The following is a 115343-nucleotide window of genomic DNA, read 5'->3' on the forward strand; positions in this document are numbered from 1 at the left end:
CTTTTATTGTGGTATTTACCCATGATGTCGGCATTGGCTGACAATCTTTCTGTGTGATACTGCAAGATCCGAAAACAGGAATATTAATGTTGGCCTGTTTATCCATTTCAGTTGCAATGAGCTTATTGTCAGCTTTGCAGAAATTCTGGCTGGTTACTTTTAATTGAGCAGGCGATGTGCCTTTATCACATGTTAATTTTGCCTGTTCTGTAATTTTTGCCGGCATATCGTATGTTTTATTAATTACTATATATAATTTTGATGCTTGGTTGAAGCTAATTTTCTTCAAGGGAGTTTGGTACCTGCAAATTACAATTAACAGATTTTCAAAAATACACCGGGCTTTTAATAGCGGGGAAGAGTTGTCTGGTATTTATTAAATCTTCTTATTTAATAAAATGATTATAACCTGACTTCAAAAAGTGGCGGCGGCTGTTTAAAGTATTTTCTTGACGATGCTTCTGTTTGTGAATTTTCCTGTAAAATTTTCCACTGCCAATGATATGTAGTGATAACATCTTTTTTCCTCTCGTCCCCAAATGCATCAGAATAATCCATTAAATTGTCGGTTTCGTATTTTTCAAAAACAAATTTGCTTTTTTCTTCAAACGTATGGTGCAGCCCCATGGCATGCATAATTTCATGCGTGGTCACACTCCTGTTATCTGAATTATATCCACGATCAAAGAGAAGTGCTGTTTTATACTTACATATAGCATAACCTGTAGCTTTTGTACATCTTTCATTGATAAAGAAAACTTTTACAGCATCTTTATACTTTTCAGGATACAGTATCTCTAATTCTGATAATAAAAACTTCATTAATTTCTTATCATTATCACTGTCATTAACAATTTCGTTATTTTCCAGGGTTACAGAATTAATAAACCGTGACTGCCTGTTATGTTTTATTCCGCTAACAGGATGAGAGTTTACACTACAATCCAGATTAATAGTATCCTTAAAAACAGGATTGATAAGAGCCTGGTTTAAAAACTTCTGAATCTCATGTTCGCGTGCCCATACTGTGGGATATTTCTTTTGATTGCCGATGTCCGTTGACACTTCTATGAAAACCACAGGTACATCATACCTCTTTTTATTGGCTTTGACCGTTAATCCGCCGGCCAGTATTTTATTAACATTGCCATCTTCAGTCTTATAAGAGGCAAAGAGTTCTATTTTACGGTCCAGTGACAGCTCTTCCGTGCAGGTGATGGTTACCGAGATCTGATGGTTCCCCTCCGTCAGGGGAAAGGGATCATGGGTAATTTGAAATTTTTTAGTGTCGTATTTTAAAGTGACTTCCTGCGCCGCTTCCTTTATGTTGATTAAAAGGGTGAGCCGGGCTGTAGTATTGGTATAGAGGGAATTCTTCCTGACGCTTTCCCCGTTTACTTTTCTGAAATAGGTAAGCGGATAAAGGCATAAATAAGGATACGCGTACGATTTGGGAACGCTATTCCCCGATTCATCCGTATGGTTGTACACATAATACGAGAAACTGGAAATCAGCTTGAGATACTGCCCGCGGCTTTTCACAAATGCACCATTCTCTATCTTTCCGGTAATCTGTGAGTAAGGCACATCCCCGGGAAAATCTGTATCCCCTGCCCTTACCCAGTCAAAACCATATCCCTCTCCGTTCCAGTTCGGCAGCGGCCTGAAGTGGGCAATGTACCGCCCGTCCATCTCCTTCTGAAGAGGCTGAAAATCCCTCGGGATATTGGACAGGTTGTTGCCGTCCTTGCCCAGTATATGGGTTTTGCCTTTACTGTTTATCGTGGTTTCCTCATCAGAATGGACCATTAGTTTTTCCAGACCGGATATCCCGGTAGTTTTCCCCTGGATTTCAGTATGCTGCTCTGAATGAAGCGTTGTCTTTCCGCTCTGGATGTTAAAATGTACCGGTACCGACATCTCCATGAATGGCGTGGAAAACATGGCTCCGGAAATCATATGGAAAGCGGCCAGGTTGCCGGACATAAATTCCATGCTGTTTCCCGTTTTTACCTCCAGGTTTTTACCCGCATTCATCGTGATGTCTTCACCCGCATCAAAGGTGATGCTTTTAGGGGCACTTACCCTGATATTCCCTGCTCCGTCCATGAAATAGGTATTCCCGCTCGGATCATACAGCGTCACGCTCTTGTCTGTGTCGTTGAGCAGTACTCTTATCCCGCTCCTGGTCTGAATGGATTTTAAATGGTTGTCAATGCCTCCTCCCTGCCCGTTTTTCCCATGGAACATCCCTCCCATGGCAAACGGGAAATCCGGGTGGCTGTACTCAAACCCTACCATCACCTGGTCCCCTACTTCCGGAACGGCCACAAAACCCCGGTTCTGCTGAACTGCATCCGTCCCTCCCGCATCGGGGCTCATCATCCTGATGAAGTGCGTCGAGCCTTCAGACTGCCAGTCAAAACGTACCCGGATCCGGCCCTGGCTAAGCGGATCACTGTTGGACACTACCGTAGCCAATTGCGGCTCGGCCCTGGAAACAATGAGTTCAGGCCTTGGCAGAAAGCCCGTACCTTCTGCAATCGATTTGAACTTACCGGTGTAATTCCCTAAACCATCTACAACATGAGAGACTTCTGTAATCATAAGCCTGGTAAAATATGACGTCCGGCAGGTACCGGGGCGCCTCATCTCCAGATCCGCCACACAGCCGGGATATAAAAAAGGAACCGTGGTTTTTCCCGATACTGTAAAAACCCCTGAAGCTGAACTCCCCCGGGCGCTGTTCTGAGAGTCGTCTATATCAAGCTCCATGTTGGCACTCAACGGAACAGGCAACAGGGACTCGGACTTATAAATATTTTTATTGATTTCGTAAGCCTGCGAGGCAAGCTCCCCGACATGCCTGGGATCCGAATCCAAACCCGACATCCTCTTGTCACTGCTGCTGTTATAACCGAAATAATAAGAACGGGTATAGGCTGCGTTAAGCTTTACCTTGACCTGACGGACACTGCTCCCGTATGCCAGCACTAAAGCTTTTTCAGCAGCCGGGAGCTTCCCGAAATGAAGCACCCCGCCGTCATAGTAAAAATGCTCCCCGTAGGCCTGCGCTATCCTTGACAGATAGTGATAGTGGGTCTCATTGTACTGTGCACTGTAATTGATATAGCTTTTACTCCGGGTATCAATCCTGACATCGAAGGTGCCGGAGGGCAGGCTCTGCTTTATAATGTTATCCGCAATGATGGATGTATTGACAGGCTTCTCGCCTCCGAAGCTCTGGAAGTGCGGCGCGGCATCCATAAGCAAGGTAGGGCTCCCTCCCTTTAGTACAAGATCACCAAGGCTCATCTCTTCCTGACTGAAGGCCACCTGGGTTACCACCCCGGTAAAAGAACGCTCAGGGCTCTCTTCTTCAAGATCCCTGTACCTGAAAATAACCGTTATCCGGCTTCCCAGGAATTTCTGGGCCTCTTTTAAATGATGGTCCTGGGCCTGACCCAGGACATCATGTGCCAGAATAAGCTCAAAAAAGTGATGCGTCACCGTACTTTGCCGGAGCTTAAAATACTTGAAATGTCGGATGATCCGACCGCCGATCACAATCTCAAGCCGGACCATGCGCGAAATGCCCCGGACAGTGCTCCCTGAAAGCATATCCGAATTAGAAATCTTTTTCATAATATCTGTGTTACATGGAAAATAAATTAATAAAAAAGTTAAAGCGTAAATTGCATGGAAATCTTTTGAAATATAATTTTCCTTTATGTTTTAACAATCTCTCTGGAACTTATGTCACTATTATTTATTCTCGCCATAATAAAAAAAGCATCAGTAATATATTTTTACAATATCAATTTTATACTATCTTATCTCATCAGTAGCCATGCCTGATTTATTCTTTAATGATTTTGGCTTCGTATGTACGTATGCTGTTGTTAACAGAAAGAATGTAGACTCCTGATTTCAGGTTTTGCAGATACTTATTTATTTCTTTATTTATTTCATCCAGAATATTGTCCGAAGAAAATAACAGCTTTCCGGTAGTATCATATAATTTAACCCTGACATTTCCTTTTGAATTTTTAAGAGCAATATTTATCTTCTCTCCGTTTTTAAGAGGATTTGGATAGACTGTAAAGTCATGGTTATTTATAGGATTGCTATCCGTAATACCCAATGTTGAAGCTGGGTAAACGAGAATTTTCTGTCCGTTATACCCTATAGCAAATACTTTCTGAGCACCATATGGAAAATCTACAAAGGTTTCGGACAGCGTTGTATCTCCGGCACCTACAATAGAGACACTGATCAACTGGTTTAATGCACCGTAAGTCTCAAATGCTACCGCATTGTTCCATTTAGAATTATCGACTTTTACAAAACTTCCAAGACTATTATTAACCAACTGAGCACCTGCGCCTGTAATCCCTGAAACCGGCAACAGGTTTTTGTAAGCCTGTAAACTGTTTGCTGAAATGTAGTTTACTACAGGAGAAACAGGCTTGGCATAGCCTTTTATAAGTATGTAGTTTTTAACTTCATCAATCATGCTCTGGGTAATGGTAAGCTGTGCATTGGAATAATCTGATATTAATGTATTGACGGGAATTAAAAAACCTGTATAGGTAAAAAAGTCTGTGAGATCTTCCTGTACGGCATCACAGGTGTTTTTTATAAAATTCATTACCAACTGTCCCTGACTAAGCTGCGATTCATCCGTATTTAAAACTTTATCGGCAACATTAGCAAACCAATGTGCGTAATCTATTCCCATAACAGGAGTTGCCGGAGCCGTGGTATTTTCATCAGATATATCAGCATCAAAAGCCAGAGGAACAGCATTTTTAGAAGCACCTGCCAGCTGGTAGTAAAGCATAAGCTGCCAGAAAGGAACGAGTGCCCTGAAATTTTTATCTAAAGGATTTACAAAATCCGCCCTGAACTGTTCTGCATAACTTTTTCCATTAATCCGGGTCTGTATGATGAATTCTCCAAATCTGTTTCCCTCAATCTGAGGATAGGAAGTCCTATCTCCTATTTCGCTCTCCAGTCTGGTAAGCCTGTTTGCTCCCAAAGGCGTATAAAGATGATAACAGGCCCATAATGAATAAAGATTATTGGTGATTTCTGAGGTTCCAACCCAAGCTAAACCTGGCCTGATTTGATTGATATGCCCTAATTCATGGGCAACGCCCCATAAAGAAAGGCCATCAGAAGAAGCTGATGCTGAAGTTCCCCAGGTGAGATCCAGATGAACCCCCAGGTCTCCTGCATACCATCCTCCTGTAGATTCCGTATATACAAGCTGTCTGTTTTTTATATTTTTGTTGAACTTAAAAAAGCCCATCATTTCTCTTTCTGATTTCGCAACAGCATCATATTTATCAATTAAAGGCTGAGCATTAAAATAATGAAAATTGCTTACAGCGGATTTATCTATTACCAGTTTGGTATAGTAACCTTCGATATCTACTTTAGGATAAACGTCATTGGTCAGTGTTTGAGTCCATTCTGAAGATGGAGTTCCCTTTTTGTAGAAACCATTTACAATACCTCCGGCTATATTTACGGAAACTTCCGGTGCCGTTACATCATCTGTGAAATATGAAATATATCCTATTCCCGCACTCGTAACAGGAAGTACATTAAGTCCGTTTTTTAACGGATATTTTTTTTCCGGTGACGAACCTTCCGTTGCAAAATCCCTTATTTTTAAATACACTTTATTGGCCGTTGAAATATTTTTTGCAAAGACAACAGCAGTCGTATTTGCCTTAAATGCTATTCCCGTGGGATTTTCATAGCTGTTGTAATTCCCAATTTTGTATGATGTGTTAATTGATTCAATTTTTTTATACGCAGAGAAGGCCTGAACTCTGTATTTTTTATTGTACGTATTGTTGAAAATGCATTGTGCAAGCCCTTTTATAAATGGTGAAGCAATAGAATTGATATCCTGTTGGGTTATCCCAGGCTTCAGGATACTGAAAACCGGATCATTGAAAATATTGGAATAGTCAGAGAGATTAAATCCGTTGGGATTAAACTGGAAAAATTCCATTTCAGCACAGCTGGCAAAATTATTTTTACCGTCAAGAACCTCAATTTTTATAGTCAAGGGAACAATTGCAGAGGGAAAATCCATAATCTTCACATTCTCATCCTGTCCCAGATTATAGGTTAAAATATCAATATATGCTGCATCAGAAATTGTATTGTAACTGATTTTTACATTTCCGAAAAACCCGTTTGTCCCACCACTCTGCCTGGGTGAATATTTAATGTAATTTATGGCTTTCAGACCATCAAACTTATAAATCAGTGAAATAGGAAATGTTGCAGATGTCCCGTTCCAGTCTGAGTGGTACATCGTATTTAAATCCCCGTCAAAGGACTGATCAATATTTTGTCCGGGCTGAAAGCTGGATGCTGAAGAACCTGTAATTTCAGGCACTATGAGAATATCCGGATTGCTATAGAATTCATTTACAGGAAGTGGACACTCTTCTTGTACAGGATCCATTTGTTCTGCAGAATAAAATTCTGTTTCTGCACAGCTGGAAAAATTATTTTGAGCATTGAGAACGTCAATTCTAATGGCAGCAGGATGAATAATCGGTGCCGGCAAATTTATTGTTTTTGCAGTGTTATCTGCAGAAAACGGAATCACTCCCGTTATATTGATGAAAACATCAGGATTGGCCTGTGTAGAATACGAAACCTTTATACTTGTCCAGATCCCATTATACTCCGTAATCCTGGGATTATATATTATCTTATTGATACTTTTTACCCTGTTGGAAAAATAAAAAGTCAGCTGATCCGGTACGGCTGTATTCAGATTATACCGTGAATGGTATAATGTGTTTAAATTATTGTCAATGCATCTGCCTGCTTCCTCTCCGTTTTGTGATGGCTGTAATGAACTGGCATATGCCACCGGCATCTTATATTGGGAAGAGACAAGCTGACAGAAAAGAAAAAAGAATAAGATAAAATTATTATTTTTCATAATACTGATGTTTAACTTATTTGAAAGATGAATCAGAAAGATTGAGCGTATTGCAGCTTTATAAAATTATCTCTTGCTTCTGTCAAAAGAATTAAAGATGCGGGATGTTTAAATCCCGCCTTCTTTAATCTGCTGTTAAAGCATGGAAATGAATGGTGTTTTTAAAGAACATAACATAGCAGCATAAAAATAATCTGGTGGTGCAGTTACTGATTACGTGCTTTTTTTAATAATCTGAATTATTATTGTATTTTCTGCTTATTCAAAGTATCAAGTGCTTCGCCCAATGAAGCTGTTTTTAATGCGATCTTTCCTGATTTATCCAGAATAACCAAAGTAGGGGTTCCTGCAATACCATAATTTTTAAAGTTAACTCCCTTTATTCCTTCAAAGTCACAATAAATATCTTTCCATAGAAAAGTTTTCGCTTTATTTTTAAAAGTGCTTTCTTCTTTATCGGCTGAGATAGAAATGATCCTCACTCCTTTTGATGTAATATCATTATAATTCCCGGAAAGCTGGGTCAAAAGATTTTCGCAAGGTCCGCAACCCGACTCATAGAATACCAGGAGTGTTTTTATATAGCCTTTTTCAGCCAGCTCGCTGCTTTTATAGGTAAGAGTCCTGTGATTATGGTCATCTGGATTTCCTATATGTTCTGTAAAAGTAAGATCCGCACCCATACTCCCTACTATGCCTGCCGTATATACTTTCAGCGAACCCTCATATTTATCAATTTTTCCTGAAGCTGTTACATAAGGAGCTATTGCATTGATCTGTACATCTCCTCCGTTCTGTGTGAGATAATAGGCAGTTCTTCCTGCAAAATCAGAATACAGTGCGCGGTTTTTTATTTTTGATGTAAGCTTTGCAAAATCATTGACAAAAGCATAATTATCCTTAAGAACCTTTGTATTAATATCCACCCAGGCCGAGATTACCGTAGCCCAATGCCCTGAAGTGTAGAGCACTTCCCAATCCATCTCATTTGCGATATAGGAAGCAATATCTCTGGCTCTCCGTTCTTCGTCCTCTGTGAGTTCTGAACCTAATCCTCTGGTAATATTTACAATAGGAAGAAGCTTTTTTACATAATCCTGGTTGTCATGCAGATTTTTATAAAAATTTTCATAGGCTGTTGCCTGGTTTTTGTATTCCTGCTGAAATAAAGGATAATTTTTATCATGCGTACGGTAAGCCGCGGTAGCCTGTGCCATAGCGGCATACTTTGATATGATATCCTGTTGCTGTGTATAAAGGTCTTCTAGCTCCTTTATCTGTTGGTTTTTTACATAAATAATATTAGAATTATCAGGCTTGCTCTCTTTGCAGCTTACCGAAAAATCTGTTCCCGGGACAACCATGTCTATACCGCCACCTTCCATGGTACCGGTAATCAGCCACCGGCTCATGCCTGTATAAGGTGCATATGAATCCGGAACTGTGAGCGTAAACTTTCCGTCTGCAGGGATGTTGCCCTGCATCACTTTTATCTGCTTATCCCCCTGAAAAATTATAAAATCATAAGCTTTACCTGCAAAGTGAGGAAAATACATATTAATGCGCTGAGCCTGCACCATACTGCATAGTGTACAGGTAAATAATAACAATGCTATCTTTTTTCTCATCGATATTTCTAAATGGTCAGAATTATTTAATTCTAATTTTAAATTATTAATTCTCATAAAATTTATAATATACCGGCGATTATCTATCGCCGGTATTAACTTTATATTTATAAATATTACTGTGCTACACAACGAACAGATCCACCACTTGGAGCATAATCATCAGTTACCAAAGCCATGATACTTCCACTAATACTGAACTGTACCTGTAATGAAGAAGCGATTGTTGCATTGCTTCCATCGCCTTGTTGTTGTTTAAATCCTCTCGAAGACCAAATATGAATGAAGCCTCCTCTACCGGTTAAATTGCCGTTCTGCACATTATAAGGACCTAAAACATTTCCTCTTCTACCGGCTGTAGGGAGAAACAGGTAAGGCTCGCGTTCAAAAACACCTTTTGAAAAGCCTAATCCGGAAGCGTAATTATTAGGATCAATGGTCCATGGCCCGATTGTCCACATATAATTAAATTTAATGAATTGTCTTATCGTTTCTAGGGCAGGAACAACGTATCCTGCAGGACATGGGTCTTTAGCTGTTTTCACTGATTCCTGCCATGAAGTTTCACTCACAAAAGCATTGCTCCATCCTGCCGGAGTAGCCGTAGATGCCTGGTCCTGGGCCTGTGTAACCATAGGGGCAGAAGTTCCCCACTGGTATTTGGCTCCATGTATCCCGGCTGACGGAGTAAAGGGGTCAAGACTGTAGTCAGCTCCAAGATTGTGGCACATAAAGGTTTTCCACTCTGTAAGTGATACATAAGCACCACAACATGAACAGTCCTGTACGGATACCCTCAATTTTACCGTTTTATCCGTCCCTGTATTATTTGCACTGTCATTATAAATTACATAAATATCGGCAGTTAATGCATTGTCTTTGGCTCTTCCTGTTGCCAGCGCATTCAGGTTTGTATTATAGCTTACCAATGCCGTTACCGTACTGGTAATGTTATTGCCGGAATTTCCTCCGCTGACAGAATTTATTACATTGCCATTATTGTTTACGAATATAAACCGTACGTTGCTTACTGTACCGGAAGGTGTAAAAATATAAGACTGTGTATTAACAGCTGTTTGGCTGAAATCAGCTTTTTGAGAAATTCTTGATGCGGTATCTCCACATCCCAAAGAGGATGTCATCACAACGTCAAAGCATGTTCTGCCGGATAATGTTCCGGCTCCTAATCCGGCCGTCGTAGGATCTTTTCCTACCGTGCGCGTAAAAGTACAGGCTTGCCCGCCTATGTTCACTGCAAATGTTGCTGTCCCAGCTGCTGAGGGTACTCCTGTAATATTATAGGTTACAGACCCTGTACCGGAAGAAAAGTTACCGCTTTGTAAAACAGCAGTTAGACCTGTTACCCCGGTTGACTGTACTGCCTGGGTAGCATATGATCCGGTACCTCCTGTGTATGAAATAGAAGTTGACACCCCTGAAGCAGGAAAATTAGCAACTAATGATCCTGTATGGGTAGGTGTACTGCAGGCTACTGCGGTTACTGTTCCAGTGTTGCTACATAATGTTCTCCAGGCACTGTCCTTTTTATAATTAAGGCATTTTTCAGTTGTGTTATAAACAATGAGTCCTTCTGCCGGCGAGGATATGTTATCACGCTCCGTGGCTGACATTCTCGGAGGTAAAAACCCCTGGCTGGTACTTGATATATCAAGCTTTGCAGAGCTGTTCGGGGAAGATGTGCCTATTCCCATATTCCCTGTTCCTGAAAAAGACATGCTTTTATTGCCCTGGTCAATAGCGGTATTGGCAGATAACGCACCCCCAAGCCTTACCTCTGTACCGGACATGGTTAAACCGTTACCCGCTGTATATGAAGAACCGCCGGAATCAGCTCCCGGTGCCCAACTGGTCCCGTCGAACTTTAACACCTGGCCCAGGGCAGGAGCCGTAGATACAATCGGGGTACCGTTTATTCTTTCAACCTTGGTCACGTTGGAATTCGCCGCGGCAGTCACATCACCCGTAAGGGCAGACCGCTGGAATGAACTTCCGCTTAAAGTTACCGAGGCTGATCCTGTATAGGAAGACCCGCCGGATTCAGTACCCGGTGCCCAGCTGGTCCCGTCGAACTTCAATACCTGGCCCAGGGCAGGAGCCGTAGATACAACCGGGGTACCGTTTATTCTTTCAACCTTAGTCACGTTGGAATTCCCCGCGGCAGTGACGTCGCCCGTAAGGGCAGACCGCTGGAATGAATTCCCACTTAAAGTTACCGAGGCTGATCCTGTATAGGAAGAACTGACTGAGGAAGATGGAGAAACAGGTTTCCATGTTCCCCCGTTTAAGCTCCCCGACCTGTTCTCGTAGTACCAGTAACCTGGAGTCAGCGTACCCTGCGTACTCCCCGCTCCCGCCACGCCGGAGGATGCCGTATTGTAAACGATTAAACCGTCATAATAATTGGGATAACTCGTTGGGGTACCTGTTACAGGACCGCCAAATGCATTGAAGGCCGTCAAATCTACCCGGGGAAACAGAAGGCCCTTACCTAATGTGGAAGAATTATTAATCGATACATTCGATGATGCGTCCAAAAATGCTGAGCTCGATGGGGCAGAGCTGAAAGTAGGGCTGTTTACGACCCTGATCTGTCCCTTGGTCTGCGACCATCCTACTACCGCAGTAAACAATGATAAATATAGATATGATTTCATGATTCTGAAAGTTGTAAATTAGTATACGGGAATATTATAAATTGGATTGTATAAGTGCCCAGGAGCCGGGCGAAGAACTAAGCCCTCCCCTGTATATCAGTATCCCCTGGTATTGGGACGGGACATAATTAATATTGGTCTGGCTGATAAAGTTATTGGCCGTTACATTCCCGTTAAAGACAATATTCAGCTGTACATTATTAAAGCTTAAGTTCGAGATGTATACCACCTGGCCCGGCGTATACGCCTGACTGTCGGATAAATTCAGATCTACCGTAGGGCCCGATGCATTCTGGTCAACCGTTATGTAACCATCCCCGGGTAAAAGCGTGTAGCTCCCCGATGTTATATTGCGCAGGTTAAATGTGGAACCGGCAGCAGCGGTACCCGTTGAGATCCTGGACCACCTGGTACCATTAAAGTAATAATACCCGGCAGCCGTAATGCTTTCAGTCTTGCTTCCCGCAACGGGAGTAGTAACACCTGCTGTTGCATAAATGATGGCCCCCGTCTGGGCAGTACCGTACTGCGCATCGCCGGCTTTTATCTGGTCTCCCGTTAAGCGGGGAGCGATAAACCCTTCAGCTTTGCTGCCGTCAGTCGTCTTAGCTGTAATATCAAGTGTGGCCCTGGGATTCTGGTTGTTTATTCCTACCTGCGAAAATGCAAAGGAAGAAATAGCCAGACCCGAAATAAGTAGAACTTGTTTTCTCATTGGTGATTTTTTTATTAATTATATGTTATTTTATTACTTGGATTAAAAAATTTTATTCCCCACACAGACTTATCCAACTGTTGGAAATTCTAGAGTTGAGGCATTTTTCAGTTGTGTTATAAACAATGAGTCCTTCTGCCGGCGAGGATATGTTATCACGCTCCGTGGCTGACATTCTCGGAGGTAAAAACCCCTGGCTGGTACTTGATATATCAAGCTTTGCAGAGCTGTTCGGGGAAGATGTGCCTATTCCCATATTCCCTGTTCCTGAAAAAGACATGCTTTTATTGCCCTGGTCAATAGCGGTATTGGCAGATAACGCACCCCCAAGCCTTACCTCTGTACCGGACATGGTTAAACCGTTACCCGCTGTATATGAAGAACCGCCGGAATCAGCTCCCGGTGCCCAACTGGTCCCGTCGAACTTTAACACCTGGCCCAGGGCAGGAGCCGTAGATACAATCGGGGTACCGTTTATTCTTTCAACCTTGGTCACGTTGGAATTCGCCGCGGCAGTCACATCACCCGTAAGGGCAGACCGCTGGAATGAACTTCCGCTTAAAGTTACCGAGGCTGATCCTGTATAGGAAGACCCGCCGGATTCAGTACCCGGTGCCCAGCTGGTCCCGTCGAACTTCAATACCTGGCCCAGGGCAGGAGCCGTAGATACAACCGGGGTACCGTTTATTCTTTCAACCTTAGTCACGTTGGAATTCCCCGCGGCAGTGACGTCGCCCGTAAGGGCAGACCGCTGGAATGAATTCCCACTTAAAGTTACCGAGGCTGATCCTGTATAGGAAGAACTGACTGAGGAAGATGGAGAAACAGGTTTCCATGTTCCCCCGTTTAAGCTCCCCGACCTGTTCTCGTAGTACCAGTAACCTGGAGTCAGCGTACCCTGCGTACTCCCCGCTCCCGCCACGCCGGAGGATGCCGTATTGTAAACGATTAAACCGTCATAATAATTGGGATAACTCGTTGGGGTACCTGTTACAGGACCGCCAAATGCATTGAAGGCCGTCAAATCTACCCGGGGAAACAGAAGGCCCTTACCTAATGTGGAAGAATTATTAATCGATACATTCGATGATGCGTCCAAAAATGCTGAGCTCGATGGGGCAGAGCTGAAAGTAGGGCTGTTTACGACCCTGATCTGTCCCTTGGTCTGCGACCATCCTACTACCGCAGTAAACAATGATAAATATAGATATGATTTCATGATTCTGAAAGTTGTAAATTAGTATACGGGAATATTATAAATTGGATTGTATAAGTGCCCAGGAGCCGGGCGAAGAACTAAGCCCTCCCCTGTATATCAGTATCCCCTGGTATTGGGACGGGACATAATTAATATTGGTCTGGCTGATAAAGTTATTGGCCGTTACATTCCCGTTAAAGACAATATTCAGCTGTACATTATTAAAGCTTAAGTTCGAGATGTATACCACCTGGCCCGGCGTATACGCCTGACTGTCGGATAAATTCAGATCTACCGTAGGGCCCGATGCATTCTGGTCAACCGTTATGTAACCATCCCCGGGTAAAAGCGTGTAGCTCCCCGATGTTATATTGCGCAGGTTAAATGTGGAACCGGCAGCAGCGGTACCCGTTGAGATCCTGGACCACCTGGTACCATTAAAGTAATAATACCCGGCAGCCGTAATGCTTTCAGTCTTGCTTCCCGCAACGGGAGTAGTAACACCTGCTGTTGCATAAATGATGGCCCCCGTCTGGGCAGTACCGTACTGCGCATCGCCGGCTTTTATCTGGTCTCCCGTTAAGCGGGGAGCGATAAACCCTTCAGCTTTGCTGCCGTCAGTCGTCTTAGCTGTAATATCAAGTGTGGCCCTGGGATTCTGGTTGTTTATTCCTACCTGCGAAAATGCAAAGGAAGAAATAGCCAGACCCGAAATAAGTAGAACTTGTTTTCTCATTGGTGATTTTTTTATTAATTATATGTTAAAACCAACATTTTCAATAAAAACAATAGCAGGCATTTAATTTATATTTAACTGCTTTGCTATTGTCTGGATATATAATTTATTTGTGTTTAATAATAATGGGTAGATCCTTCCCTGACGATACAGGATTGAAATCTTGCTTAGAAGCATTTTCAAATGTATCCATAATCTGATACTTTCACAGGTAATTGATTTTCCTGCTTGGTTAAAACTGTATTTATCGGGTAGTACAGTATAAATAACAATTCAAAATTTCATATTAAAAACACTGAATATCAGAACATTAAAAATTTTACAACTTATTTAAACACGTAAATACATCAGGAAAAGCATCTGTGAAAATCAAAACTTTTTATCTTCTTATAAAGGAAAATATATATTGTAAAGTCTTTGAAAATATATTTGAATCAGTAAAAGCAGGCTTATCTCATTCCATTCACCCGGTAGACAAAATTATTTTGACTTTAATTAGAAAACCATAGTATTTGGTTAAGAACCTGTCTAAACTTTATTCTTCTCAGAAATAAAGTTTACCTGAACTCTTCTATCCTGAAAAAGTTTAAATAGGTTTTACAACAAAAGAAATCTGAAAGCTAATAAACTCTACTGAAATCCTATCAATTTTATAAAGGAGTAAAGATATACAAGAGAATCATAAATTGTTTTTTATATTCACATAAAAAGAAGAAGATTCAGCTTAAAATTTCCTGTTACTGGGATTATCAATATCAACTTGTCCCCGTGCCCGACCAATCATATTGACTGTTTTCTTTCTGATTTTGTTCAGATCAAATATTGATGGTGCCGATAACCTACTTACTTTTTAATTATCTTTTTCTTAAAAATACCACTTGTAAGCTCTATAGTTACAACATAGACGCCTGCAGGTAAATTTCTTAAGTCTAAATGATTCTTATCTAATTGTATATTTTTTCCAAAAACATCTGTAACTGAAACTGATTTAATATTTTCATCAGTTTTTACATAAAAAATACCTGTTGTAGGATTTGGATATAAAATTGGATCTGCGTTTTCTAAATGTCTTATTTCGTTTGTGGAAAGAACAGAAGCATTTGTAAATTTAAGATTAATATTATCAACGCCAGATACATTAGCTACCGTATTTCCAGCTAAGGTATAAGATATAATACTAAAATCGCCAGGCGTAAGTCCGGGCTTAAGACTATAATTCGGATTACTAAATGAGAAAGTCCCTTCCGGAGAAGTCCAGGTACATGCGCCTGTGGTTTTATTGTAGGTAAAAGATACAGGTATCCAGCTATTAGCGGGATATGTTGCAGAACCCAATCCGATATTATAAAAATTTGACTCTGCGGGTACAGAAACAGGGGATAAGCGAATTGATCCACCAAGCTTTTTTGTCGTATAGTTATAATTAATTCCTATAATTCCTTTAGGCGTACTATCAAATACAGCGAATTGAATTCTTCCTGATCCTATGGAAGGGCCGGTATATATTTCCAGTGATCCGCTTAATATATTGTTTCCGACAGCAGCAACCGTATTGATTTTCTTAACAGCATGCCTGTTATGAACATTTGTTTCATCGGCATAAGGTCCCGGTGTTGGCTGCCCGGGACCGGTAATTAATTTCAGAGAATTTCCATGAGCTGCATCAAAAATACCAATCTGAAAATCAGCGGGTGTTGCTGATCCTGCAGATGTATAATATCCGCCCTGTCCGGGGATCCCGCCTGTGGTATCACTACTCAAATTTCCTAAATTAAAGGAACTGAAGTTTTCACTCTGTATTATCTGAATCTGTGCAACTGCCATATGAGAACATACTAACAGAGCATAAAGTAATTTTTTTTTCATAATGTTTTTAATTTAAATAGTACAGTTTCGGATCTTCTAAATTTCGTTTCTACAGTAGCTGATTATCAATGTTAACGTACCGTTTTTTAGCATACAAAAGATTTTTATAAGTATCTTAAAATTTTTAATCGGGATTTAAATTATTATATATCAGACCTATAACATATATTACTTATTTTTATATAATGTTTCAGCGGACTCCTTATAAGTTCCGTTATTTGCAGATCACTTTTTCAACATCTCCTGTAGTTCCGTTAATTTCTGTAATAATTACTGAGCCAAATTTACCGTCATATTCCCCGCTATGATAGATTACGTATTTTCCTATGGAATCTTCATTGTAGTTTCTGTCGATTCTTGTATTATTGGAAAGTATATCAATCCCTTTTTCTTCACAAAACTTAATAATATCCTGAGGTGTTACTACATAATGTTTATCCATATCCGTTTTCTTTATCAATCTCCCATTTATATCAAACTCATATTTAATACCTACTATAGCTCCTCCATTTCTTAAAACAACATGCTTTTTTTTGATAATTGCCTGGTGACTGTATTCTTTATAAACGGAAAAGCAGCTTCCGGAACGGGTGGTACAGGAAACAAACCAGCCCCCGTCTTCACCCGCCACTTCCTGTATAATAATTCCATTATTTACGGTATAAGACTTTACCAGTCCATTTTTGTTATTGAGATAAAACTTATCTTTATCAAAATATTCAATTCTGTCATTGATAAGTTGCTTATAATCTTCTGTTCTCATAAGGTATTATTAGGATTTAAAATAAATTATTTGCAATACCAATATATTGATTGCCAAAATTATTTTCAAATTTCTTGAATCTGCTTGATGAAGCTTCTGTTTGTGAATTTTCCTGTAAAATTTTCCACTGCCAATGAGATGTGGTTATAGCATGTTTTCTCCTGTTATCATTCAAGACATCAGAATAATCCATCAAATTATCGGTCTCGTATTTTTCAAAGACAAATTTGCTTTTTTCTTCAAACGTATGGTGCAGCCCCATGGCATGCATAATTTCATGAGTAGTCACACTTCTGTCTGGGGAATTATATCCGCCATCAAAGAGTACTGCTGTTTTATATTCAAATATGGCGTATCCTGCAGCTCCCCTGCAATGCTCATTCATGAAGAAAATTTTTACCACATTGTTATAGACTCCCGGATATCGTGAATGCAATTCATCTTTTAAAAACTTTATCACTTCATTATTATGGTTGTCAGCATTTAACGCCATATTTCCGTTTCTTCTTCTTTCTAAAGCAGCAATGGCATTGAGTCTGGATTTTCTGTTGTGCCTTACACCTTTTTCAATATTGACATCTACGCTGCAGTCCAATGATACTATACCTTTAAAAACAGGATTGATAAGAGCCTGGTTTAAAAACTTCTGAATCTCATGTTCGCGGGAACCTATCAAAGGATATTTCTTTTGATTGCCGATGTCCGTTGACACTTCTATGAAAACCACAGGTACATCGTACCTCTTTTTATTGGCTTTGACCGTTAATCCGCCGGCCAGTATTTTATTAACATTGCCATCTTCAGTCTTATAAGAGGCAAAGAGTTCTATTTTACGGTCCAGTGACAGCTCTTCCGTGCAGGTGATGGTTACCGAGATCTGATGGTTCCCCTCCGTCAGGGGAAAGGGATCATGGGTAATTTGAAATTTTTTAGTGTCGTATTTTAAAGTGACTTCCTGCGCCGCTTCCTTTATGTTGATTAAAAGGGTGAGCCGGGCTGTAGTATTGGTATAGAGGGAATTCTTCCTGACGCTTTCCCCGTTTACTTTTCTGAAATAGGTAAGCGGATAAAGGCATAAATAAGGATACGCGTACGATTTGGGAACGCTATTCCCCGATTCATCCGTATGGTTGTACACATAATACGAGAAACTGGAAATCAGCTTGAGATACTGCCCGCGGCTTTTCACAAATGCACCATTCTCTATCTTTCCGGTAATCTGTGAGTAAGGCACATCCCCGGGAAAATCTGTATCCCCTGCCCTTACCCAGTCAAAACCATATCCCTCTCCGTTCCAGTTCGGCAGCGGCCTGAAGTGGGCAATGTACCGCCCGTCCATCTCCTTCTGAAGAGGCTGAAAATCCCTCGGGATATTGGACAGGTTGTTGCCGTCCTTGCCCAGTATATGGGTTTTGCCTTTACTGTTTATCGTGGTTTCCTCATCAGAATGGACCATTAGTTTTTCCAGACCGGATATCCCGGTAGTTTTCCCCTGGATTTCAGTATGCTGCTCTGAATGAAGCGTTGTCTTTCCGCTCTGGATGTTAAAATGTACCGGTACCGACATCTCCATGAATGGCGTGGAAAACATGGCTCCGGAAATCATATGGAAAGCGGCCAGGTTGCCGGACATAAATTCCATGCTGTTTCCCGTTTTTACCTCCAGGTTTTTACCCGCATTCATCGTGATGTCTTCACCCGCATCAAAGGTGATGCTTTTAGGGGCACTTACCCTGATATTCCCTGCTCCGTCCATGAAATAGGTATTCCCGCTCGGATCATACAGCGTCACGCTCTTGTCTGTGTCGTTGAGCAGTACTCTTATCCCGCTCCTGGTCTGAATGGATTTTAAATGGTTGTCAATGCCTCCTCCCTGCCCGTTTTTCCCATGGAACATCCCTCCCATGGCAAACGGGAAATCCGGGTGGCTGTACTCAAACCCTACCATCACCTGGTCCCCTACTTCCGGAACGGCCACAAAACCCCGGTTCTGCTGAACTGCATCCGTCCCTCCCGCATCGGGGCTCATCATCCTGATGAAGTGCGTCGAGCCTTCAGACTGCCAGTCAAAACGTACCCGGATCCGGCCCTGGCTAAGCGGATCACTGTTGGACACTACCGTAGCCAATTGCGGCTCGGCCCTGGAAACAATGAGTTCAGGCCTTGGCAGAAAGCCCGTACCTTCTGCAATCGATTTGAACTTACCGGTGTAATTCCCTAAACCATCTACAACATGAGAGACTTCTGTAATCATAAGCCTGGTAAAATATGACGTCCGGCAGGTACCGGGGCGCCTCATCTCCAGATCCGCCACACAGCCGGGATATAAAAAAGGAACCGTGGTTTTTCCCGATACTGTAAAAACCCCTGAAGCTGAACTCCCCCGGGCGCTGTTCTGAGAGTCGTCTATATCAAGCTCCATGTTGGCACTCAACGGAACAGGCAACAGGGACTCGGACTTATAAATATTTTTATTGATTTCGTAAGCCTGCGAGGCAAGCTCCCCGACATGCCTGGGATCCGAATCCAAACCCGACATCCTCTTGTCACTGCTGCTGTTATAACCGAAATAATAAGAACGGGTATAGGCTGCGTTAAGCTTTACCTTGACCTGACGGACACTGCTCCCGTATGCCAGCACTAAAGCTTTTTCAGCAGCCGGGAGCTTCCCGAAATGAAGCACCCCGCCGTCATAGTAAAAATGCTCCCCGTAGGCCTGCGCTATCCTTGACAGATAGTGATAGTGGGTCTCATTGTACTGTGCACTGTAATTGATATAGCTTTTACTCCGGGTATCAATCCTGACATCGAAGGTGCCGGAGGGCAGGCTCTGCTTTATAATGTTATCCGCAATGATGGATGTATTGACAGGCTTCTCGCCTCCGAAGCTCTGGAAGTGCGGCGCGGCATCCATAAGCAAGGTAGGGCTCCCTCCCTTTAGTACAAGATCACCAAGGCTCATCTCTTCCTGACTGAAGGCCACCTGGGTTACCACCCCGGTAAAAGAACGCTCAGGGCTCTCTTCTTCAAGATCCCTGTACCTGAAAATAACCGTTATCCGGCTTCCCAGGAATTTCTGGGCCTCTTTTAAATGATGGTCCTGGGCCTGACCCAGGACATCATGTGCCAGAATAAGCTCAAAAAAGTGATGCGTCACCGTACTTTGCCGGAGCTTAAAATACTTGAAATGTCGGATGATCCGACCGCCGATCACAATCTCAAGCCGGACCATGCGCGAAATGCCCCGGACAGTGCTCCCTGAAAGCATATCCGAATTAGAAATCTTTTTCATAATATGTGGGGTTACCGGTAAAATTAAAATTGATAATCAGGTCATTTATACAGATCCGGCTCTATTTTATTGCTGTTCTTCTTTTCTTTTTCCCTAACCTGCCTCTCAATACTTCTCTTCATTTCCTGTGTATCCGTTACCTCTTTCCCGTTATTGATCATTTTTGTTTGAGAGTCTCCAATGGATTTAGAAGGATTTGCAATGTAATCTTTCCATATTTTCCTAAACTGATTTTTATCTACGGCAATCTCACTTCTGTACAATCTAAATCCCTTGGATTTAATATCTTCAAGATCTTCTTTGTCCTTGTGATGCTGCGCTATAAGCGTCATCATATGTGTTTTTGAAGCGTCTTCTATTTTTACGATAAGTCCCGGCAAACCGTGAAATTTGTACGGCCCGTCCTGAATGGGGATATCCTGAGTAAACCATGCCGTCCAGCTCCTGCCGCCAAAATCAGTGGTTGCTTTCTGTGTATTATATTCTCCGATCTTTTGTTTTTCTGAAGAAATATGCCATTTCATATCTTCATTTTCTTTTACTTTATATAAGTCCATATCAACCATATCATAAAAATAAATATCATATGACGGATATGATTTAGTAATTCTATAAGATATAAGATTATTCTTTTTCATTGAAGAAAGGTTCTGCATAGCCGGACTATTGGGATTTAAAGAAAGATTGCCGGAAGAGGGCATCATAACCGCATATGTCAACGAATCTGTTTTTATTGCATTTAAACTCCTGAATGAAGAACCGTTAGCGTTTATATCTAAAGCCATAAGCTCTTTCTTTACCGGATTTTGAGTACCCATATCGGGAACATATTCATATTCATAAATAAAACGGTTGCCTTGTGCGTGCGTTATCCCTGTACAATAACAAAATAATAATAAAAATAAATTTTTCATATCATGAATTTTAAATTTAACCTCAAGTATATACTACATAGAAATTTATTTCCTGATCCTGATTATATACCAGATGTGTTTATTGATTCAGCAGCTGCTTGAATGGCTGCATACTTACTGAATGGAATTATAACTTTATTCCTTTTTCAGAAATTACTTTTCCGCTTTCTGTGGTAGTTATAATGATATAACTGCCTTTTACAAGGGTTGAAGTATTTACTTTGTCAGAATTCCCATTGATTACCGTACGCCCTGACATATCTTTAATCTCAACAGTTTTTATTTTTTCCTTAGAATGAACAGTTAATTCATTATAAAAAGGGTTATTGAACTTTATTGCATTCATCAAATCAGATGAACTTTCCGTCAGGGATAGTGTTGCTGATTGCTGGACTACATATCTGGTGATGTTATTGTCATGGATGGCATACAGATAATTATCTTTGGCAAACAGATACCCCAGTGTTTCATAAGATGAACCTGATAAAGGCACAAACGGACTTCCGTTAATTGTTAGACTGTTTCCGTTTAGTGCGTAAGCACTAATACCCCAATTTTCAACACCTTGTGCATCAGTATATTTAGCAGGCATTAGAATTTTGTTGTCATATATTAAAGGTTCCATATTCCCGGTGGTATAAACATTTCCGTTATTGGTAAAAGAGTTGTTCCCCGTAATCAGCCCGCTTGCTCCAAATCCTGAATCGATATTCCCGGTACTGTTGGTTTTGGTAAAATAAATGTTGTTACCATCAGACAGCTTATTAATAAAGGAACCGTCCTGCTGCGTATTTTTCACACTAACATCATAATTTGCTGCTGCAGGGATTGTTGTATTTCTTACCTGTGCATATCCATTTTGGCCATAGGCTGTGTCCAGAACTCCGGTATCAACGTTTATTTTTCTTACATTAGACTGTCCCGGTGACGGATAAATAAATTCATAAATGAAATTATCTTTACTAAAAAAATAATTGTAAGAGCTATTCTGATCTCCGACAATGCTTCCACTAATGGCAAGGTTCCCGTTGGTTCCATAGGACAAGTCAGGATTTCCGTTTGTAAGAAACTTACTGAATCCTGTATCTGCCCTGAAAAATATTTTTCCTTCAGGAAGCATTATTTTATACATCCAATCTGCATTCTGCATTCCATTACTGTTGAAAGCCGTATCTTCCTGACCGTCTGAAAGGTATTTTTTATTGCCGTTTAAGTAAATAAAATCATTATCTGCAAAGAAATAATAAGATTCAAAACTGGGAATCTGAACGATACCGTTGGTTCCGAAGCTTGTATCTAATGTTCCGTTTGCGTTTAATCTTAAAAACTGTGTAATAGAAGTAATCGGGTTTGCAGGATCAACTGTCTTATAAGATACGAATATCTTATTTCCCTGAAAAAAAGAGTTGATATTAGGTATCAGCAAGGTAAAGCTGTTATAAATAGCCATGCCTGTCTGTACCGTAACAGTTCCGTTATTTCCGAAAGATGTATCTTTAGTTAAAGATACCTGGGCCTTGGCTATCATCCCTGTAAGAAGCAGGCATGATGTGATAATTTTATTCATAATTGGTTATTTAAAAATTTTGGGTTAGTATAAAATATATCATCAGTTGTAAATTTTACAACAATGAATTGTCATTTCTAATTATTAACTGATACATTTTTATACATAATATTTGTCATATTATTAAAGCAAGATAGGAATTACAGTTCTGCATCAACAGATCCAGTTTCAAATAAAATGCATGACCAGATAAAAAAAGATGGTGAAATTATTTAGGATACTGAATTCTGTTTTAATCTTCATTTATCTTATAAATACTCACCTATTATTTTTATTCCGATCTCTAGTTTTTCAAGGTCTGCAGAACCGAAGCTTAAATAAAATCCGTGCCCTGAAATTTTGTAATAGTCGCTATTGATGATCATGATATCTTTAGATATGAGTTCGTCTATAATATCATTGTAATTTTCTGATTGTTTTATTGGGGTTATCCAATACCCGAGACCAAGCTTTGGCTTATGATATTTGACTTTATCATTAAGATATTTCTTTAATAACAGATCTACCTGATCTCTTTTTTCCTTATAAAACTGGGTATATCTCTTAATATGCCTGCTGAATACACCATCCTGAATAAGATTGAAGAGGGCAGCCTCCATGATCATATCGCCCGAGATATCTATAACTTTTCTTAAATTTTTTATTTCATTGATCAGGTCGTGGCTGCCTACTACATACCCTATTTTTAACAAAGGACTTACAGATCTGCTGAATGTTCCGATATAAAAATAATTTTTAAGCCTGTTGCTACTGCATAAGGGGAAAAGTGGAGCTTCATAATTCAGGTCAATACAGTAATCATCTTCTATAATAAAAAAATTGTATTCATTTGAAAGCTCAATAAGTTCCTGGCGTCTTGCTTCACTTAATACAGCCGTTGTGGGAAATTGAGAGTTAGGAGTGATATATACTGCTTTTATATTTTTCTTCTGCTGCAGTATTCTCTTCACATCGCTTACAATAATTCCATCATCATCTACTTCCGCAGTAATAACATTAGCTCCGGAATACTCAAAAGCATCCCAGGCAAGCCTGTACCCTGGATGTTCTACAATAACGTGATCGCCCTTATTAAAAAGGCATTGGGAAAGCAAAAATATACCCATTTGGCTTCCTCTGGTGATGCAGATATTGTTTTCATCTGAATGTATTCTTCTCTGTTGTGCCAGCATTTGTGCCAGCTTCACCCGGAGTCTAATATAGCCTAACGGATCAGTTTTTAAAGTGATCTTACCCTGATGTATTTTAGAAGCTATCCTTCTGTATTCTCTCATGACATCTAAAATCGGAGAATGCCGGGCATCCGGAAGGCCCTGGTCAAAAATATTGTTGCTTGCTGTTCCTTGATATTTTTCATCATCACTTAAAATATTTTTCGGTAAAGAATGTGAGACAAAAGTTCCGCCCTGGGGAACGGAAAAAATCCAGCCTTCCTGTTCTAGACGACTGTATGCTTCAATAACGGTGTTCCTGCTTACGTTCAGTGACGAAGCAAGCGTTCTGGTACCCGGCAATGCGTCTCCTCTTCTGAGATTTTTCAATTCAATTGCATTTATAATCCCAGTTGAAATCTGAAGATAAATCGGCACTGTTGAGTAATTTTCAAAAATATTCAGATTAAAATCCCAGGGTCGCAGCATATTTAAATGATAAAAAGTATTTTTTCTGATTGAAGATGGTTGTTATACAACAAAGGGTAAACAGATTATATGTAGAAAGATAATCAGTACCGGCTCTTAGCCATTTGTAATCTCTAGAATTCTATCATATCGTTATTTTTATTGTCAAAATAATAATATGATAGAATTTTTTTGTGTACATCAGGGAAAGGTTTTATGCAATTTTTAAACTGCTTATCTCTGATTATTATAATGCCTTTTACATAGCATCTGTTTTTTCTGTTTTTTCTCAGAAGATTTGCTGTTTTTTTCAGCAATATGTTTTCTATGATATCAGATGATCAGTATTCTTCATCCAGATTCATATTTTTGCTGATCCATTTATACAGGGTTGTTTTCGGGATCCTGTATTCTTCTACGATCTGCATTTTGGTTTTCTGTCCTGTGTTTATCAATTCCAGGATAAATTCTATCACTTCCCTCGTATAGATATTTTTCCTGAATTTCGGCAGGCTGGTTTTTTGTTTGTTTTTTGTTTTGAGGCAATCTGTGGAACAGGAAGGGGAATACAATATAATATGCTGGCTGTACAGCCTGAAAAAATCGTATTTCAGAAGTTTGCTCCACTTCAGCAGATCGGAAGCTGATATATCTTCAGACTGGTATACATTGCGTATCTGCTGTTCTTCGAGGTGAAAGAAGTTACAGATGCGGGATATTTCTATCCCGCTCTCTATAACACTTTTCTCAATCATTTTTCCTATATGGATAAATCTAAAGTCCATAAGTGTTTTCTATTTATAGTGACTTTGTGTTCATTAATTAATTGGTACATACCGTATGGGTAATCTTAATGACAGCCTAAGGCTTCCAGAATGACCATACCGTACCGTTGAATACGGCAAGCTGGTGCGCAGTGGTGTCATATGCCATCATTCCTGCAGAAGGGTTGACAATATTCAGGTGAGGACTTGCCATCTTAGGCAATACCATAGCTTTATTGGTATCGGTAAGCACCAAAATCCCGGGTGTGGAATCTGTGGCCGCATTAGTGCCTATAGCGACTTTTGCATTTGATAATTCTGTTTTGGTATCCTGTAAAACGGTGTTTACCAATCCTGTGGCATCAACACTCATATCGAACCAGGATCCCGATTTACGGTATTTCACCTTTTTATCGGAAATATCATAAACAAGGGTACCGTCTACCGCTGACGTAATGGAAGCAGCCGCTGTTACCCAGGGCAAAATAATACCTCTGTTACCGCTGGCAAATTCAAGCGATACGGATGAATTGCTGACCGCTGATTTTCCAATGGCCACCTGGCTGCAAGCCATGCCGGAAAACAGCAGTGATAATGTTATTATTGTATTTTTCATTGTTTAACTTTTTTGTTATCTGATAATTCCCGATGCATGGGGCCATGCTGCCCCGTGCATCAAAGAATTAAAAAAATTAATCATTTAGTCCGGACAGGTTTGTGTAGTCATACACTTCCATCCATAAGTAGTTCCGTTATCTGTTGTGGTGTACACTTTCAGACAGTTATTTGTGGAATCATATACCATCATTCCTTCAATGAAATTCGCAGGGGCAATGCCTACCGGATTTCCTGATGAGTCGAAAGCAACACGGTTGACTACAAAACCTTTTGTTTTGGCTTCGAGTGCCGTCCATGCTCCTTTTCTCACCATTGGCCAGTTGTCACCGCTGATTCCCGCTCTTCCCAGTGCAGAAATACCGAAATTGGTATTCAGCGTAACTCCTGAAGTAATAGCAGGCCTGTAACAGCTCAGACTGATACAGTTGGCAGGCTGGGAGGCGGCATTCTGCGAAGTGCCGATTCCCTGGCCCTGGTCATTACCGATATCAGCAGCTCCTCCTGTATTAACAAGTTGTGGAACTCCCTGTGAATCTACACATGACGCGGAAGCACATATGTTCCTGTTAGGCGCGGAAGATCCCGGTCCTGAGGTTACGGTGCCTGCCGCAGTTACCAGCTGGTTAGGGTTTACATTTTCATCCCCTTCCACGGCATCCGGACAGCCGTCGTTATCTGAATCCAGATCTAAACGATCTGGTATGCCATCGCTATCGGTATCCTGGTCTATTCCGCATGTCTGCCCTCCATAGCTTAATATTCCACTATTATCAGAATATTGTGTATCTGCAAATACTATATGTAGTTTTCCTGTTGCCGTAGCCACAAAACTAACTCCACCCTGGATACCTTGAGACATATTAAGCAAATTAGGAATCAGCTTATCTCCATTTGCCGGATTATACTGACCGTTTGAGTTTGTGTCAATCATTCCGACAAATTTTAATAGTGTACTATAATCTGATGCTGTTAAGTTAGCAAAAGGGAGATCAACTGGAGGATTTGATCCATAAAGAACTCCATTACTTACATTATATTGCAAACCATCATAATCAGCAACTCCATTTGACGCATAACCTAAAGCGTAGAATTGCTTCCCATTGTTTGGACCTCCTATAGCAGTATATACTCCTACATTTGAACCAGTCAATTGAAGTTTGTAAATTTGACCTTGAATTACATCTAAGTTTGTACTTTGCCAAGCCTGTAAATTATTATTAAAACTACCGCTAGATGAATTAATACATTTTGTTTCATCTCTATCAAGTATTCCGTCATTGTCATCATCCAAATCAATAGAATTAACAATACCATCACCATCAGAATCAACATTTGTACATTCAGGATCTTTCAATACATTGTTTTGTGAAGTACCTATGCCCTGACCGACATCACTTCCGATATCAGCTGCACCGCCTGTATTTACCAAAAGAGGTACTCCCTGTGCATCTACGCATGAAGCAGAAGCACAGATATTTCTGTTAGGAGCAGTCGACCCTGTTCCTGAAGTTACGGTACCGGCTGCATTCACCAGTTGAGATAACAAAACATTTTCATCGCCTTCTATAGCATCAGAACAACCGTCGTTATCGGAATCCAGATCTAGTCCGTTAGGGTTTCCGTCACTGTCGGTATCACATACACCTAATTTACTGGCTCCGAATGTAAAATTCACCCAGTTTTCCGCAAGCATATAGTTAAATGAAAGAGAAGTGTGAACACCTGGAACTTTTACTATTGCGTATCCTTCTTTACCGGTAAACTGAGTCGGCGAATCTACTGTAAAACTGCCTCCGGCAGTACCCGACCATAAAACTTCTACCGGCCTGTCAAACATGACAGGAACACCTGTGCTCGGATTACCTATAGATGCAAATACTAAAATTGGATCTGTCATCGGCTGATCAAATACAAGGACATTCGATGAAATGTCTGTATTAGCTATGGTAGGGTTATTGTTAGGAACCCCATAAGAAGCCGGGAAAATTGAATGATTGTACACTGCAGGCGATTGTGACATAGGCTTGTCAGACGTAAATGTAAATCCTACTCCATTTATAGTACCTGTAGCCACTTTATTGTCTGGAGAGAATGATATAGGACCTGTCCAGAAGAACTGATTCGGGCACTCTACCGTATCTAAAATTCCATCATTGTCATCATCCAGATCATCCGCATCTATTACTCCGTCTCCATCACTGTCTTTAGGAGTAGCCATTAAAGCTAAATATCCTGACTTTAACTGGTTCCCAGTAAAATTACCCTGCCCGTTTGAATTGACTGTACCTAAATTTACAGCTCCTGAAGTAAAATCCCCATCAGCATCCCATACGACATTCCACACGATGGTATTGTCTAATGTAGAGAACTGAAGATGTGCATCCTGAGTAAAGTCAGTATTCTGCAGCTTCCATTCACGGGCAATTCTTCTTGTAAAACCAGGCATGAGATCTGTATTAATCTTATTAACTGTAGAAGCATTATCATCCCCAATGGTGAGGAAATTCAGGTTATTTATTATCCCTGTTCTGCTGGTGGCACTGTTAGGATTGGTAAAGTCTGCATTGGTTGAAAGGGTCAGTATTGATCCTGGGTTTACCGATTTAGAAACTTTCTGCTCCAATCCGGAATTATCATCCCTTCCGATTCCTGCTACGTTGCTGTTATAGCCTGCAACAGCTGTCCAGAAAGCGCTTCCTGTAGAACCTGTATAATTTCCGGATTTCGTGTATCCGTACTTAAGCGCTAAATAGGATTCCACCTTATTTTGGTCTGCTGCGTTTAATGCTGTATTATAGGTAGCATATTCCGGTGACACTACGTAGGAATTCTCCCCGCTGCTGCCTCCGATGGTTCCCCTGAAAGCGGTTGCCCCCGAAGCTGCTCCTGAAAGAATACTCAAGCTGTTCCCGTAGAAAGCGAACGGCCCGCCGTTTCTGATATAGGTATACTGTCTTACATCCGTTGTAGATGCCACTACAGAATTGGTACCTGCTGTCAGGCTGTTAGGGGCTGCATCATAATACACGGTATTCATTAAATTATTCCAGTATCCTAATATAACATTAGACAGTGCAGATCCGAATACCCGCGCGTTGGAACCAGCTATTTTTAACTTAGACACTCCGAACATTGAATAATTTCCTGAGACATCCAAAGCGGCAGGCAGTGTAAATACGCCTCCGTTTAATGTATATGACTCATTGAAATTAACCAGATCATTAGTTGCATTGGTAGCATTATACACAATGCTGCCTCCGCCGGTAGCATCATTGGTACTCAGGGCATTTCTCCAAACGGTTGTCGTATTATTTATATTCTGCTTATTCCAGGAAATAAGCCCTGCATTTACGCCTCCCGGCGCAGTTGCCAGTGCAGAGAACGTATAGAACTGACCGGTTGTGAAATTTGCAGTGGCTGTAAAATACGGTGCCCCGGCAATGGTTTCCAGCGTCATTTCCGTTCTTGTATCTGTACCGTCAAAGGCAGCATCATTGCTGATTACCAGATAAGGTCTGGAAACATTACCTGCAATCTGATCCAAAGGAATAGCTACTTTTACATTACCTACCGTACCGGTTTTCTGTACTTTCCAGATCCGGGTCATCCTCTGAGAAGAATTTCCAAAGGCAAACGGAGTGGCAAAGCTAAGGCTTCCCGTATCCGACCCCCATACAAGTGAGGAAAGATCCGCCGTAAATGCATTGGTATTCGCTGTATTGGTACTTGCAAGACCGATATTTCCGATAACAGGCTGGAAGCCCGTGTTGGAACTTTTCGACTGCTTCTGGTTCAATATGGAAGCATCATCCCTCATGATCCCGGCAATGTTATTGCCATATCCTGAGTTCAGAGAGGCATCCCAGATAGTTCCGGAAGCGGAATTGGTATAATTCTGCGTCGTAGTCTGGTCTAAGGTAAGACCGTATTTAATAGCATTATAAGAATCTACCTTGTTTCTTTCACTGGCCGACAATGCCCTGTTGAAAACAATGATGTCTCCGATACGGCCATTATAGTTGGCTGAATTAGGTGAAACTCCGAAATACATCGGGCTGTTATTTCCGGTATAAGGAACCAAGGTTGTTCCTGAAGCAATCTGCAGCCCGTTTCTTCTGAGTGAAGTTTTCGGTGTCAGACTGTTGTTGTTCCAACCGGTCCATAGGTACGGAACGTTGAGCGTTCCGCCCCAGGCAGCACTGATCCTGCTGGTAAGAGCACCATCCCAGTAGAAATTACCGTCACTCCAAGGAGAATGCATATTAAGCTGTCCTCCTGTACCCAAAGATTCAAATAACGAAGAACTGTTGGTTAGGGAAGCCGCTGCATTTACCACAAATGCTGAAGCATCAGCATACGTATTGGTTGCCAGGATACCATCCGGATCAAGCATGTTCTGTGAACCGTTGAAATTCATCACCGGGTTAAAGTTCAGGTTATCCGTTGTATTGTTACGATAGGTTGGGCGAGCCGAAACGACGGTTTGCATCGCATGGTTACTGCTTCCACTCTGATCGGTCCAGTTAGCGATAGCATTGGTATCCGCCGCTGCCGTTACATTCTGGATGACATCTGCACGCATAGACGGATGTCCGTTGAATCCGGTTACCGTGAAACGGATGTATCTTGCTGTTATCGGTAAGGTAAAGATATTGGAAACCTCAGAATTATTATCCGTATTTCCTTTATAGTTTCTTCCCATATCCGTGTAGGCAGTACCGTCCGTAGAATAACTCAGCGTATAGCCTGTTACCCATTGACCGGCATCTCCCCTTCCTTTGGTTACCACTCCGTTTACGGTTTGTGAAGAACCCAGGTCGAGGGTTAGGTAATCTCCTGTAATTGCTGTTAAGGCAGACCATGAAGATCCTGACGTGAGCGTGGAATTCGCCGGTGATAAAGAAGCAGAATTTGAAGAACTTGCCGTTCTGCTGCCTGCCGGAACATTGAAATATGTGGTTGCAGAAAGACTTCCGGCATCAGCACGAAGCCATACACCGGCGCCTGCTACTCCTCCCGGACCTACTCCTTTCCCGGAGAAGGTAAAAAACTGTCCGCTGCTTAAATCGACTGTAGCAGTATAGTATCTTACCCCGCCAAGATCTTCCTGGCTCATGGCAATTCTGTTATCGCTGCCGTCAAAAACAGCATCACTGCTTACCACGAGCTGAAGTGCCGTAACGGCTGTAATCTGGTTTACCGGTACAGCAACCTTTACCGTTCCTACCGTTCCGGTTTCCTGCACTTTCCAGATCCTGGTCATTCTATATGTAGAAGTACCAAATACAAAAGGCGTTGCAAATAATGTATTTCCGGTATCAGAACCCCATACCATGTAGCTCTTATCTGATGTAAAATCATTGATATTTGTGGCATTATTAGCTGTAATATTACCGTTTCCGATGACAGGTTGTAATCCGGCATTCTGTGAAGCAGACTGTTTCTGGTTCAGTGCTGTAGCATCATCGCGCCCTATTCCGGCAATATTATTCTGGTACGTGGTATCCCAGTTCCAGTATATTGTGGTTCCATCTGCTGCTAGATAGCTGAACGGCACAGCTGTTGTTCCCAGAGTAATACCATAGCGGATCGCAAGATAAGAATCAATACGCTGCCTGTCGGTAGCGGATATGGTCCTGTTGTACATGATGTACTCTCCGATATTTCCGTTAAAATACCCTCCTACTTCTCCAAATCCTAAACGTGCTAAACTGAAGCCCGCAGGCACAGATGCGTTTGTACCGGTACCGGTCTGCACATTATCCCTATAGGTCAGCATCTGTCCGGAAGGATTGGCATAGGTATAAGTATTTAAGTAACTGAAGTTAGGATTAACAGCGGTAGAGCCTCCATAATTTGGCTGACTGTTTCCACAGCCTACATCCATCCATAAATTTCCGAAAGTATTCCATATAAGGTCACCGTTTCCTCCACAAGAACTGTATATATCAGAAATTCCTGTGTTTGAAGCTGTAGCACTGTTAAAGGCTGTAATCTGGGTATGGCTGCTGTTTATGCTTCCATTTAACAAATTAGATAAGGATGCAGCGGATGTAATTTCCATTAAATCATTTCCGTCAAATTTCGTCACGGTGTTAAAGTTCATGATCCCTGTTGAAGGCTGGCTGGCCGCAACAGGCTGCGAAAAGGTTCTTCCGCCGAGCGACAGATCCTGCCACTGCGCACCTGAGAAACCTTTATCTCCTTTTACCCACATATCAAGTCCTGCAATAACACCTCCAGGGGCTGCAACATATCCTGAAAAAGTAAAGAACTGTCCTGAAGCAAAGTTAACAGATGCAGTATAGTATTCTGTACCTCCTACTGTTTCCGGGGTCATGGCGATCCGGGTGTCACTGCCATCAAAAGTATTGTCATTACTTACAAGAACGAATGGCATATTGGCAGCTGCGATCTGACTAACAGGTACCGCTACTTTTACATTGCCTACTGTTCCGGTCTTCTGCACTTTCCAGATTCTGTTCATTCTGTAATTAGATGTACCAAATACGAATGGCGTCCCAAATAAAGTACTTCCGGTATCAGATCCCCAAACCAGTGAAGAAAGATCCGTCGGGAAGGCGTTGGTATTTGCTGCATTAGAAGCAGCCAGATTTACATTACCAATCACCGGCTGCACACCCGCATTCTGGGAAGCAGACTGCTTTTGGCTCAATGCTGAAGCATCATCCCGGGCAACAGATGCAATGTTGTTGTCATATCCTGTTCCGGAAGTCCAAATTACCGTTCCTGCGGAATTGATATAATTTCCGGATTTGGTATGCCCGTATTTCACGGCAAGATAAGTCTCGACCTTATTCTGGTCGGCCAGACTTAAATTGGTGTTATAGGTAATATATTCCGGAACAACTGCATTTGAGTTTTCTCCCGAACTTCCGCCAATGGTTCCTCTGAGTGCCGTTGCCCCTGAAGTACTTCCGGTTAACAATGAAGTCCCGTTGCCATAGAATGCAAACGGACCATTGTTGCGGATATAGGAATACTGCCGTACATCCGTAGTGGAAGGAATTACACCATTAACTCCGGAAGTAAGGCTGTTCGGTACTGCGTCATAATAAACAGTGTTCATCAGATTTCCCCAATATCCCAATATCACATTGGATAGGGCTGAACCGAACACTCTTGCGCTGGAACCTACGGTTTTCAGCCTTGCAACCCCAAACTGGGAATAATTGCCGGTGAGGTCCAGTGAAGCAGGCAGAGTAAATACACCAGAGGTGTTGAACGTATAAGACGGGTTAAAGTTAACCGCATCAGTGCCTGAAGTATTATATACATTGGTACCGGTTGCCGTAGCGTCATCATAGCCTGTGGCATTTTTCCACAGTGTTCCGGTATTGGATGCATTTTCCTTATACCATCCGGATAATCCTGCTACAACACCTCCTGGTGCTGAAAGGGTTCCTGCGAAGGTAAAATACTGTCCCGTAGTGAAATCAACAGTTCCGGTGTAATAGTCCACACCGCCAATGGTTTCCAAGGTCATCGCAACTCTTGTATCGCTTCCGTCAAAAGAAGAATCGCTGCTTACCACCAGGGCAGGCTGTGAAAGGCTGGCCGGCAGCTGGCTTACGGCCAATGCTACTTTTACTGTTCCCACGTTTCCGGTTTCCTGTACTTTCCATATACGGGCCATGCGTCCTGTAAGCCCTCCATAATTAAAGGATGAGGCAAACAGATTGGTGGATCCGGTATCAGAACCCCAGACCAGATAGCTCATATTTGATGAAAAGCTATTGGTATTTAAAGCATTGCTTCCTGCGATGGTCACATTTCCGATCACAGGCTGTATCCCGGTATTGATGGATCTGGACTGCTTCTGAAGCAATCCTGAAGCATCATCTCTCCCTACTCCGGCAATATTGTTATTATAAGGAATATTGGTAGCTGCATCCCATACCATGGCTGATGATGAATTAAGATAATTCTGCACCGTGGCCTGGTCCAGCGTAAGTCCATATTTTACAGCTACATAAGATTCCACGCGGTTTCTTTCATCTGCGGAAAGATTCCGGTTGTAGATGATAAGGTCTCCGACCCTGCCGACATACGCTCCTCCTATATACATAGGGCTGTTGTTCCCGGTATAAGCATTCTGCGTTCCTCCGGAAGCAATCTGGAGCCCGTTTCTGCGTAAGGTGGTTCTCGGTGTCAGTGTGCTGTTGTTCCAACCGGTCCAGAGATACGGCTGGCCGGTAACACCGCCCCATGGCGCACTGATCCTGTTAGTCTGAGGTCCGTCCCAATAAATATTTCCGTCTGAAGCCCATGGCGCATGCAAATTCAAAACAGCCCCTACCCCAAGCGCCTCTACAAAAACACTGGAATTAGTAGGTGTTGTAACTGCACTCATCAAAAAGGTAGAGGCTCCCACGTTGCTTGTTGCAGGCACTACTCCGCTGCCGTCGATCAACTGCTGGGTATTGCCGAAATTTACGACAGGATTAAAATTGATGTTATCCGTGGCGTTATCTTTAAAGACAGGGCGTACCGCTGCACTTGCTGAGGCATTGGACTGGAACGTGCTATTGTTATTCCCGCTCTGGTCCTGCCATACGGATAAAGAAGAATTATCTGCCGTAACGCTTCCTATGCTTTGCAGTACATCAGCACGCATGGAAGGATGCCCGCTGAAAGCCGTTACCGTGATCCGGATATACCGCGCATTTACAGGAGCCGGAAACTGATTGATAATCTCCGTATTCTGATCGAAATTCCCTCTGAAATTGACAGGGGTACCCGATATATTGATTGTATTATAGGTAACATTATCCGTAGAATAGCTCACGTTATACGAAGTTACCCACTGCCCTGCATCCCCGCGTCCTTTCGTAACAATACCACGAAGGGTTTGTACCGATCCTGTATCCAAGGTAAGATAATCTCCATTTACCGCATTTAATGCCGACCATGATGTGGTAGACGTCAGCACGGAATTGGCGGGTGAGAGTACGGCAGCATTTGTAGAGCTGGCAGTACGGTTTGCAGCGGGAACATTAATATAGGTGGTGTTTCCTATACCCTGATCTGCACGGAGCCAGAGACTGGCACCCGAAACCCCGCCGGGAGACTGTCCCGAGACCCTTAGTCCCGTCAGGAAAACCATCAGTGAAAAAAGCCCATATCGAAATGAAACTTTGTATCCTGATGATTTACATTTATCAATAAAAAGTAAATTCATTATTCATTTATATAATTATTATTATTTTTTAAGAAGCTGCTGATCTTTTATTTTACTTTTAAGTAAAAAGATTACTAAAAGGACATAGCACAGTACAAAACCATATCTGGTACTGCACCTAATAAAACTTGTTATTGTTACGCTCCGTTCTTGTAAAATATGTATGTTATACATAATCAGGCAGCTGCCGGGTATTAAAATATTTTCAGACTTTTAAAGGCGGAGGGCGGTTATTGTAAGGAATACAATAATTTAATATGATATAATATTGAATATAATTATAAAATTTTATACGGATTATATCTTTCTTTTTAGAACTTGTAAAGTAAATATGTGCAGCAACAGCTGCCTTACCGGTTGCTCCGGCCACCCGTGAGTTCAAACAGGCAACATATTGTAAAAAGTAAAATTCTCTTGACGGAATATAATAGAATGCTGTTTCCGGCAGTGACCCTGTATTTCTTGAAACATGTGAATCATTACTTTCATGAGATGCCTGTTGATTATGAATATATATATCTAAGCTTTTTTTCTCATGATTTTTGCCTGCATAAGCAGAAACCGGACACACCTGCCTATGGGTAATTAGTTTCTGATCTGAGACCACTATAGAATCCAGATAAATATAGACCTTTCCGGTTATATGAACAGACAGACTATCATAAGCGAAAGAATAGGAAGACCAAAGAATTGTAAAAAGCAAAAAAGCATGAGAAAGATTATTTTTTCCCATCCGGGAAAAATATTTTATTCTGCTTATTTCACGATTAAATGTCATTTTATTCTGGACTTAACAGTATAGAATTAGTTTCCCATAAATTCTTTATTGATTATTACTAATCAATAACAAATTATATATTACTTTGGATGATGCATGGAAAAATTGGCTGTATAATGATCAGAATATAGATCGTTATAAATTGTCTGACCATTACAAAGTACTGTTACATACCACGAAAGTATACTATTTGATATGTAAATAAAAGCATTTGATTTATAGCATTTTCTTACTTGTCAGAATATGAATTTAAATAATAAAATATTTCATAAACAGGCACTACAAAAAATGCGCAGGCATATTCCAGAACACTTAAAATAAGAGTTATAGATTTTATATCCCTTATAAAATTTGTTCAAAAGCGTAAATTGACAACAAAAATTCTTTTAAATTGATGCTATTCCAAAATGCGAGTTATCTTTACAAAAAATTTAAGGATGAAGCATTTTTACAAAAAAATATTCTATATTATTAACATATTGGTTATTAATATAGCATACTCAAATGATTTACTATATAATAAACTTTCTAATAAATCACCTGAAACATTTGTAAGAGACAGTGACAGATATCTCAGCGAAGCCAAATCACAAAGTGATAAGTTAAATATCTTGTATTATACAGCAAGATCATATTTCAAACTTAAAGAAAATGACAAATCAATTGAATATCTCGTTTATCTGGAGAACGAGTTAAAAACATATGGTAACTATGTTGAGTCTGCAAAAATTTATGGGGAACTCGCATATCTTTATACCTACTTAAACTATACATGGAAGTCAAAAGCAATGTTGGAAAAGAGTAATGATTGTATCATGAAATTATCCAGACGCCAAGATAAGTTTGAAGCAAAATCTTACTTTTATTTTTTTAAGGCTAAAATCTCATCAGTGAATGAGGATATTGAAAATTCAATATATTATTACAAATTATCCAATGACCAATATATACAGTTATCAAAAATTGAAATTAATGCAAACCCATTCTTAGGTCATGATATCGCAGTTAATCTGGGAGATGCTTACATGAGAAATAAGGATCTGAAATCTGCATTGTCTTACAATAAACTGGCTCTAAAGAGATATAATGGAAGTGACTATTCAGGCACAGCTCTTTTAAATATAGGATTAATATACTCTGCCACAAAAAAGACAGACAGTGCGCTGCTGTATTATAAAAAAAGCATATATCCGTTGCAGTCTGAAGATAACATAGAATATTTAAATGAATCGTTTGACAGTATCAAATCGATCTATACTGCAAAAAAAAATAAAGCAGAAGCCGACAAGTATTATGGCATGCAGTTGAAAATACTAAACAGACTTGAAGATATGGATGATGCTTCAATTCAGAAAAAAGGAAATTTTGAAACGATTTATCCGGAAAATTCAGGTAAATATTTTATACTTTTTTTTTCAGCATGTATGCTCATGTTGGTATTAATAATTCTGTATGTATATTTAGTTAAAAAGCAGAAAAAAACAGAGGAAAATAAAAATTTTGTACTTTCTGCAGAGAAAATTTTATTACCGGAGCCAGAGGAGCCAGATGTTGAAAATGTGGCCCATAATCAAATTGCTGCATTATTAGAGGAATATGAAGCTACCCATTTTTATCTTAGCCCTAATATTACACTTGCTAAAGTAGCAGTAGATCTTAATACCAATACCCGGAGTTTATCTGAGATCATCAATAAAAATAAACAAATGAATTTTAATTCTTATATCAATATATTAAGGATTGACTATATTGTTAAATTACTGAATGAAGAGGCAAAATACAGGAATTATAAAATTGCTTATCTTGCTACGGTCTGTGGATTTTCCTCTCACAGTACTTTTACTAAAATCTTTAAAAATATTAAAGGCATCTCACCCTCTGAATTTATAGATATTATAAAAGCAAATTCCGGAAGTGAATTTTCCCAAAACTTATAATAGTTAAATATGGTTTTATATTTATTTTATTTATGGGGCTACTGATCTGATACTATTACCATACATAGGAAATGTTCATTTTATTCCCATCCTGAATGTATCTTACTTCAGATCAAATCAAATGAAACTGATATGAGACGCGGGAAAACACTGCGGATACTCCAGTAGATCAATTCAGATTATCCGCTGCCATAATGAAGGTATTTTCTACGTCCATGCTTTAAGATTGGTTAAAAAAACCCATCCGGAAGCTACAACTCTCATTCTCACCGAGCCACATCACAAGAACTTCTTTCTTTCCTTCACAATTCAAGCCTGCTGCTAAATAGATGGTATTGTTCATGATTTTTTTGTGATGAAAATAAAAGTGCCATGATATTGCCACAATTGTTTCAATTACTTTTCAAAATCAATTTTCAGTTCTCTTCTGAGCTACTGCGGAAAGTGAGAGATTTTAACATCCGCTATTAAACCGCTAATATTCTGCATGTCAAAATTTTAACATTTTCGTGCGCCATAATAATGCCACTACAAAAAACATTAAAAGTTCAACTATCTATTTACAAATTAACTTAAAGAACGTTTTACTTTTGATATGCAAATACACGCAATTTCCATTTGCAAGACCATTACGTATTAAAATTTATATATCTACAAACCGGATCAAGATACCACTGCCCTACTTCTTCTATGATCTGGTTGTAAGACAAAAGGTAAAAATTCATTACGCTAACAGAAATTGGTTCTCCGGTTGCAGGTACATCAAAAAAGTTCCTTTAACCAATAAAAAAGATGTATTATTCTACATCTTTTTTTATTTTTCATATCAAACTGCCCATGAGTGAGTTGAACTAAAAAACTCCACATCTGAACCGTTACCTTCATTCTGAAGCTTATCTTCATAAAGCGAGTTTTCGTTTTCTTCGCTATCCTCTACTTTATTATCGTCCAACCATGAATCAATTGTCTCCAATTGCTGCTCTATTATGGACGTGATTTCTGGAACGGTCTCATCATCAAAATCTTCCAGGAACCACAACAATAAGAACTTAACCCTGAAAGCATTTACACCTTTCTGACCCGGGAAAACAATTGGAACCATGCACAGGCAAATCAGATCATCGTTTTGATCAATAAATTAAATACAGGTGCCAAGTTTAAAGGCGGAACTTTGACAGAAGCCAAAAGACACCTTGACAGGTGGAAAGGCACCAAGTAATAGTTATACTTAATTTCAGAAACGATAATAACATACAACTATAAAAAACTTACAGAAAACTTCTGTTACATTTCAGTTTAAAATAAAAAGATGAGTTAAATTTAACTCATCTTTAAAAATCTTTGTACTGTCAAATCATCTGAAAATAAATTTTTTCAATTTAAAATTGATAGAGTTACTCTTTAAATATTTGGCTGCCAGCCAGCCTTGTAATACTTTTTGGATCGTGGCAAGGAAGGATAATGGTAGGTTCATTTAGAGCAAATTTTTTAATTGCTCTGACAGTTGCCATAGCTTCATCTGGTTTAAAGGTAACTCCGTCCGTTTTTTCGTTTCGAATATTATCTTCATTGTAGGAAGCATCTCCAGCTATAAAATATGTGAGATCTTTATCCCTGACAACAACGGATAAATGTCCGGTACAATGTCCTGGTGTAGGAACCAGAAAAATGCTTCCATCTTTTGTTAGAGGATAAGATGCCGGAAAATCTCCGACAGGATTTTTGGTCTATTAATTCAGGTTTCAACCAGATTGGCATCCGTTGTGGAAGATAACCTGCCACTTTCCCTTTAAAGCTTCTTGCTTCCTTATAATTTTCGCGGCTTCCTATAATCCTTGTGTGCGGAAAATGATCTAGACCTCCTGCATGGTCGTGATGAAAATGTGTAATGATCACAGCTTCGATATCTGTGGCAATATTAATATCTAAAAGTTGAAGTTTATAACCAATCTCCTCTGTTGGAGCTACTCTTACAGATACCATCTTTGTAAAGAATGGATTCCATGTTGGGAGATAACCAGGTACTGAATTTCTGGCGTTGTCCCCTGTGTCCACTAAAAAATTTCCTTCGGGATGTTCTATTAAAAAAGTGAGAATCGGAAGTGGTTCAACAAAATGATCGTCTTTAAAAATATCAATTTTTCTGCCTATGGGAGATTGTCCAGTCTTACCTGTTACCTGAGCAGATTTGACGATTACTTTTCCTGTTTCTATAGCAGTAATTTTTATCATATTATTTACAAATTTTTATGATACAAATTTCCCAAAGTCTAGAGGAATTATTTTTGATTGAAATCAAAAAATGGATTTTTATTTTATTTTCGCACGAAGTCTGCTCAATGTTTCTTGTGTAATACCCAAGTAAGATGCAATATGCCCGGAAGATACTTCCCGGAAAATAGAAGGAAATTCGCTGATCAAACTATTGAATCGCTCTTGAGGTGTTAGAAATTTCAGGTTATATATTCTATCAGTAGCATTTTTAATGTATCCGATCATCAATTTTTGAGTGAATAATTGCAATGCCAAATCTTTAGCGGCTATCTCCTGCCAATTTTCATAAGCCAGAGTTACGATATTAGTAGAAGAAAGGGCTTCAATACCGAATTTGCAGATCTGATTATAGAAGATGCTATCCACCGGAAAACCTATTCCATTTTCACGCAAAAAATGGAGTGTAACATCTTTTTCTTTTACAACATAAAAAACCCTTGCTATTCCTTCTTCAAGAAAATAGATTTGTTTCGACCTATTTTCTACAGGAAGTATTAACTCTTTTTTCACGTATGTTTTCCTGCGAATGGCTTTTGTCAAATTGCTACACGTTGCCTGAGAAATTGAACTCTGCTGTTCTATGTACTTTATAAAATCCATTATCAGTTTAAGTCTAGATTATAAACCATAATATACCATTCCTAAATCTTATGACAAAAAAATATGAAATAACTTCGCTAGAAGAATTAAAAAAGGGCAACTTGCAGTTACCCTTTTGAAAATTATTTCTTATCCTTTGCTAAAACCCACTCATATGCCTCTACAGATCCTCTTTTTGGCAAAAATGTAAAACTTAGGATTTCTTCATTTCTTTTAATTTTTACCGTTATGTTCTTATCATAGCTCCCATAATATTCATAGAGGTAAAGAAATTCAACGATCTCGTCACCTTCTTTAATTCCAGCTCTTTCAGCATTTGAACCTTTTACCAGATCTGAAATGATCTGACCTTTCAATATTCCTTGCGATTTATTAAATCCGAGATCAAAGATACCTGTTTCTAAGCGTTTTGCAACAAAGTTTTTTCCAAAAGCTCCAGGGTAAGGCTTTATCAACTTACCAGCTTTCATTGCCTTCCAATCTTCTACAGCCCAGTTACCAGCTCTTTTCTTAAGCAGATCAACCCATGTTTTTTCTGTAACTTCTGTTGTACTTTTCATCTTTTCAAGTTCTAAAACTAAGGAAAGAACGGTCATTTTATTTCCTTTTGTCAAGGCTTTTAATTTTGCATCAAGATTAGCGAAATATAAAAAGCCGCGGTTGTAAGGTAGAGTCCAGGAATTTGCAGTAGAAAATTTAGTGTTGCTGTCTGTTTCATCCGGCTGCATTCTAATATCGTTTGTATAATATCCTGCTGCTTTCTGATTGATCAATTTCATATAAAATTCATCAGTGTAAAATTTACCTTCGTGAGGAAGAACTGTCGATAAATACTCTGCGATTCCTTCATTGAACCACTCATTACTTACGCTTGAAATGAAGATATGCAGCATTTCATGCGATATCACCGCCAGTAAACTGCCATTATCTTTCAATTGATCTGAAGGTGGAATGCAAAGAAGAAAAGAACCATATCCATCACCTTGTATTGCTGAACCACTTGGAAAATAAATTTCAGGATAAGAGCGATAAAAAAAACGAAAAGATACATCAGATGAGGCCTGAAACTGCTTTCTTAAATATTCATAAACTTCCTGAAATTTAGGCAGGGAGTTTCCAATCTTATCTTGGCTTAGTCCTAATCCGGCTACACTGAAACCTTTATCAGGCAGTGGGTTGGGAAACATGTTAAGAGGGCCAACGATAAATTGTGCATACAGTAGACTTTCATAGGAAAGCGAAGGAATTGAAGTTGTATTGCCTACTCCGAAACTTGACACGGCGGTATTACCTTCAGTTAAATCCCATTCCAATCTGACAAAAACATTATTTTCGAAAGGGGGTAAAAGTAATATACTGATAAAAGATCCGGTGAGTCCACTTCCACTTGCCTGCATATCGATGTATGAGCCACGATTTCGAAAAGGGCTTGCAGCTGTAATAGTGTACTCCACTGTTACTTTTCCAGTAACTGGTTTGACCGCTTGGTAAACAAGAACATTTTTTTCGGTATCTTTCTTATAGGGGTGTATATCTACGATCCCATTCTCATCTTTTACAATGAGATCAGAAACTTTATCATCTTTCCTGCCAAGGTTTTGCATCAGATCAAGATACAGATTGAGATGATGAGTGCGCAGATCATCCTCAAAAACCACATCATACGAAACATGCATGCTATTTGCTTTTCCAAAATTATCATATTGCGGCTTCAAATGCAGCACAAGGGTTTTGTCTGCGTTGTTTTTAGCACTTAGCATATTAAAAAAACAACTTAAAAAAGCAGTGATGATAATGAGATTATTAAACATAGATTTTATATTAATATTAGACATAAATTCTTCAATTACAGGGTTACATTGTTTTTGAATCAAAGATTTATTATAAGACAACTTGCAAAACAAAAGTATTACATATTATTTCAATTTAAATGGGTATTTCAGTGAATGTAGCCTAGCGATTCCGCATTTTAGGTGACCCTCTCTTTCGCTTCAAATTACACCCCTTTTTTCGCTGCAAAGTAGCCTACTTAAATCTTTTAGCTGTATTTTTTTATCGGATCATCTCTGGTAAAGTTTTCAATTCTAAGCCCTTTTTAGGCCTTATAAGAATTGATATAGTGTCGATGTAAGTTGATAACATGAAGTCCGAAATCGCCTATTCTGAGGCTTTATTTTCGTTTGGCTTTGCCTGGTGGAGGAAATGGAACCTTCAAAAGTCGCCAAAATAGATCTTAACAGGCTTTCAGGAAAGGAGAATGCTCTTTTTGAGCAGGGATGAATATGCTAGAAATGGATTGGTAAGTTTAAGGGAGATTTTTGCCAGGTCTGTAAACCATGCAGGGGCTACTTTACAGCGTAATTGAGGGTGTACATTTGCCGGAATTCGCATTAGCAAATACTATTATTAAATAATGCACCGTCTGCCGATGTGGCAAGATAGGCAGTTTCAATTCATAGACAGGTTGGAAAGATGATGTTTGGGGAAAATGGTCGTAATGCTTTTTATCAAAAAGCATCTGATCATAGTAAGGCGTCATAAACTTTTTAAAATAAGTAGGCTCAATTGTTGGTATCAGATTCATTCAGAATTATTTCAAGTGGTTCTTAAGGATTCATTTTATAAGAATAACAAAAGAAGACAAACCAACCAAGTCAAAGTGTAATACATTCGATCCATTTCTGAAGAAAATTCTATTTTTCAACCCATCGGTATCCATCTACAACCCCCTTTCTGGGATTATAGGTAAAGCTTAAGATCTTTTCATTTCTTTTGACCTTGACAGTCAGCATCTTGTCAAAGCTGCTAAAGTAAGGCTTCAGATAAATGAACTCAACGATCTCGTCACCTTCACGCAGTCCTGCCTTCTCAGCATTAGAATCCTTTTCCAGATTCGAAACGATCTGTCCTTTACTGATACTGACCGATTTGCCAAAGCCAAGATCAAAGATACCTGTTTTGATCTTTTCAACCATGACATCATTTCCAAACGCGCCTGGAATCGGCATGATCAGGTCACCATTTTTCATAGACTGCCAATCTTTCACTGCCCAATCTCCTGCCTCTTTTCTTATGAGCTCTACCCAGGTATTTTCGTTGATCTCCTGACTCTTTCCCAGCTTCTCAAGTTGCATTGCCAATGAAAGGACGGTGGTTTTTCTGTCTTTTCCCAATGTTCTTAATTTAGCATCTAAACTGGCAAAATAGAGGAACCCCCTGCTATAAGATAAAGTCCACGAGTTGGCGGTGGAAAACTTCAGGGGACCGACTGCCGAATCAGGAACTTTCCTGAGGTTATTGGTGTAATACTGTGCTGCCTTTTGATTGATAGACCTCAAATAAAATTCTTTAGAATAAAACTTCCCTTTGTACGGTAGAATGATGGATAGATAATCGGCAATTCCTTCTCTGAACCATTCCTCATCTAGTCCCGAAATAAAAATATGCATCATTTCATGGGCCACCAGTGAAAACAGATTATCATTGTCCTTTAGTTTTTCAGAGTAAGGTATACACAGCAGAAAAGAACCGTACCCCTCCCCTTGCACAGCCGTTCCCGACTGACTTAGCAATTCCGGATAGGATCTGTAGAAAAAGCGGAAGGCCACATCAGGAGATGCATGGAACTGGGAGTTTAAATATTCGTACATATTCTTAAATTTAGAAAATGAATCGCCTATGCGATCATCATCCAGTCCAAGTCCCGCAACACTGAAACCTTTTTCAGGCAAGGGAATTGGATACGTTTTAAGTTTACCAACAATAAACTGGGTGTACATAAGCTTGCCGTAAGAGAGTTTGACCGATGAAGTTGTATTACCAGTACCAAAACTTGACACGGCAGTATGTCCTTCAGGTATATCCCAGACTAATTTGACAAACATATCTTTTTCATAGGACGGTATCAGCAAAATACTCATCAGAGATCCGGTAAGCCCGCCTCCACTTGCCTGCATATCTATATTGGATCCTCCTTTACGTATAGGACTTGCGGCTGTGACAGTATACTCTACCGTGACCTTTCCATGCACCTCTCTCGCAGCATCGTATGCCATAACATTATATTCAGCGACTTTTTCCGGCTGATTGATCTTCACTATCCCGTCTTTATCCTTAACTACAAGATCATATATCTTGTCTGCATTTCTTCCATGATTTTCCAGCAGATCGAAATCCAGAGTCAAATTATGAGAAAGTTGGTCGTCCTCGAAAACAACTTCATAAAAAACATGAATGCTTGTGGCCTTGCCAGAGTTATCAAACATTGGCTTCAGATGAAATACAAGTATTTTATCGTCGGGAACGTGTGATCCGAATAGAGTAAGAAAACTACAAAAAAAGGCAATGATGAAGATGATTTTTCTAAACATAAATTCTTGAATTTAAAAAGTGAATGTTAATTTTTTTTCTGAGGTGTTATACTAATCTTGAATATCAGACCAATTGACAGATTCCTTTTGGTTTCTTTTTGTCTTGTTTTTGATCTCATTTTGCTTTTAGGACAAGCGATAGTTCAAAATCATTACATCTAAATAATTAAGAATTTCGTTTTATGATAGTTTAAAATATGGAATGCCAAAATATAATCTGAAAAAAATCGTGATTTTCAGATTAAAGCAGAACTAAGATTATATCGGGTATTTCGCTAAATCTAGCCTAGTGATTCCGCATTTTTGGTAACCTTCTCTTTCGCTTCAATATTTGCCGAAATATACAGCCTGTTTCAGTATTATATTCTTAACTAATGAACTTTCCGGTCGGTCCTTCCACTCCGATCATGGCATACTTTGCAATGTGGATTCCACCTTCCTGTACGGTTCCTTTACCTCTGTGACCGTTAAAATCAGTTGCCACAAATCTCGGACAAACTGTATTGACCCTGAAAGGCGTATCTCGAAGTTCATACGCCAGATTGATTGGTTAGTTTTCAGAATTCAGTTTTGATTTAAAAAAGTTGAATATTATAGTCTGAATGTTATCTTTTAAATTATTGCTGACTTTTGAAGTTCACATTGTGTCAATCTTATACAACTTTTGTAAAGCTATTATATTAGCATAAATTTTATCATTTTTTTAAGATTTTTATTTTAATAGCACAACTATTAAAATAAAACTTATCCGTTTGCTTTGATTAAAAAAACAAATCAAATTAAAAGTTTTTTAAATTTCTCTAATAATTTTAGCAGGGTTTCCACCTACAATAGTATTTGGAGGAACATCCTTAATCACCACTGAACCTGCAGCTACTATAGAATTGTCTCCGATTGTCACACCTCCAACTATAACTACATGACCTCCAATCCACACACTATTTCCTATATATTGGTGAAGCATGACCTGACTTATGCCTATCTATTGGATTTATATTATGGCCTGCCGTATAAAGTCCTACATTTGGTGCAAGCAGGCAATTGTCTCCTATTCGAACTACAGCCATATCTAAAACTGTGAAATTATATCCAGCATAAAAATTTTTACCCACATGAATATTATATCCTAAGTCACAATGGAAATTATGCTCAATATTAATGCCTTCATTCAATGAACCTAACAATTCAGTAAGTATTGAAATTTTTAAACTAGTATTATCATAATCAACTTGATTATATTTCTGAATTAACTTTCCTGCTTTCTTAAATTTTGTAGCCAAAGATGAATCATTTCTTTTATATTCTATTCTTTCGTCCATATAAATATTTTTTTTGAGATTATTTAATGACTAAATGATGATTATTTAGATGCTTATAAAAACTGCTGTATTTATAATTTTTTTCTTTTAAAATTCAAGTTGAGTTCAACGATTAGCATCGCACAGAAAATTAAGCTTCCACCTATAAAAATTTCTTTGTTAAAGGTTTCACCTAAAATAATTACTCCGGCAATTGTGGCGAAAATAGGTTCGAAAAGATATGTCATAGCCACTTTTTCCTCACTTAAATATCGCTGACCAATATTTTGTACGGTGTACATAAATGCAGTTGCGAATAGTCCTGCAAATAAAACTCCGTTCCAAAAATCAAAATTCTTAGGAATCCAGACTGACTGACTATCAAAAATGCCGAACATTCCGCTACCGATAGCACAAAACAGCATTAGAATGATGACACTGGGAATTGGATCAGCTTCTTTAGAGTATTTTCCGACTTGTAAAACGTAAAATGCAAAAGCAAATGCACACGCTACAATCCATAAATCTCCATAATTTAGAGAAAGACCGTCTTTGACAACGATTATATACAATCCGATTAATGCCAAAACACAGGCAAGCCAGATTTTATTAGCAACCTTCTTTTTATAAACTGCAAATTTGAGAATTGGAATTAATAATACATCCATACCTGTAATAAATGCCGAGTTTGAAACCGTAGTATATTTAAGTCCTATTGATTGTAAAAAATTTCCAACAAGAAGGGGAATTCCGATTAAAAATCCGATTTTCACAGTTTTCTTGGAGATTTTCTTCAGGTGATTAAAAAATACAGTGCTGAGTACTACAAATGCAATTAGAAATTTATAAAAGAGAAAAATATATGGGGAGCCAGAACCTATTCCAACTTTAACGAAAGTAAAAGAAATTCCCCAAAAACCGGTTCCTGAAATTAAAAGCAGTAAAAATAGATGTTTTTTTTGCATATCTAAATATTTTAAATGAGTTTTACATTCAAATATTAGAGTATGCATTCTGATGCAAAGAAACACTACTATTCCCAATTTCTTCTCTAACGATGGAATAACAGCTAAAGTTTAATTTCTTATCCATTACAAAGATATTTTTTTTCTATGTATTTACAAAATAGGGTGACCGTTCAGATGTGGAGTTTCTAAAGTATTCCATGTTTGAACCGTTACCTTATTTTAATTAAAACCATATATAAAATTAAATATCTGAGCCTCCTTGAGCTTGGGACACTTTTATATTATTGTTTCTGTCAAAATATAAAGCAACAAATTTTCAGATCACCTACCTAACTTAGATAAGATAAACATCTACTCTTCTTATTTTCATTCTTGGGAATTCCCCAGAAATAAATTCTTAATATCGCATCAGTATATCTGTCTTTTTCACCTTTATTGATACTCTTTCTCCCTAATCTTTTTATATGAGTTCTTAAATCAGGAAATTTTCTCTCAATATGATTATTTTCTCTTCTTTTAGTATTATGAAGACGTTTAGGTATTAATTAGGATAGATATTCAGTCGATCAGTATATATCTTAACCGGATTGGCAAAAAGCAATGTATCTGTAACACATTGTAGAGTCTTGGTAGTTCTTCTACCAAACTTATAATCAACTATTTTCTTGGTCTCTCGGCAATACGCTGCAACTACCCCAATATTCGTTACTTTTGTTCTTAGTGTAAGTTTTTAATTCATCAACTTCGATGGTAATTCCTTTAGGGATTGGAGGCTTAATTATGTTAGTCGATATGTTAAGGATTTTTTTGAGTATTGTCGTTTTGCTTATACTAAGCAATCTACCTACTCCACTGATACCAACACTCTCTGTTATCAGTTGCTGTATATTATGATTAGTACTTCTATGATAAGTATTATAGGAATAGTTGCCAATGAATTTCTTCTTACATCTTTTACATTGGTAACGTTGTTTATGTTGTGAAGCTTTTCCTGCCTTAATACAGTAACTGTAATTACAATGAAAACAGCTATTTCGAAGTTTATCCATAAGGGTTCACACGATTTACCAACTCCACATCTGAACCGTCAGGCATACGAAAGTTCATTTCAGAGCCGTTATTTTACGATTTTAGCCGACAAAAATAAAAAAAGATGTATTATCATACATCTTTTTTTATTTTTTCGCATTAAGTTATCCATCAGCGAGTTAAGTTAAAAACTCCACATCTGAACCGTTACCCTAACGTAAAACAAAAAACGCTGTAAACATTGACGTTTACAGCGTTTTAGCTTATTTTAGTTTCTCTACCAGCGGAGAGAGAGGGATTCGAACCCCCGGACCTGTTACAGTCAATAGTTTTCAAGACTATCGCAATCGACCACTCTGCCATCTCTCCAAAAACTCCGATGATATCGCCGTTTTCAGTGGTGCAAATATACAACTATTTTTAATACCGACAAATATATTTTAAAGGCTGCGGAAAATTATGCCTTGTATTTTAGCGGTTAAAAATATGTGTCCTTTACGGAAAACCGCAAAAATTCCTGTTGCAACATCGGTAATTTTAAAAAATAAAACAATTAACCAAAAAACAACAATCGTACTATGGGATGGAGTTATAGAAAAAGGATCCGGCTGATGTCCGGTGTTCACTTGAATATCAGCTGGAAAGGGGTCAATACCACCATTGGCAGGCGGGGTGCTAGTGTCAATTTCAGTTCAAGAGGCACGCGGATCAATAACAATTGGGTGAGCCTCTTTAAAAAGCTGTTCTAGCCGAAGGTTTCATAACAGAGGCCGCCGTCACGGTTTGTAAGGCGGCCCTGTAAGATTTTCTTCTAATTACCGGGGATTTCAATTTCCGATATGATCAGCCTGCCCTGTTCCAGTTGCTGACTGATACTGGAATCTTTCCTGAAGAAATCGGTTTCCCGGAAAAGGGTTTCATAATAAACGATTCCCTGCAGAAGGTTATCCTTAAAGGTCTTCCATTTCTTTATCTGCGCATTGGTAAGCATTCCTGAAAAGTCCTGTACTTCTTTTTTAAGGTGCTCCACATACATTTTCAGTTCATTGATAAACATATGGGGACGGTTATTATCCGGAAGGATATTTTTATTTCCGTAAATATGCTGTACCATTTCCGAAAGGGAAACTTCTTTATCAAAAAATGCCAAATTAGGCCCCGGACAGATCACCACGCCCTGTTTTTCTCCTTTAACAGGAAGGTTCTGTTCCATATAGGCGGCGTTGACCAATCCCACACAGAGACAGGCTTTTTCAGTAATAGCTTCCTTTCTTTTCTGGAATACCTCCTCGGTTATGCTTTCTTTCTCAGCATCCAGTTCCATGAATTTGATGTCCTGGTATTTTTTTGATGCGGTACATATGCCTTCCGGTGAATACTCCCTGCTTAAAGCCAGGAATTTTTTAGGGCATGAGCTTCCGTACCGGTTTCTTTTCTCCTTTTCATGCCTGATGATTTCATTGGATGTTCCTTTTACAGTATTGAAAGGCACACCCAAAGGCGAAAGGTTGCTGAGGTAAAAGTCCGCTTCTTTTGACTGCACAAGCAGCTCCCTCGTTTCACGGTCAACGGACGTGGCTTCCGGCACCAGCAGGAACGGAGATCCCCAGCCGATACTTTCAATATCATAAGTTTTCAAAAGGAAATCATGTTCTTCGGAAGTCCCCACGCCGCCCTGAACGGTTATTTTCATCTCCGGAGGTACAGAAACGGGATATTTCTGTTTCTGTTCCAAAGCTTTGGCCATCAGATCATAGGCAGACCGGATCAGCTCGTTTTTCTTCTGTTTGAATTCTTCCAGGATGGTCCCTAAAAGCAACCCTTCCGTAGCAAAAGCATGACCGCCGCAGTTCAGCCCGGATTCGATCCTGTATTCGGAAACCCAAAGCCCTTTTTTAGCCAGGAAATTCCCCTGGACTATTGCGGAACGAAAATCACTCACTTTCAGGATAATTTTTTTCTTCAGGATTCCGTTACTATCAGGGAAAAAATCAGCAAACTCTTCGAGGTAGCTATACAATCGGGGATTCATTCCTGCAGAAAGCACCACGGATGAAGACAGCCTGCTGTTGGCAAATCCGCGTAAGGAGGCATGGGCATCGTTGTAGATCACCGGCAGGGGCTCGCTGTTCTTAAAGTTATCTTTATCCACCTTCGTCATGATGTTGACATCGATATTTCCAGGCGAAAGATGCTTTTCAATAAAGTTTCTCACGGAGGCAACGGTAGGGTTCTGGTCAAGCATATTCTTCAGGCCGGCTTTCACCTCTGACGTATTGGGAAGCATATCCGTGAAATTCCTGAGTGCGGCTGCATTCCTGGAGATTTCTTCTTTAAACGCCTCGAATTTTTCATTCACAATATCATCTACCATGTCCAGATAGGCGGTAATCCTTTTGGCGCGGTAGTCATCAACCCTGTCGGAAATACTCAAATCTCCGAGATTGAACTTTTTACTGTAAAAGTTTTTCATTTTCTCTATAATCTCATCATCAATTATAGAAATTACGGAAGAGATTCCGTACTGTGCCACACGGATAGGGCTGTCTATCGTGTAAGCCAATCCCATAACGGGAATATGGAAATTGTGCAAAGGTTTTTTGATCATTTTTTATTTTGATTAAATAATGTAATGTCTTTTCCTCTAAATTCCCATCAATTCATTCACTGGTACAAAAATATCCGTTTTAAATGAATTATGCATTAAATAAGAGATGAATTTCTTAAATGATGCAGAAAATCACGTTTTTGGACTTCCTTTAAAAAAAGTTCCGGGCAAATCGAAGATTTGCCCGGAACTTTCGGTGTTATTTATAATCAGAAAAGCATTGGGTCACACTACAACTGTCATTATGATTTATTTCCTGAAGATTTTGATTTAAGCAGCATAAAAGCAAGTCCTAACCCAAGCCCGGCAAGTGCAGCCATCCTTGTTTTTCTGGATACTGCCGGGAGGATCGTTTCTCCATAAATTCTGTGGGGGTTCGGTGAAGGCTGTAGGATATTCCCGGTATCAGACGGTGCATTTTTAAGCTTCATCATCAGCCTCATGCCTGCAGAAGCAGTATTAATGACCGGTTTAGGAAATAATTTATAGGCCGTAGTAAGGATTTTTGACATGGCATCCGGGAACGTTTCTTTCCGCGGGTGCTTGGCCAGTTCCACAAACTTGGCAGCCGTGTCCCGCGGATCTGCTGCAAATGGTGGGACTTTAAAATCCAGCCCTGAAAATTTAGCCGAATGCATATTTCCCGTAGAACGCTGGATCTGCGGATAAACGTTGCAGATATGGACATCAGGAAAATCTGAAATCTCCCCGTGAAGGCATTCCATCATCCCGCGGATCCCGAATTTTGTCGAGGAATACACGGCACTGTACGGAGCCGGCATAAAGCCCCCGATGGAAATATTATTGATCAGAATACCTTCTTTCTGGTTTTTAAAGATCGGCAGTGCAGTGTATGCTCCGTGCATATACCCGAAAAGATTGGTTTTAATTACCTGCTCGTTCAGATCCATCGGGATTTCTTCAAACTTGCCGCTTGCCATTACCCCTGCATTATTCACCCAGATATCTATCCTGCCGTTAAACTGCATGGCTTTATTGGCTAAGTTCTGCATCTCGGATGCAACGGATACATCAGTAGGGACACCCAATGCTGCCACTCCCAGATCCCTGCACAGGGCAACGGTTTCGTCCAGCGCCTCTTTGCCTCTTGCTGCCACAACAACCGTACAGCCTTCCAGGGCAAAAGCTTCGGCAACGGCCCTTCCTACTCCACTGCTTCCTCCTGTAATGACCACTGTTTTTCCTTCAAGGGTTCTTTCAATACTATGGTCTGATTTCATTTTGCTAATATTTTATTGGTTTGTATTTAGATTAACCTATTATTATGCCACAGGGACGCTTTGTATTTAATCTTTTGATTAATGGTAAAAAGAGGTTTACTGCGGTCAGGATTATGGAATTGCCTGATAAAACAGGCATCGTAAAAAAATCCCCTTGTTATAAAGGGGATCTGATTTAATGTATTATTCGCCGAAGGTTACTTTGCTGTCGAAGAGCAGCCTTCCGTTAAAAGGTTCGCTCCAGAAGATTTCCACATAATCGTCGTTACGGTGTATGTTGGCCATCACGACTTCATGCTCACCGGAATCATCAATCCGTTCTACCGTAAGGTCTGAACCGATCCCGATTTCGTCTTTACGGAACTGCAGCTTATAATCTTCCGCGTCGCCTTTTATAAAATCTTCTTTTCTAAAACTTTTTTCTGCCATGATGTTATTCTTTTATGTGTAAGAGATATACAGAATAAACTGTGCCAGAATTAAAAACTATTAAATTTTATTAAAAAATCTTAATTTTTCTTAATCACAAAGGTATATTTATAAATTGGCACAATATTTTAATAATGATAAGTACTCATGTTTAATTTGAGTTTTCATGGTTATTAGTTTTTATCCTCAGATCCTATCTGAGGATTTTTTTATGAATTAATATCGAACTCTGTTTAACTATATAATACCTTTAAGAGGCTATGCATGTACATCTGCCGGGCCTAAGCGATCAATAAGAATTTATTTTTTGAATCTGTTTCACAGGACGTTTATGTAAATAAAAAAACAGCCTGTGAAAGCTGTTTGTATGTATCTTGTTTAATGAGCAGGCAATTTATAAAAGTACACTATACTGCATATGCCCCTTTGTTCTGGAATACATTGATTCCCTCCACCTTATTGTTCATTGTATTATAAATCATTTCTACCGTAAAATGGGAAACTTCGTACAGCACATATTTTATTGTATTGATTGTTCTTTCATTCATCACACGCCCCTGGTTCATCACCAAACTGCACTGATCCTGATCCGGCATATTTTTAAAATCGTAATAAGAAATATTCATAGCTGCTGTATTTTAACACTTTCTTTTAGATATACACAATTTCTTTGCCAACTTATGTTAAAATGATTAATTATTTATGTTCTTAATAAAAATAATCCATTATCGTATTATTCTCGGATTTCTGAAATTTCACGGATCATCCTGAATGTAATATTAATCCCCGGTTCCTGTATATTTTCAGACTTTGACATGCGGTGCTCCCAGTGTATCTGCAGGCCGCCTTTCATGATCAGGAGTGAGCCATGCTGAAGCGGCAGGCTGTATTTCTTTTTGCGGTCATCAAATTTCCTGAAATCAAAATCCCTCACCTGCCCCAGGTTTACGGAAGCCAAAACCGGACAGTCCCCCAATTCACTTTCTTTATCCCGTTTCCACGCTGCCGAATCATTTCCGTCGCGGTATAAATTCAGCAGCGCAGTATTAAAATGGTATCCGGTAGCTTTTTCAATCTTTTTCTTCAGATTCAGCAGTTCGGGGGACCACTGATTCACCATAAATTCATTTCCCCCAAGATGATAGGATTTGCTTCCATCGCCGTACCATGCCGTTAAGCGCGGAGCCCGGACCTCCTTATCGTAAGTCTTTTGAATATTCTTATCCTTCTTCCAGGGCGTGGCATCCATGAGTTTCTGCAGGAGCTTGCCGGCTTTTTTCTCGTCTAAAAAATCTGCGGTATACTCCAGCAGTTCTTCGGGGAAACGGTAATATTCATCTGGATTAAATAAGGTCAACTGATTCATCTTGCTTTACCTTTATTTTTGCTTAAGATCTTTATTAATTTGTTTTTCGGCGTTTTTTGCTCTGTCTTCCTGGGCTTCTTTTTCCTTCCGCTGCTGTCTCCGGGTCTTCTTTTCAGCTCTTTTTTCCTGACGGATTATTTTATTGGTCTTCTTGTTGTAGACGGCATCCAGGATTCCCTGCCCCTTTTTGCTGAAAATTTTAATCTTCGGCTTATCATGGGTACCGGTAACCACTACCGGGAATCCGATAATTCCGCCCGGCAGGATCCCGATTCTTATCCTGAGGTCAAGAAGACCGTTAAAACTGGATGTTCCGCTTACCGTAGGCCTCAGGATCGAAACCTTAAAGGTAAACTTATCCACATGGATCAGATTGTTTTTGATATGGGTTTCGATATTCACGCCTTTCATATCCGGATCATTGAATGCTTTTGACCCCAAATTGTCGCCTACTGCAGAAAGCATCTTAAGATTCTTTACTTCTACATCCCTAAGATTTACTACGCCGCCTCCTTCAAGGGACGGATAGATAGGCTTCATGTTTTTATCAAAGTCGCCTTTCAGCTTATAATCTATGGAAACAATCCCTTTAACATCTTTTGCAGCCGTTGCCATTTCACGTACCATATCGATCTCTTTATAAGCACGCTGGACATTAAAATCCAGTACTTTAAGCGCCACGTCATAATTGGCTGTTAACGGAGATTCATTCTGGTACCTTGCATCAATATTCATCCGGCTTCCGATAATATCGAAAGAGGTGTTTTTAAGGTACACCTGTCCTTTTTCCACTGCTGCATTTCCTTTGATGTGGTTTAATCCAAGCCCTTTAAACTCAACCTTTTTTGCATTTACAGTTAAAGCAACATCAAGATTATCAGGGACAATCACAACACCGCTGCTTTTCGGGTTCTCTACTTTTGCATATTCCACATCTATTGATTTTTTGGAATTATCACCGTTCTTCAGGGCCATGAATTCATCAATCAAAATATAATTGGAGTTCAGCCCGAATTTTCCGTGAAGCGTTCCGCGCCTTTCAATAAAATAATTAATGGTGTTTAAAAGATAACCGTTCAGTGCAAAATCAGATTTTCCGTAGGTGGCAAAAAACTTCCTGAACCACATTTTCTCATTTTCAAACTGGAAATTCCCTTCTTTGATAAAAAATGACTTCGGCAGGTATTCTGTGGTTGCCTTTATGTTCTTTAAAATCAGGTTACCTTTATTATCGAGCCTGCTGTACTGTCCGTTCGTAGCGTAGCTCTGTCTTCCGTTCAATGAAAGGTCGGCCATGATCAGGCCGCTTACATCAAATCCTTTCTTCGCAAAAACCTTATAAATCCTTCCGATATTCAATACCCCTTTTGCGCGGACTTTGTATAATACGTCCTCAAAATTCTGAAGGTCTGCATTGATAAAGACCGGATTGCCTTCAAAATCAAATTTAAAAGGATTCAGTTTCACTCCCAGGCTTTTGAAAGTACCGTCGGTATTGACAATATTGGCCACCATGCTGATATTCTGGATTGCATTCGGATAGTATTTTGTTTTCAGCCAGCCGTTCTTCAGGTTGAGGTATCCGTCGGTTTTTGGGAATAGTTTCTTATCAAGGCTGAAAATCCCTTTCGACTGAATATTGGTATCCATCATCCCTCTCACATCAATATCTTTAAGCCCCAATGCCTGGTCCAGGGTCTGCAGGTTTACGGCTCCTTTGATATTGGCATTTACCATCATTTCATTCAGCCCTTTGGTCTGCACTACTGCTTTAAAGCTGTTGTTCGCGCCCAGGTCAAAGCTCAGGTTCTTAAGATCGATCCCCAACTGGTCTGTATTCAGGGAAGGAAGGTCAACATTCAGGTTCATATTCAGGTGGTTCATCGGCACCGGTGCCTTTCCGTTGGAAACGTAGCCGTCCTGTATAAACAGCCTTGCATTTAACCTGGGCTTCAGGTTTTTGGGTTCGCTGAACCTGCCTTTCAGGCTGAAAAACAGATCACTGTTGCCTTCTATCTTGGTATCTTTTGCCCAGTTCAGGTATTGGGGCGGCAATACGGAGATCATATCCCGGATGGTTGTTTTTTCCGAAGCGGCTTTGATATCAAGGTTATAACCGTCTTTCAGGATACTTACGAAACCCGTAAATTTCAACGGCAGGTCATTGATCCTGAGCTCGTTTTTCCTCAATACAAAAGTTAATGCGTTGGTGTTGATTCTCGTAATTAGATCTGCATGAAGCGTTTTCTGTTGCGCGTAATAAATCCGGTTCAGGCTGAAATCAAGCTTGTTGATATCAAGGTCGGTTTCAAGATCGAAAATATCTTCACTCAGCCCTCCCTGTCCGGTATAATTAAGTCCTTTGGCATCCACCAGAACCCGGGCTGCATGGTCGTTGTATCTGATATTCCAGTTCTTCAGCTTGATAAAATCAAGCTTTATGGAAGGGCCTGCAGCGGCAGTATCTTTAGGCTTTTCCGAAGGTTTTGAGACATAGACATTGTAGTTGGCCTCTCCTTTTGTATTAACGAATACATTGGCGTAGGCATCGGTAACGTATATCTCATCTATTTTCACCTGCCGGTCGAAGATCAGGTTTTTCAGGTTGATCCCTACGGAAACTTCCCTGGCTGCAAGCAGCGTATCATTCTGGAACGGTTTGGACCCCTTCAGTAAAAGATCATCCACGGTAACGGTAAGCGACGGGAAATGCCTGAAAAAAGTAAGATGCGTCTTGCGGTAATCCAGCTTGCCCGCCAAGTGCTTATTGGCAAATATCTTCACTTGTGAGGAGATGGTTCCCGGGAAAAGAATGGGCAAGATAAACATCAGAAAAAGAATGGATGCTAGAGAAATCCCCGTCCATTTGAGGATTTTTAATATGATGTGTTTAAATTTTTTCATCTCCGGTTATTTTTGAAATTAACTCTTTACAGTTATCTAAAATCAAGCCATTGCAGTAGAGATCCAGGCCCCGAAGTACCACACACTGTAAGTATTGTTTAAAAATGAGGCAATTGGCACAGTTTATTCATAGCTTCACCAACCCCATAAAAAATACAGGTATGAATTATCAGGAAGCTGTAAAGCATAAGAAAGAATCTTTTAACAATGCAGATGAATCTGTTTTGAAACTGTTCCACGTTGTGATTACCCCGGCCAATACGGATGAAAGCGCAAAGTATATTGAAGATTTCCTGAAGGATCCGGAATCATTTACGGATGAAAGCTGTAAGGAATACTGCTCAGACGGAAACTATGAAGTGGTAAGCTTTAAGAAAGAAAAAGACGGCGAATAAAAAGGTTTATGCTGTCTGAAAACCGGCAGCTAGATACGATTCAATATATGTTCAAGTTCTGCAATAAATTCTGCCTACGCAGGATTTATTTTTTTACAGGCTTCTTCTGTCTCATACCACTCCCACCGGTCTACCTCCGGGATTTCCAGCTTCTTTCCGGAGCGCGGCGGCCAGTCTATCAGGACGGTATTGCTGTATAAACCGGACAGTTCCAGGTCACTTTCCAGTGCCCAGGCATGCACTGTCTTACCGGATTTCTGTTTTACCGGCTGCAGCGGGATAAAATTCCCGTTGATATTTTTCCCTGTCTCTTCTTCAAACTCAATAAGGGCCCGATCCAGCAGGTTTTCCCCTTCTAAGGCCTCGCCTTTCGGGACAGACCATGCGCCCAGGTCTTTATTCTTCCAGAACGGACCGCCCGGATGCACCAGGAAATAAAATATTTTCCCGTGTTCTCTTTTGAATAATAAGATGCCTGCGCTTGTTTTCATGTTGGAATAGTGCCTGGAGTTAACCGTTTTTGATCAGGGCATCCAGCCGGGCCATCATTTCGTCTTTCTCTCTAAGCATGCGCTCGTAAAGGGAAATTTTTTCTTCATGAATCTTTATGATTTCTGCAATTGGATTAACATTATAAGTACCGACAGAACTGGCAAAAAACGCTCCGTTATGAAATGTATTTGAAATTACATTGATGGCCTGTTCTTCATCAAAATTCTGAAAAGCTTCTACCGGAATTTTCATGACTTCGGAGATTTGCTTTAACAGAGAATCATCAATAACATCCTTTTGTTCCATTATGGATATTTTTTTCTGATTCCAGTCTCCTCCGAGGTCGAAGGCTAAAGCTTCCTGCTTGATGCCCAGCATTTCCCTGAACCGTTTGACGTTGCGTCCCTGATGTATTTTCTGTTCCATGTGTTTTTATTTTTATCAGCCGTAAATATACGGTGGTTCCGTTAAAATCCGAAAGGTTGAAGTAAAAATTATTCCGGTAAAAATCCCGATTTTTATGACTATAATATCCGGGCAGGAATTGAATATCTTTTCTCAGCAGCCGTACTTTGCACAAAAACATATCCATATGAAAAAAAGAAAAACAAATTTTGAAGCCGATTTCTGGGCAGGATATACCGGCGGATGCCCGCTGCAGCTGTTCGATGCATTTTTCGGTAAACATTCTTTAAGCGAAGCCAAAGGGCTGCTGTTTTCCATGATGGAATATCCGGTGAAGAAAAAAGTACTTTCAGAAAAAGATCCTTCCGTGGTCTTTTATTTCTATCTGTCGATGCGTTCCTTTATCCGTGCCGGCTTCAAGATCAGCCTGTTGCAGGAGAAATACAAGTGTACACAAACTGCGGAATATAATCCGCAGGCCATGCAGGGAGCATTGTCGGATAAAGAATACGCTGACCCTTTCCTGGTATTCCAAAAGGCTTTTAACGGGTACAGCCTGAAGGAATTTGATTTTTTCATCACCGGGATTGCTTATTTTTCGTTAGGGCCTTACGGAGACTACCCTGAAGGGAACAGCATATCACCGTTCCTGCACCTGCAGAAAATGCTGGATGCCGCAAAGGTGATTCTTGAACGGCGCATAAAGGATGAATAATGTGTCATGTTACCTTTCTTTTGATGAAGAGTTCAGATAGTTAAAACAGGGTTGTTTGTAATTTCCTGCCATTGCAGAAAGTCTCCGGCAGGTTGCGGGAAAGTTCCTGCAGGTGCGGTTTGTTTAAAACAGAAGTGTTTGTAATCTCCGGAGGGCTCCGGAAGTCTCCTGCAGGTTGTGGCAAAGCTTCGGAGAACTCCGTTTGTTTAAAACAAGAGTATTTGTAATCTCCGGAGGACGCTAATGGCACATGAATTCGGATTAGCTTTTGAAGAAAGTGCATCAAAAAGTTAATAATTAATAGGCAATTATGTATAAGAAATGTTTGTTTGGCAGTTCATCGGTTCTCAATACATTTTTCTCCGCTATGCTGCGAAAAACACTCGAACTGACGAGGCGATTGATTGAATGGCAAACTTTGTACATCGTCACTTCGAGTAGCTTTTGAAGAAAGCCTATCGAGAAGTTAGTGAATTGAAAAGTTTCAGTTTATCTTAAAAGTATTGTTTGGGAGTTCACCGGTTCCCGATACATTTTTCTCCGCTACGCTGCGAAAAACACTCGAACTGACGAGGCGATTGATTGAATGGCAAACTTTGTACATCGTCACTTCGAGTAGCTTTTGAAGAAAGCGTATCGAGAAGTTAGTGAATTGAAAAGTTTCGATTTATCTTAAAAGTATTGTTTGGAAGTGCACCGGTTCTCAATACATTTTTCTCCGCTACGCTGCGAAAAACACTCGAACTGACGAGGCGATTGATTGAATGGCAAACTTTGTACATCGTCACTTCGAGTAGCTTTTGAAGAAAGCGTATCGAGAAGTTAGTGATTGATAGGCCTTAATGTATAAGAAATGTTTGTTTGGAAGTTGTGATTAGATTCTCGATAATCACGATTACATCTGGAACCCGGTGAGTAATACTGATGAGGGTTAACCACATAAAAAATTCAGCCTTTATCATCAAAAGGCTGTGTAATGTATCCCAAAAAAATTAAAAAAATATAAAGAAAACTTCTGTCAAGCTTCTGCCATCACCGGCTCAGTTTCCGGATCCGGTTTCTTGAACTTCTGGAATAAATAGATATTCCAGAGGATCATTTCATAGCCGTAAGCCGTATCTTCAATAGGAATGGTGAGGATCCTGATCCCGAGGAATTCCGCAGGATTGTAATTCACGATCGGAGATTCAAGGCCGGTACCGGTAAGGATGCCGTTGACCATCAGGAAGCCTGGCATCAGCATCAGGTATATAAAGGAAGCTTTGCCGATCCATCTTGATTTTAAAACAAAATACAGCATAAACAGGGTAAACGCCGTGGTGGCCAGAGTCATGGAGGTGTATATTTTTTCACGGAAATAAACAGCCCCGATTACGGAAAGGATCATTGCTACGATGACAAATATCTTTTCGGGAAGCGGCTTCCAGTCCAGCTTAAAAAATTTATTCAGGCAGAAATAGGTGAAGATGCATGAAAAAGGGATACAGAAAAAGAAGAGTATTTCTTCAATGGGAAGGTCTAAAATCCTTAACCCGACGAGGTAACGGTCATTGAACCACCATACCCCTATGCTGGTAAACCAGGCATCCCAGATGATGAATACCAGTGCTACGATGAAGGAAGCTTTCAGAAAAGCCCCGAAATGCCTGTTGAATTTCAGCTTATGATGAAACGAAAAAATAAAGCAGACGATAATGGTAAAAAAGTTAATCAGCAGGTAGGTATAAGGCAGCATGGATTATTTGTTTTTATTAAAGTACATCTGAAAATATTTCACGGGTACCCAAAGAAATCCGAAACACTCGCCTTTTTCTTTGCCTGTATGCTTATGGTGCTGCTTGTGCGCACGGCGGATGGCTAACAGGTACGGGTTCTGGGTGTCCCGAAGCACTTTGATCCTTTGGTGAATGAAGATATCATGGACGAAAAAATAAGCCATCCCGTACAAAGTAATACCTAATGCAATGTAGAACCAGTGGTTAAAGCCCTGGACTGTTCCGTAAGCCATAAGAAGGATGGACGGAAGCGCAAAGATGAGGAAGAAATAATCATTCTTTTCCATAGGGCCGTCAGTGCTGTGGTCATGGTGGTCTCTGTGCAGTGCCCAGAGAAATCCGTGCATCACATATTTATGGGTCAGCCAGGTTATCCCTTCCATCACAAAAAAAGTAGCTGCTACAATTAGAAAATTCATATTAACGGTTTAGGATGTAAATTTTATCTATAAAAATGAAGTCTTGTACTGTACATAGCTGCTCATCATCAGGGAAATCTTGGCACCGTTGGATATCCTGATCCTTTCGCTCAGAATGGCATTCGCAGATTTTCTTTTGATCTTCCTGAACAGGGAAATATAATACCGGTAGGCCAGATAAACCCCGAACCGTGCGGAAGGCGGGAGCTTTTTGATCCCGATCAGTGCCTGCCTGAATTCTTCTTCAATTTCCTTTTCAATAGAGGATTTTACGTTATTATCAAACAGGGAGAAATCAAGGTTCGGGAAATAACTGCGTCCTAAGGTATGGTAATCGTCTTTCATATCCCTTAAAAAGTTCACTTTCTGAAATGCGGACCCAAGCACCATGGCATACGGCTTAAGCCTTTCAAACTGTTCCTTGTCCCCGTTAACGAAAATCTGAAGGCACATCAGGCCCACCACTTCTGCCGAACCCAGAATGTATTCCTTGTAAAGGTCTGAATTATAATCAAGCTTCTGAAGATCCATTTCCATGCTTTTCAGAAACCGGAGGATGAGCTTTTTATCAATAGCAAACCAGTGTACCGTTTCCTGAAAAGACTGCATGATCGGGTTCAGGGAAATACGGTCTTCGAGTGCCTGGAACGTATCTTCCTTGAATTTGGCCAGCAGCCTTTCCTTATCATATTCATGAAAGCTGTCTACAATCTCATCGGCAAGCCGTACATATCCATAGATGGCATATATAGGATTCCTGATGCTGGAAGAAAGGGCAAGGATTCCCAGCGAGAAACTGGTACTGTACTGTTTTGTTGTCTCTTTACTTACTTTATAGGCGAGATCATCAAATAGTTTTTTCATATCAATTTATTTTGGTGGCTTCGTTTGCAGCTATTTTTCCGGAGATGATGGACGGCGGTACGCCCGGACCGGGAACGGTAAGCTGCCCCGTGTAGAAAAGGTTTTTTATCTTTTTGTTTCTTAATGACGGTTTTAAGACGGCAGTTTGGGAAAGGGTGTTGGCAAGGCCGTAGGCATTCCCTTTATAGGCATTGTAATCTTCCTGGAAATCTTTGACGCAGTAGCTTCTTTTATAATCAATTTTCAGCAGAAGATCAGATGCGCCGGTATGCTTTTCCAGCCTCAGCATCATTTCCATGAAATAACGTTCCCTGATCTCTTCGGAGTCTTCAATCCCCGGTGCTACGGGCATCAGGAGAAATACATTCTCACCATGCTCCGGCGCTACGGAAGGATCTGTTTTTGAAGGACAGCATACATAGAACAGCGGCTTGGTAGGCCATTTTTTATCTTTATAAATTTCTTCGGTATGAAGCTCCAGGTCGTTTTCAAAAAACAGAGTATGGTGCTTAAGGTTTGGGATTTTTTCCTTTATCCCTAAATAATAGATCAGACAGGAAGGCGCAAAAACCCGTTTTTCCCAATAGTCTTCGTCATAGTTCCTGTATTCTTCCGGAAGCAGCTTAGATTCGGTATGGTGGTAATCTGAGGAAGCAATAATCACATCAAAATCAATTTCCTCCCGGTTAACCGTTAATGATGAGGCCTTCTTACCTGCCACGTTGATTTTCTGTACATCAGCATTCAGATAGACCTCTGTTCCGTGGTCTTCTGCTACCTCTTTCATGGCATCAATAATTTTGGAAAACCCGCCCATCGGGTACCAGGTTCCCAGCTTATAGCCCCCGTAGTTCATTAAACTGTACAGTGCGGGTATGTCTTTGGGTGCGGCTCCCAGGAAAATCACGGGAAATTCCATAAGGACAATTAATTTGGGATGGGTGAAGTATTTCCTTACAAAACGCTGGAAGTTGGTCAGGAGATCAAGCTTGAATGCACTTTTGGCGATCTTGGGAGACATGAACTCAAACCATGAATAACAGGGCTTATTGACAAAATCCTTCATCCCCACTTCATATTTATACTGCGCATCGTTCATGAATTCATCCAGCTTCTTCCCTGCACCCTTTTCGGTTCTTTCAAAAAGGGCCTTCATTTCTTCATAATTCTGCGGGATGTTCATGGTACTGTCTGAAAATACCATTTCAAACTGCGGATCTAAAGGGACAAGGGTATAAAAATCGGCAGCGGATTTCCCGAAATCATTGAAGAACGATTCGATGATATCAGGCATCCAGTACCAGCTGGGGCCCATATCAAAGGTATAGCCATTGTCTGTTTTAAACTGCCTGGCCCGTCCGCCCACCTCGCTGTTTTTTTCGAAAAGGTGAACTTCATGTCCTTCCTTTGAAGCATAGGCAGCTGCGGACAGCCCTGAAAATCCTGATCCTATGACCGCAATTTTTTTCGCCATTTTTAATTTGTCTGGTTTTTAAATGAATACTCCTGGTATACCGTTTTTATAAGTTCTTTATTTTCTATGTTCCTGGAATAGATCGCATGATGAAAACGGTCCAGCTTATTCAGGATACGGATCAGCTCCATTTTTTCAATGTAACTGAGGTCTCCAGTTATAATATCTGTTGCTTCCCGGATTCTTTTCATTTGCCTGTCCAGTACATCCATGCCTTTTTCCGAGATGCGTACAATCCTGTTTCTTTTATCAATCTCAGATTCTTCCTGGGTAATCCAGCCCTGTTTCAGCAGCCTGGTGATAATAAGCATGCCTACAGGCTTATCATGAATATTTTTCTTAATAAGCTCCATTTTCGTCATTTCGCCGAAAGCTTTTAGGTTAATAAGATAGATAAAGTCTTCCTGAGTTGTAAATTCAGACTCTGAAATAACAGATTTAGAATATGTTTTTGCATAACGGTTGAGATGTACAAGCAGCGTGCTGATGGTACTTTCAGCGCTTCTGCCGTTTTCTTTTCCTTCCCAGTACGGTTCATCTAAAATTGTACCACCTTTTCTGTTTTCAGTGTCACATACCCATTTTTTAAAACCGTCTATATTATTAGGATAGGAATCACCTTCTGTATGCTTAGCCTCAAACTCTTCCAGAAGCCCGATGATCTCTTTTATATTCTGATAATCCATTAATAATTTACGTTAGTATACAAATATACTTTTTATTTGGATTCCGTGTATATTAATAAACTTATTTTTAAAATTTTTAAATTTAGATTAATTAAGGCACGCATCTTGTAAGTCTATTGGTACACCAATAAAAAAAATATTATGAACAACGAAAAAACTGTATCAGTACTAAACGATTTACTAAACATTACCAACGACAGAATTGAAGGATTTTCAAAAGTTGAAGACAAAGTTTGGGAAAACCATTCCGGATTAAAGAATGATTACGATCAGATGGTATCACAGTCGCAGACCATGAGGTCTGATCTTGTAAGATTGATCAGCGAAAAAGGAGGAGAAGCGGATAATACAACCAGTACAGCAGGAGCAGTACACAGAGCGTGGATCGACATTAAGAATTCTTTTACAGGAGATAATGCAGAATCTACCCTTGAAAACGTTGTATTCGGAGAAAAGGCAGCCATTAAGGCTTATGAAGATGCTTTAGAAAGCGGGGATCTGTGTCCTGAAAGTTCTCAGGTAGTTTCGGATCATTTGCATCATTTAAGATCTTCTTATGCTAAATTCGAAAATTTAGAAAAGGTCAATTAATCAATAATTATCCCCTAAGGATAATTTTAAAATAAGGGAGCTCTCGGGTTTCCTTATTTTTTTGTGCAGTATAAGAGTTTGTTTAAATTTAGCTGAAAGTATACTATTTCGCAGATCAAAGGCAATTACGCAAACCTGAATACTAATAGAAAAACCTGTGAGTCTGCGGGTTTATATTTCAAAATAAGATTTAAATCTGCTACACAGTATAAGGTATAATTCTTAAACAGGCTCTAAGAATTGGCAACCTTTGTTGTTTTCAAAGTCTGTAAAATTTGCCCAGATTATTCGTTCCCGAATTTCTTAACACGGATCTTTTTTTCTTTTACTTTGATAACAAACGGTTCAAGGCTGACTATTTTTCCTGCTTCTATCTTTGCTTCTGAGCTGTTACGTTCCACATACGTATTGGCAGGAAGCGAGTTTTCATTGAGCTCAATTTTATAACTCCCGGATTCCAGGAAAGAAATAAATTCACCGTTGTCATCCGTTACCACACGCTGTAAAAGTTCATCCCTTTTGTAAATATTGAAGATAATGCCTCCGATCTTGGGGTCAAAATCCAGTGCTGTTTTTGCGTTGAATTCGTAATCTATTTTTCCCTGTATAGTTCCGTTCTGGTGCAGAGGGATCTGCAGGGCATAGTTGTACCTGTTCATATCAATTTCCGCTTCATTGTAATACCAGCCTTTCTGTATGATCTGTTTCAACGCATATTTTCCGTAAGGAAGCCCTTTATAATTAAGCTTCCCTTTGCTGTCTGTCCTGAATGAAATGGTATTGAGCATGACTAAGTATCCTTCTGCCGGCATATCCCCGTTATCAAAAACTCCGTTATTGTTGTTGTCGTAATAGACAAAAGCGGCTATGTTCCCTTTATTGCCCGGATCCAGGGTATTTGATTTAAGATTCAGGGTAACGCCGGCTTCAACGGTAAGGAGGTTGTTGTTCAGTTCCCTCGAAGAATAGTGGAACCAGGATGTATTGAGATAAAGGCCGTACAGCTTGCCGGAATACTTCAGGTTGATAAACCCGGACGGCGATTTTCCGTACAGGATATCATCGGTATACGTGAAGCCTGAAGTAGCCGCAAGTTTCTGATCAAAAAAATCCTCATTCACAAATGCTGAAAAAGAAAGCTTTTTATACGGGTTATTTTGATTGAATATTTTTGAGAATGCATATTCAGACAGGAAATAGCTTCCGTACTGATACATGAAATTGAAATTAAGCCATTTGTAGCTGTAATTACCGGTGGCTTTCATCTGGTATTTCATCTGGTCGATATCCGGATACTGAGCCAGCCCGGCTTCAATCCCCAGTACGGAAGAATGCTTATGGTTTGGGCTGGACCACGTCATATAATCTGTGATCCTCTGTGCCTTGAGCTGTTTGGATTCCCGGTTGATCCCGGTGTCGAAGAAATTATTATACGTATTGGATTTTTCATTCTGGTACTGGAGGCTGAGCGCATATCCTACGTTCCCTTTCTTCGGGAAATTGATTCCGGTATCTACCCTGGTGGTATTTGATTCTAAATTATTGTCATAAAAATAAAACTTAGGGGAAAAATCTGAAATCAGGATATTCGTATACATGTTATAGTCCTTGATGATGCTGGTGGAAATATTCTGCTGGATCTGCAGCATGCCCCGCCTGTTTCCCGGGTAATAATCCGTACTGTAAAAATAGTTCCCGTTAACATTAAACTTATCAATAATCCCGGAATACTGTGATTCCACAGCCAGCGAAGGCTTGGTGACATGTATGTTATCATATATGCTGAGCCCGCTGTATACTTTTGCCATCATATTCCAGTCTTTATTAAAGGAATACTGCATATCGGTTCCTAAAAGGCTATGCCTTGCATTTTCATAAGGGTCATTTCTGAAAACATAGGTTGCCGACATATTCCGGGCCGCATTCTGCATGCCCATACTGCCCCTGGCGAAAAAGCCGTAGCCGTATTTCAAAAATGAGTTCCTTTCCACCAGGCTGAAGGTCTGGTCTACAAACCCTACTTCAAGCTTTTTATCTTTGTCTGAAGATGTTACCGCATATTCCGCACCCCTGCCGAACATGGACATTTCCATGATTTTGCTGATATTTCCCAGCGTATATTCGCTGTTTTTCCGGTGATAGGTAATATAGGTGTTGGTAACTACAGGATCACTCTGGTTGTTCATGGTATAAATATTCCCCCTGAGAAATACATATCCTGAAGGAAGATTGAATCCCCCGGAACCGATAAGCTGATACATATCCAGGTTGTCTCCTACCCTCCTGTACCCTGCCGTAATGCTGTTTTTTTTATAGCTGGAAAACGAATTGTTCTGAAGATCCTGGTAACGCTGCGTAGAGGCCACATTCTGCACAGATACCGATGCATTACCGAATATTTCTTTTTCCGGGTCCCTGAACCCTGCAATATCAACGGAAAACTGTGAGCTTTTTGCCAGCGGGCCGGAAGGCATGAACCGGAATACGAATACAGTGTCTTTTTCTACGGCAATGCTTCCCTTTTTTTCAATAAAAACATTTCCCTGTGCGATTTCCGGAATTTTAAAAACAACGGTAACTTTCTGCCGCGTGTTCCCGAGGTTGGAAATCCTTGCCCTCACTTCCAGGGAATCTTTTATATTATTGATAAACAGTACTGGATTTTCTGCAGTAATCCGAAGTGCATTGTTTTCGGCAACATTAAATGAGATGGATTTTTCCGCAACCATCCGTTCTTGGGAATCCGTCAGGTCAAAGCTTATTTTTTTCTCCCCTGCTGCTGCATTATTGTTCACAATCATTTTTACCGGCATGAAAATACTTTCGCCGGCATCCAGCTCCGCATCAATTTTTCCGGCTGAAACCGCTCTCAGGCCCTGCGGCGCATGAATGGCGATCTTACCTTTAAACGGCACGGCATCATTATTTTTAAGGACGACGATCAGGTCGATGATGTTGTTTTCCGGTATCCCGGATTCACTGCGGACCTCCATGCTTACATCAGGAATACCCTGTGCAGGAATGATGATAAAAGCGAGCGGTATCAAAAAAACAAACGCTATTTTTCTGAGAAGGTCGTAGTGCATTGTGATTTTATTGCGGGGTTATCTCGAACTGAAGTGTTGTGGAATAATCTTCTGTCTTGGCATTGATGAATCTCTGGTCGTTAGGGCTGGTTGAGTAATTGATATCATAATAAACACTGGAACCCTGGGTATACGCTCCTTTTGCCACCAGCTGCTGAAAGGAAGCCAGTACGATGGGATAAACAGTTGCATTGTTTCCTGAAACGGGGGACAATCCGAATTTTACCGCTTCCAGAGGAAGCGAGTTTCCGGCAGGGGAAGTAAATTTGCTCTGAAGGGATCTTATTTTGATCTGATAATTGGTATTGCTCTTTACACTGAGTGCATTGGCATATACGGAACTTACACCGTTGGTATAATCATTTTTACTCTTGAATTCCAGAGAGCTGTTCACGGCATTTGCAGAGAACTTCAATGACATTTCAGGCACATCGGGAGGAGTTCCTGAAAGCATACCGATCTGAAACTGGAAAACATGGTCCATCCTGCCGATTACATTATTATACCTGTCATAGGCCGTGAACTGCATGGGTGCTACAAAAGTGGTCCAGGCAGGATAATTGCCGAGATAAGAACCGCCGGCAACCATCAGGCTGTACTTGATCTGAAGATTGTAATAGTACCCGATAAAAAGAAAAGGAAAATTATATAACGCGGCATTTGATTGCGGAACCAGGAAAACTTCCGGCCCTTCCTGCATCATGACATTCAGCGGCATCCCGATTTGTGAAACGGAAGGCACGGCAAAAGGATAAGCACTTCCGGAAGTTGAGACCGGAGTGAAAGAAATCTTATTGGCAGGCAGCGTGTAATTGCCGTCTGTGGAAGTAACAGGCTGGGTCAGCCTTACGGACAGCCTCCAGTACGGAACGTTGATATATCCGTTGGCGGTAAAATTAGCGGTATAGGCATCAGGAATGGTATTGCCTCCGTATGAAGCAATGGACATATAACCGTTGATCCATGAATTGTAGTATACCTGTGAACAGCAATGCATCCAGATAAACAGCAATGTGACGACTGAAAACTTCTTATTGTTATTCATAAGTAAAGTTTAATTCTCCAAGTTCAAGGTTATCACGATCTCCGTAATCTATCATGACCGAAGCTGTATATTTTCCTTTCTCCAGACCGGCAGGCAGTGCGATGCTTACTTCCCTTTTATTGCCGGGCATCGTATAAAAAACAAGGGTCTCAAGAGAAGTTTTTTTACCGTTCTGGGTATTGACAAGGTCGGTGTATATCTTACCGTCTGCCCACAGTTCTCCCAGGTTATCAAAAGTAAGGTCAAGATTTGGGCTTGATTTTTTATAGGTCAGGTTACTGATTTCCAGTTTTTTGTTTTTGGCAGAAGGAAGTTTATGGAAAAGCTTGATCCCGGAACGGATGCTTACTTTAATATTGGCCCCTTTGTTATCTACATCGTCTACCGGGTTCATCTGGCTTACGTAGAGCACCGCGGTATGGGTTGGAAGTTGATCTGATAAATTTCCGGGAACCGTAATAGTTACATCAATATCCTTCCGCTCACCGGGAGCAAGGGTAAAATAGTTGTCTTCTTTTTTTACAGAGACCCAACCTGCACAGGAGTTGGGAAGCGTATTGGCCGCAGCCATCATGTTTTCCCCTTTTTCATTGTATTCCCAGTCTCCCAGGCTTACAGCAAGGTCTAAGGAATTTTTGGCACTTACATTGGTGACCGTTATTTTCTGGGTATTGCTGTTTCCGGTTCCGGATTCAAAATAAAGTCTTGGAGGAGAAACAGAAACACCTGTCTGAGCGTACAGGCTTAAGCTTAAAGAAACCATAAGGCACAGAAATATAAAATACAGTTTTTTCATGACGGAGATTTAATATTAAAAATACACAAAAAGTGCTACAAATAACCTTGCAACACCTTTAAATTTTCAATATTCCAGAAAGCTTCTCTATTTATTATTGGGAAATAATGGTATAGGTTAGTTCTGTAGTATATACGGTAGGTGTCTGCCCCGCAATATAGTTATCAAGGTAAGCATTTGCGCCTGCACCTTTGTATTCAATGCTTATTTTTTTATCTACTCCTCCTACAGTTGAAGTAACAAGGGTAGTTTCATTTGCTGATAATTGTACGTTCTGCGCATACTGAGCTCCTGTAATAGGTTCTGATCCTGCACTTGCCTTAACCTGGATGGTATTGGCCTGGATGGTTTTGGCTCCGTTCAGTAAAGCAGCGTTTGCACTTTTCACTTTCACCTGGAATCCTCCGGTACTGTAAACATTTAAATGGTCAGCATTCACAGATGATACACCGTTAGCATAATCATCTTTTGTAACGTAGTCTAGGTTAACTGTTTTTTGTGCGGTGTTAACTACAAGAGTCTGGATCGGCTTTAATCTTACATTTAAAGTTACGGTCTGCTGAGCTTTTACTGTTACAAATCCTATTAGAGAAAAAGCGGCAAAGATGAATTTTTTCATGAGACGATGATGTTTTTTATTGTTATGAATTATTGTTCTAAATTTTCTAATGCAAAGATAAATACGCTTAAAGACATCTTTTTTGTAAAAAAATGCTCAAAATTTGCAAATATGGTTTTAGAAAAATAATGAGAAATCTACCGGTTATTACAAAAAAACGTAAAAAGTAGAATTATATAAGCAATAAAAACTATCAATGTTACAATAAAATCAATACAACATTAACAATATATCAATTTTACAGCCTATAATTGTAATAAAATTTATAATATATTGTTATTCAGAACATAATTAATATCGTATTTTTTGCCTGATTTTCTATTGAGAAATTAGAGTTAGTACAAGGTAATCAGGTTTTTCAGATGAAGCGGTATACATTTCTCTCATCAGCTTGCGCATCCTATGGTCTATGGTATATGTTTTCTGTACAGCTCCTCTTCCGCTGTTGATGATATTCATTTTATTATCATTATTCACATGATTTATATTTACCTCAAATCCGGCTGTACTGGATATCGCAAAATATTTTTTTTCATCGATGCTTCCTGAAGACTGTTTATTCTGAATATCGCCAATTGAAAGAATCTGTACAGGATTCAGGTGCATGCTAAGATAAACGCCGTCATTCTGGGCTGAAATATTGACAAATGCAAAAAATAAAATACCTAATAAAAAAAGTTTGGTACCCATATCACCTTAATTTTTCACTGAGTTGTTACTTAATGTAAAAGTACAATATTTTTCTTATTTATTTCATTTCTGAGGGATTTTTTCCTGTATGTTTTTTTACAAAGTTGCTGAAGTTGCCTTCATCGTTGAAACCCAGGTCATAAGAGATTTCCGAAATGGTAAAATTTGTAAAAGCCAGGGCTCTTTTAAATTCCGTGATTACCTTTTCAATAATAATACTCTTTGCGGTTTTCCCCAAAACATATTCAGTCATCTCTGTAAGCCTTCTTGATGTGATATTGAGTTCACAGGCATAATGGGAAACTTTTTTTTCTGATTTGTAATCCCTCTGAAGAAGTATCTTGAAACGGTTTACATAGTGGAGATAATCAAATTTGACGTCCTTGTTTATCTCTTCATTTGGTATATACAAAAATGCGTCCAAAATCAGTCTTTCAATGGCATTATGTGCGGCAGATACATAAAGGTTTTCATCTTTTTTCTGAAAAGCCTCCATACGTTCCATAAAAACCACTTTCATCTGCTCGGTATTCAGGAAAGGAGCAATAAAAAGATCAGTATAATAATTGAAAAAAAGCTGTGAGTTTAAGAAAAGGCTGTCTTTGGAAGACCTTTCATAAAAACTGGAAGAAAAAGCAATAATCAGTATCTGATGCCCGTCTGCCTTACCGAAAACGATCTGTTTTTCGGGTCCTAAAAAAGCAATATTCCCGGCCTTTACGGAATAAGGTATATTTTCTATCTCAAGGTCGATATCCTCCATAAAGATATAGATACAGTAATATTCCATGGTATGGAATTTCCTGGTGTAATTATTCCTTTTGATAATATCATCCAGACGGTTCACACTGAAACCTATATTTTTTAGCTGATCTGTTATTACATACATAATACAACGATAAGAAATTTTTCACATAATCATTTTATAAAAATAACTTTTTTAGTTACAATATATTAATAAATTATTTTATGTTACATATATATTATGTAATTGTAAATTATGTCCATAATAACATAAAACCAATACAATAACGATGCAATACATAGGTTTTATGAAGAATTATAAAAAATTAAATATTTTAAAATTGAATTTTATAATGGAGAAGGGGTCTTCCTCTGAGAACTTCCGCACTCTGTTCCGGCGTAATGTCGCGCTGTGTTTCGGCAAGCATTTCATAACCTACCATAAATTTTTTCACCTTTGCACTGCGCAGCAGCGGCGGATAGAAATGCATATGGAAATGCCATTCCGGATGGTCTTCCCCATCTGTAGGCGACTGATGGATCCCGGAAGAATAAGGAAATGAGACATTGAAAAGGTTATCATATTTTGTGGTGAGGTTTTTTAAAATTTCCGCCAATGCGTTTTTTTCCATTTCCGAAAACCGGGAAATATTTTCAACCTTCCGTTTACTGATGATCATTGTTTCATAAGGCCATGATGCCCAGAAGGGAACCAGTGCGACAAATCCATCGTTTTCAAGAACTACCCTTTCCCCTGCCTCTATTTCCTGCCGAAGATAATCCTCCAAAAGCGATTTTCCGTTTTTACCGAAATACGCTTTTAAATTTTCCTGTGTTTTGCTGATTATGGTGGGAATGGAAGACTGCGCCCAGATCTGCCCGTGCGGATGCGGGTTGCTGCATCCCATGATTTTCCCCTTATTTTCAAAGATCTGGACATGGCTGATAAAATCCTCAGCCCCCAGTTCTTCATACTGCTGCTGCCAGACATCAATTACTTTTCTGATGTCTTCAGTTTCCATTTCAGGCAACGTAAGGCTGTGGTTTTCGGAGAAGCAGATCACCCTGTTAATACCGCGTTCGGGCTGCATTGAAAAAAAATCAGTCTTATCTTCAGAAATTTCCACGTCTTCATTCATCAGAGACCCGAAATCGTTATCAAAAACATAGACACCTTTATAATCCGGATTTTTTTCACCGCTGATGCGGAGATTCCCTGCACATAAATAACAGCCGGGATCATGGTGCGGAAGGTGCTCCTTTTCAGTTGCTTCGGTCTGGCCCTGCCACGGGCGGCTGGCCCTTTGCGGTGAGACCAGGATCCATTCATCCAGTAGCGGGTTATACCTTCTGTGCGGATGCTTTTTACTGTCAAATGATGGATTCATTGTCTTTATATTCTTTTATTCCTTCGGAAATATTAATTTTATAAACGTTCATGTCAATACCGAAGGCTTTCCGGTATTTTTCTTTAATAACCTTACTGATCCGGTCTGCCTGATCTTCTTTCACCAGATTAATGCTGCAGCCACCGAAACCGCCGCCCATCATCCTTGCACCCAAAACGCTTTGTTCCTTCAGTGCCTCTTCCACCAGGAAATCAATTTCATTACAGCTTACTTCATATTCCTGTGAAAGCCCTGCATGGGTTTCAGTCATCAGGCGGCCAAGGCATTCCGGATTATTTTCTGAGAGGGCCCGCACCGCCTCTTCTACCCTTTTAATTTCTTTCACCACATACAGGCAACGTCTGTAGGCCAAATCACCCATATCATCCTTCAGCTCCGTGAGGATTTCTTCAGTGACCTGACGGAAATTAACAATCTCCGGATACCGCAATCTGATCATCTCCTTTCCCAGCTCAATATCTTTTCTCCTGTCGTTATACCCGGAAGTAAGATGGGTATGCTTTACACAGCTGTCAAATAAAACCCAGCTGTATCCATCAAGCTGCGCATTGTAATAATGATGTTCCAGGGAACTGCAGTCCAGCATCATGACTTTGTTTTTCTTTCCGAAGACCGAAGCAAACTGGTCCATAATCCCGCATTGTACACCTGCGAAAGTATGCTCTGCTTTCTGGCCGACCAGCGCAATTTCTTTCTTCGAAAGCTGAAGATCAAACAGCGTATTCAGAATATAGGCAAAACCACATTCCAGTGCCGCGGACGAAGACAATCCCGACCCCATGGGAATGATACTGCTGAATGCAATCTGTAATCCACCCGTTTTTCTTCCGCAGTCCTGAATGGCATCAAAAACCCCTAGCAGGTAATTGACCCACATCTGCCCGACCGGACTTTGCTTTTCACTGATGTTAAAACTAAAGGATTCACCAAGATCTGCCGCAAAAAACGTACAGGTCTCAGAATCCTGCTGCCGTTTAACGGCAAAGCAGATATACTTGTCAATGGCAGCAGGAAGTACCCAGCCGTCATTATAATCTACGTGTTCCCCGATGATATTGATTCTTCCCGGAGCAAGAAAAATATGTTCAGGCTCCGACCGGAATACTGACTGAAATACTGCTTTTGTAGAATCGATTAGCGTGTTGTGCATATATAGATGCAATTTATCATTTTTCAGTCAGGAATTAATGACCTTTCTAAAATTTTTATCCGGCTGCAGCTGAAGATTTAACCTATTTAATAAAGAAATATTATAGTTTTATTTCAGAACCTTTTTAAAATCTGTCCAGAAGTGTTAAAAGTCATATTTGAATCTTGTTGACAATACATCATCCTGTGGAAATTCAATCAGATTTATTCAATCAGATAATTGAATTCTTTCCTGTACTGTGAAGGGCTTTTTTTAATGTATTCTTTAAATGTCTTATTAAAATAGCTGAAATTATTGAAACCGGATTCAAAGCAGACTTCGGTAATGCTTAACGGCTGTTCCGAAAGAAGCTTTAACGAATGTGTAATCCTGTATTCATTCACAAACTGGGTAAAAGTCTTGTTGGTGATTTTCTTGAAGTAACGGCAGAATGAAGGCACTTTCATATTCGCGAGGTCGGCAATCTCCTCCAGGGTCATCTGTTCCCTGAAATGGTCTTTTACATAATTAAAAATAACATTAATTCTGTCATTGTCTTCCACCTGGGTCTGGAGATAATATTTTCCGGCATTCAGGATCCTGCAGTCCTGGGTAAAAGCCAGTTCATCCAGGATGCCCAGAAACCTGATCAGCCGGTCCAGCGATGATGAGTCATGCATATCTGCAATTTTTTTACCGATCTCTTTCTTGGTTTTTTCGCCGAATACGATCCCGGCTTTTGATTTTTCCAGCAACCCTGTGATCCTCTGCATTTCCGGAGTTTTCCAAATGGCCTCGCCTAAGAAATCAGGCTTGAACTGGACAACCATCTCATAATCATTGTTGGTGTTTTCATTCGTAAGCCCGCAGTGGGGAAGATTGCTGCCGATGAGCACCAGGTCGCCATCCGAGAAATAAGAGATGTTGCTCCCGATCTGCCTTTTCCCCGAACCTTTGCATACATAAATCAGTTCAATTTCCGGATGGTAGTGCCAGACATGGGATTTGATATTTTCATTGGTAAGGAATTTCAGGCTGGTAAAGCTGCTTCCTATGGTAGGATGGATGGCTTCAAAGGCAGGATGCGAATGTTTCATGGGAATGGTGTAATGCTATATTGACTAAATTATACACAAAATTAACAATTAATATTTAATTAATATACATACAAGGTTAATATAAGACATATATATGAAAATTATATGGTAGAATGCAGTAGATTACCGCTGTATCTTTGTCCTATAAATTATTGATAACAAAAACATTATCATGAATACATTCTTAAAAACCGGAATTCTTTTAGGATTCTCACTGATGTCAGCCAGCCTGATGAGTAAAGACAGGGATTTTTCTGTTTCCGTAGGAAAGATAACAGCTAAGACTGTTCATTTTGAAGTATCGAATGCCAAGAATATGTCAATATTCATCTACAATGATACGGAAGGTGAACTGTATTCTGAAAACCTGGGTTCGGAAGGCCATATAGCAAAATCCTATGACCTTCAGGCACTTTCCCCGGGAACCTATTACCTGATCGCAGAATCTGATTCCAGGGTAGAAAAGTATAAGATAAGCATTGATAAAAATAACCTGGTGAAGATGGAAAAAACGCCGGTAAGCGCCATCAGCAAACCCGAATTTACCATTTCAGGACATACCGTGAAACTTCACCTGGCCGAGGTTACTGTCCCTGTACAGATTTCTGTTTATGACGCCTCCAATACGGCCTATTATTCAAGCAGTAAAAAATCAGCTGAAGGAGCACTGGACCTGACATTTGACCTCAATCCGGAAAATTCTGATACGTATGTTATCCGGGTTGAACAGGGCGGGAATATTTTTAACAAAGTCATTGCTTTTAAATAAGATCCATAACTAAATTATAGATACATTCCTGAATTAAAGGGAATACAATTTTACGTACAGTCAGTTTTGAGGCAGCTCTTCTTTTCTTAAATCACGGAGAAAGAGTTGCCTCATTTTTTTAGTTATGGTGTCCCATATCAAGCTTAATTTTTTTCAAGTCCTCAAGTTCGTGAACCGGCCGTTCTATGTCATAAGGAAGGGGCATTTTTGAAAAGGTCTGAAAATACAGCAGGCAGGCATCTTTCCACCAGACAGCATCTCTTGACTGGATTTTAAGCTTAGACTGTACTTCTGCAAACCTCTGTTCATCAACATAAGGCTGCATGCGGTCCCAGGTAACCTGATAACGCCGTACATTTCTAACACCTGTATCATATTTATAACACAGTTCTTCCCATAATGTTTTTCCATCCTTCATTTTATAATTCCAGGGAACATGGTGAAACCACAGCAGGAGGTTTTCCGGGCAGGTATTGATATTGCCATAGATTTCGTTCAGCGGAGGATGATATTGTGAAACCGCGTTGCTTCCTGTTTTGGTCCTGTTAAACCCGAGTCCTTCCGCATCGGCCTGATGGTAATATACGGGAGACCAGTCCGGCCTGCCGCCTTTGTAATCGCCCCACGGCTCCGGCCCGTAATGGTGGCCTCCTGCGAAAATATGGTGAAGCCCTAAAGGCATCATATAATCCACCACGGTTTCCCTTGACGTGAGCATCATATCTTTCACCGGATCCAGAAAACGTTTATCATCTGTAAAAGTCATTTTTATCCATTCATCGGCAATCTGTTCCGGATTGAGCTCATGGTTCCAGGCCAGCCTCCCGAAGGCATACCAGTTTGCCTGTGCAAACTGATGGCCGGTCCAGTTCTTATCTTCCCCGATATTCGCCACCGCGGAGACAGCCGTAAGCTTCTGTGGGTGCAGCGTACCGTCTGTAATCCTGGCGATGGTTGATCCTTCTCCTTCTGCATAGGTATCGCTTTCCAGGGTTTCCTTAAACAGTGGTGCAAGATACGCCAGGTGATTAGACTGTCCCAGGTATTCCTGCGTGATCTGGAATTCAACCATTTCAGACGTCTTTTTTAAAGCCCCGAACAACGGGTTGAATGCTTCTCTCGGCTGGAAATCAATCGGTCCGTTTTTGATCTGGATGATCACATTATTCCTGAATTTACCGTCCAGCGGCACAAATTCCAGATAGGCCTGCTTGGCACGGTCTTCTTTGCTGGGACTGTATACAAAAGCCCTCCACATCACGATTCCGTTGTAAGGCTTCAGGACATCCGCCATCATATTGGCACCATCGGCATGGGTCCTGCCGTAATCCTGGGGGCCCGGCTGTCCTTCCGAATTGGCTTTTACCAGAAAACCTCCGAAGTCGGGAATCAGTCTATAGATTTCAGCGGCTTTATCTTTCCACCATTTCCGGACATTTTTATCCAGCGGATCTGAATTTTCCAATCCGCCGAGAGCTTTCGGGGATGAAAAATTAACAGAAAGATATACTCTGATCCCGTAAGGGCGGAAAATATCTGCCAGTGCCTTCACTTTAACCAGGTAGTCATTGCGGAGCATATCGGGTGAAGCGTTCACATTGTTAAGCACCACGGAATTGATTCCTATGGAAGCATTTGCCCGTGCATATTCTTCATACCTCGGCGAAATCTTTCCAGGTAATTCTTCCCATTTCCATAATGACCTGCCGGCATAGCCCCTTTCAATACTGCCGTCGAGGTTGTCCCAGTGGTTGAGGATCCTTACATCATAAGAAGGCTTTTCCGTAATATCAAGATCCGTTACAACTGATTTTATCTGCTGAAGGCGTAAAATATGATAGACTCCGTATAGCAGCCCGGTCTCTTTTTCAGCAGAAATAACCAGTTTGTTGTTAATGGTTTTGATAGTATAACCCCCTTTCAGGTTTTTTAATGATCTGTCCGTACGCAGTTCGACCGCCTGTCCCTGCCAGTGGCTGCTTAACTCTTTTCTGGCAATGTTCAATGTTGGATTATTCCCTCTGGAAATAATTTTATCTGCTGAAATTCCGTTTTTTGCGGGAAACCTGAGCCAGAGCCGACTTCCGTCTTCTGCAAAAACCGTTAACGGAATTATTACCATTAAAAATAACATGATGTATAATCTGAACTGTTGCATCTGGAACTGTTTTTTATCTATAGGCTAACCCTATGATTATTGATATTCCACAGGTTGTACCTATGGCGATTGTCGTTGAACCCTCCGGGTTCTCCGTAAAGCTTTTTTTTAACACAATAAATCTCTATACCGGATTAATTATAAGCACCTTTACCTATTTCTGACCTTCTATGGTTTTAATGTTACCGTCGCTGTCATATTCCAGCTCAACAACTTTCATGCTTCTGAGCCATGTTTTTCCTTCGCTCGGGACACTATCATGGAAGAACAGGTACCATTTCCCTTTGAATTCCACAATACTGTGATGGGTAGTCCATCCCACAACCGGTGTCAGGATTTCTCCCTGGAAAGTAAACGGTCCGTAAGGATTGTCACCTGTTGCATAACAGATCAGGTGCGTGTCGCCGGTAGAATATGAAAAATAATATTTACCATTGTATTTATGCATCCATGAAGCTTCAAAAAAGCGGTGTTTGTTGCCGTGAAGCAAAGGATTTCCGTTTTCATCGAGAATCAGGACATCTTTTGGTTCTTCACCGAATTCCAGCATATCATCGCCCAGAACAACAACTTTTGAAGAAATGGCCGGTTCATTTTCATGAGGAAGAATGGCAGACTCCAGGGCTTTATTGTTCCGGTAACGCTGTAACTGCCCGCCCCAGATCCCTCCGAAATACATATAATGCCTGCCGTTGTCTTCAAAAATACACGGGTCAATGCTGTAGCTTCCCAGCATCGGATGTTTTTCAGGGATGAAAGGACCGTAAGGCCTGTCGCTTACCGCAACGCCGATGCGGAAAATATCGTTTTTATCTTTCAGCGGATAATACATATAATATTTCCCGTCTTTACAGGCAACATCGCAATCCCACAACTGCCTGCCTGCCCATGGGATATCTTTTACCGAAAGTACGACCCCATGATCTGTAATGTCTCCGTTTTCCACCTCATCAAGGGAAAAGACATGGTAATCATTCATGTCAAAATGGTCGCCGTTGTCATTTTCCTCAATTCCGCTTTCGCGGTCGTGGGACGGATAGATATAAAGCCTGCCTTCAAAAACGTGTACGGAAGGGTCTGCCATGAAGTCTTTTGGGAATAGATATTTTGGTTTGTTCATTGTTTTAATATAGATAATTAGATAATAGACTAATAGATGATAGACTGATAAATTTTCAGATAATGGAGATCAGGCATCATGTTTTTATGATCAAGAATTATTTTGTTTCTGTGAGTCTAATAATTTTTCCAACGACAGGTTTTGTATTGTACCGGCGGTCAAACAACAACGGATAATCGGTTCTGCCTTTGATGGGGAAATCGTTTTTCCACGACTGGCTGTCGGTGACACCCCACAAAGTAACCCTTCTGATGCTGTTTTTATGTTTCAGAAATAATCTGAAAAAGTCCTGATACCTGTTTTCCCAATTGGCCTGCACATCTGCAGGAAGCCCGTTTCTGTAGGGATTCATTTTTTCGTCATACGCTATTTTATCTGATACATTGGCGGACGTTCCCCACGGCGAAGGCAAAGCACTGATATCCAGCTCTGTAATATTTATTTTCACACCGGATTGGGCATATGCGGAAATGGCTTTTTCATATTCTTCTATTGAAGGCGTGTCTAGGCCTACATGGGCCTGCATGCCTACCCCGTCAATCCGGATGCCTCTTGCTTTCATGTCTTTTACCATTTTGATAACGGCGGCTACTTTCCCCGGATACCATTCGTTATAGTCATTATAGTACAGTTCCGCATCAGGATCCGCCTCATGGGCATACCGGAAAGCCAACGGAATAAAATCCTCGCCCAGAATCTCGTAGAATTTGCTTTTTCTGTATGACCCGTCTTCCATAATGGCTTCGTTTACCACATCCCATCCTTTTACTCTTCCTTTGTAACGGGAAACTACAGTGGTAATATGGTTTTTCATTCTTTGTTTAAGCACCTCCGGCGAAACATCTTTTCCGTCTTTATCAACGAAAAACCATTTCGGCAGCTGTGAATGCCAGATCAGCGTATGCCCGATGATAAACATATTGTTCTTCTCACCGAAAGCCACGAAGGCATCGGCATCATCAAAAAAGAATTTATTCTCCTCCGGCTGCAGGAACATGGATTTCATGCAGTTTTCCGCTACAATGGAACTGAACTGTTTCCTGATGATCTCTACGGATTTACGGTCTTTACCATAAATCTGCGGCAGGCTCATGGCTGTCCCGATATAGAATTTATTTTTGAATATGTTTTTCAGGGTGATGTCAGAACTTGCCGTGCCGGTTGTTCTGCACGAGACTGTCAAGGTTAAAATCCCTAATAATGCTGCTATCTTTTTCATAAGATTTTTATTTTTCATTTGGCTTTGGACGAAAATTGTATGATTTTCAATCAGCCTTGTCAATAAGTTTTGGACCTTGACAAGGCTGATGCAGCCCGGCTTGAACGGAGCTCTTTTTGTGAAGCGGAGCGGAATAAAAAAGCGGGAGTGGAAGACGGACCAGCTGCCCAAATTCTTAGCAGCTCATTAATCTTTTGCTTTTCTCCTTTCTTTGAGATCATGCTCGATTTCGATTTCTTTTTTCTTGTTGATTTCATAGAACATCAGCAGTCCGCAGGCTGAAAAGAACGGAATGGCCGGAAATACACTGACCAGCATTTTTGCACCTTCGGAAACGGTGTCCGGTTGTAAAACATTTACGGCTCCTTCCGAGGAAATATAGCCGTACCGGCCAATAATATAAGCGACTAATGAACTGCCGATGCTTAAACCGACTTTTAACCCAACCATCATTGCCGAAAAAATAATGGCAGTTGCCCTCCGGTTGTTTTTCCACTCGGAATAATCAGCAACATCAGCAATCATCGCCCAGAGTAGAGGCGTTCCGATTCCGTAAAAAAAGCCATGTAAAATTTGTGACAGGAACATCAATCCAACCGATTTCGGCGGATAGAATATGAATGCCAGTACAAACAGTGTTGAAATAAACAGTGAAGCGATAAATGTATCTCTTTTGCCATATTTATCTGCAAATTTTTTGGAGAATGTAATCCCGACAATCATCATGATGATTCCACCTGCATTGAAGAGCCCGAAGCCTGCTGAACGCGGATCTTCGCCAAAGAAATTCATCCCGACGGAATTAAATAATCCGGTAATCGGCGATATAAACTGCTGAAGAGCAGATTCATCTACATAATTATTAAAATAGTATACATAGGAACCGCCTTTCATTGCCAGGGTAATGAAAATCAATGCCGTAACCACCAACATGATAATCCAGGGTTTGTTTTTCCTTAAATCTTTTAGATCAGCTCCCAAAGTAGATTCCTGCTCCGGTTTCGGGATCACTCTTTCTTTGGTTGTGAAAAATGTTATCAGCAGCATCAGGGTCCCTATAACGGCCAGCCAGGTCATTACCGTTTCAATACCCGCTGCTTTATCCCCGTTTCCTACGGATAAAATAATCGGGAGCATGAATACCTGTACAAAAAACTGCGCAAACATCACGGCGACAAAACGGTAGGATGAAATGCTGTTCCTTTCCCCCATATCACCTGTTATTACGCCGCTCAATGCGGCATACGGTAAATTATTGGCTGCATACAGCAACAGCAACAGTGAATAGGTTGCCGCCGCATAGATCATTTTTCCTTTATAAGAAAACCCGGGCGTGCTGAAAGCCAGCAGGGCGGCAATTCCCAACGGAACTGCTGTAAACAGGATCCACGGACGGAATTTCCCCCATTTGGTGCGGGTACGGTCTGCCAGTGCCCCGATGACCGGGTTGAACCCGAATCCCGCAATCAGACCTACAATAAGGGTAATGATGGAGGCATCTTCAGGTTTAAGCCCGTAAATATCGGTATAAAAATAAGCGAGGTAGGTCACCAGGGTCTGAAAAACAAGATTGGCAGCAAGATCGCCTAAGCTATAGCCTATTTTTTCCGCTACTGATATTTTTTGTGGCTGATTGTTCATATGAAATAAGATATTTGAGGACAGGAAGGCGGATTATGGACTAAGATCCGCGTGTCCTTGTTTTTTTATGGGTTGAGTTTGATAATTATTCTGTGGTAAACGGTGAAGCAGGAATCCCGCTCTTGTTGGTGAGGTTCCCATCCGGGTTATCTGCCCAGTCATACCGTACGGCAACCGGATTGCTGATGCGGTCATTCCAAACCATGACTGTATTTCCTTCAATTTTTGCTTTTGCCCATTCATATATTCCATCTCTACTTTTGACAGCGAAACCTTTCAGTTCTGAAACCGGGGCCAGATGATCCGTTCCGGATTTAAAGGAAAGGATAATTGTATTGCCTTCTTTTTTCATGGATTGGTAAACGGGCCCGTCTGCGATGATGTTTTTTTTACCGGCAATTTTGAATGCCTGCAAAGCAAGCCGTTTGCCTATGGTTTCTTTGTTTAAAGGATGAATATCATTCCATTCTCCTGCATCGATGCTTACGGCGAGCCCTGTATTGGGAATGGTTAATGAAACGGTACGCTGCTGGTTTCTCAGTTCGGCCCACTTGCTTTCAGCGGGCTGGCTTTTCGGCTCCATAAAATTGGCGAGCTGAACAATAAGGAACGGTGCTTCTTTTTCATTCCATTTTGAACGCCAGTCAGTGATCATCGTGGTCAGCAAATCTCCGTATTCTTGAGGTTTTGAAGTATTGCTTTCTCCCTGGTACCAGAGGAAGCCTTTAACTTTGTAATTAACCAGCGGGCTGATCATGGCATTGTACAGCCCTGTAGGTTTCCAGCGGATAAAAGTCTGGCCCGGGGCCGCCTTCCCCATTTTGTTACCGATTTTGTATTTCCATTCGCCTTTCAGGTCAATTTTCTGTCCTCCGGTTTCCAGATAATAGGGCTTATCAGCAATAAACTGCCCTTTTCCGCTTCCGTTGGTAATCCTCACGGCAATGACATTTTTGCCTTCTTTTAAAACACCTGCCGGAATATCGTACCACCGCGGCGGATATTCATAGGTTACATTCCCCACCTTTATGCCGTTAATGTAAGTAACGTCCGCATCTTTAATTCTTCCCAGGTTTAAGAATGCCGGCCGGCCGGCTGAACCTTTCGGCAATGTGATTTCTTTTCTAAGCCAAACGGATCCGTCGAATGAACCTTCCCGGTCTTCCCAAGATCCAGGAACCGTTATGGTTTTCCATCCGGAATCATCAAGATCAAAGTTTTCCCAATGTTGATTCAAGCCGGAATCTGTCCGGTCAAGTTCGGTATACCATGCTTTGCTTAAGGCCTGCTCATCAGATTCTGTTGATTTAATTAATTCATCGTCCTGCCATTTTTGGGCTTCCTCCAGATATTCAGGATATTTTTTCAGGGAATTTCCGTCCATCCATGCCTGTACCGGGGAACCTCCCAGGCTGGTATGGATAATGCCTACCGGAATTTTATTTTTCTCGTTCAGTTCTTTGGCAAAGAAATAGGCAACGCCCGAAAAGTTAAGAATGGTCTGCGGATCCGTGGCTTCCCATTTCCCTCCGTCCAGTTCAGTCTGCGGGGCTTTAAAATTATACTTCTGCGGAACCGTGAAAAACCGGATATTTTGGTTACCTGCATTTTTGATTTCGTTTGCGTACAATGGCTTTAGCCGGCGCATCGGAAGCTCCATATTGGACTGTCCGGAAGCTACCCAGACATCGCCTATCAGGATATTTTTAAGGGTAATTTCATTAACCGTCATCACAAAGGGACCGCCTGCTTTAAGCTCAGGGAGCATAATATCCCAGTTCCCATTTTTATCGGCAACGGCGGTATAGGACTTATTCAGAAATGCGACACTCACTTTCTCTCCCGGATCCGCGTAACCCCAGATTTTCAGTTTTTGATTCCTCTGGAGAACCATGCCGTCCGAAACGAGAGCCGGAAGTTTTATTTTGGCTTCAGTAAAAGAAATGGCGAAGATGGCGGTGAGCAGAAATAAAATCCTGTATTTATATATTTTCATGGGATAACCGGTTGTTTTTAATTTTATTTGAGTGGATTTTTTAAAAATTTTCAGTCAGTAAACAGTATTCATCATAAAAAGGCGACCGCTGTTAATTTATTATGATTTTACTGATTCCTATATTTTTTAAAAATAAAAGAAAGTATCAATATACAAAAGCAATTTGAGGCTGCTGCCTTTCTGTAAGATATATCTGACATGATAAAAAGTCCGTCAATACGAATAAAACCATCTGCCTTATCATAAAAAGTAAGAATATCAAAAAGAAGATATTCTTACTTTTTATACGGTACAATGGGCTGTTATCAAACCATTCATGAAAGCACCAGGATGATCAGCTGCTGTTTTAATGAATGCTTATCGTATTTTCAATAATATCCACAAAAACAAACTTTATGATAAGCTGTTTTTAATAGTAAAAAACTTTAACATAATTTTAACATTAAATTAATATGGATGTAAATTATTTTATGATGAAATCCCATTAATTCACATGATAATAATCCCCTGAAATGCTGTCCGGCTTACACAAGCTTCCACATTCCCGGAATTCTGTTAAACAATAACAGCTATGATTATTCTAAATTTTATTATACAGGCCTGGCAAAAAGAAATATCATAAGCGAATTCCAGAAGAATATACGTTTGAATCCCGATCTTTTCAGGCTTATCCAATACACAAGAAACACCTTCAGACTTTATCATTCTGAAGGGGTTTTAAAAGTAATTCAGGAAATATTATAACCTTTCCATTACCATTTTTCTTGTGCCTAAATCAATTTCCTGCTTCAGTACGTCACGGGTTTCCGCATCAATATAATAGGTGCTTATTGCTTTTTTTTCTGAGATATCATCGGTAACGGAAACCATCCATACAGCCTTGTTATTAAGGGTACCTTTCGTGGTCCCGGTAATGTAAGCTTTGATGATGCCTATGGCAGATTTCGGGTTATAATCAAAGATGGCAATTTCAACTGTGTAGTTTTCTTTCAACGGAAGCCAGCGGATCAGCTGCGGATAAAAATTGCTGTCAAAGAACTTTCCGTTTGTCTTTTCACTGATCTCAGTTTTTTTATTCTGGACCTTATCCAGATAATATCCTGTTACCTTATTCTCTTTCCCGAAATCCAGCAGCATGTCCCTTTGGGTATTGAATGAACTGTGCTTTACAGGAGCAAGGCCGGGGAACGTTACTGCGGTTTCATCTGTCCAGTCCGGCATATTCTTCATTTTAATGGTGGTGGTGACATTGACACGGGTACCGGTTTTCAGGATTTTCGTATCTATCTTTGCCATTTCTATTTTTGCAGTGTCTTTCAGGGCATACCAGGTCATCGAATAGTCTTCATTTCTGATCAGTGACACATCAACCTGATTTTTTCCCGGCACCTGTGGAGATTGCTGTGCCTCCATAGAGGAAAAGGCAGACTGGAAAACGAGTATTACAGATAAAAGTTTTAAAAATCTCATAATTTTAATTTTAATTTTAATATGAGTATACATGACGGTAAGATTGTTACACCTGAAGCCGTTATTCTATTTTATTCTTAAACTGCTGCCGGTTCTTCATCCGGGGGCCATCTGATCTGTAAAAAAACAGGATGCCCGAAGGCATCCTACTGTTTAAATTTATGATATGCTTTTACCAGAACCTTACGTAAAGAGCAGTCAGCAAAAGCAACGTAACCACCACCATCACCAGTGTCCTGTTATCCACTTTGAACATTGAAGCATCAATGGCAAAAGCTTTCGGGTTCACTTTCGGGCCGGCCAGGCTGATCAGCACCATGACCACTACCGTGATAAAGAAAGACCATCCCATATTAATGAGAAATGGAATTTCCGTAATGGTATGAACAACACCGTTTTCTAATTTTTCATAGGTGAAAGCCGTGTATAGCCAAGTTTCTTTCCCGAAAATGCCCACTGCAAAACTGTTGAAGAAAACCGCGAGTAAAAATCCCAGAAGGACGCCTACCAGAGCTGCCGTTCCTGTGGTTCTCTTCCAAAACATGCCCAAAAGGAACATGGCAAAAACCCCCGGACTGATAAATCCCGTATACTTCTGGATAAACGTAAATCCGCCTTCTCCCCCGATTCCCAACACATCGGTCCACGTGAATGCAAGGGCAACGAACATGGCGATAATAATGGACCAGCGCCCTGTTCTTACCATCTGGATTTCCGTAGCATCCGCCTTTAAATATTTTTTGTAAATATCCAGCGTGAAAATGGTTGAAATACTGTTTACCTTTCCTGCCAGAGATGCTACGATCGCCGCCGTGAGTGCGGCAACGGCAAGACCTTTCAACCCGGTTGGCAGAAATCCTAAAATGGCCGAATAGGCACCGTCTTTTACCCCGTTGAACCCTGTTAAATGACCTTTCGTATATAAGACATACGCCGCAATCCCCGGAAGCATGACGATAATCGGCATGAATAATTTTAAAAACCCCGCAAATAAAATCCCTGTTCTGGCCGTTTTTAAATCAGCTCCCAAAGCACGCTGGGTAATATACTGGTTGCAGCCCCAATAGTTCAGGTTAACAATCCACTGGCCTGCAAAATACATGGCCAGGCCCGGCAGCACCACGTATTTCTGCACATTCAGGTTTTCCGGCATTGCCAGGGTTGTGGTTGTTGTGGCTGGTTTGTCTAAAATTAATTTAAAATGCTGCGGCGCTTCATTCATCAACGTCTGAAAACCTGCCAAAGCATTTCCTACCGCTGCCCCGTTGATCCTCTGATCGACAATCTGCAGTGCCATGTAAACAGTGGCAAAACCTCCGATAATCAGGACGGCTACCTGAATAACGTCCGTGTACCCGATCACTTTCATTCCGCCCAGACCAATCAGCAAAGCCATCAGCAGCAATCCGATCATGATGATATGGAGATTGTCGCCTCCCAATAAGGTATCAATTGCCAGAGCCCCGAGATAAAGGATGGAGGTAAGATTTACAATGACGTAGAGAAAAAGCCAGAACACCGCCATAATCAGGGAAACCGATTTGTTGTAACGGGTTTCCAGGAACTGAGGCATGGTGTAAATTTTATTTTTAAGATAAATCGGGATAAACCAGATGGCAATGATGATGAGCGCAACAGCGGCAAGCCATTCGTAAGCGGCAACCGCAATCCCTACAAAAAAGCCTTCACCGCTCATTCCGATGAACTGCTCTGCGGAAATATTGGAGGCTATCAAACTGGCCCCGATGGCCCACCAGGTAAGCGACCCTTCTGCGAGAAAATAATCTTTGCTGCCTGTTGCCGCAGATTTTTTCCTGTTGTAAATCCAGATCCCATATCCTGCGACCACCACAAAATAAATAAGGAATATGATGATGTCGATAGTTGATAAGTTTCCCATAATTATTTTTTAACAGAGAATTTATAAATTGTTTTAGTCTGATATTTTTGTCCCGGCTGTAATTCCGTTGAAGGAAAAGCCTTCTGGTTCGGGGAATCCGGATAATGCTGGGTCTCCAGGCAGAACCCGCTCCTTTTTTCATATTTACCACCGGTTTTGGTTTCATACTTCCCATCCAGGAAGTTCCCGGAATAGAACTGAACGCCGGGCTGGTCGCTCATTACTTCCATTACCCTTCCGCTTTCGGGATGGCAGACGGCAGCAATGGTTCTCAGGTCTTTTCCGTTCAGCATCCAGTTATGATCATACCCTTCACCCAACCGGAGCTGTTCGTCATCGGCATCAATGTCTCTGCCGATTGTTCTGGAAACCGTAAAATCAAACGGAGTTCCTTTTACTTCCCTGAGTTCTCCGGTTGGAATTATATTTTCATTTACAGGCAGAAACTGATCTGCAATGATCTGCATTTCATGATCGGTAATTGCTTTTGTAAAATCCCCTGAAAGGTTAAAATAAGAATGCTGGGTGAGATTGACAACGGTAGCCTTATCCACTATCGCTTCATATGAAATTTCCAGGGCATTGTTATCAGTTAGCGTATAAAATACGGTTGTGGTAAGCCGGCCCGGGAACCCTTCTTCACCGTCTGCGCTAACGTAGGTCAGTTTAAGGGTGGGAAACTGAGCATTTTCTACCGGTTCTACCGTCCAGATTTTGGTATCAAAGCCTTCTTTACCGCCATGAAGGCTGTTCAGACCGTCATTTGCATACAGCTTGCAGGTTTTCCCTTCTAAAGTAAATTCCGCATTGCCAATCCTGTTCCCGTACCTTCCGACCAGGGCTCCGAAAAAGTACGGATTCCCGTTGAAATAATCTTCAGGTTTTGTAAACCCTAAAACAACATCTTCATATATTCCGTTCTTATCGGGTGCAGTAAGAGAAATAATGGTACCGCCGTAGCCGATAACCTCTACTTTCATTCCGTTTCTATTGGTCAGGGTATATTTTTTAACAGAATCCCCCTTTCCGGTTACTCCATACTCTGAAACCTCTGTGTTTTCCATATTTTATGATTATGTTTTTTGATTAATTCTTTTTATTACAGCCGAAAATACATAAAACTGTTAAGAAATAAAGCGATTTATTTTCTGTTTTTTCCATAATTGATTTTCTCTTTGAAGAATTAATTATGGATTTATCTGACTACGGATCATCGTAGTTTTCAAACTTAACCCGATTTTATGAAAAGGCTGTAGGGGCAAGCCGACAGCCTTTTCTTGTGTAACCAGTTCAGGCTATTTCTTTATGAATTTACCTGCTGTGGTTTTCCCCGAGCCTGATATTTCAATAAAATAGATTCCTGAAGGAAGTTTTGAAACATCAATTCTGTTTTTGCCATGAGTTAATTTTGCTTTTTGAGATACGGTGCTTCCTTTTGCATCAATGATAGAATAATCTGCATCAGCCGATTTCCAATCAACAAAAATTTCATTTTCAGCCGGGTTCGGATACAGGACTATTCCATTATTATCCACCCTTACGTCATTAACGCCAAGCGTGGCAAAGCTCAACGAAAGAAAATCATTCGTGTAAGCATTATTTTCAGTAAGATACCCCTGAAACGAACTGATTACCGGTTCATTACCCGCTGTTACTTTATAAAATCCGGTAATACCGTTTTCTGTTTTCAGTACATATCCTCCCGCAGCCGCTTTTACGGACTGGTAAACACCGTTGATCTGGTTAACGGTAATGGCTTTTGGTGTAGAAACAGCACCTGATCCGGTGAATGTTTTGCTCCCTGTAGCATTGATTAATACGGGAATATTGGCAGGAATCACCCCATTTGAAACAGGCGTGCATACAACAGCTCCGGAACCAGGCTGCATTGTGTATGCCATAACCCCCGAAGGAACGGCTGACTGAAAGGGTAAAATAACAATACCATACCCATTAAAAGTTCTTGTATACGTGGCAGAACCCGTGTTAAAACCGAACGGCACCTGAAAATCTTTGCCCAGATCCGAAAGCACAAGGTCCTGGCAGGAATTGCCTGAAACCACATTGGTATTGCTGTTGCCGACACTTCCGTTAACGTAAAAAATACTATTGCGATTGGCAGAAGCACTGTTCCAGGTATTTGCAGAAGTTATTCCTGTAACATCCCTGAAGTCTATGGATGTGTAATATTCATTTTCCAGGGCATCCATGAGACTGCTGTCTGTAGGCGAGTAAGCCGATGCAAATTTTGAAGCTCTTTCATTTCCTACATTGAAATAGACATCTCCAAAAGTCAGGGTAAGAATAGAACTGTAGTTCCCGCTCCTGAGCCCGATGATTCCTTTGCAACCATACGGAAGTACTGCTCTGGAGATGTCAAATACTAGATTGAAGCTCCCTGAGCCCTGTGCAGGAAATGCAATGTTGCCATAATTATGAGACCTTACCGTTCCGCTGGTGTCTACATAATACAGGGTTGTATTGGAAGAAGTCGGCAGGCCGCTGGTGGTGTAGGATAATACATTAAAAATTAGTTTATTATAACGGTCATCCAGATTTAAATACCCATTGTTGGTATTTGTGTTTGAGCTTATCAGCGGAGTGGAATTATAGAAGGTAACTGTTTTTCCGCTCAGCTGGTAGCCAGTCCCGAATGCTGAATTGGTAGTGGCCTGGGTTTCAATTTTATTATAATGAACATCGCCGCCCGTCATTAATGATACCGGCCTGTCGCTGCTTTTATTAAAAACAAAGGTCATTACACTGGAAGGGCTCACCTGAACTGTCGGACGGAAACTTGCCGTACTGAAAGAGAAAGGTGATGAAGCCATATTTACAGATTGTGATGTAGTGGTCTGTACTCCTGAAGTGGTAAAGAACGGCAGGTCAACCTTAAGATCATACGTGCCGGAAGAAGGATTGATAACCACAAGGGTAATCTGGCTGCCGTCCGGCGAGATATACGACGAGCCTTCCAATGTTCCGCCTGGGGTCTCCCATTTTGCATCAATTCTGGTTTTTCCGGTGGTATTTTTAGCATACTGGGATAAAATATACCCTCGCTTGGTCATATTGCCGGAAGCTGTTCCGTATGTGCCGTCACCCATCAGCCCGTAATATCTTTTCGATGCGTAATGAATCCATGCATTTACATTTCCCAGCAATGCAGTATTGACGCTTTTTGCGAAAGTAAACCCATCGGTATTCCATATAAAATCTCTCGGTGTCTGGCTGCTGGGAGAATTCCAGTTGATCAGATATTCCGTCTGCCATATCTCTTTGTTATGATTCTGAAACTGCTTGTAGACAGACTGTATGGCACCGTACTGATGGCCTCCGTATACTTCAAAATTTGCCATAACGGCCGGGTCTAAAAATGCATTGGCATAATTATCCGTAAAACCGACACTTTCCGGCGCAATTACTTTACAGTTGATAAGCTGACCGTAGTTTTTCACAAAATTCGCAATTTGTGTCGGTGTCCAGATGCATCCCTGGTACTGTGCCATTTCATCTGGTTCATTCTGTATGGATATATAATCGAGAGTTACCCCATTATCCTGCAGATAAGTAACAAAACTGTTGAGATACAGGGCATAGTCCTGATATTTTTCCGGTTTTAGATACCCGATTTGCTGTATGCCGTTGGCGTCGGTATATACTGCATTCACATGGTTATTGGTTTTCCAGTCTGCGGGCATCGTCCACGGACTGGCGAACAGGGTAAGCCCCATGGATTTTGCCAGCTGTGCCGTAGCCAGAACTGCATTCCAGTTGCTGCTCTGATCCGGGATGTAAAGGCGCATGATATTGTAGCCTCCTTCGCTGCCAGTACCCCAGAGCTTCTGGATTTCTGTAGTCGTCATATGGTTGTATGCGAACTGCGGACTGCAGACAAAACCGCCGAAACCGGTAATTTTCTGATAAGCCACCGTCTTATCAATTTTAACTTTTGCCTGCACGTTTTGTGCTTTCAGCTGTACTGAAACGGCAATACCTGTAATCATTACAAGTATAAACCTGAAGATTTTTTCCATAGTAATAAGTAGTTTAATTATGATAAATAAGTTTAATGTATGTGTTAAATTATCATTTCGATATCCAAATATTCCAGCTTATTTCTGAAAATGATCCCTTCATTAAACCCAGCATCATTAATTTCCAACAATTACGATCTTCATTATTTTCCCGAATAATTGCTTTCCGGTGCTCCTAAATAACTCGGTTTAAGCCCGCCTGTATCAATTAAAATCTTTTCTAAAACAATTCCGGGCTCCAAAACCCTAAACCGTAAAGTGTGTTTACCCGACTGAGGAATCCGGTGTTTTGTGACTGATTTTATAATGTGTTCTGACTGCCATCTTCCCAATTCACCTTTATAATGACCGTTGAAATTGACGACCTGCGGCGTCTGTCCGTCGAAAGAAATCTCATATCGCAATCCTTTATTGTGATTATAATTTAAAGTTGGAGCCAATAACAGCTGGACATCAAACTCACCTTCAGATTTGAAATCAATATCATATTCCAGATAAATATTTTCATCAGCTTTCGGATAGGCATTTTGTGGAAAAGTAGTCACACCGGATCTGGTTTTCCCGAAATCAGGAATCACTTCCCAGTGGATCCGGGTTGAATTACTGATTCTAGCAAAATTTTCAGCTTCTATGGAAACATAGCCGTCTTTCTCCTGAAACATTTTCTCTCTGGAAGCATTATCATCATATACATAAGTAACTTCAGGCATGATGTTTTCTTTTGTATCATTCCATGTTTTGTAACCTATACGCATCTGGTCCATCATGTGTGTCCATTTTCCGCCGGCAATCTCATTGTTGTATTTGTTATCCAGATAAGCATTTCTCTCAAAACATTCTTTTACCTTGTCAGCGTAATCATTTGCTTTGGTGTCATATTTGGCAGCCAATTCCCTGTTTTTGGCTACGGCATAATACATTTCATACAAATTGCTGCATGCCTCAATGGGGTAAAGAACCAATTGATAGTAGGCATCCTGATATTCTGCCGGAATCAGTTCTTTTAAACGCAAGGCATCAATTGCCAATGCTCTGTAATCATTTAAAACCGTTTCAAATTCATTGTAATTTTCCAGGCTGAACGTTTTGCTGTCCAGCGTTTCCGGTGTTACGCGGCGATTGTATTTGGCATACCGATTAATCATTCCGGCAATTTCCCTCGAATATTTTTTTCCAAACTGCTGGGCGGCCCATTTTTCGGTATATTCCAGAAGGTTTTTAGCATTAAACTGTTTCGGGTTCCATGCCATTTCCATGAAAAAACTGATCGGGAATTCCATCGGTTTCAAATCGCCTACGTTGACTACCCAGACTTTATCTACTTTATGTTCATAAGACAGGTTCATCTGTTCCCAGATCCGCTGTACCGGACTGATATTGATCCATTTGGAATTTCTCGGGCCGCCTACATAATCAAAATGGTAATACATTCCGTAACCGCCTTTATGCAAAGGTTTTGAAAGATCCGGAAGCTTTCTCACATTGCCCCAGTTGTCATCACAGAACAGGAGAATCACATCATCAGGAACCTTCATCCCTTTGTCATAATAATCCTGGACTTCTTTATAGAGTGCCCAAACCTGAGGCGTTTTGCTTGGATTTTTACCGGTCACATTCTGAATAATTTTGCGCTGGTCCTTCACGATGTTCTCCAATAAGGAAATATTGGTTCCCTCTCCCATCGCCTCGTCGCCGTCGCCACGCATCCCGACGGTTACCAGTTTTTCCCAGTTTTTGCTTCTCACGATTCCCGCTTTCCAGAATTCCTGCAGGACTTTGGCATTTTTGGAATAATCCCAGACATTCGGAAGGTTGTTTCTTTTGATATACCGGTGCCAGTCGGTCTGTGCCTGTGCCATCGGTTCATGGTGCGAAGTTCCCATCACGATCCCCATTTCGTTGGCTAACGGTCCGCTCAAAGCATCATCGTCATAAAATGCTTTCCCCCACATGGCAGGCCAGAGATAGTTGCCTTTCAGGCGGAGGATCAGTTCAAAAACCTTTTCGTAAAATTTAGAGTTGATCCCGCCGAAAGTGGCTCTTGCCCAGCCACCGAGTGAGGGTTCTTCGTCATTGAGGAAAATTCCGCGGTATTCCACAGCCGGTTCTCCATCGGTATAGATTCCTTTTTTGAAATATAAATTTTCTTTCGGTTCTACCGGGACATCTGCCCAATAGTTCCAGGGCGAAACGCCGATCTGCTGCGAAACTTCATAAATCCCGTAAATGGTTCCGCGTTTGTCGCTTCCCGCAATCACAATCGCTTCCGGAACTCCAGGAAACGGATTGCTGACATTCTGAATGATGTATTTTTCGTGTTTTCCCGTTAAAGATCTGCCATCAATTTTTTTCTGTCTGATTAGATCATCAATCACGGATTTTGTTCCGGCAGTCCCGATGATAATCAGGGGAGAATTCATGCCTGAAATCTGATTCAAAACAGTAGGCTGCCCGTCGGTCACTTTTTGAAAATCGGATTGCAGGTTTTTAACAGCCCTGAGTATTCCGGCATCGATATTAGCATTTGTATATAATGAAATCCTTACTGATTTGTCTTTCAGAAGAATGGCGTTACTGTTTTTTTCGGTTGTTATAAACGGTTCGGTCGCCTGCGCATTCATGCTGAAAACAAGCAGCAGTAAAACCAGCAACAGCATTGGTAATCTTTTCATAATCTTTATTTATATTTCGATTTGATAAAAAATGATATCTAAAAATCTGTAGAGTTTTTAATCCTTGACTGGTATCGTTGAACCTTTTCAGGATTCGTCTTTTGTATGCTCTGTTTTTCCGTAGATGCCAATACAGCTATCTATATTGAATCCTACGTATTCTTTTTGAGATCGAATCTCCTGCAGCCTGAAGTGCCTCTCTTCTTTCCTGATAACACAAAACCTGAAGCAAATACAACTGATTTATTCATCAACTTTTTATTTGTATTTCTAATACTTATTAATTTGGATAAAAAATAACGGCCGTTAATTATTTTTCTATTTTTAATATTTAATCCTTTATTAACATTACATTCTTTCAATTTATTACCACAGGTTTCACCTACAGCTATTAATATTGAACCCTTCGGATTCACTTGTGGCTAATCGTATGCAGCCCGACCTGAGAGGAGCTCTTTTTGTGCAGCAAGCGGAACAAAAAAGCGGGAACGGAGGGCGGATAAAGCTGCCCAAAATATCACATTATTTTTTTATTTTAAACCCGTATTTACCCTGAAAAAATCAACATCTACAAATCCTCCGGTACTTTTTGTTGCATAATTAAAAATGGCAAATTTAGATCCCATAAATAACTTCCTGTAATCGAAAATCATTTTATAATCTTTCGCCATTTCTGTCCAGTTTTTCTGGTCGGTGCTGTAAGAAAAATCCGCGAGGTCTTTTCCAGGGTTAAAATCTGCTTCAATACGGAGATAGATTCTATCTGAAGTTAAAGGGATGCGTTTCAGCTCTTCCTTTTTTACTCCGGTAATTGCTTTCGTTTTATGATCTAAACTGACTTCATGGGTGGAAAACGTCAAAAATTTCTGGCTGCCTTCTTTTATCACCTCGAGCAATCCGGAATCCCCATTAAATGCACCGAAACCAGCAACATCGCCGTCTTTCATTCCTGTTAAATCCAGCGCTACAACAGCACCTGATTTTGGTCCGGTCATTCTTTGCGTCAACGTATTCGGAGCAGCATAAATATTATCAGCTATCCTGCCCGTTTTTAATCTCAAAAAACCTTTTCGTTCAGACAAAGACCAGGCTTCGTTTACGGGATTATGGTTCCACTGCCACTGGATTTTTAATTTTTTATCTGAAAACTCATCGCTTTCCACAATATTGTTTTTCGGTTTAAACGGTGGAAGCGGAACATTACCGTTCAATGGAACTTTTCCGTTATCACCCAAAACCGGCCAGTCATTTTCCCATTGTACGGGAATCAAAAGCGGAACCCGCCCTACTCCGCCTCTGTCCTGAAAAATAAGCGAATACCAGTTACCGTTTTCATCATCAATTAAAGCGCCTTGTCCGGCATAAGAAAATCCGAGAAAGTTGTCTTCCAGAATAACTTTTTTCTCGTAGGGCCCGGTCACTTTATCAGCTTTGTAAACTACCTGGCGGCGTTTTTCACCTTTGGGCCAGGAAATCATCATCATATAATATTTTCCGTTTCTTTTAATGATCTGATTGCCTTCGAGAAGTCCGGTTTCTGACGAATCTTTCTGAAAAACCACAGTTCCTTCGGGATTCCCAATCACTTCTGTAAAATCAGGGCTCAGTTCAAAGACTTTATTGGAAGTGAAGACATACACTCTGTCGTCATCGTCAAAGAGCAGTGAAGCATCGTGAAAATGCCTGGACCTTGTAATCAGTTTCCAGCTGCCTTTTTCCGGATTGCCCGTTACATAGATATAAGATCTGAAAGGTTCGTCATTCGGGGAAAATAGCACGTAATATTTTCCTTTGTGATAGCGGATGGAAGATGCCCATTGCCCGCGGCCGTAAACCGTTCCGTCCAATAAATCGTATCTAGAATTGTCATTCAGTCTGTCAAAAACATAACCAGACATTTCCCAATGCACCAAATCTTTGGAATGCATCACCGGAGCTCCCGGCATCAGGTGCATTGTGGTGCTTACCAGATAAAAATCACTGCCATTTCTTGTCACCGACAAATCCGGCGCATCTGCCCAAATAATGGGATTGGTAAACGGTGTCTCCTGCTTTTTCTGAACAGGATTTACCTGGGCCGAAAGAAGATTCAGCCCGATAAATCCATAAAAAGAAACTATATAAAATGATTTTTTAATTTTCAAGATTTATTATTTTGACGGTTTACTTTAAATTTCTCTCCTGCAGATTATTGTGTTATTAAAATCTGCATAATCAGGGATTATCATTTTTTAATCAGGTTTAATATCGTTAGCCGACGTACTGTACAAACCAATCAAACTACCCGTAAAACCACCTGCAACATCTGTGGATAAAATATCTCCGGAAACCGGACCGCCGAGGTTTTTGAAGTTTTTGCCATCCAGGGAATAATTAAACTGATGTTCATCCTTTTCCCCGGCTACCTGCAATTTGATTGGTTTGGAAAGTGCAATCTTTTCGCTGGCAATCAGTTTGGATTCTCCTTTTTCCGTTCTTTCCAGAACGATGTAAAAATCCTTATCTTTTTTTGTAATCCCGAAAACGTAGTTGAATTTTTCACTCTGATAGCAGGTAATCCCTGCCAGTTCTTTTTCAGATTTCGGCTTGTAATCAAGCGTTACGGAAGTTTCAAAATCTTCATGCTGCAGCCTGTAAAATAATGCCGAAACCGGGGCCAATGCTTTGATATTGGTTTCAAAAGGAGCTACTTTCACTCCGTTTTTAGTGATACTGATGAAATTCTCCCGGGGTCCCCGCATGGCTACCCATCGGAAATCCAGGTTTTTATCCGTCAGCTTATCGGAATAAGTGAAGTTTCCGTTCGGGAAAAATCCGTTTTGGCCGACCTGGTTTTTAACGCCTTCCGGCATTTTTAATTTCGGTTTCATCGGGACCAGTCCGTTCTGGAAGACAGGATACGTTCCGCTCCAGTCCACCGGAAGAATGAAAGTCTCACGGCCGCTGTTGACCCTGTTGTTTACATTCGGGCGGATAGCCAGAAAAACCCCGTAATATTTACCGTCCGGCGTTTCCACCAAATCCGCGTGGCCCGCCCAATCCACTTTGTCTTTCCGGTCTTTCGGGAAATAGCGCTGGGTCAAAATCGGATTATTTCCTGCAGGAACAAACGGACCTTTGGGAGCATCTGACATAAAAATAACTTCGCTGTGGTTGCCGCCTGTTCCGCCTTCCGCACACATCAGAAAATATTTCCCGTTCTTTTTATATAAATGCGGACCTTCTATCCAGATGGGTTTTTGGGAAAGATCAACACCGCCATTTACGATGATTTTATCTGAACCTGCAATTACCTGGTCTTTTTCAAGATCATAATCCCACATTTTGATGACACGATGGCCATTGTACTGCTCGGTTCCTTTTGGCGGCGCATCATTGTGAACGATATAGGCCTTACCGTCATCATCAAAGAAAATCGAAGGGTCGATGCCGTCAAAATTCAGTTTTTGCACTTCGCTCCAGCCTTTAGCAGGATCTTTGGTTTTTACGACCATATTCCCGATTCCGCCGGCAATCTGCGTGGTGATCATATAAAAAGTGTCGTTGTGCTTATTGTATTTAATATCCGGGGCATAAATTCCCTGTGAAACGCCTGATTTCTCGACTTTCAGCTGTGAAGGCCTGTCCAGAACGTGCCCCACCTGCTTCCAGTTGACCAAATCTCTGGAAGTAAAAATTGGAACCCCGGGAAACATTGAAAATGAAGAGTTGACTAAGTAATAATCGTCTCCTTTTTTGGTAATACTCGGATCCGGATAGCATCCCTGAAGAATAGGAGAATAAAATTCGCCTTCTTTCAATGGATTGTCTGTGTATATTTTATCATTTCCACGGTAGGAAAAGTCTGAAAAAGTCTGTGCAGAAAAGTTATTTAGGGAAAGCAGGGAAACTGCAGTTGCCAAAGTGAGCCTGTTTCTTAAAAAAGCCGAATCTATTATTTTCTGTTTCATATATAGATTTTTATCGTTTTAAATTAATACTGAATTTCAGATGGTTTTGTCATGATTTTATGCTTTGATTTGATCATCAGGCTTTGCATTCTTCCTGTTCAGGAACCAGATAATTCCCCATGCGGCAATGTATGATATCCCGGCAATGAAAAATATAATATTGTATCCTCCGTTGATGTTTCCCGCTTTTTTGAAGGTGTCCAGGACAATTCCGATAAACAGCGGGAAAATGATCCCTGCTGCCGAGCCGAGCATTCCGCCGAATCCAATGACGGAGCTTACATAATTATTGGGTAATTTATCCCCGACCGTTGTCATCAGATTAGCTCCCCAGCCCTGATGTGCTGCCGTTGCCAGTGCAATGATAAAGGTAATGAGCCATACATTGTCTACGTATTTTGAGAACATCACAGGAACCACCATCAATGCAAAAAGCAGCATGGTAAAGCTCCTTGCCCTTCCAATTCCCCAGCCTTTTTTAATCAATAATGAAGAGAGGTACCCGCCGCCAATACTGCCGATTGTGGTTCCGCTATAAATGATAATTAAAGGAACGGAAGGTTTGGTCATATCCATTTTGAACACGTCTGAAAAATAAGCCGGAAGCCAGAACATAAAGAAATACCAGATCGGGTCGGTCATTATTTTACCAACCGCAAAGGACCAGGTTACTTTGTGCCTTAATATTTCTGACAGCGGAACTTTGGACTTTTCCTGTATTTTTCCGTCTTGGTCACTTTTGATGTACTGTAATTCTTCCGGGCTCAGGTTTTTGCTTTTCTCCGGGATTTTATAGAACCTCCACCACAGGACAATCCATACCAGTCCCAGGGCACCGATCCATACGAAGGTTTCCCGCCATCCGTAATGTCCGAGAATAAACGGTACAAGAAGCGGTGCCAAAATGGCTCCCACCGTGGCCCCGGAATTAAAAATACCTGTTGCCAGGGCTCTTTCTTTTTTCGGAAACCATTCTGCCACCGATTTTATCGCGGCCGGAAAATTTCCGGCTTCGCTGATTCCGAGTGTGCTTCTTGCGATTAAAAAGCCAACGGTGCTTTTCACAAAACCGTGGCCTATGGAAGCCAGGCTCCAGACAATCAACGAAACAGCATACCCAATTTTGGTACCTACCCTGTCTATAAACCTTCCCATTGCGAGATATCCGATGGCGTAGGTAGTGGTAAACGCCATTACGATATAGCTGTAATCTTTTTCGTCCCACCTGAATTCTTTTTCAAGAACAGGTTTCAGCAGCCCCATAACCTGGCGGTCAAGATAATTGATGGTGGTAGCGAGAAAGACCAAAGACAGCATAAACCATCTTATGTTGCGGTTTTTAGGAGCCTGCATTTAGTTTTGATTAAGTTGTTGTAATAAATTCCGGACTTTTTCCGTAAGCTGCCCTGCCGTAAATTCTGTTTTGATAAGCGAACTTCCCAAACCGACAGCAATGGCGCCACCTTCGAGCCAGTTTTTAATGTCTTCGGCATCAGCACTGATTCCCCCGGTCGGCATAAAATTCATTTCCGGAAAAACAGGCTGAATGGATTTGATATAATTTTTACCTAAAGCATCTGCCGGAAAAATCTTTACCAAACGAAATCCGTTCTGAAATGCCACATTAACATCCGACGGTGTAAAACATCCCGGAACCAACATGATCTTTTTTTCAGCAGCATGTTTGGCAAGCTCTTCGCTGATCACCGGTGTAATAATGAAGTCTGCTTTTGCAGCAGCATAACCATCCATCTCTTTTATATTTTTCACGGTTCCGATCCCTAATAAAAGTCCGGGGAATTCTGTGGATGAAATTTCTTTCAGCTTTGTAAAATTTTCCAGTGCCTGACTTCCACGATTGGTGTATTCGATTATACGGATGCCTCCGTCGTATAAAGCCTTGATAATTTTTTCTGAAGCCTCAAAAGATTCGTGGTAAAACAAAGGAATGATTTTCTGATCTTTTATTTTCCTGATGGTTGCATTCATAATTCTTCAATATTAATACGGTCATTAATGGTATCACCCTTTATAAAAAGCTTTCTGAAAGCTACTTCCGTGGCGTCTTCCAAAATCTGCTGCGGTGGATTTGTTTTTAAAATTCCGTGGATCAATGCTGCCATAAATGCATCGCCGCTCCCTACTCTTTCCTCAATTTTATCCGATTGGTACTGCTGCGAAACCAGAAGTTTTCCATCAGCATATAAGGTGGAAAAATAATGAACTTCTTCGCCACTTGTGAAGCGGAATGTATTTGCGATCATTTCAACATCGGGATAGATTCCCTGGATTTCTGATGCTGACTGTTCTGCCTGTTTTAAAAGGTTTTGATCATCATAACTTCCATTCAATCCGTATTTGACGGGAATATCCAGGAATTGCTGAACGGACCAGATGTTTCCCATCAAAACATTCACAAAAGGCATCAGATGTTTTATTTTATCTGACGGGTTTTTATCCTGCCAGAGTACTGCGCGGTAATTCAGGTCAAGAGAAACCGTAATGCTTCTTGCAGAAGCTTCTTTCATTAAATCCAGACACTTCAGGTATGCATTTTCACTCAAAGCCGGTGTAATGGTACTGATGTGAAGCCATTTGACCTCTGAAAGCACCTCATCCATACTGAAAGCACTGAAATCCGACTGTGTGAAAACCGATGGAAAACGGTCATAAACCACCGATGCATTCTGCATGTCACCATCCGAAGGCAGGTAAAAGGTCCCGATTCTGCCGTTGTTTTTTTCTGCGAGAATCTCAATCCCTTTATTTCTCAATTGGGACTGCAGCTGCTCTCCCATAAAATTTCCGGGCAAAGCGGAAAGGAGCTTTACCGGGTTTTTCCATTGTGCAAGGGCTGCAGCCACGTTATATTCTGCACCGCCTGTAAAAACTTTGAAAGACTGCTCATTCAGCCAGTTTCCATCAGAGTCCGGAGCGAAATGGAGAAGAAGCTCCCCGAAGCAAAGTATTTTTTTTGAAGCTGTCATATCATGTACTGCCTTATTTCTGTTTTTCTCTTTCAGATCTTCATTGATTCAATTGCTTTTGTTATCTGCAGGAGTTTTTTGGTAAAGACTCCTGCGACAACTCCTTTCATTAGATTTATTTCAAACGCTTTTAAAGTGAACTGTTAAAAGCCAAAATAATTTTTTGTGTTGTGATAACAGATATCCTGAATGGTTCTGCCCACCCATTTCTCATCGTCGGGAATCAGTCCCCTTTCCATCTCGCTGCCGAACATATTGCACAAAAGCCTTCTGAAATATTCATGTCTTGAAAATGACAGGAAACTTCTGGAATCGGTCAGCATACCGATAAAAGTGCTGATCAGCCCGAGATTGGAAACAGCGTTCATCTGTTTTTCCATTCCGTCGAGCTGGTCCAGAAACCACCATGCCGCGCCGAACTGTATCTTTCCTCTGATCCCTTCTTCATTAAAGTTTCCGGCCATGGTTGCCAGTACTTCGTTAAGGGTAGGATTAAGGGTGTAAATCACTGATTTAGCCAACCGATCTTCTGCATTAAGCGCGTCAAACATTACACTCATTCTCTGGGCAAAATAGGATTCACCGATAGCATCGTAGCCTGTATTGGCACCGATCCGGTGAAGCATTCCGGAATTGTTGTTTCGGGTGGCTCCTATATGGAACTGCTGGACCCAGCCTTTTGCGGCATACATTTTACAAAGTTCCTTCAGCAGATGACCGGTTAAAGCTTCAGGATCTGAAAATAAAGCCCTGTCCCCGTTCAGGAATTCCCGGAACTCATGATCCAGAGTTCCGTTCCATCTAGTGGTATCGGGAAAAAACTCAAAACCATGATCTGAGATCCTGGCTCCGTGATCATGAAAATAACTGATTCTCGACTGTAAAGCTTCCAAAAGATCAGAAGCCGACCGTATGCCGGTGCCGGCAGTTTTTTCGAGTTTCCGAATATTTTTACGGTATGCTTCAGCATCCGTAAAAGCAATGTATGCATCCGGCCTGAATGCAGGAAACACTCCTATGGTACAGCCTGATTTTTTCAATGTCTGATGAAATTCCAGACTGTCTGCAGGGTCATCTGTAGTGCAAAGCGCCTCTACGCTGAACTGCTGCAGCAACTGCTGCGGGCGGAAAGTATCAGACTGAAGCGCCTCATCCATTTTAGCATATATTGCTCCCGAATTGTTGCCGGAAAGGTATTCTGTAATCCCGAACGGATTTTTAAGCTCCAGGTGGCTCCAGTGAAACAGGGGATTCCGAAGGGTATAAGGTACTGTTTCTGCCCATTTCCTGAATTTTTCCTCGTCACCGGCATTGCCGGAAATGAATTTTTCCTCTATCCCGAAATTTCTCATGGCCCTCCATTTGTAATGGTCGCCATCTAGCCAGATTGCCGTCGGGGAACGGAAATTCCGGTTGCCTGAAATCACATCCGGCTCAAGGTGGTTGTGATAGTCAATAACAGGCATGTCTTTCGCGTACCCGAAATACAGGTTTTCTGCTTTCGATGACTCAAGCAAAAACGATTCTCCGAAAATTTCCTTATTTTTAGTAGCGTGCGTCATGATTCAGTTTAAAAAATTAAAGAATAGTGATCTTACTTTAAGTAGGGTATACCCGGTAAATATCCATTACCAGCTAACTATGCACTATGGAATACATCCTGAAACAACTTGGTAATCAAAGTAACGCAGACAGGACTTAACCATTGATTACACTCCGCTGAAAGCGCTGAACCCCCCGTCTACAGGCAGTAAAGCCCCGGTGATAAAGCTTGCGGCATCTGAGCAGAGAAACTGCACGGCGCCATGGAGCTCTTCTACTTCCCCGAATCGCTGCATCGGTGTTTTGGCAATCACTTTTTTACTCCTGTCGGTTAAAGAACCGTCAGGGTTCAGCAGGATAGCACGGTTCTGGTCCCCGATAAAAAATCCGGGTGCCACGGCATTTACCCTTATTTTGTCTCCATATTTCAAAGCGACATCTGAAGCAAGCCACTGGGTAAAATTGGTAATGGCCGCTTTTGCTGCAGAATATCCTGCCACCCGTGTAATGGCGGAATAGGCTGCCATGGAAGAAATATTGACGATGCTCCCGCTCCCCTGCTCTGCCATGGTTTTCCCAAAAACGTAACTCGGGTAAACGGTACCGTTGATGTTGAGGTCGGTCACTTCATTCCAGCCTTCTATTTTCATATCAAAAAACGACTGTTCCGGAGATAAAGTGGCAGCGGGAATATTCCCTCCTGCAATATTCAGCAGAATATCGATCCTGCCGTATTGTTCCTTAATTTTTTCTGCGGCCTTTTCAAGGCTCTGAATGTCCATTACGTTGGCTTCTACTGCCAGGGCTTCCCCTCCGGGAGCGGTCAGTTCTTTCACCCTGCTGTCAAGCGTTTCCTGGCTTCTTCCTAAAGCAACGACTCTGGCCCCGGCTTCTAAGAACCTTTTTGCCAGGCTGCCTCCCAAAACGCCGGATGCTCCTGTAATAACAGCGACTTTGCCTTCAATGCTGAATATATTGTTCATGATGTATAATTGCTCAATGTTGTTTATAAATGATCCTGCTGAACCCTCCGGGTTCCGGACATTATTGTTTTGACATCCCGTTTTGTACGGCTGCCATTACGCCTTCAATCTGTCCCAATGCCAGCATTCTCCCCAAAAATGAATATCCGGGATGGTACCCTTTGTCGGCGTCGTCCGTCAAAAGTCTTCCATGGTCTACCCTCATAGGAAGTGACGGGTTTTCTTTTTCAAATACACGGATCACATCGATAAGCTGTCCTCTGCCGGATAGATGCATCGCTTCGATAAAATCCCCGTTTTCAAATACATTGGTGCTTCTTAAATGGACAAATTTTGTTCTTGAAGCATATTTTTTAGCGAGTTCCGGCACATTATTGTGAAGACCCGCGCTCAGTGAGCCGGCGCAGAATGTGAGCCCGTTGTGCGGATTGTCAACGGCATTTAAAAACCAGTCGATATCTTCTTCACAGGTCACAATTCTCGGCAGCCCCAGCAGTGAAAACGGCGGATCGTCCGGGTGTACACACATGTGGATGTTCCACTGTTCACATACGGGCATAATTTTTTCCAGAAAATATTTCATGTTCAGGCGAAGCCGGTCTTTATCAATCCCGTCATACAAAGCCAGCAGGCTTTTGAATTTAGCTACCGGGTCCTGGTCCCCTTCTTTGATATTCCCATTGACAAACCCCTGGGTTTTAACGATAACGGAATCAATAAGGTCTTGTTCTGCTTCTTTGGTAACGGTATTTTTTAAAGTTTCAACTTTGGCGAGAATATCCTGATCATAGTCTTTTTCGGCTCCTGCTCTTTCCAGGATATGGATTTCGAAATAGGCAAATTTTGCCTTGTCAAAATAGAGTGACGAAGCGCCGTCTTCCCACTGATAATACAGATCGGTACGCGCCCAGTCCAGTACCGGCATAAAATTGTAACACACGGTTGTAACGCCTGCTTTACCTAAATTTTCCAGGCTCTGAATATAATTTTCTATTAAAGCGTCCCGGTCTTCACCGCCGTACTTGATTGCCTCGCTTACGGGAAGGCTTTCCACTACCGACCAGCGAAGACCGTGACTTTCTATATATTCTTTATATTCATTAATGGCTTCTAAAGGCCACACCTGTCCGTTTTGGATATCATGAAGGGCAGAAACAATGCCTTGCACTCCAATCTGGCGGAGCATATCCAACTGTATCTTATCTTTTTTACCGAACCAACGCCATGTTTTTTCCATAATCTAAAATATTTCATTAAACAAAGCAGGTGCCTGTGACACCTACTTTGTGTTGATATGAATGTAAATGTGTTTTAAATTTAATATCCCGGATTCTGATATTTAGCCTTGATATCCGCAGAAACTTCCATTGCATCCAGCTGTCCCTGAGGAATCGGCCTCAGGTAGTGGAATTTCTGGATATTACGGGATACCGTCTGAGGGGTATGGGCTCCATAAGAAGCGCCCCCGATCTGATAAGTGGCCGCATATTCTCCCCATTTCTGCGTACGTACCAGGTCATACCATCGGTAGAATTCCCCATAGTATTCTCGTGAACGCTCCGCAAGGATATAATCGATGGTGATGGCTGACGGCGTAGCTGCAGTCATGGCTGCACTGTTATCTGCTATATATGTAATATTCTGAGCATTATTAAACTTCCATTTTCCGGCTCTTGCACGGATCACGTTGATTAAGTTCCTGGCCGTCATGGTTCCTGAAGCTCCTTTTACGGCTGCTTCTGCGGCAATGAAATAAAACTCGGAAAACTTAGCCACATTGAAAGGCCTTGTTAAGCCGGCATTCGGATAGCCCAGTCCGTTCGGATCATCAGTACGGTAAGTTCCTATTTTCCACAGACCCGGATATACAATCCTGCTGATCCCTTCCGGAGCAATTACCCAGTCTGCCCTTCCCGGCAATGTACCTGCGCCTACTCCGTTCTGGCCTGAGCCTGATGGATAAACCGGGGTCTGGGTATCATCATTAAGGAATGTAAGTACAGCTCCTCCCGGCTGTACCGGCAAGTTGTTGGCATTGTATAATACGGCATTGGAAACCCCGGCTTTATCCCAGTTTCCCCTGTAAGTTGTTACAAATGTCCCGTCATATCTGGAGTCGTTGGTTTTATCTGCAAAAGTATTTTTAATTACCCCGATGGTCGGCGCCATACGTACCCAAGGTCTTCCCAAAGACTGTGTTGCTGCACGCTGTACAGAACTTATGCCTGCAAATGAAGAAGCGGAAGTACTGCTTCGTATCGCTGTATAGTTCCAGGTCTGCATCCAGGCTGCAAAATTATCCGGAGACCATCCGGCACCAAATCCTACAGGATCACTTTCATTATAGAAAGCACTGGCCTGTGTATGGTCTGCATACAACATACATTCGCTGTTACGGTCATTAGGCCCTGCATTGACATCATAAAAAGTAGGCTGTAAGCTGTAAGGAGCCGGGGCACTGATACCGGCCATGGCTACATCGTATGCCTGCTGGAAATACCACTGCGCGTTATGCCCGTCAGGATCTGTTCTCGATGCTTCAGGATATGTCGGGATACTGTTTGGGTTTTCCAGCCACCATCCGTAGGTGAGATAAGCTTTGGCTAAGAACAGCCTTGCTACATTTTTAGTTACCCCTCCTGTTACCCTTGGAGAGACCGGCAAATTATCAACTGCTTTTTTAAGGTCGGGAAATATGGCTTTGGTATATACTTCCGGAACGGTATTCCTTACAGAAGTGGTGGTTGCAGATGTATTGAAGGCAAGCTGCCCCGAACCCAGATCCAAAGGTACTCCTCCGTAGGTCTGCGCCAGCATGAAATAATTAAATCCCCTGAAAAACCTGGCTTCTGAAATCAGAGATTCTGCAATTCCGAAATTCGGTCCTTTCTCTATGATCCCATTGGCTGTATTAATATAAGGGAAAACAGCTCCCCAGACCATACCGGTAGGAAAAGTGGCAGCATTGATATTCCCGTTCCCGGACATATCCAAATCCCGGAAATTTCCGTCAGCACTCTGTGCCCAGGTAGATTCATCCGTACCGGTCTGGCAGTTACTCATAAAGTATCCGTTTCCGTACAACAGCCTTAAATTCCTGTATAATGAAGTAAGGCCCTGACTCACTCCCTGTTCGGTATTAAAATACTCAACAGTATAATTTGATCTCGGCTCTTCGTCTAATATTTCATTACATCCTGTGAATGTTAATGATAGAAAAACAGCTCCCAATATCAGTTTTTTATTGAAATGTATCATGATGTAGAATATTAAAAAGTTAAATTAAGCCCCATTAAATAATTTCTTGTGGAAGGGTTATTTGTTCCTATAATCAGTTGTCGGGCCTGATATCCGGTTACTGCCTGGTTCTGATTACCTACAGAGTTGGGTTCCGGATCCATTCCTGATAATTTATGATATGCAGAAAACAATACCACCGGGTTGGTTACCGTAAAATAAATTCTGAAGCTGTTGATTTTTAAATCTTTCAAAAATTCCTTGTTTACGTTATATCCTAAAGTAATGGTACGCAATTTCAGGTATGAAGCATCGAACATCGCTAAAGTGGAAGAATATTTAGGGTTATCACCACTTAAATGCCTGCCCGGGCGCGGGAAATATGCATCGGTATTATCTTCCGTCCAGTAATCTACATCTACGTTATTTCCTCTGCCGGTCAGTCTGTTAAGGTAACTTGCAGAACCATACAGTGAACTGATCAGTATACCTCCGTGCTGAAATGCCCCTACTGTGCTTAAATCAAAGTTTTTGTACGCGAAACGCATATTGAACCCTCCCTGAAACTTAGGAGCCGTATCAAAAATCTGCCTGTCTGCAGGACCTATGGCACGAACCGGCGTACCGTCTGCATTATAACCTCCGGTATACAATACTTTGATCGAACCTGTTACGTCAGCCGGAGTTCCCGGTTCCAGGATACTTTGGTAAGGATCTCCTGCCTGCCAGAGGCCTACATACTGATAATCGTAAATGGCATTGATGTTATGGCCTACAAACCATAAATTGTTTTCATCCCGGTCAGTCCCTGAAGCCAGTGATAAGATTTTGTTTCTATTCGTGTAAAAATTTACGCCTGCCTCCCAGGTGAACCCTTCAGGATTATCGAAGATAATACCGTTTAAGGAAACTTCTACCCCTTTATTTTCAGACTCCGCAACATTTGCGGTCTGAGAGGCAATGCCTGATGAAATAGGAAGCGATTTACGGGTTAAAAGATCTACTGTATGGGTTCTGTAGACTTCTGCACTGCCGGTAAGCCTGCTGTTGAAAAATCCAAAGTCCAATCCGTAATTCTGTGTTTTAGAATATTCCCAGCCAAGATTGGCATTGGGTGCTTCAGTTACATATACACCGGTACTGTTTGTATTACCGAAATTATACGGTACCACACCCAATCTGCCCAATGTAGAGTACTCAGCAACTGCCTGGTTCGAAGTCTGTCCCCAGCCTGCTCTCAGTTTTAAAAGGTTAATGAATTTTACATTTTGCATGAAGGATTCATTGGTAATATTCCATCCCAGTGATATTGCCGGATAGGTATGCCATTTATTTCCGGGAGCCAGCCTGGAAGATCCGTCTGCGCGCAGAGTAGCCGTCAGCATATACTTGTTGTTAAAAGTATACATTACTCTTCCCATAGCGGACAGAAGCCCGTTCTGGATATACAGCTGATCTTCGGGTTTCACAGAAATATCGGCTTGAGGAGCCTGCCCTAGATTATAGTATTGGAAGAAGTCGGCCGGAACATTTCTGGCACTCATGTAAGAACTGACAATCCTGTTTCCTTCGGCTGAATATAACCCTACAGCATTGATTTTATGTTTTCCGAAAGTACGGTCGTACGTCAAGAGGTTTTCCAGTACCCAGTGATAGGTCTGGTTGTTTCCTCTTCCTGCAGATGACGGCCCGAGCGGATTGGTATTGAATACACCTACTCCTGCATAGTTCCCGCTATTGGATGTGCGGTAATCCAATCCTACATTTAATCTGTATTTAAGCCCGTTTATAATATTAAGCTCACCGTACATATTATTATACGAGGCAAAAGATTTACTTTCGTCAATATATTTGTCTCCCAGGCCGTTTATCCCTTGACGTGTATAAATCCAGGTCTGGTCTATCCCTCCTGCTGTGATCATGGTCCGCTTCAGACTTCCGTCAGCATTATAAGGGTTTGCCAACGGCGAATATCCTAAAATCGCTCCGGGATTCAGCCCGTTTCCTTCTGATACAGAATAATTGGTATTGGTTGTGAAACCAAACTTGAATACTTTGCCTATCTGCTGATCAATGGCCATTCTTAAAGCAAATCTTTCATAGTTCTGGATCGGGATCAGTGCGTCCTGTTTGAAATAAGACAGCCCTACATTATAATTTCCGCCTTCCGTACCGCCTGAAATCCCGACGTCATGACTCGTCATCATTGCCGGTTTGTAATATAAATCCTGCCAGTCTGTATTTGTGTTATTGCTTTCATCTACGCCATTGTTATATAATGGGGTATTAGTACCGGCCGGAACGGCATACGCCCTAAGTTTGGCAAATTTTTCTCCATCCATCATAGGATACTTAGAGAAGAGCGTCTGAACGCCGGTAAATGTATTATAGGTAAACTTGGGCTTCTGTCCTTTTGATCCCCTGTTGGTGGTTACCAGGATAACCCCGTTTGCCCCTCTGGAACCATAAATTGCCGTTGCGGATGCATCTTTCAGGATATCAAGGCTTTTAATGTCACTGGAGCTGATGTCGCTCAGTGATCCTGTAAACGGAATGCCGTCAAGAACGATAAGCGGATCATTATTCCCCGTTAACGACCTTGTCCCACGGATACGGATCTGCATGGCAGCCCCCGGTTTTGTGGAGGTCTGGGTAATATCCACACCCGCTGCCCTGCCCTGCAGAGCCTGCGTAATATTTGCGGAAGGCACTTCCCGCAGTGCGTCTCCTTTTACAGTAGCTACGGAACCCGTTACAGACTCTTTTCTCTGGGTACCGTATCCGATAACAACCACCTCATCAATCTTCTTCTCTTTTGTTACCGTATCTTTTTTAACCTGGGAATAAACCATGCCTGAAGGCAATAAAGCCATGGCAAAAAATATTGCCGCCTTATTGGTTTTAGCAAAATAAAATCGGTTCATACTTATTATTTTTAAATATTAGGATTGAAGATAAAAGGCCGTTAATAGTTACAGTATAAAAATCCTTAGTGTTTATTTTCAGCCTTTTACCGTATTAGATATACATATTGACGATTGCTTCAAACAGTTCCTGTTTTCCGCTTTTCGGCTGAGGTTCACCAATTTCGTGTGCTATCTTCCGAAGGTCTTCGAGGGTAAGGGCTCCTTCTTCGAATGCTTTTCCGTTTCCGCTGTCAAAAGAAGCGTAACGGTCTGTTCTCAGTTTTTTATAATCTGAATGCTCAAGAATATCCGCTGCTGCCAGAAGGCCTCTTGCAAATACATCCATTCCGGAAATATGAGAGATGAACAAATCTTCAGGATCAATGGAATTCCTCCTGATTTTGGCATCGAAATTCACGCCGCCTGTTCCTAAACCTCCTGCAGGAAGGAGAACCAGCCATGCCTGAACCATATCATGGTAATCTACCGGGAATTGATCCGTATCCCATCCGTTCTGGTGGTCTCCCCTGTTGGCATCGATGCTTCCGAGCAATCCTGCATCTACGGCCACCTGAAGTTCATGCTCAAAAGTATGGCCTGCCAGTGTTGCATGGTTTACTTCGATATTAAGCTTAAAGTCTTTATCCAGCCCGTAATGCCTCAGAAACCCGATTACCGTTTCAGAATCATAGTCATACTGGTGTTTGGTAGGCTCCATCGGCTTAGGCTCGATCAGGAAAGTCCCTTTGAAACCCTGCTGGCGTGCATAATCCCTGGACATGGAAAGGAAACGTGCCAAATGGTCTTTTTCACGTTTCATGTCGGTATTCAGAAGGCTCATATACCCTTCTCTTCCTCCCCAGAATACGTAGTTTTCACCGCCTAAAGCGATGGTTGCGTCAATAGAATTCTTAACCTGGGTCCCGGCACATGCCAGAACGTCAAAGTTCGGGTTTGTGGAAGCGCCGTTCATGTATCTTTCATGGGTGAATACATTGGCCGTGCCCCATAAAAGCTTGATTCCCGTTTCTGCCTGTTTTTGTTTTGCATATGCTACGACAGACTGAAGGTTTTTTTCATAATCTTTCCAGTTGTCAGCAGGTGCTACCAGATCGATATCATGGAAACAGTAATAGCCGAAGCCCATTTTGGACATAAATTCAAAGCCTGCATCCATTTTGTGCATGGCTCTGGCAACAGCATCGTTTCCTGTGTCCCAGGGATGATGGATGGTAGGTCCGCCGAACGGATCGCTTCCGTCAGCACACAAGGTATGCCACCAGGCCATTGCAAAACGCGTCCATTCTTTCATCGGTTTCCCCATGATGATTTTTTCTGCGTCGTAATAGCGGAAAGCCATTGGGTTTCTGCTTTCTTTTCCTTCAAACTGAATTTTTTCAATACCTGTAAAAAACTCTTTTGTACCTGTTAAAGTGTTCATATTGATCTTATTTATTTTTAAATTTTTATATAAAAATCCCCTGCTCACCGGTATAAGACAGCCGGTAAGTGCCATGGAAGAATTCCTTTATTGTCTGTTAGATGATTTCCTTAAGATGGTTTTTCCATCTGGAATAGGCTTCTATATACTGTTCCTGTTTTTCGTGTTCCGGTTCTATCACGGCTATTTTTTCAAGGGAAGCAAAAGCTTCTTTGGAATCTGCATAAAAACCGATTCCCATTCCTGCCGCTCTTGCTGCCCCCACTGCTCCGTCGGTATCATAAAGCTCAATAACAGCGTTGCTGACACTGGAAAGCGACTGCCGGAAAATGGAACTCAGAAACATATTGGCATTCCCGGCCCTGATTACCCGGATGTCCATCCCGATACTCCTCATGATATCCATTCCGTATTCATAGGAAAAAACAATTCCTTCCTGTGCGGCACGCAGAATATCACCTTTTGAATGGATGTTAAAATTAATCCCGTGAATTGAGCAGTTGGTTTCTTTATTTTCCAAGACCCTTTCCGCCCCGTTTCCGAAAGGCACGATGCTCAGCCCTTTGGAACCGACCGGTGACAGTGAAGCCAGTTCGTTCATATCGCCGTAAGAAGCCAGTGAAGTGGCAAAATTATGCTTCAGCCATGAGTTTAAAATCCCGGTCCCGTTGATGCAGAGCAAAACACCTAATCTGATCTGTTCAGGAGTGTGGTTTACGTGGGCAAACGTATTTACCCTGGATAACTTATCATATTCAAGCTGATCCAGAACACCATATACAACGCCTGAAGTGCCTGCTGTAGAAGCAATTTCCCCGGGGTTGAACACATTCAGAGAAAGTGCGTTGTTCGGCTGGTCCCCTGCCCGGTAGGAAATAGGTGTTCCCTCTTTCAGTCCTAATTCCTGAGCTGCGGCTGCCGAAACTGTCGACTGGATTCCGAAAGTGGGAATAATTTCCGGGAAAAAACTTTTCGGGATTCCGTAATGGTTGATTACGTCCTCTGAGATGCAGTTATTTTTAAAATCCCAGAAAATCCCTTCAGACAAACCTTCAACCGTCATCCCGATATGCCCGGAAAGCCTCATGGCAATATAATCCCCCGGCAGCATGATCTTATCGATCTTATTAAAAATTTCCGGCTCATTTTCCTTTACCCATGCCAGCTTGGAAGCGGTAAAGTTTCCCGGTGAGTTCAGCAGATGCGAAAGGCATCTTTCTTGTCCGATGGTTTTGAATGCCTGCTCGCCGTATGGAACCGCACGGCTGTCACACCAGATAATGGAAGGCCTCAGCAGATTCTGATCTTTATCTACCAGGATAAGACCGTGCATCTGCCAGGTAATGCCGATCCCCTTGATATCTTCAGGATGTACCCCGGACTCATGCATAACGGCTTCGTGTGCAAGTTTAAGATTGGTCCACCAGTCGACCGGATTCTGTTCTGCCCATCCCGGGTGAACAGCAGTGATTTTCATTTCCTTTTTAGGAGAAAATTCCGAAGCAACCACTTTGCCGCTGGATGCCTCAATAAGACACACTTTCACGGAAGAACTGCCAATGTCATAGCCTAGTAAATACATAATTTAGAAAAGGGGTATTATTTTATTAGTTTAGTGTTGTTCTTTTTGTAGACTTTGGCGTCGAACTTATAATATCTTGCCGCTCGGTGCGAAACATTTTTTTCTATTTCATCCAAAGGGACAATGTAGTTGAATGAGGATATCTTTTTATGAAAGTTTTTAATATCGATATGCTTTTCACTTAGGGCCGTGTACAGCTGATACAGCTGCCTGATGGTAAATCTTTTCGGCAGCAGCTCGAAAATAATGGTGAAATCAGACTCGATCCATTTTCTGATCTCCACCAGAGACTCGCTGATGATTTTATTATGGTCAAAAGGGAGTGTAGGCACCTCATCGATCGGAAACCAGTCTACGGTATCGTATTTCGTACTGTTGATCTTATGATCGATTTTACAGAGCGAAAGGTAGGCTACAGTAATAATCCTGTCGATATCATGTTTGTACTCCTCTCCCATCCATCTGATGTCATGCTCACTGGTGGCACGCGCCGGATCTGCAAAGCATTTGAATTGCTTAAGAACCATTTTCTTAATACCCGTAAGCTCATGAAGCACCCTTTGCGCGGCATCGTCAACATCCTCATCACTGAAAATAAGGCTGCCCGGCAGTTTTCTCTGACGCTCCAAAGGAACATCCTCCACATGGCGCTGAACCAGTAAAATGTTCAGCCTGTTTTCGTAATCAAATCCGAACACAACACAATCAACAGATACGTACGTATGAATAAAATCAGGGCTCATTTAAAATGTTAACATTTATGTAACATCACAAATATAAAAATTCAATTGAATAAAAAAAATAAAATTACCACTACTAACTACATATCAATAATTTACATATCTATTTTTAATGATAAGTATTGTATAAAAAAAATGATAAGGTTATCATAAAAAACACACTTATTAATATCCTATTATATGAATCAGCAACCCATTACGTAAAAAAAAATAAAAAATAACCGGATAAATTGTTCATTAAAATCATATGATAAGAAACCTTAAAATCTGCCTGATTTTTTTTTAATTAAAAGCGTATAAAGACACTTTCCGGGCCATATATTCTTAAAAAAAATGATTTTTCTTTTACCGTTTTCACATGCGAGACCGCAAAATCATAGCGAAAGAGAATTTTAGAATCAGAATCAGGATTAATTTTTTGAGAACGGAACATTAAAAAATCAGCCTTTACCGACAATTTTTATTCGGGAAAAATAATGGCATATGCACAAACCGTATAATGGCTGCCATGACAGGTGAACCTGAAACGGACACGCATGATTTCAGGTCCCGAATCTCAGTTACCGTATTAATTTTTTCCCAATTTTACAGGTATGGCACAACTTCTGATGTAGGAAAACCGCAACACTTAAATCCGATATTATGTCTATAAAAATACAGGTTGCTATTTGCACACAATGCAATGGCTACTATTCATCTGCACCTTTGGAAAAAAGAGATTCCGGCCATCCTGAAATTATCGATCATTTTTTTTATCACGGTGAGCCTTGGTTTACGCTGGAACAGGAAACGTTTGACAAATGCAGGAGCTATGAACATACGGAAATAAAAGTGGTTAATCTCCATGAGCATACACAGAACGATCATCAGTACTGCCACTGCAGTAAAAGCATAATTACTGAGGAAAAAATTCTTACGGATGCTCCTAAACTCCAGAAAAGCATTCCGGTTGCAGAGAAATATGAAATAGAAACGGAAATTTATTTTAAAGACCTGTATTATACCTACAATAATTTTCATGGCATACAAATCCCTGCGGCCGGCAGTTACAATTCCAACAGAAAGTACGGTTAACAGGCAACTCTTCTATTTTCAACAAAGAACTGCATCTGAGGATAATCCAAACTAGAATTAGACTCATGGTATTTTTAAGCTATATATAAAAATGCGACATAAAATTATGCCGCATTCTTATATTGTAAGAGGCCTAATCACAATTCAGCAATTGTGTCAATACAATGTATTTCGCAGTAATCCATATATCTTATCATATGGCAAACAACCCGTATTGTTATTGATTGACCAATCCGGTTGTACATAAATCTCATATCTTCTCCAGCAGGTGGCCGAAATAATCTTTCTTGGTCATCAGGTAGCTTTCATTTACCGGATTGGAGTTTATTTCCAGAGGGACCCTTCCGGCCAGGGTAATGCCGCTGCCCTCCAGCGCTTTCAGTTTGTCAGGATTATTGGTAAGCAGGTAAATGCTTTTAACTTCCAAAAGCTTAAGCATTTCTATGGCTGCTTCAAAATTCCTTCCGTCTGCCGGAAGCCCCAGCCGGAGATTGGCTTCAACCGTATCCAGTCCCTGCTCCTGAAGGGCATAAGCTTTCAATTTATTGATGATCCCGATATTCCGGCCTTCCTGCCTCAGGTAAATAATCATTCCCCCTTTTTCAGAGACAAACTTCATGGCTGCGTCAAGCTGCTGGCCGCACTCACATTTTTTTGAATGGAAAACTTCACCCGTGATGCATTCTGAATGGAACCGTACATGAACTGCCCTGTCGAAATCCGTTGTTTTAGAAACCCATGCCAGATGCGGCATCCAGTCTGTATTATCTTCGGAAAATGCATATACGGTAAAGACCCCAAAGTCAGTCGGGATATCAGACTGTGCCTGTATTTGTAACATCATCTAAAATTTAAATCATTTATATAGTACAAATTTATACTTTGTTTTAATTTAAAGTAATATAATTTACTAAATTTGTAAGAAAGAAATTCAAATGGATAATCAAAATCAGAATTATATAACTTCGGAAAGCATACTCGAACTGTATGGCGATTATATTCTTAACCATGGCGAAAAGCCGAAAAATGTATATCTGTTTGCCAAAGAAAACGGGTTTGAAGAAAAAGAATTCTATCATTTCTTTTCCGGGTTTGAGCATATGGAGAGGGAAATTTTTAATCATTTTTTTAAAAAATCCCTGGAACTGGC

Annotated in this window: 81 protein-coding genes, 1 tRNA gene and 1 pseudogene (2 of these 83 cut by a window edge); 8 read left to right on the forward strand and 75 right to left on the reverse strand. The window is 41.0% G+C overall.

The annotated features are described in order from the left end of the window. From SD427_RS11035 to SD427_RS11120, 18 genes are all read right to left on the reverse strand, one after another. On the reverse strand, positions 1–226 hold the 5' portion of the coding sequence (locus tag SD427_RS11035; RefSeq protein ID WP_320557850.1) for a DUF4280 domain-containing protein. Its footprint begins 113 nt before the window's first position; the window shows 226 of its 339 coding nt (coding positions 1–226); it begins with the start codon at positions 224–226; its stop codon lies beyond the left edge, outside the window. Positions 227–402: 176 nt separating this feature from the next. Continuing rightward, entirely contained in the window at positions 403–3645 is a 3243-nt protein-coding gene (locus tag SD427_RS11040; RefSeq protein WP_320557851.1) for a phage baseplate assembly protein V, read from the reverse strand. A gap of 214 nt (positions 3646–3859) precedes the next feature. Then, a complete protein-coding gene (locus SD427_RS11045; protein ID WP_320557852.1) occupies positions 3860–6979 on the reverse strand; it encodes a M60 family metallopeptidase in 3120 nt (1039 codons plus the stop codon). Between the two features lie 242 nt (positions 6980–7221). Further along, positions 7222–8607 (reverse strand): thioredoxin family protein, encoded by a 1386-nt coding sequence (locus SD427_RS11050; protein WP_320557853.1) that lies wholly within the window; start codon positions 8605–8607, stop codon positions 7222–7224. Positions 8608–8723: 116 nt separating this feature from the next. Next, positions 8724–11282, reverse strand: a complete 2559-nt coding sequence (locus tag SD427_RS11055) for a hypothetical protein (RefSeq protein ID WP_320557854.1) — start codon at positions 11280–11282, stop codon at positions 8724–8726. Positions 11283–11316: 34 nt separating this feature from the next. Beyond that, the gene (locus SD427_RS11060; RefSeq protein ID WP_320557855.1) at positions 11317–11997 is read right to left on the reverse strand and encodes a hypothetical protein; all 681 of its coding nucleotides are present in this window, start codon (positions 11995–11997) and stop codon (positions 11317–11319) included. Positions 11998–12049: 52 nt separating this feature from the next. Beyond that, positions 12050–13216, reverse strand: coding sequence for a hypothetical protein (locus SD427_RS11065; protein ID WP_320557856.1), 1167 nt, complete (start codon positions 13214–13216; stop codon positions 12050–12052). Positions 13217–13250: 34 nt separating this feature from the next. Continuing rightward, complete coding sequence (locus SD427_RS11070; RefSeq protein WP_320557855.1) at positions 13251–13931, reverse strand: hypothetical protein; 681 nt, start codon at positions 13929–13931, stop codon at positions 13251–13253. Between the two features lie 843 nt (positions 13932–14774). Continuing rightward, complete coding sequence (locus SD427_RS11075; protein WP_320557857.1) at positions 14775–15797, reverse strand: T9SS type A sorting domain-containing protein; 1023 nt, start codon at positions 15795–15797, stop codon at positions 14775–14777. A gap of 214 nt (positions 15798–16011) precedes the next feature. Then, positions 16012–16560 (reverse strand): hypothetical protein, encoded by a 549-nt coding sequence (locus SD427_RS11080; RefSeq protein ID WP_320557858.1) that lies wholly within the window; start codon positions 16558–16560, stop codon positions 16012–16014. Positions 16561–16576: 16 nt separating this feature from the next. After that, entirely contained in the window at positions 16577–19852 is a 3276-nt protein-coding gene (locus tag SD427_RS11085; protein WP_320557859.1) for a phage baseplate assembly protein V, read from the reverse strand. Positions 19853–19893: 41 nt separating this feature from the next. Next, positions 19894–20766 carry a GLPGLI family protein gene (locus tag SD427_RS11090; protein WP_320557860.1) on the reverse strand — a complete coding sequence of 291 codons (873 nt, stop codon included), beginning with the start codon at positions 20764–20766 and terminating at the stop codon, positions 19894–19896. 127 nt (positions 20767–20893) lie between these two features. Then, positions 20894–22333, reverse strand: a complete 1440-nt coding sequence (locus SD427_RS11095; RefSeq protein WP_320557861.1) for a T9SS type A sorting domain-containing protein — start codon at positions 22331–22333, stop codon at positions 20894–20896. Positions 22334–22581: 248 nt separating this feature from the next. Further along, positions 22582–23874 (reverse strand): PLP-dependent aminotransferase family protein, encoded by a 1293-nt coding sequence (locus tag SD427_RS11100; RefSeq protein WP_320557862.1) that lies wholly within the window; start codon positions 23872–23874, stop codon positions 22582–22584. Between the two features lie 419 nt (positions 23875–24293). After that, positions 24294–24737: a transposase gene (locus SD427_RS11105; RefSeq protein ID WP_320557863.1), complete on the reverse strand. Its 444-nt coding sequence runs from the start codon at positions 24735–24737 to the stop codon at positions 24294–24296. A gap of 76 nt (positions 24738–24813) precedes the next feature. Next, complete coding sequence (locus SD427_RS11110; protein ID WP_320557864.1) at positions 24814–25332, reverse strand: hypothetical protein; 519 nt, start codon at positions 25330–25332, stop codon at positions 24814–24816. An 84-nt stretch (positions 25333–25416) separates the two neighbouring features. Then, a complete protein-coding gene (locus SD427_RS11115) occupies positions 25417–34536 on the reverse strand; it encodes a discoidin domain-containing protein (protein WP_320557865.1) in 9120 nt (3039 codons plus the stop codon). A gap of 205 nt (positions 34537–34741) precedes the next feature. Further along, on the reverse strand, positions 34742–35269 hold the full coding sequence (locus SD427_RS11120; protein ID WP_320557866.1) for a hypothetical protein: 528 nt from the start codon (positions 35267–35269) through the stop codon (positions 34742–34744). A 482-nt stretch (positions 35270–35751) separates the two neighbouring features. On the opposite strand from SD427_RS11120, the gene SD427_RS11125 reads away from it, so the two are divergent. Then, on the forward strand, positions 35752–37251 hold the full coding sequence (locus tag SD427_RS11125) for a helix-turn-helix domain-containing protein (RefSeq protein WP_320557867.1): 1500 nt from the start codon (positions 35752–35754) through the stop codon (positions 37249–37251). A 220-nt stretch (positions 37252–37471) separates the two neighbouring features. Here the strand turns inward: SD427_RS11125 and SD427_RS19070 are convergent, their stop codons facing one another. From SD427_RS19070 to SD427_RS11165, 11 genes and pseudogenes are all read right to left on the reverse strand, one after another. After that, positions 37472–37594, reverse strand: a complete 123-nt coding sequence (locus SD427_RS19070) for a transposase (protein ID WP_414017689.1) — start codon at positions 37592–37594, stop codon at positions 37472–37474. A 483-nt stretch (positions 37595–38077) separates the two neighbouring features. Continuing rightward, on the reverse strand, positions 38078–38353 hold the full coding sequence (locus SD427_RS11130) for a hypothetical protein (protein WP_320557868.1): 276 nt from the start codon (positions 38351–38353) through the stop codon (positions 38078–38080). A 292-nt stretch (positions 38354–38645) separates the two neighbouring features. Continuing rightward, positions 38646–38921, reverse strand: coding sequence for an MBL fold metallo-hydrolase (locus SD427_RS19075; protein WP_414017725.1), 276 nt, complete (start codon positions 38919–38921; stop codon positions 38646–38648). Next, positions 38860–39483, reverse strand: a complete 624-nt coding sequence (locus tag SD427_RS11135; protein WP_320557869.1) for an MBL fold metallo-hydrolase — start codon at positions 39481–39483, stop codon at positions 38860–38862. The genes SD427_RS19075 and SD427_RS11135 overlap by 62 nt, the downstream gene beginning before the upstream one ends. Positions 39484–39561: 78 nt before the next feature. Then, the gene (locus tag SD427_RS11140) at positions 39562–40125 is read right to left on the reverse strand and encodes a Crp/Fnr family transcriptional regulator (RefSeq protein WP_320557870.1); all 564 of its coding nucleotides are present in this window, start codon (positions 40123–40125) and stop codon (positions 39562–39564) included. 122 nt (positions 40126–40247) lie between these two features. Then, complete coding sequence (locus SD427_RS11145) at positions 40248–41999, reverse strand: hypothetical protein (protein ID WP_320557871.1); 1752 nt, start codon at positions 41997–41999, stop codon at positions 40248–40250. 819 nt (positions 42000–42818) lie between these two features. Next, positions 42819–44495, reverse strand: a complete 1677-nt coding sequence (locus SD427_RS11150) for a hypothetical protein (RefSeq protein WP_320557872.1) — start codon at positions 44493–44495, stop codon at positions 42819–42821. A 796-nt stretch (positions 44496–45291) separates the two neighbouring features. Further along, positions 45292–45444 (reverse strand): annotated as a pseudogene (lacA, locus tag SD427_RS19080) (galactoside O-acetyltransferase); the annotation flags it as partial. After that, entirely contained in the window at positions 45434–45814 is a 381-nt protein-coding gene (locus SD427_RS11155; protein ID WP_320557873.1) for a hypothetical protein, read from the reverse strand. The pseudogene lacA and the gene SD427_RS11155, both read right to left, overlap by 11 nt. 71 nt (positions 45815–45885) lie before the next feature. Beyond that, a complete protein-coding gene (locus SD427_RS11160; RefSeq protein WP_320557874.1) occupies positions 45886–46758 on the reverse strand; it encodes a DMT family transporter in 873 nt (290 codons plus the stop codon). Between the two features lie 1316 nt (positions 46759–48074). Then, a tRNA-Ser gene (locus tag SD427_RS11165) sits at positions 48075–48159 on the reverse strand. A 209-nt stretch (positions 48160–48368) separates the two neighbouring features. Between SD427_RS11165 and SD427_RS11170 the strand changes: the two genes are divergently transcribed. Further along, on the forward strand, positions 48369–48539 hold the full coding sequence (locus SD427_RS11170; protein WP_320557875.1) for a DUF4236 domain-containing protein: 171 nt from the start codon (positions 48369–48371) through the stop codon (positions 48537–48539). Between the two features lie 62 nt (positions 48540–48601). Here SD427_RS11170 and SD427_RS11175 read toward each other — a convergent pair whose 3' ends face one another. From SD427_RS11175 to SD427_RS11200, 6 genes are all read right to left on the reverse strand, one after another. Beyond that, positions 48602–50398: a hypothetical protein gene (locus SD427_RS11175; protein ID WP_320557876.1), complete on the reverse strand. Its 1797-nt coding sequence runs from the start codon at positions 50396–50398 to the stop codon at positions 48602–48604. Positions 50399–50640: 242 nt separating this feature from the next. Then, positions 50641–51639 (reverse strand): SDR family oxidoreductase, encoded by a 999-nt coding sequence (locus SD427_RS11180; RefSeq protein WP_320557877.1) that lies wholly within the window; start codon positions 51637–51639, stop codon positions 50641–50643. Between the two features lie 183 nt (positions 51640–51822). After that, positions 51823–52068: a glutathione synthase gene (locus SD427_RS11185; RefSeq protein ID WP_320557878.1), complete on the reverse strand. Its 246-nt coding sequence runs from the start codon at positions 52066–52068 to the stop codon at positions 51823–51825. Positions 52069–52475: 407 nt separating this feature from the next. Then, positions 52476–52694 carry a hypothetical protein gene (locus tag SD427_RS11190; RefSeq protein ID WP_320557879.1) on the reverse strand — a complete coding sequence of 73 codons (219 nt, stop codon included), beginning with the start codon at positions 52692–52694 and terminating at the stop codon, positions 52476–52478. A 107-nt stretch (positions 52695–52801) separates the two neighbouring features. Continuing rightward, positions 52802–53434 carry an alpha-ketoglutarate-dependent dioxygenase AlkB family protein gene (locus SD427_RS11195; RefSeq protein ID WP_320557880.1) on the reverse strand — a complete coding sequence of 211 codons (633 nt, stop codon included), beginning with the start codon at positions 53432–53434 and terminating at the stop codon, positions 52802–52804. A gap of 12 nt (positions 53435–53446) precedes the next feature. Further along, positions 53447–56338 (reverse strand): AsmA-like C-terminal region-containing protein, encoded by a 2892-nt coding sequence (locus tag SD427_RS11200; RefSeq protein ID WP_320557881.1) that lies wholly within the window; start codon positions 56336–56338, stop codon positions 53447–53449. A 161-nt stretch (positions 56339–56499) separates the two neighbouring features. Here SD427_RS11200 and SD427_RS11205 point away from each other — a divergent pair, with 161 nt between their 5' ends. Next, positions 56500–56733, forward strand: coding sequence for a hypothetical protein (locus SD427_RS11205; protein ID WP_320557882.1), 234 nt, complete (start codon positions 56500–56502; stop codon positions 56731–56733). Positions 56734–56807: 74 nt separating this feature from the next. Here SD427_RS11205 and SD427_RS11210 read toward each other — a convergent pair whose 3' ends face one another. Both SD427_RS11210 and SD427_RS11215 read right to left on the reverse strand, forming a co-directional pair. Further along, entirely contained in the window at positions 56808–57224 is a 417-nt protein-coding gene (locus tag SD427_RS11210) for an NUDIX hydrolase (protein WP_320557883.1), read from the reverse strand. Positions 57225–57243: 19 nt separating this feature from the next. Then, the gene (locus tag SD427_RS11215) at positions 57244–57651 is read right to left on the reverse strand and encodes a helix-turn-helix transcriptional regulator (protein WP_320557884.1); all 408 of its coding nucleotides are present in this window, start codon (positions 57649–57651) and stop codon (positions 57244–57246) included. Between the two features lie 166 nt (positions 57652–57817). Between SD427_RS11215 and SD427_RS11220 the strand changes: the two genes are divergently transcribed. Further along, positions 57818–58345: a hypothetical protein gene (locus SD427_RS11220; RefSeq protein ID WP_320557885.1), complete on the forward strand. Its 528-nt coding sequence runs from the start codon at positions 57818–57820 to the stop codon at positions 58343–58345. Positions 58346–59363: 1018 nt separating this feature from the next. Here SD427_RS11220 and SD427_RS11225 read toward each other — a convergent pair. The 5 genes from SD427_RS11225 to SD427_RS11245 are packed head-to-tail and all read right to left on the reverse strand — an operon-like array spanning position 59364 to position 63563. After that, on the reverse strand, positions 59364–60080 hold the full coding sequence (locus SD427_RS11225) for a lycopene cyclase domain-containing protein (protein ID WP_320557886.1): 717 nt from the start codon (positions 60078–60080) through the stop codon (positions 59364–59366). 3 nt (positions 60081–60083) lie between these two features. After that, positions 60084–60539 carry a sterol desaturase family protein gene (locus SD427_RS11230; protein WP_320557887.1) on the reverse strand — a complete coding sequence of 152 codons (456 nt, stop codon included), beginning with the start codon at positions 60537–60539 and terminating at the stop codon, positions 60084–60086. 27 nt (positions 60540–60566) lie between these two features. Next, entirely contained in the window at positions 60567–61403 is an 837-nt protein-coding gene (locus tag SD427_RS11235) for a phytoene/squalene synthase family protein (protein ID WP_320557888.1), read from the reverse strand. 1 nt (position 61404) lies between these two features. Beyond that, complete coding sequence (locus tag SD427_RS11240) at positions 61405–62877, reverse strand: phytoene desaturase family protein (RefSeq protein ID WP_320557889.1); 1473 nt, start codon at positions 62875–62877, stop codon at positions 61405–61407. A gap of 2 nt (positions 62878–62879) precedes the next feature. After that, entirely contained in the window at positions 62880–63563 is a 684-nt protein-coding gene (locus SD427_RS11245) for a MarR family transcriptional regulator (RefSeq protein WP_320557890.1), read from the reverse strand. A 141-nt stretch (positions 63564–63704) separates the two neighbouring features. Here SD427_RS11245 and SD427_RS11250 point away from each other — a divergent pair, with 141 nt between their 5' ends. Further along, on the forward strand, positions 63705–64154 hold the full coding sequence (locus tag SD427_RS11250) for a PA2169 family four-helix-bundle protein (RefSeq protein ID WP_320557891.1): 450 nt from the start codon (positions 63705–63707) through the stop codon (positions 64152–64154). 284 nt (positions 64155–64438) lie between these two features. Here the strand turns inward: SD427_RS11250 and SD427_RS11255 are convergent, their stop codons facing one another. The 9 genes from SD427_RS11255 to SD427_RS11295 all read right to left on the reverse strand — a co-directional run bounded on the left by SD427_RS11255 (position 64439) and on the right by SD427_RS11295 (position 74769). After that, entirely contained in the window at positions 64439–67240 is a 2802-nt protein-coding gene (locus tag SD427_RS11255; protein ID WP_320557892.1) for a hypothetical protein, read from the reverse strand. Between the two features lie 7 nt (positions 67241–67247). Continuing rightward, complete coding sequence (locus SD427_RS11260; protein ID WP_320557893.1) at positions 67248–68285, reverse strand: hypothetical protein; 1038 nt, start codon at positions 68283–68285, stop codon at positions 67248–67250. Then, a complete protein-coding gene (locus SD427_RS11265) occupies positions 68278–69081 on the reverse strand; it encodes a molecular chaperone (RefSeq protein ID WP_320557894.1) in 804 nt (267 codons plus the stop codon). The genes SD427_RS11260 and SD427_RS11265 overlap by 8 nt, the downstream gene beginning before the upstream one ends. A 94-nt stretch (positions 69082–69175) precedes the next feature. Beyond that, positions 69176–69700: a hypothetical protein gene (locus SD427_RS11270; RefSeq protein WP_320557895.1), complete on the reverse strand. Its 525-nt coding sequence runs from the start codon at positions 69698–69700 to the stop codon at positions 69176–69178. 318 nt (positions 69701–70018) lie between these two features. Next, on the reverse strand, positions 70019–70390 hold the full coding sequence (locus SD427_RS11275) for a hypothetical protein (protein ID WP_320557896.1): 372 nt from the start codon (positions 70388–70390) through the stop codon (positions 70019–70021). A gap of 58 nt (positions 70391–70448) precedes the next feature. After that, complete coding sequence (locus SD427_RS11280; protein ID WP_320557897.1) at positions 70449–71279, reverse strand: AraC family transcriptional regulator; 831 nt, start codon at positions 71277–71279, stop codon at positions 70449–70451. Between the two features lie 190 nt (positions 71280–71469). Continuing rightward, the gene (locus tag SD427_RS11285; protein WP_320557898.1) at positions 71470–72522 is read right to left on the reverse strand and encodes a UDP-glucose--hexose-1-phosphate uridylyltransferase; all 1053 of its coding nucleotides are present in this window, start codon (positions 72520–72522) and stop codon (positions 71470–71472) included. Further along, positions 72506–73693 (reverse strand): galactokinase, encoded by a 1188-nt coding sequence (galK, locus tag SD427_RS11290; RefSeq protein WP_320557899.1) that lies wholly within the window; start codon positions 73691–73693, stop codon positions 72506–72508. The genes SD427_RS11285 and galK overlap by 17 nt, the downstream gene beginning before the upstream one ends. A gap of 203 nt (positions 73694–73896) precedes the next feature. Further along, positions 73897–74769 carry an AraC family transcriptional regulator gene (locus SD427_RS11295; RefSeq protein ID WP_320557900.1) on the reverse strand — a complete coding sequence of 291 codons (873 nt, stop codon included), beginning with the start codon at positions 74767–74769 and terminating at the stop codon, positions 73897–73899. Positions 74770–74941: 172 nt separating this feature from the next. On the opposite strand from SD427_RS11295, the gene SD427_RS11300 reads away from it, so the two are divergent. Then, positions 74942–75538: a hypothetical protein gene (locus SD427_RS11300; protein ID WP_320557901.1), complete on the forward strand. Its 597-nt coding sequence runs from the start codon at positions 74942–74944 to the stop codon at positions 75536–75538. A 118-nt stretch (positions 75539–75656) separates the two neighbouring features. On the opposite strand, the gene SD427_RS11305 is transcribed toward SD427_RS11300, so the two are convergent. The 23 genes from SD427_RS11305 to SD427_RS11415 form a co-directional block, all read right to left on the reverse strand. Further along, complete coding sequence (locus tag SD427_RS11305) at positions 75657–77696, reverse strand: alpha-glucuronidase (RefSeq protein ID WP_320557902.1); 2040 nt, start codon at positions 77694–77696, stop codon at positions 75657–75659. A gap of 154 nt (positions 77697–77850) precedes the next feature. Then, positions 77851–78816 carry a glycoside hydrolase family 43 protein gene (locus tag SD427_RS11310; protein WP_320557903.1) on the reverse strand — a complete coding sequence of 322 codons (966 nt, stop codon included), beginning with the start codon at positions 78814–78816 and terminating at the stop codon, positions 77851–77853. Between the two features lie 97 nt (positions 78817–78913). After that, positions 78914–80035 (reverse strand): endo-1,4-beta-xylanase, encoded by a 1122-nt coding sequence (locus SD427_RS11315; protein WP_320557904.1) that lies wholly within the window; start codon positions 80033–80035, stop codon positions 78914–78916. 186 nt (positions 80036–80221) lie between these two features. Then, positions 80222–81676, reverse strand: coding sequence for an MFS transporter (locus SD427_RS11320; protein ID WP_320557905.1), 1455 nt, complete (start codon positions 81674–81676; stop codon positions 80222–80224). 85 nt (positions 81677–81761) lie between these two features. Beyond that, the gene (locus SD427_RS11325) at positions 81762–83672 is read right to left on the reverse strand and encodes a sialate O-acetylesterase (protein WP_320557906.1); all 1911 of its coding nucleotides are present in this window, start codon (positions 83670–83672) and stop codon (positions 81762–81764) included. 738 nt (positions 83673–84410) lie between these two features. Further along, entirely contained in the window at positions 84411–85142 is a 732-nt protein-coding gene (locus SD427_RS11330) for a hypothetical protein (RefSeq protein WP_320557907.1), read from the reverse strand. Between the two features lie 172 nt (positions 85143–85314). Beyond that, complete coding sequence (locus tag SD427_RS11335) at positions 85315–87042, reverse strand: sodium:solute symporter family transporter (RefSeq protein ID WP_320557908.1); 1728 nt, start codon at positions 87040–87042, stop codon at positions 85315–85317. A 2-nt stretch (positions 87043–87044) separates the two neighbouring features. After that, entirely contained in the window at positions 87045–88106 is a 1062-nt protein-coding gene (locus SD427_RS11340; protein ID WP_320557909.1) for an aldose epimerase family protein, read from the reverse strand. Between the two features lie 231 nt (positions 88107–88337). Continuing rightward, positions 88338–91079: a T9SS type A sorting domain-containing protein gene (locus tag SD427_RS11345; protein ID WP_320557910.1), complete on the reverse strand. Its 2742-nt coding sequence runs from the start codon at positions 91077–91079 to the stop codon at positions 88338–88340. A gap of 143 nt (positions 91080–91222) precedes the next feature. Next, positions 91223–93751, reverse strand: a complete 2529-nt coding sequence (locus tag SD427_RS11350; protein WP_320557911.1) for a glycosyl hydrolase 115 family protein — start codon at positions 93749–93751, stop codon at positions 91223–91225. Between the two features lie 530 nt (positions 93752–94281). Next, entirely contained in the window at positions 94282–95895 is a 1614-nt protein-coding gene (locus SD427_RS11355) for a glycoside hydrolase 43 family protein (RefSeq protein ID WP_320557912.1), read from the reverse strand. A gap of 87 nt (positions 95896–95982) precedes the next feature. Beyond that, positions 95983–97701: a glycoside hydrolase family 43 protein gene (locus tag SD427_RS11360; protein WP_320557913.1), complete on the reverse strand. Its 1719-nt coding sequence runs from the start codon at positions 97699–97701 to the stop codon at positions 95983–95985. Between the two features lie 57 nt (positions 97702–97758). Beyond that, positions 97759–99054, reverse strand: coding sequence for an MFS transporter (locus SD427_RS11365; protein WP_320557914.1), 1296 nt, complete (start codon positions 99052–99054; stop codon positions 97759–97761). Further along, positions 99055–99690: a bifunctional 4-hydroxy-2-oxoglutarate aldolase/2-dehydro-3-deoxy-phosphogluconate aldolase gene (locus SD427_RS11370; protein WP_320557915.1), complete on the reverse strand. Its 636-nt coding sequence runs from the start codon at positions 99688–99690 to the stop codon at positions 99055–99057. Continuing rightward, complete coding sequence (locus SD427_RS11375) at positions 99687–100688, reverse strand: sugar kinase (protein ID WP_320557916.1); 1002 nt, start codon at positions 100686–100688, stop codon at positions 99687–99689. The genes SD427_RS11370 and SD427_RS11375 overlap by 4 nt, the downstream gene beginning before the upstream one ends. Positions 100689–100831: 143 nt before the next feature. Then, on the reverse strand, positions 100832–102250 hold the full coding sequence (gene uxaC, locus SD427_RS11380) for a glucuronate isomerase (protein ID WP_320557917.1): 1419 nt from the start codon (positions 102248–102250) through the stop codon (positions 100832–100834). 147 nt (positions 102251–102397) lie between these two features. Further along, positions 102398–103213 (reverse strand): SDR family oxidoreductase, encoded by an 816-nt coding sequence (locus SD427_RS11385; protein ID WP_320557918.1) that lies wholly within the window; start codon positions 103211–103213, stop codon positions 102398–102400. A 61-nt stretch (positions 103214–103274) separates the two neighbouring features. Beyond that, the gene (uxuA, locus tag SD427_RS11390; protein ID WP_320557919.1) at positions 103275–104450 is read right to left on the reverse strand and encodes a mannonate dehydratase; all 1176 of its coding nucleotides are present in this window, start codon (positions 104448–104450) and stop codon (positions 103275–103277) included. An 80-nt stretch (positions 104451–104530) separates the two neighbouring features. Beyond that, on the reverse strand, positions 104531–106471 hold the full coding sequence (locus tag SD427_RS11395; protein ID WP_320557920.1) for a RagB/SusD family nutrient uptake outer membrane protein: 1941 nt from the start codon (positions 106469–106471) through the stop codon (positions 104531–104533). Positions 106472–106482: 11 nt separating this feature from the next. Beyond that, entirely contained in the window at positions 106483–109374 is a 2892-nt protein-coding gene (locus SD427_RS11400; protein WP_320557921.1) for a SusC/RagA family TonB-linked outer membrane protein, read from the reverse strand. 94 nt (positions 109375–109468) lie between these two features. Continuing rightward, complete coding sequence (gene xylA, locus SD427_RS11405; RefSeq protein WP_320557922.1) at positions 109469–110797, reverse strand: xylose isomerase; 1329 nt, start codon at positions 110795–110797, stop codon at positions 109469–109471. Positions 110798–110894: 97 nt separating this feature from the next. Beyond that, positions 110895–112379: a xylulokinase gene (locus SD427_RS11410; RefSeq protein ID WP_320557923.1), complete on the reverse strand. Its 1485-nt coding sequence runs from the start codon at positions 112377–112379 to the stop codon at positions 110895–110897. Between the two features lie 17 nt (positions 112380–112396). Continuing rightward, the gene (locus SD427_RS11415) at positions 112397–113122 is read right to left on the reverse strand and encodes an NUDIX hydrolase (RefSeq protein WP_320557924.1); all 726 of its coding nucleotides are present in this window, start codon (positions 113120–113122) and stop codon (positions 112397–112399) included. Between the two features lie 639 nt (positions 113123–113761). On the opposite strand from SD427_RS11415, the gene SD427_RS11420 reads away from it, so the two are divergent. After that, positions 113762–114193 (forward strand): hypothetical protein, encoded by a 432-nt coding sequence (locus SD427_RS11420; protein WP_320557925.1) that lies wholly within the window; start codon positions 113762–113764, stop codon positions 114191–114193. A 250-nt stretch (positions 114194–114443) separates the two neighbouring features. Here SD427_RS11420 and ribA read toward each other — a convergent pair whose 3' ends face one another. Continuing rightward, positions 114444–115034: a GTP cyclohydrolase II gene (gene ribA, locus SD427_RS11425; RefSeq protein ID WP_320561040.1), complete on the reverse strand. Its 591-nt coding sequence runs from the start codon at positions 115032–115034 to the stop codon at positions 114444–114446. Between the two features lie 94 nt (positions 115035–115128). Between ribA and SD427_RS11430 the strand changes: the two genes are divergently transcribed. Next, positions 115129–115343, forward strand: partial view of a TetR family transcriptional regulator C-terminal domain-containing protein gene (locus tag SD427_RS11430; RefSeq protein ID WP_320557926.1) — the start only. Its footprint extends 439 nt past the window's final position; the window shows 215 of its 654 coding nt (coding positions 1–215); it begins with the start codon at positions 115129–115131; its stop codon lies off the right edge, out of view.

This window comes from Chryseobacterium sp. JJR-5R, from assembly GCF_034047335.1.
Classification (GTDB): domain Bacteria; phylum Bacteroidota; class Bacteroidia; order Flavobacteriales; family Weeksellaceae; genus Chryseobacterium.

Excerpts from the sequence above, each read along its gene's own strand:
- SD427_RS11255 (WP_320557892.1), bottom strand. The coding sequence starts at position 67,240 with ATGCACTACGACCTTCTCAGAAAAATAGCGTTTGTTTTTTTGATACCG.
- SD427_RS11055 (WP_320557854.1), bottom strand. The coding sequence starts at position 11,282 with ATGAAATCATATCTATATTTATCATTGTTTACTGCGGTAGTAGGATGG.
- SD427_RS11305 (WP_320557902.1), bottom strand. The coding sequence starts at position 77,696 with ATGCAACAGTTCAGATTATACATCATGTTATTTTTAATGGTAATAATT.
- SD427_RS11265 (WP_320557894.1), bottom strand. The coding sequence starts at position 69,081 with ATGAAAAAACTGTATTTTATATTTCTGTGCCTTATGGTTTCTTTAAGC.
- SD427_RS11285 (WP_320557898.1), bottom strand. The coding sequence starts at position 72,522 with ATGAATCCATCATTTGACAGTAAAAAGCATCCGCACAGAAGGTATAAC.
- SD427_RS11385 (WP_320557918.1), bottom strand. The coding sequence starts at position 103,213 with ATGAACAATATATTCAGCATTGAAGGCAAAGTCGCTGTTATTACAGGA.
- SD427_RS11195 (WP_320557880.1), bottom strand. The coding sequence starts at position 53,434 with ATGAATCAGTTGACCTTATTTAATCCAGATGAATATTACCGTTTCCCC.
- SD427_RS11185 (WP_320557878.1), bottom strand. The coding sequence starts at position 52,068 with ATGGCAGAAAAAAGTTTTAGAAAAGAAGATTTTATAAAAGGCGACGCG.
- SD427_RS11075 (WP_320557857.1), bottom strand. The coding sequence starts at position 15,797 with ATGAAAAAAAAATTACTTTATGCTCTGTTAGTATGTTCTCATATGGCA.
- SD427_RS11420 (WP_320557925.1), top strand. The coding sequence starts at position 113,762 with ATGTCTATAAAAATACAGGTTGCTATTTGCACACAATGCAATGGCTAC.
- SD427_RS11210 (WP_320557883.1), bottom strand. The coding sequence starts at position 57,224 with ATGAAAACAAGCGCAGGCATCTTATTATTCAAAAGAGAACACGGGAAA.
- SD427_RS11235 (WP_320557888.1), bottom strand. The coding sequence starts at position 61,403 with ATGAAAAAACTATTTGATGATCTCGCCTATAAAGTAAGTAAAGAGACA.
- SD427_RS11140 (WP_320557870.1), bottom strand. The coding sequence starts at position 40,125 with ATGGATTTTATAAAGTACATAGAACAGCAGAGTTCAATTTCTCAGGCA.
- SD427_RS11170 (WP_320557875.1), top strand. The coding sequence starts at position 48,369 with ATGGGATGGAGTTATAGAAAAAGGATCCGGCTGATGTCCGGTGTTCAC.
- SD427_RS11275 (WP_320557896.1), bottom strand. The coding sequence starts at position 70,390 with ATGGGTACCAAACTTTTTTTATTAGGTATTTTATTTTTTGCATTTGTC.
- SD427_RS11060 (WP_320557855.1), bottom strand. The coding sequence starts at position 11,997 with ATGAGAAAACAAGTTCTACTTATTTCGGGTCTGGCTATTTCTTCCTTT.
- SD427_RS11095 (WP_320557861.1), bottom strand. The coding sequence starts at position 22,333 with ATGAATAAAATTATCACATCATGCCTGCTTCTTACAGGGATGATAGCC.
- SD427_RS11115 (WP_320557865.1), bottom strand. The coding sequence starts at position 34,536 with ATGAATTTACTTTTTATTGATAAATGTAAATCATCAGGATACAAAGTT.
- SD427_RS19070 (WP_414017689.1), bottom strand. The coding sequence starts at position 37,594 with ATGAACAATACCATCTATTTAGCAGCAGGCTTGAATTGTGAAGGAAAG.
- SD427_RS11050 (WP_320557853.1), bottom strand. The coding sequence starts at position 8,607 with ATGAGAAAAAAGATAGCATTGTTATTATTTACCTGTACACTATGCAGT.
- SD427_RS11300 (WP_320557901.1), top strand. The coding sequence starts at position 74,942 with ATGAATACATTCTTAAAAACCGGAATTCTTTTAGGATTCTCACTGATG.
- SD427_RS11365 (WP_320557914.1), bottom strand. The coding sequence starts at position 99,054 with ATGCAGGCTCCTAAAAACCGCAACATAAGATGGTTTATGCTGTCTTTG.
- SD427_RS11310 (WP_320557903.1), bottom strand. The coding sequence starts at position 78,816 with ATGAACAAACCAAAATATCTATTCCCAAAAGACTTCATGGCAGACCCT.
- SD427_RS11375 (WP_320557916.1), bottom strand. The coding sequence starts at position 100,688 with ATGACAGCTTCAAAAAAAATACTTTGCTTCGGGGAGCTTCTTCTCCAT.
- SD427_RS11065 (WP_320557856.1), bottom strand. The coding sequence starts at position 13,216 with ATGAAATCATATCTATATTTATCATTGTTTACTGCGGTAGTAGGATGG.
- SD427_RS11240 (WP_320557889.1), bottom strand. The coding sequence starts at position 62,877 with ATGGCGAAAAAAATTGCGGTCATAGGATCAGGATTTTCAGGGCTGTCC.
- SD427_RS11345 (WP_320557910.1), bottom strand. The coding sequence starts at position 91,079 with ATGGAAAAAATCTTCAGGTTTATACTTGTAATGATTACAGGTATTGCC.
- SD427_RS11315 (WP_320557904.1), bottom strand. The coding sequence starts at position 80,035 with ATGAAAAAGATAGCAGCATTATTAGGGATTTTAACCTTGACAGTCTCG.
- SD427_RS11120 (WP_320557866.1), bottom strand. The coding sequence starts at position 35,269 with ATGGGAAAAAATAATCTTTCTCATGCTTTTTTGCTTTTTACAATTCTT.
- SD427_RS11360 (WP_320557913.1), bottom strand. The coding sequence starts at position 97,701 with ATGAAACAGAAAATAATAGATTCGGCTTTTTTAAGAAACAGGCTCACT.
- SD427_RS11370 (WP_320557915.1), bottom strand. The coding sequence starts at position 99,690 with ATGAATGCAACCATCAGGAAAATAAAAGATCAGAAAATCATTCCTTTG.
- SD427_RS11150 (WP_320557872.1), bottom strand. The coding sequence starts at position 44,495 with ATGTTTAGAAAAATCATCTTCATCATTGCCTTTTTTTGTAGTTTTCTT.
- SD427_RS11225 (WP_320557886.1), bottom strand. The coding sequence starts at position 60,080 with ATGCTGCCTTATACCTACCTGCTGATTAACTTTTTTACCATTATCGTC.
- SD427_RS11250 (WP_320557891.1), top strand. The coding sequence starts at position 63,705 with ATGAACAACGAAAAAACTGTATCAGTACTAAACGATTTACTAAACATT.
- SD427_RS11135 (WP_320557869.1), bottom strand. The coding sequence starts at position 39,483 with ATGATAAAAATTACTGCTATAGAAACAGGAAAAGTAATCGTCAAATCT.
- SD427_RS11410 (WP_320557923.1), bottom strand. The coding sequence starts at position 112,379 with ATGTATTTACTAGGCTATGACATTGGCAGTTCTTCCGTGAAAGTGTGT.
- SD427_RS11215 (WP_320557884.1), bottom strand. The coding sequence starts at position 57,651 with ATGGAACAGAAAATACATCAGGGACGCAACGTCAAACGGTTCAGGGAA.
- SD427_RS11180 (WP_320557877.1), bottom strand. The coding sequence starts at position 51,639 with ATGAAATCAGACCATAGTATTGAAAGAACCCTTGAAGGAAAAACAGTG.
- SD427_RS11045 (WP_320557852.1), bottom strand. The coding sequence starts at position 6,979 with ATGAAAAATAATAATTTTATCTTATTCTTTTTTCTTTTCTGTCAGCTT.
- SD427_RS11160 (WP_320557874.1), bottom strand. The coding sequence starts at position 46,758 with ATGCAAAAAAAACATCTATTTTTACTGCTTTTAATTTCAGGAACCGGT.
- SD427_RS11335 (WP_320557908.1), bottom strand. The coding sequence starts at position 87,042 with ATGGGAAACTTATCAACTATCGACATCATCATATTCCTTATTTATTTT.
- SD427_RS11205 (WP_320557882.1), top strand. The coding sequence starts at position 56,500 with ATGAATTATCAGGAAGCTGTAAAGCATAAGAAAGAATCTTTTAACAAT.
- SD427_RS11260 (WP_320557893.1), bottom strand. The coding sequence starts at position 68,285 with ATGAATAACAATAAGAAGTTTTCAGTCGTCACATTGCTGTTTATCTGG.
- SD427_RS11230 (WP_320557887.1), bottom strand. The coding sequence starts at position 60,539 with ATGAATTTTCTAATTGTAGCAGCTACTTTTTTTGTGATGGAAGGGATA.
- SD427_RS11395 (WP_320557920.1), bottom strand. The coding sequence starts at position 106,471 with ATGATACATTTCAATAAAAAACTGATATTGGGAGCTGTTTTTCTATCA.
- uxaC (WP_320557917.1), bottom strand. The coding sequence starts at position 102,250 with ATGACGCACGCTACTAAAAATAAGGAAATTTTCGGAGAATCGTTTTTG.
- galK (WP_320557899.1), bottom strand. The coding sequence starts at position 73,693 with ATGCACAACACGCTAATCGATTCTACAAAAGCAGTATTTCAGTCAGTA.
- SD427_RS11400 (WP_320557921.1), bottom strand. The coding sequence starts at position 109,374 with ATGAACCGATTTTATTTTGCTAAAACCAATAAGGCGGCAATATTTTTT.
- SD427_RS11295 (WP_320557900.1), bottom strand. The coding sequence starts at position 74,769 with ATGAAACATTCGCATCCTGCCTTTGAAGCCATCCATCCTACCATAGGA.
- SD427_RS11040 (WP_320557851.1), bottom strand. The coding sequence starts at position 3,645 with ATGAAAAAGATTTCTAATTCGGATATGCTTTCAGGGAGCACTGTCCGG.
- ribA (WP_320561040.1), bottom strand. The coding sequence starts at position 115,034 with ATGTTACAAATACAGGCACAGTCTGATATCCCGACTGACTTTGGGGTC.
- SD427_RS11110 (WP_320557864.1), bottom strand. The coding sequence starts at position 25,332 with ATGAAAAATACAATAATAACATTATCACTGCTGTTTTCCGGCATGGCT.
- SD427_RS11220 (WP_320557885.1), top strand. The coding sequence starts at position 57,818 with ATGAAAAAAAGAAAAACAAATTTTGAAGCCGATTTCTGGGCAGGATAT.
- SD427_RS11270 (WP_320557895.1), bottom strand. The coding sequence starts at position 69,700 with ATGAAAAAATTCATCTTTGCCGCTTTTTCTCTAATAGGATTTGTAACA.
- SD427_RS11070 (WP_320557855.1), bottom strand. The coding sequence starts at position 13,931 with ATGAGAAAACAAGTTCTACTTATTTCGGGTCTGGCTATTTCTTCCTTT.
- SD427_RS11105 (WP_320557863.1), bottom strand. The coding sequence starts at position 24,737 with ATGGACTTTAGATTTATCCATATAGGAAAAATGATTGAGAAAAGTGTT.
- SD427_RS11245 (WP_320557890.1), bottom strand. The coding sequence starts at position 63,563 with ATGGATTATCAGAATATAAAAGAGATCATCGGGCTTCTGGAAGAGTTT.
- SD427_RS11200 (WP_320557881.1), bottom strand. The coding sequence starts at position 56,338 with ATGAAAAAATTTAAACACATCATATTAAAAATCCTCAAATGGACGGGG.
- SD427_RS11190 (WP_320557879.1), bottom strand. The coding sequence starts at position 52,694 with ATGAATATTTCTTATTACGATTTTAAAAATATGCCGGATCAGGATCAG.
- SD427_RS11155 (WP_320557873.1), bottom strand. The coding sequence starts at position 45,814 with ATGGACGAAAGAATAGAATATAAAAGAAATGATTCATCTTTGGCTACA.
- xylA (WP_320557922.1), bottom strand. The coding sequence starts at position 110,797 with ATGAACACTTTAACAGGTACAAAAGAGTTTTTTACAGGTATTGAAAAA.
- SD427_RS11080 (WP_320557858.1), bottom strand. The coding sequence starts at position 16,560 with ATGAGAACAGAAGATTATAAGCAACTTATCAATGACAGAATTGAATAT.
- uxuA (WP_320557919.1), bottom strand. The coding sequence starts at position 104,450 with ATGGAAAAAACATGGCGTTGGTTCGGTAAAAAAGATAAGATACAGTTG.
- SD427_RS11330 (WP_320557907.1), bottom strand. The coding sequence starts at position 85,142 with ATGAGATTTTTAAAACTTTTATCTGTAATACTCGTTTTCCAGTCTGCC.
- SD427_RS11175 (WP_320557876.1), bottom strand. The coding sequence starts at position 50,398 with ATGATCAAAAAACCTTTGCACAATTTCCATATTCCCGTTATGGGATTG.
- SD427_RS11280 (WP_320557897.1), bottom strand. The coding sequence starts at position 71,279 with ATGTATGTAATAACAGATCAGCTAAAAAATATAGGTTTCAGTGTGAAC.
- SD427_RS11085 (WP_320557859.1), bottom strand. The coding sequence starts at position 19,852 with ATGAAAAAGATTTCTAATTCGGATATGCTTTCAGGGAGCACTGTCCGG.
- SD427_RS11090 (WP_320557860.1), bottom strand. The coding sequence starts at position 20,766 with ATGAAAAATTTATTTTTATTATTATTTTGTTATTGTACAGGGATAACG.
- SD427_RS11350 (WP_320557911.1), bottom strand. The coding sequence starts at position 93,751 with ATGAAAAGATTACCAATGCTGTTGCTGGTTTTACTGCTGCTTGTTTTC.
- SD427_RS11415 (WP_320557924.1), bottom strand. The coding sequence starts at position 113,122 with ATGAGCCCTGATTTTATTCATACGTACGTATCTGTTGATTGTGTTGTG.
- SD427_RS11340 (WP_320557909.1), bottom strand. The coding sequence starts at position 88,106 with ATGGAAAACACAGAGGTTTCAGAGTATGGAGTAACCGGAAAGGGGGAT.
- SD427_RS11320 (WP_320557905.1), bottom strand. The coding sequence starts at position 81,676 with ATGAACAATCAGCCACAAAAAATATCAGTAGCGGAAAAAATAGGCTAT.
- SD427_RS11130 (WP_320557868.1), bottom strand. The coding sequence starts at position 38,353 with ATGGTTCCAATTGTTTTCCCGGGTCAGAAAGGTGTAAATGCTTTCAGG.
- SD427_RS11325 (WP_320557906.1), bottom strand. The coding sequence starts at position 83,672 with ATGAAAATATATAAATACAGGATTTTATTTCTGCTCACCGCCATCTTC.
- SD427_RS11125 (WP_320557867.1), top strand. The coding sequence starts at position 35,752 with ATGAAGCATTTTTACAAAAAAATATTCTATATTATTAACATATTGGTT.